Here is a 114,389-nt window from a genome sequence, read left to right as displayed (position 1 = left end):
TGCCGCCTCGGCCCGGGCGCAGGCGGCCATGATGGAGATGCGGAAGATCGACATTGCCGGTATCGAGGCCGCCCTGCGGGGCAACGCCCAGGCATGACCCTAGATCGGGCGGAGACCATCTGACCTGCGGATTGCGGAAGCTTGACAGTTGCCTGCCATCGACCGCGACACGGTGTGACGCCTCATGCGCCGGTGGCGAGGGCCAGCCCGTCGGCCACGGCCGTGAAGGCCTCGGTGCGCGCCACGGCGGCACCCGGGCAGACCTCGCGCATCTCGCGTTCGATCAGGCTCATGAGGCTCGACCCGCCGACCAGGACAATCGTGTCGATCCGGTCCACCCCGGCCCGGTCCAGCGTTTCGGTCGCGGCGTCCCGCAAGGGGGCGGCAAAATCGGCAAGGCAATCGTCGAGCGTGCGGGGCGTGATCCCGGCGGACAGGCCCTTCTCGATCAGGCCCATCGCGATGCGGACGTCATCGGCCCCTTGGTTCGCCGCGATCTTGCCGCGTTCGACGGCAAAGGCCAGATCGTGGCCCAGTTCTTCCTCCAGCACGGTGGACAGGCGGCCCAGAACGCCGGGCTTTTCGGCCAGCTTCACCATCCGCGCGACCTCGCGCCGGGTTTCGGGGGTGTAGAGGAACGGGATCTTGGCCCAGGTCGCAAGGTCCACGTAGATCGCGGCGGGCGTCGGCAACAGGCCCGGCCCCATCTCGCGCCGCAAGGCACCGCCATGACCCAGATGCGGCATGGCATGGGCCATCGACACGGCATGGTCGAAATCTGTCCCGCCCAGCCGGATGCCGTGACTGGCGAGGATCCGGACGGCGCCATCTTCGGCCGTGAACACGGAGAAGTCAGACGTACCGCCGCCTATGTCGACGATCAGCCCCGTCCCCCCGGCCGCGTTCGCGCCATGGCTGGCCAGCGCCGCGGCCTCGGGTTCGAACATGAATTCCACCGTGTCGAACCCGGCCGCGTCATAGCAGGCGCGCAGGTCGGCCTCGGCGCGGGCGTCCCGGTCCGGGTCGGCGGTGTGGAAATGGACCGGCCGGCCGGACAGGGCCCGTGTGAATTGCCGCCCGGTCTCCTGCTCGGATCGTTGTTTCACCTGGGCGAGAAAGGCCGAAACCACGTCCGCCAGCGTGCGCCGCTTGCCCGAGATCAGGCGTTCCTCGTGAAACAGCGACGTTCCCAGAACGCTTTTCAGTGCGCGCATGTAGCGCCCTTCCTCGCCCGCGACCAGCGCCCGTGCGGCGGCTGACCCGATCAGCATCGGGCCGCCGCCCTCAGGAAAGAAGACGGCGGTCGGGAGTGTCTCGGCCCCGGTCTCGACCCGCAGGCGGCGGGGGCGGCCGTTGTCCAGAACGGCAGCAGCGGAATTCGACGTGCCGAAGTCGATGGCAAGCGTGTCGGTCGACATGGGCAGGACCATTTCGAAGCTGGGAATCGGGAAGGCGCACCGGGTACCCAATCCGGGGCCGGGCCGCAAGATCGAGCCTTGCGGGCCCACCACCGAACGGATCGCGGCCATGCGGCTTCCGGCCGGCCTGCCGCTTGGCCCTAACCCGCAGCACCGGAGGCGGGAATTTGAACCCGCCCGTGATCTTCCCGGCGCATCGGTCTGCCTAACTCTTGCCTCATGACGGACCGGCGGGCCGGATCAGACCTGATCGTCAACTGCGCGGTCGTGGATGAAGTATTCCGGGTGATCCTGGCCGAAGACCTCGATATCCAGTTGCAGCTTGTCCAGGTGCTCTTCCATCGCGCGGGCCGCCGTGTCGGCGTCGCCCGCCTCGATGGCGTCGACCACCGCGGTGTGCTCGCGGATCACCATCTCCAGCCGCCCCTCCTGCGGCAGGGTCAACTGGCGGTAGCGGTCGACCTGGATCTTCAGGGTGCGGATGATGTCCCAGATCCCGGGATAGCCCGCCATCGTGGCAAGTGCTGCATGAAAAGCCTCGTCCGCGGCGTGGAACGGCGCCAGTTCACCCCTGTCGGCCAGCATGCGCTGCCGGGCCAGCTGGTCGCGCAGATAGGTCATGTCGTCGGGCGTGGCACGATCGACCGTGTTGCGCACGATCATCACCTCGAGCGCGCGACGCGCGACGATGGCTTCGATCAGGCCCGAGACCGGGATCCGCCCCACGAACGTGCCCGATTTCGGCACGATCTCGACCAGTTTTTCCTTTGCCAGTCGTTGCAGCGCCGCGCGCACGGGCGTGCGGCTGACACCGAATTCCCGCGTCAGGGTCAGTTCCGAAACGGGCGTGCCGGGCAGCAGCTCCATCGAGGCGATGGCGCCGTGCAGCTTTTCATAGACGATGTCGGCGCTGGTCCGGTCACTGGAACTGGAAAACCGCGCCGCCCCCCTGGGCCCTTGTCCGGGAGAGCGCTTGCGTGGCGCGTCCTGATTGCCCGACACCCGGCCGTCCTTCGGGTTTGGCGTTCGCCCTTCGGTGCTCTCGCTGGCCATGTTCCGGACTCCGTTCCAGTTGCGTCGGTCGATCTCTGGCCACCCCAAATGCCCGGTTTCCATCGCCGCGACCATAGCCGGTTTCACACCCTCAAGGAGAGCGCCCGAAATTCCTGCAAGCATGCCTTGTATACGAGATTTAACTAGTATACAAGTTGCAAATACCCGACTCGAGATCGGGACAAGGAGGGGCCATCCGCCGAACGCGGCTGGCCTGGAGAACCCAGGGAGGAATGACAATGAAATTTGCCAAACTCGGCGCCCTTGCAGGGGCAGCCGTCTTGACGCTTGCCAGTGCGACATCGGCACTGGCGCAGCAGACCCTGAAATGGGCCCATGTCTACGAGGAAGGCTCGGGCTATCACCAGGTTGCGCTGTGGGCGGCGGAACAGATCGCCGAACGCACCGACGGGCGCGTCGACGTCCAGGTCTTCCCGGCCTCGTCGCTGGGCAAGGAAGTCGAGATCAACGAAGGCCTGGGCATCGGTGCCGTCGACATCATCTATACCGGCCCCAGCTTCGTCGAACGCTATTACGGGCCGATCGCGATTTCCGACTACCCGTTCATCATGCGCGGCTACGATCACTGGAAAAACTACCGTGACAGCGATCTCTTTGCCGAGCTGTCGGACGGTTACAAGGACGCGACCGGCCACACGGTGATGGGCCTTGTCTATTACGGCCAGCGCCACGTGACATCGAATTTCCCGATCACCCAGCCGTCCGACATGGAAGGGCTGAAGATCCGGGTGCCGAATTCGCCCGTCATGCTGATGTTCCCCAACGCGGTCGGCGCGAACCCGACGCCTATGGCGTTTTCCGAGGTCTATCTTGCGCTGCAGCAGGGCGTGGTCGATGCGCAGGAAAACCCGCTGCCGACGATCCAGTTCAAGAAGTTCTACGAGGTCCAGTCGAACATCAACCTGACGGGGCATATCCTGAACTCGCTTCTCATCATCGTGTCCGACAGCGCCATGTCGCGGCTGGGCGATGATGCCGCCATTGTCGAGGAGGTGCTGGAAGAGGCAGCCGCCAGGGTCTCGCAAGAGATCTATGACAGCGAGCAGAGCCTCGTGGCGTGGTTCCGCGACCAGGGCATCAACGTGAACGAGATCGACAAGGAACCCTTCCAGAACGCGGTCAAGCCGATGCTGACGGACACCTCCAAGGTGCCCTACGAGCTGGATCATTTCGAGCGGTTGCAAGGTCTCTGAGGCTGCTGCCGGCGATGAAGGATCCCGACAATCAGGTGAAGGACGAAGGGCACGGCCGCGATGCGGCCGGCCCTTTCGTCGATGGCGAAGACACCGCGCCGCTGGACATCAAGGCCGTCGACCTGCCGGGGCTGATCGCGCTCTGGCTGCTGGCGGTGATCGTCTTCCTGCAGTTTTTCACCCGCTATGTGCTGAACGACAGCATTGCCTGGACCGAAGAGATCGCGCGCTACGTGCTGATCCTCGTCGCGTTCCTGGGCGCGGTCACGGTCAGCCGCAAGGGCACCCACATCTTCCTTGAATTCTTCTACCGCTACCTGCCGGACCGTATCGCCAAGTGGCTGAGCGTGGCGATGGAGGCGCTGAGCCTCGGGTTCTGGGCCTACCTGTCCTGGCTGGCGGTCGAACTGGCGTTGAAGACACGAACCAAGATGGCCTCGGCCGAGATCCCCAAGAGCCTGCTTTACTGGGCGGTCGCGGCCGCCCTGGCGGCGATGGCGATCTTTTCCCTGATGTGGCTTGTCCGGAAGATCCGCCAGAGCCCCGAAGTTGTAAGGCGCGAGATCGAGGATCACGCGCTGTCCGATGTTTCCGACTGACATGAAAGCCCGTTCCAAATGATCCTGACGTTCATGTTCGTAATCCTGTTCGTGCTGCTGATCCTGGGCGCGCCGGTGGCGGTGGCGCTGGGGCTGGCGTCGCTGTTCTTCATCTCGCAGTCGGGGATGCCGGATGTCGTGGTGCTTCATAACATGGTCAACGGCATCAACTCCTTCCCGCTGATCGCGGTGCCGTTCTTCATCCTTGCCGGTCACCTGATGAACACGTCGGGGATCACCAACAAGATCTTCGCCTTCGCCCGCGCGACCGTCGGCTGGATGCACGGCGGGCTGGGGCACGTGAACGTGGGCGCCAGCGTCGTCTTTGCGGGCATGTCGGGCGCGGCGGTGGCCGATGCGGGCGGCCTTGGCAATATCGAGATCAAGGCCATGCGCGATGCCGGCTACGACACCGACTTTTCGGTCGGGATCACCGCGGCGTCGTCGACCATCGGGCCGATCATACCGCCGTCCCTGCCGCTGGTGGTGTATGGCGTGATCGCCAATGCCTCGATCGGGCAGCTGTTCGCGGCGGGGCTGGTGCCGGGTTTCGTGATGGCGGCATCGCTGATGGCGATGGTCGCCGTCTTCTCGCGGATCCGGGGCTACCCGCGCGACGAACGTTTCCTGATCGGGCATTTCCTGCGCAGTTTCGGCCACGCGATCCTGCCGCTGTTCACGCCCATCATCATCGTCGGCGGCATCCTGACCGGCGCCTTCACCCCGACCGAGGCCGCGATTGCGGCCGTCGTCTATGCCCTGGCCCTGGGTGTGTTCGTCTACCGGACCCTGAACCTTCGCCGGATCCTGCGGGTGTCGATGGACACGGTCGAGACCACGGCCTCGATCATGATGATCGTTGCGGCCTCGGCGATCTTCGGCTGGATCCTGACCGCCAACCAGGTGGCGCAGAAATTCGCCGGCACCCTGCTGGCCTTCACCGACAGCCCGGCCGCGATCTTGCTGATCATCATGGCGGTGGTGCTGGTGGTGGGCTGCTTCATGGAAACCATCGCCGCGATCACCATCCTGACGCCGGTCCTGCTGCCGGTGGCCATCAGCATCGGGATCGACCCGGTGCATTTCGGGATCATCCTGATCCTCAACCTGATGATCGGGCTGTTGACCCCGCCGGTGGGGCTGGTGCTTTACGTGTTGTCGAAGGTCGCCGACGTGCCTTTCGAACGCTGCGTGATCGCCACCGCACCGTTCCTGGTGCCGCTGCTGGCGGTCCTGCTGCTCCTGACCTTCGTACCCGCCCTGTCGATGTGGCTGCCGACGGCGATCTACCGATAGCCGGGCCCGCGAACCGAGGCGTGGCGTCTGTCTCGGGCGTCGAGGCTGGTGGTTGTCATGGGATCCGGGTTGCGCTGGTTCTGTCGCAACGTTCCCCTTCGGCATGAAAAGGCGACCGTGGTCGGCGATCACGCCTCACCGCTTGGGTGGATCGCCAGTGGGCAGCCTTCTCTCAGTTGTCCTTTTCGGACCATGTATGCCGTCCTGATCCGGTCCAAAGTTGCCCTTGCTGATCTTAGAGATTTGCAACTCGTCATTCGGACCTCATCGACAGATCACGATGGCTGACAGGCCATACGGGCAGGGTTTGCGACGCAATCTTGTCAAGGTGACGGGAAATACCAAAGGCGCGGGCCCGGCGTACCCTCATCATGCCATTGGTCGGGGTCGTCCCTGCATGTGCGGACGTCCCTGAAAACATCACTCCGGGGGCACGATGCCCGCGTCCGATCCTGACCCTGCCGGAAGGCGAGGCCGGACAGCCGTTGGCGGCCACGCCGAAGTGCCCGAACCCCGCCCATGGCTGGGAAAGCATGAAGAAAGTTGGACTTCCCAATTTATCGGTGAAATTTTTGTTTCACTTATTGTACGAATCTGTTTCACTTAGCGGGACAAACGGACTGGGGATCCGTTCGAGGGAGGAAAACGTGCCGGACTCTGGCGTTGCATCCGTGCAGACGATCGGGCGTGCTTCGATGGTGCTGAAAGTGCTGTCGGAGGGCGATTCCGGCGGCATGCGCCTGTCGGACGTGGCCCTTGCCATCGGGCTGGGCAAGTCGACCGTTTCGCGGATCCTGCGCGCGCTTATCGATGTCGGGTACGTCGAGACGGATGCGTCGGGGAAGCGCTATCGGCTGGGCTATTGTCTGTTCAATCTGGGCAACGCCGCGCGTCGGTTCCATATCATCGAACTCGCCCGGCCGGCACTGGCGCGGCTGGCGGTGGCGACGGGCGACACGATCTTCCTGTCGCTGCGCGACGGGGATCAGGCGCATTGCGTGGATCGCCAGACGGGGGCCTATCCGATCCGCACCCTGACGCTTTCGGTGGGGGATCGTCGGCCTTTGGGGGTGGGGGCCGGTTCGCTTGCGCTGCTGGCCTTCGAGCCCGAGGCCGAGATCGACCGCATCATCGCCACCACGCAGGAGGCCCGCCGCCCCTTTGCGGCCTTCGGGGACGATGCATTGCGGGGGATGATCAGCGCATCGCGGGCGCGGGGATATGTCGTCAACGACGGTCATATCGTCAGCGCGATGAATGCCGTGGGCGTGCCGGTGATCGACGCGGATGGCCGGGTGGCCGCCGCGCTGTCGGTCGCGGCGATCCGGGAGCGGGTGGAACCGCCCCGGCTGGAGGAACTCGTGGCCCTGCTGAGGGCCGAGGCCGGCGATCTGGGAACCGTGATCGGCCGTCGCCGCGACAGCGAAGCGCGGACACAGGAACTGCAAGGGAGAGGAACAGGAAATGACGGAAGGTCCGGGCCTGCGCCGTGACAATTTCGACTGGGAACGATTCCTGGAACTGCTGGGGCTGATGCACCGCATCCGCGCCTTCGAGGAGGAGGCGATCGCTGGCCAGAAGGAGGGCCTGGTGCTGGGCGCCATCCACCCGTCAATCGGGCAGGAGGCGGTCGCGGCGGGTGTCTGCGGCAATCTCGAAACCGCCGACCTGATGCTGTCGACCCATCGCGGCCACGGTCACACGCTGGCCAAGGGCGCCGATGGTCTGGCGATGATGCGTGAACTGTTCGGGCGCAAGGGCGGGACCTGCGGCGGCAAGGGTGGATCCATGCATATCGCCGATTTCGGCGTGGGCATGCTGGGTGCGAACGGTGTTGTCGGCGCCAATATCCCGATTGCCACCGGGGCGGCCCATGCCCTGAAGCTTCAGGGGTCACGCCAGATCGTGACCTGTATCTTCGGTGACGGTGCGGTGAACCGCGGCCCGTTCATGGAGGGGCTGAACTGGGCGCGGGTGTTCGATCTGCCGGTGCTGTTCGTCTGCGAGGACAACAATTTCTCGGCCACCACGCGCACGCGCGAGATGACCGGCGGCGCCGGGGCCGGAGCACGGGCCGAAAGCCTTGGCATCGAGACGACCGAGGTCGATGGCAACGATCTGACGGCCGTCGATGCGGCGGCGCGGGCGGCCATCGATGCCGTGCGCGCGGGGCAGGGGCCGCGGTTCCTGACCTGCCATACCTACCGGATGACGGGGCATACCTCGGTCGATCCGGCAGCTTATCGTCCGGCGCAGGAGGTCGAGGAATGGCGCGGCAACGATCCCATCGCGCGGCTGGAGGTCGCCCTGCGGATGGCCGGGATCGAGGATGCACAGCTGACCGAACTGCACCGCAGCGAAGCGGCGGCAATGGCCGAAATCGCCCGCACGGCGCGCGAGACCGATTGGCCGGAGGCCGCCGGCGCCTTCACGGATGTGCAGGATGTGGGTGACCCGCGCGAAAGGGCGTACTGATGACGATGTCGACCTATCTGGAAGCTGGCCGCCGCGCCGTGATCGAGGAAATGGAACGCGACGCGTCCGTCTGGGCTCTGGGAGAGGACCTGGGCCGCGGCGGCGTCTTCGGCCAGTACAAGGGCCTGCAGGAGATGTTCGGCACTGGCCGCATCGCCGATACGCCGATCTCCGAGGCCTGCATCATGGGCGCCGCCGTCGGTGCCGCGATGACCGGAACCCGGCCCATCGTCGAGATGCGGTTTTCCGATTTCGCGCTCTGTGCTGTGGATGAACTGGTGAACCAGGCGGCCAAGGCGCGATTCATGTTCGGGGGCCAGATGCGGGTGCCGCTGGTGGTGCGTGAACCCGTGGGCATGTGGCGGTCGTCCGCCGCGCAGCATTCGCAGTCGCTGGAAAGCTGGTACACGCATATTCCCGGGCTGGTGGTCGTCGCGCCGTCGACCCCGGCCGATAACCTGGGCCTGCTGAAAGCCGCCATCCGGTGCGACGATCCTGTCGTCTACATGGAGCACAAGAACCTCTGGGGGCTGGAGGGCGAACTGCCCGAAGGCGACCACATGGTTCCACTGGGCAAGGCGGATATCGCGCGCGAGGGGCGGGACGTGACGCTCGTCACCTGGTCGGGGATGCGGCAAGGCTGCCTGAAAGCGGCCGAGACGCTGGCCTCTGACGGTATCGAGGCCGAGGTGATCGACCTGCGCACGCTCTGGCCCTGGGACCGCGATGCGGTGATGGCCTCGGTCGAGAAGACAGGGCGGCTGCTGGTTGTCCACGAAGCGGTGACGGTGTCGGGCTTCGGCGCCGAGATCGCGGCGAGCGTGGCCGAAGCGCTGCATTTCCGCCTGAAGGCGCCGGTGTCGCGTCTGGGCGCGCCCCGGATCCCGGTCGCCTATGCGCCGACGATGGAGGACGAGGCCCGCGTCAGCCCGGCGCGGATCGTGGCGGCTGTGCGAAAGACGATGCAGCCTGCAGAGGTTTCCTGAAACCGAAGGCGTCGGGGAGGCGCCGAACACTATCAATCATGGGAGGAGAAATCATGATGAACCTGAAGACATGGATTGCCGCGGGTGCGGCAGTGGCGTCGCTGGGCGTTGCTCCGGCAATGGCGCAGGACAATTACAAGGACGAATACCGCGTCTCGACCGTGGTTCCGGCACCGTTTCCCTGGGGCCTGACCGCGGACCGCTGGGCCGAACTGGTGGCCGAGCGGACCGACGGGCGGATCAACATGAAGATCTATCCCGGCGTGCAGCTGGTACAGGGGGACCAGACGCGCGAATTCACCGCTTTGCGGCAGGGCGTGATCGACATGGCGGTCGGCTCGACCATCAACTGGTCGCCCCAGATCAACGAGCTGAACCTGTTCTCGTTGCCGTTTCTGATGCCGGATTACGCGGCGCTGGACGCGCTGACTCAGGGCCCGGTTGGCGAGAAGCTGTTCGAGGTCGTAGAATCGAAGGGCGCGATCCCGCTGGCCTGGGCCGAAAACGGCTTTCGCGAGGTCACGAACTCCAAGAAACCGATCCGCACCCCCGCGGACATGAAGGGCCTGAAACTGCGTGTCGTGGGCTCGCCGATCTACAACGATATGTTCACCGCGCTTGGTGCAAACCCGACGCAGATGAGCTGGGCTGATGCACAGCCGGCGCTGACCACCGGTGCGGTGGACGGGCAGGAAAACCCGCTGACCATCTACACCGTTCTGAAGATGCATGAGCTGGGCCAGACCTACGTGACGCTGTGGGGCTACGTGGCCGATCCGCTGATCTTCGCGGTGAACCCCGAGGTCTTCAACAGCTTCACCCCCGAAGATCAGGAAATCCTTCGTCAGGCGGCCATCGATGCGGGCGCCTACGGGGTCGAGGTTGCGCGCAAGGGCCTGACGGGCGGTGACACCTCCCTGATCGACGAGGTCAAGGGGTACGGGGTCGACGTGGTCACGCTGACCGACGAAGAACGCCAGCAGTTCGTCGATGCGACGCGCGGTGTCTACGACGCCTGGAAGGAAAAGATCGGCGTCGATCTGGTGAACGAAGCGGAAAAATCGATCGAGAACCGCTGATCCAAACCGGGGTTCGCGCGATCTGCGCGGACCCCGACCGAAATTGACTCCCCACCAGAATTAGGAGCGCGCGATGGCGACCGAGCCTGACGGAGTGCCCGTCGAAGTGAATCCCGAAGACGCGGACAACGCCCACACCATCGTACCTGTTCGCATCGAAGAGGCGCTGGGTGCCGCCGCCATGGCGGCGATCTGCCTGATTTCCTTCGGCAATGTCGTGGTGCGCTACACGACCAACGTATCCTTCGCGTTCACGGAGGAATATTCGGTCTTCCTGCTGGTCTTCATGACATTCGTCGGTGCTTCGGCCGCCTTCGCGGGCAACCGTCACATCCGCATCACCTTCCTGCTCGACCGGTTGCCGCCGGCGTTGCAGTGGGTCTGCGAGATGATCACCCTTGTGGCGACGACGCTCATGTTCTCGCTCGTGCTCTATTACGGCGCGCGCGTCACCTATTCCGAATGGTACTGGGAAGAGACGACACCCGGTCTGGGCAATCCCACCTGGATCTACACGATCTGGATGCCGATCCTGTGCGTGGCGATCCTGCTGCGCGTTCTGGGCCGGGGCTGGGCGGTGCTGATCCGGCGGCGGGGGGCATCGCAATGATCACCGCCAACCTCATGCTGCTTGTCGTCTTCGTCTTCCTGATGATGATCGGCACGCCCATTGCCGTCGCGCTTGGTATCGGCGGCGTGGTCGGCGTGTATCTCGGGCTCGACCTTACCGCGATGGGCATGATCGGGCCGAACACCTATGCGGCGATTGCCAAGTATCCGTTGATCGCCATCCCGCTTTTCATCCTGACCGGCGCCGTCTTCGAACGTTCGGGCGTCGCTGCGCGGCTGGTGGAATTCGCCCAGGCCATGATCGGCCCGCGTCGCGGCGGGCTGGCGCTGGTGGCGATCCTTGTCTGCATGATCATGGGCGGGATGTCCGGGTCCGGGCCCGCGGATGCGGCAGCGGTGGCCACCGTGATGCTGCCGTCGATGGTGAAGGCGGGGTATCCCAAGCCCTTCACCGCCAGCGTGATCGCGGCCTCCGCCTCGACCGCGATCCTGATCCCTCCGTCGATCGCGATGATCGTCTATTCGGTGATCATCCCCGGCATGGATCTGCGCGCGCTTTTTGCTGCCGGTCTGATCCCCGGCATCATGCTGGGCGCCGCCGTCGCGGTGCCGACGCTGATCCTGAGCCGCAAGCACGACTTCGGCGCCCAGGAATCGACCGAACGCCCGCCCTTCTGGCCCAGCCTGCGCCGCGCCGTGCCGGGGCTGATGGCGCCGGTCATCATCCTGGGCGGTCTGCGGTCGGGCCTTTTCACCCCGACCGAAACGGCGGTTGTCGCGGTGGCCTACGGGCTGTTCGTTGGCACTGTCCTCTACCGCACCATGACCCTGCGCGACGTCTACAACGTGCTGGCCGACAGCGCCAAGATCTCGGGCGTGCTGATGCTGATCCTGTCGCTGGCGGGGCTGTTCGCCTGGGCCGGTTCGACGATGGGTGCGTTCGACGCCACCACGCAGGCGCTGTTGTCGGTCAGCGACAACCAGTGGGTAATCCTGGTGCTGCTGATGCTGATCATGCTGCTGGCCGGGATGGTGCTGGACGGCGTGTCGATCTACCTGATCGCGCTTCCGCTGCTCGTGCCGATCGTGCAGGCTTTCGGCTGGTCCTATGTCTGGTTCGGCGTCGTGATGGCGATCAACATCGCCATGGGGCAGTTCACGCCCCCGGTCGCCGTAAACCTGATGGTCACTGCCAAGGTCGCCAACGTACCGCTGGAATCCACCTTCCGATGGGTTGGCTGGCTGCTCTTGGCGATGGCCGTCGCGCTGGGACTGATCCTGGCATTCCCCGAAATCGCGCTCTGGCTGCCCCGGCTGCTGGGCTATCGCATTACCTGAATGGACCTGAGACATGACTGAATCGAACGAGATGACCGGCGGCGAGGCACTGGCACGGGCGCTTATTGCCCACAACGCCGGGCCGATCTTCGGCATGGGTGGCTTCCAGTTGCTGCCCTTCTACGATGCCGCGCGGCGGCTGGGGCTGAACCACCACCTGATCAACGACGAACGCTGCGGCACCTTCGCGGCGGATGCCTATGCCAAGGTGTCGGGCCGGGTGGGTCTGGTCGACGCGACGCTGGGGCCGGGGGCCACGAACCTTGTCACCGGCCTTGTCGAGGCGTTGAACGCCGGGTCGCCCATCGTGGCGATCGTGGGCGATACCCACCGCGATCATTCGTGGAAGAACATGACGCAGGAGGCCCACCAGACCGAGATCCTGCGCCCGGCCGCCAAGGAGGTGATCCGGGTGGAATCCGTCCAGCGCATCCCCGAACTGCTGCGGCGCGCGTTCATCGTGGCGACAACCGGGCGGCCCGGCCCTGTCGTGTTGATCGTGCCCGAGGATGTGGCGCACGGAACGTACGGCTTCGAGGACGAGGATTTCCTCTGCGATGCCCGGTACGAGGCTGCTCCGGCCCTTCGTTGTCGGCCAGACGCGGCGGCCCTTGCCGAAGCCGCGGCACTGCTGGCCAATGCGGAACGGCCGCTGATCCTGGCCGGGGGCGGTGTTCATATCTCGCAAGCGGCCGAGGATCTGCAGGCCTTCGCCGAAGCAGCGCAGATCCCCGTCGCGCACACAATGAGCGGCAAGGGCGCTATTGCCTGCACCAGCCCGCTGTCCGCCGGGTTGTTCGGCCGTTACGACCGGATCGCCAACGGGCTGATCGCGGACAGCGATTGCCTGCTTGTGGTCGGCTGCAAGCTGGGGGAAATCGCCACCAAGCGCTACACGGTGCCGGGACCGGGCAAGCGGGTGATCCATCTGGATTGCGTGGCCGAGGAAATCGGCCGCACCTATTCCCCGGAACTGCCGCTCTGGGGCGACGCGCGCGAGGGGATCCGCGATCTGCACGCCGCGCTGGAGGACAAGGCTGTGCCCGGCGCGCGCAAGGACTGGTGCGACGGTGTGGTGAGCAAGATGGACGAATGGCGGAAGATGGCCAACGCCCGCCTGACCAGCGAGGAAGTCCCCGTATCAATGGGCCGAATGATCGGCGAACTGAACGAGAACCTGCCCGATGACGCGATCCTGATCGCCGATGGCGGGTTCGCGGCCCATTGGGGCGGTCTGCTTTATGACAGCAAGAGGCCCGGCCGCGGCTTCGTGCCGGATCGTGGCTTCGCCTCGATCGGCTACGGTCTGCCCGGTGCCATCGGCGCCTGCCTTGCAGCGCCGGATCGTGCCGTGTTTGCGATCACCGGCGATGGCGGCTTCAACATGGTGCTGGGTGAGATCGAGACCGCGCGCCGCATGAAGCTGGCCCCGGTGATCATGGTCGTGAACAACGCCGCCTCGGGCTATGTCAAGGCGCTTCAGCACCTGATGTACGGTGAAGGCAGCTACCAGTCGAGCGACCTGGCCGAAACGAACTACGCGGTGGTGGCCGAGGCGATGGGCTGCCTGGGTATCCGGGTCGAGACGCCGGATGCACTGGGCGACGCGATCCGCCGGGGGCTGGCCGAAACGGGGCGGCCCACCGTGCTCGACGTGGTGGTGACGCGCGATCCGGGCAAGATGCTGCCCGCGGCCGACAGCCGGGCCGTGAAGGTCAAGAAGGGCGACCGCGTTGCCTGAGCCGCTGCTGGCCGACAGCGTCACCAAACTTGAAGGGGCCGGGGGACGTATCGTCGTCACCGGGTCGCATGGCGGCGTCTTCGCCGCCTGCCTTGCCTTCCGCTCAGGCTGCCGGGCGGTGGTGTTTCATGACGCCGGCGTCGGGCTGGAAGGCGCGGGCGTGGGCGGGCTGGCCTGGCTGGAAACGGCGGGCGTGGCCGCGGCGGCGGTGGATCACCGCAGCGCGCCCATGGGCAACGCGGCGGTGATGCTGGAACATGGCGTGATCTCGCATGTCAACGCGGTGGCGGCCGCGTCGGGTGTTTCACTCGGCATGGAATGTGGCGAAGCGGTGCGGTTGCTGGACGGCGCTGACGGACATTCTGGCGCAGCGCGGGAGGAACGCGGGCCTGCACCCGGAGGGCGGCGCCTTATCCTCGTGGATTCGGCCAGCCTCGTCCGGCCCTCGGACGCCGGGCAGGTCGTCGTCACCGGGTCGCACGGCGCGATCTTCGGGGGCGATCCGGCGAACGCGCTGAAGGCCGATGCCTTTCTTGCGCTGTTCAACGACGCGGGCGGCGCCGCCACGTCGCGCCTGCCGGCCCTGCAGGACCGCGGCATTGCCGCAGCGACCGTCGCGGCGATGAGCGCCCGGATCGGCGACGCCCGTTCCACCTACGAAGATGGCGTGATTTCGGCCTGCAACGATCTGGCGGCCGATTTGGGGGCGGCGCCCGGCATGCCTGCACGCGCGTTTGTCGATATCGCGCTGGCCCTGTAGGCCTTGGCGCGGGGAGACTGTTGCTTTGGTTCAAGTTGGCCAGACCGTGCCCTGGCCGTTGTCGATCAAACGGACGTTGCGCGGAGTTTCGTGGATGTTTTAGTCAGCCCCAACCTTCCACAAGCCAGCCTGCGGCTTTCCGGAGAGTGCGCTCGGAAAGCGAAACGCTGTTTCCCTGCGACAGGAAGCCATGGTTGGCGGTCGGCTCGTGTACATGGGTCAGCGCGACTCCGGCGGCGGCGATCCGAGAGCCGAGTTCGATGCCCTCGTCTCGCAAAGGATCGAACTCGGCTGTGAGAAGCCATGTTCGTGGCAACAGGTCCAGGTCGCCGGCCAGAAGCGGTACGGCATCGGGATGATCGGACTGCGACGGATCGCCGATATACTGGTTCCAGAACCACTCCATGGTTTCCGTCGTCAAACCCCAGCCTGAGCCCCTGTCACGATACGAGGCACGGCCGCGATCCGGGGCGGCCGCGACCGGATAAGCAAGAAGCTGGGCGGAAGGCGAAGACGCGCCTTCGGCGCGCAGGCGGCGGGTGCACGCGATGGCGAGGTTCGCGCCGGCGCTGTCGCCCGCGATGGTGATGGCTGCGGGGTTGGCTCCAATGGATTGGACGTTGTCCTGCACCCAGCGGAATGCGGTTATGCAATCCTCCAGACCGGCGGGGAACCGATTCTCCGGGGCAAGCGCATAGTCGACCGAAACGACCAGCGCACCGCTGGCAAGAGACAGGCTCCGGCACAGCGCGTCGTGGGTGTCGAGGTCGCCGATCACGAATCCGCCGCCATGCAGATACAGGATGACCGGTAGCTCTGACGCGTTGGTCGGGCGGTAGAGGCGAAGCGGAACCTCGCGGGGGCCGGAGGCGATCTTCAGATCCTCGACCGCGTGCATCTGCGGACCGTCCAGCAACAGGTTTCGTTTTCGAAACCCTTCGCGGGCGGTATCCAGAGGCAGTTCGTACATGGGGGGCGCCCCGGCGAGATCCTGCAGGCGTTGAAGCAGATCGGGATCAAGGGTCATGGCAGGGGATTCCCTGTGATGGGGCACGGTACAATTGGCCGTCGGGCTGGCGGGTGCGTCCCGGGCCGGACGGTCGCCCGATGATACAGAACTGGCCGGACCGGGCCAGCGCCAAAGTCGCGCGGTTTCTCGCTGTGAAACGGCGACGCGCCGGAATTCAGGCGGGCGCGCGCGGGGGGTTAACTCGCCGGATACGCACAACGAAAGGCTCCGGCAATGAAGTTCGACAAAGATCGGCTCGCCCTCACGCAGCATCTTCATGCGCTTCTGATCGACTACTGGCACGACGTGGACACCAACTGGGGCCGCAACGCCCCGGACTATTATACCGAGGACGCGGAATTCGTGGGCTCGAAGCACAGCTATATCGGCCGGGAAAAGATCCGCGCTTTCTACCAATGGCGCGAGGACCGGGGAGCGCGTACCGTGATCCATACGGTTCATAACTTCCAGGCAGCGTTCGACGGCGGACCGGACAGGGCGATCTGCCACTGGTTCCTGTTTCTCTATGCCGCCGACGGGGTGCCGGTGCTGCCAAGCGCGCCCGCGGCAAGCGTGACCCGGACCACCGACAGGCTGGTGCGGTCAGTCGATGGCTGGCGTGTCACGCATCGCCGGTTCGAGCCCTGGTTCAAGGGCGCGGAAACGACCAATCCGGACCTGAGCGGCCGGTAGGCGGCGGCGGCCGGGCGCGGCAGGCGCCCGGCCGCGGGTCTCAGCTGCGGACCTCGACCCCGGCCCATTCCTCGGTGATCTTCACGATCGAGGTGAAATCGCTTTGCGGTCCGAACTTCGCGTTCGTCGCCGCCAGGATCTGACGCACCACGGCGCCCGTGATCATCGGCACGCCCATGGCTTCGGCCTCGTCGATGCACAGGCGCACGTCCTTGTAGGACAGGCCGGTGTGGAACCCGAAATCGAAGGTGCCGGGCAGGACCGAGCGCGGGAACTTGTCCTGCGTGGCGCTGTTGCGGCCCGTGGAGGCATTGAAGATATCCAGCAGGACCTGCGGCGCGATGCCAGCTTTCACGCCCATCACCATCGCTTCCGAGGACACGACCATCGCGGCCGCGGCCAACAGGTTGTTGGCAAGCTTGGCCACCTGCGCCAACCCGGGCCCGTCGCCAACATAGAACTGCTTGCCGAAATGGGACAGATGGCCCTTCACCGCCTCGTATTCGTCCGATGGCCCCGAGACCATGCAGGCCAGCGTACCGTCACGTGCGCCCTTCAGTCCGCCAGACACAGGGCAGTCGAACCAGTGGATGCCCGCGTCGCACAGACTGGCGGCGGCGACCTTGGCGACGGTGGGACCGGTCGTGGAAAGATCTACCACGGTGCGAACCTTGCCCCCGGCGGCGGCGATGGTCGCTGCCACCTCGCCGACGATGGCCGGGGTCGGCAGGCTGAGGAAGATCACCTCCGCCTCCCGTGCGACCGCCGCCGCATCCGCCGCCGCGATGCCGCCGTGGCCGGTGAACGATTTCACCGCGTCGGGGGTGACGTCGCATCCGTGGACGGTCAGGCCTGCGCCAAGCAGGCGTTCGGACATCAGGGCGCCCATGCGCCCCAGCCCGACGAAGCCGAGTGTGTCAGTCATCGTGTGGGTTCTCCTCAAAGGTCCGGGACGGTCATGGGTGACCTGTCCAGCCGGACGATCCAGCCTTCGGTATCCGGGCGCAGGGCGGGGTAGAGTTCGGTGACAAGCGGATCGTGCCCGGGCACGATCCGGTCCAGGCCGCCGCCAAGCCGTTTCAGGGTTTCATAGCCTTCGAGCACACCCGGCACGGAATCGACCGTCGGGAAGACCCGCGCCTGCTGGATATGGGCAAAGTGGTGTGCCGTGTCCGAGGCCAGCACCACGGGGCCGCGCGCGGTGTCCACCGACACGCATTGCAGCCCGCGGGAATGCCCGCCGACAAGGTGCACACGGATGCCGGGGAAAAGCTCGGCATCGCCATCGTGGAACCGGACCTTGCCGCCATGGACCCGGCGCACCATCTTCACGACGTCCTCGATCTCGAACGAATGGTTGACGCCCGGGTGGCACATGCAGCGACCGGTGGCGAAGGCCATCTCGCAGTCCTGCAGGTGAAAACGGGCATTGGGCAGCAGATCGTGGTTGCCGATGTGGTCGTAGTGCATATGCGTGACGATCACGTCTTCGACGCTTGCAGTTTCCACGCCGAGCGCCGCCAGCCCCTTGGCCACGGGTTGGGTGATGGTGCGGCCCCGAAGGTCCGCACCGCGCTGGTCAAAGCCCGTGTCCACGACGATTGTCCGCGCGCCATTGCGCAGCACCCAGACGTAGTAGTTCAGCGGCATCGGCCCATTGTGTGGGTCGCCGCCGATAAAGTTCTCGGCCGCCGGGCGGTCGTGTCTTGCATAGGCGATTGCAAAGGCTTCCCAGGTGTCGCTCACCGGATCAGCCCTGCTCAGCGTCGTATTCGGCGATGCCTTCCTTGCCGATGCGGAAGCTGTCGACCCCGGCCGGCACGCCGGCATAGATCGCCACCTGCAGGAAAATCTCGCGGATCTCGTCCCTGGACACGCCGTTGCGCAGCGCGCCTTTCACATGCATCTTCAGTTCGTGCGGACGGTTCAGGGCCGCTATCATCGCCAGGTTCAGCATCGACCGCGTTTTCATTGGCAACGCGTCTCGCCCCCAGACATAGCCCCAGCAATATTCGGTCGTCAGGTCCTGCATCGCACTGTTGAAATCGTCGGCCGAGGCGATTGCGTTTTCGACGAATTCGCGGCCCAGCACGGATTTGCGGATCTCAAGACCCTTGTCGTAGGTTTCACGTCCCATTGCGGGTACTCCTCTTGCTTGATTGGGTGTCGTCGCGACGGCACAGGGCGTTCAGGTCGCGGATGTCGGGTGCGGTGACGGCGGTATCGAGCAGGCTCAGAAACTGCGCGGCGCGATGGTCGCCCAGAACGATCGTGGCATGGCGGGCCAGCCGGGCCCGAATTTCGTCGGGACCTGCCACCTGCACATCTTCCAGTTCGGCGGTTGTTTCCGTTTCGTCACTGCGGATCGTCACCCGTGCGCCCTGGCGCGCGGGATAGGCGGCAGTGAAACCGCTGTCGGCCACCAGGTCGATCTTCGGGATCAGGGCCGTTATGTCGGGGTCGGCCGGATCCGCGTAACAGGCTTCCGAGATTTCGCCGCGCAGCAGGGCGGCGGCCACGGCGAACCGGATGCTCATCTTCGCCTGCAATGCGTTCCGGAACGGCCCGCTGCGGGCACAACCGGGGTAAGCCAGCGCGGCATCGGTCGTGTCTACGCGGACCGAAGTGATCTTCCCGGGGGCCGCGGGGAACTTCGCCAGCGCAGCGAGCGCCGCCTGACCGGGTGTCTGGGCGTAGTTGCAGGCGGGAACCGCCTTGTGAAAGACCGACAGGATCTCGAATTCGTCCGGGGCTTTAGCCAGCGGGATCGACGCGGGCGCCTCGGTGCGGCCGATGGCGCGAAAGAGCCCGGCCGCACCTTCCAGCACGGAGGGAGAGCCAAACGCCCCCGCCTGCGCCAGCCGGGCCGCGCGCAGACCGTTCTGCGCGGCAAAGCCCGCATGGAAGAACATGTCGGCGCCGCCCGCATGCGGCCATTCGTTCAGACCGGCGGCGGTGTTGATTGCAAAGGCCATGGCCGAGGCCAACGCCTGTTCATCGAGACCCAGCAACAGTCCCGCCCCCGTGGCCGCGGCCAACGGACCGCAGAGCCCGGTGGGGCGGAACATGCGGGCCAGCTGGGGTGTCATCAGGGCCTTGCCGGTGCGTGCGCCGACCTCGTAGGCGATGGCGCCGGCGGTCAGGAACGCGTGGCCCGTCACCGGCCCCGAACGCAGCGCCGAAGCTGCAAGGAGTGCGGGCCACACGACGACGCCGAAATGCGCCACCGATCCGGTGTGCATGTCCTCGCGCACCAATCCGTGCGCGGCGACGGCGTTGGCGAAGGCCGCGTCGCCGTGGCTCGCCCCGCGGCCAGTGGCGATCAGTGCGGATTCACCGGGTTCGGCGATTGACGCCGCCTGCTGCGAATGGGCAAGGGGCGCAGCTTCGAACGCGCCGGAAAAGGCGTCGGAAAGGCACAGTTGTGCCTTCTCCAGCACTGGCCCTGTCCAGTCCTGCCGCCCCAGCGCCAGCGCCTCGGCCGCCATCGCCTGTACGAGTGTTGCGGAGCTGCTCACCGCGGGCCCACGATGGTAAAGCCCCCGTCGATCTTCAGCGTGATCCCGGTCACGCCCTTTGCGCCGTCGGAGGCGAGGTAGAGCGCGCCCTCGGCGATCTCGCGGCCCGTAACCATGCGCTGCATCGGCATCATCGCGCTGCGCGCCTGCCAGCCGGCGTCGTCCAGCAGCGCCTGTGTGCCCGGGGTTACCACTGTCCCGGGGGCCAGGGCGTTCACCCGGATGCCCTGCGGTGCCAGCTCAATCGCCTGCTGCCGCGTGAAGGCATCCATCGCGCCCTTGATCGAGGTATAGACCGCGGCATTCTTGATCGCGAAGGACACCGCGACCGACGACATGTTGAGGATCAGCCCGCCGCCCCGCGCCGCGATATGGGGCGTCGCCGCCTGGCTGCCCCAGAAGCTGCCCTTGATCCCGATGTCGAGCATCTTGTCGACCTCTGCCTCGGGCATGTCGACCAGCGGTGCGTAGTAGAAGTAGACGGCATTGTTGACCATCACGTCGAGCCCGCCGGCTTCGGCGAAGTTGTCGACCGCCCGGAACATGGCTGACCGGTCGGCCACATCCGCTTCATAGGCGGTGGCCCCGGGGATCTCGGCCGCGGTTTCCGCCAGAAGCCCGCCATTGATGTCCGCTATGCCGACAGCCGCGCCACGTTCCGCGAAACTTGCGGCGATCTCCTTGCCGATGCCGCCGGCGGCCCCCGTCACGAAGACCCGCCTGCCCTTGAAATCATCCATCTTGCTGATCCGCTCCCGCTTTCCGCCGTGCTGGCTGTTGCTGCCGTGATCGGGTTTGCGGTGGGATCTGTCGAAATCTTCCGATCCGCATTTCACCCTCTGAAACCGGCGCAGGCCCGTCGTGACCCGGACGGGCGGTGCGGGTCTGACTGGGACGACCCAGACGGGAAAGGACGCGTGGATGGCGACGCCGGACAGAGCGGGTGAGGATTTTGGATCGCGGCTGAAGGGCCCCGAGGTGCTGATCGGTACCTTCGTGAAGACACCGGGACCAGCCGTGCCGGAGATCCTTGGCAGCATCGGTTTCGATTTCATCGTGATCGACGAGGAGCACGCACCGCTGAACCGTGAAACCATCGACGTGATGATCCTTGCCGCCCGGTACCGCGGCGTTGCGCCCATCGTCCGGGTGGGCGATCCGTCGGCCTTCAGCATTCTCGGGCAGCTCGATGCGGGTGCGGCCGGGGTGATGATCCCCCATGTCGACAGCCCTGCCAAAGCCGCCGAAATGGCCGCTGCCTGCCGCTACCGCGGGGGGCGCCGGGGCTTCGGGAAATCGGCGCGGGCGGGCGATTACGGGGCCGTCGCCAACGCCGACCATATCGACCGGCAGGACGCCACCGTGCTGTGCATCCCGATGATCGAGGATCCAGAGGGCGTGGAGTGTGCAGCGGAGATTATTGCGACACCGGGGGTCGATGCCGTCTTCATCGGACGCGGAGACCTGTCGGTAGCGTACGGTGTCACGAGCACGGCGGACGCGCGTATCGTCGCCGCGGCGGAGCGGATTACGGCCGCCGCCCGCGCGGCAGGCAAACCGGCCATGGCGCTGGCCACCGGTCCGCAGGACCAGCGCTGGCTGGCCAGTCTGGGCGTGCGCGCCTTCTGTACCGGCAGCGACCAGGGGTTCTTGCGGGCCGCTGCCACGCGCGCCCTGCAGACCTGCCGCGACACAACTTCAAACTCCTGAGGACAAGATACCAATGTACGTAAGCAACGATCCCCGTTCGAAGCTGGCCGGCACGGAGGACAAGGGCGGGAGTCACCCGGTCGCGCCGGCGCAGCACTATGATTTCACCGACATCGCCTCGGCGGTGGCCGAGGACGGCGCACGGGTCTGGTATTCGCGTGGGCAGAACTTTCTGCTTCTCTTCGCGCAGGCCCGGCCAGGGGCGACGCTTCACCGTACGGACCAGCCCGACGAATATGTCCTGCTGCTTCCCGATGCCGACACCCGTGCGACGGTTGCATGGAACGGAACGACTGTCAGGATTGCCGGCCATTCGCTGGTCTTCATCCCGGCGGGCGACAGTTCCGTCACCCTGCCCGATGGCGGCACCGCGATCCGGCTTTTCACCACCCGTGCCACGGATCTGGTCGCGCGCTGTACCGAACTGCATCCCGACTACGTGGAGGATCGCAATGTCCCGCCGCTGGAAGACTGGCCCGCGCCGCCCGACGGCCAGACGGTGCGCGCCTACGCGCTGGATGTCCCGCAGAAAGAGGGACGCTTCGGCCGGATCTTCCGGTCGACGACGTTCATGGTGAATTACATCTACCCCCGCAGCGGCCCGCGCGACCGGAGCCAGATGTCACCCCACAAGCACGAGACGTTCCAGCAGGGGTCGCTCTGCCTTGACGGGGAATACCTGCACCACATGCGCTGGCCATGGGGGACCGACGCAAACGTCTGGCGCGAGGATGAACATGCCCGTTGCGGAGCCCCATCGCTGACGGTGATCCCGGCCGGCGCGCTGCACACATCCGAGGCCACCGGCCGGGGGACCAACATGCTGGTCGATATCTTTTGCCCGCCACGGGCGGATTTCTCGCGGCAACCGGGATGGGTGCTGAACGCCGACGATTATCCGGCGCCTGGCCGGGAACAGGGCGGGGAATAGACGGCGCGCGTCAGCTGAAAAAGAACCGCACCGGCGTGTGGGCGCCCACCGCCGCCTGCATGGCCGGGTCCGTCACCCAGCGGGCGAGATCCTGCAGGGTGCTTTCATAGCTGACGGCCTGCTCGTATCCGGCGAATGGCCAGTCGCTGCCCCAGAACAGCCGCTCCCAGCCGGCCGCGGCGACAAGTTCCCGGGCAACCGCATCCGCGAGGCCCGGCTGGACGAACCGGAAACCCGCCGAAAGCTTGACCCAGGTGTTCCCCCGTTCAATCGCGTCGAGCGCTGCACGGAAGCCCGGGTCGTTCACCCCCGTTTCCGTGTCGACCAGCGCCATGTGATCAAGAACCAGCCTGACGCCGGCGTTTTCGATGGCGCGGATCGTGTCGTCCATCCGGTGTGCCCTTTCCGTCAGGTGGACATGCCAGCCCAGGTCTGCGCAGCGGCGCAGAAGGCGGCGGTAGGGCTCGCTGGTGATGTCCGGGCGTTCGTCGCGCGGGCGCCAGAGAAAGCGCACCCCCCGGAACCCGGCTGCGTCATAGGCCTCCATCTGGGTGATGTCCCAGCCCAGGTCCGGCATCAGCGTGCCCCGCAGGCGTCGGTGACGTTTCAAGGCCTGAAGCACGTAATCGCTGTAGGTGCCGTAAAGGCTTGCGGCCGAGATCACGCCCAGGGCGACGCCGTGTCTGTCGAGCGTTTCCAGACAGAGTTCAAGCGACGCGTCCTCCTGCGGGTGATGCCAGGCCGTGGCCGCAAGCGGCATGTCGCGGGTGTAGATATGGAAATGGGTATCGACGAGCGGGCGGGGCAGGGGGGACTGTACCAATCCTCAGATCCTCCGGAACCGGGCCTGATCGGCCATCGCAGCCAGGTCGGGCGCGCATCCCGGTATCGGGGACACCCCGCGCAAAAACGTGTCGGCCAGACCGGCTTGGCTCAATCCCATGTGCTCTCTCGTATTCGCTGCAACTTCCGCGCACCTGACCTGCGCGCGGGGTGGCTTTCCAGTGACTGGGGTGCGCGTTTCAGGGTGTGAAACACGCCGTCGCGGGCGGTTTCGATCCCGCCTGCCTTCGGTAGCCTCGGCCGCGCCAAGACATATCCCGCAGCAGCGACAGGACCTCCATGACACACGCAAACGCCTTCGTCGCACCTTCCGGCCGACAGGAGATCGAAACCCGGCTTGCCGAATGCGACATCTCGGTTCTGCTGATGGTGCTGGTGCAGTTCACCGGCGACATGGATCTGCTGGACAGGGTGGCGCCGAACCTCTCCAAACCGGGCGTATTCCGGCATAAGGTTACCGACGCGCAGGCCGCCGAGATCCGGCAGCGCCTCGCCGCGCTTCTGGCGGAAACCCCCAAACCTGCCGCCGTGGTCACCGGTGAGGCCGGCCTGCACCGGATGCTAGACGGGTTCTGCCGCGAGCACGTGTCGGACCAGTACGTGCCGATGTTGCTCGACGATCTGGGCTTCCGCAAGGAGCCGGTTCCGCTGGCCGCCGCCGATCCGCAGACCCGTGCACGGGCCGATGCATTTCGTGTGCTGGTCATCGGGGCCGGCGCCTCGGGGCTCTGCGCCGGGATCAAGCTGCGGCAGGCCGGGATCACCTACGAGGTGATCGAGCGCAATTCAGATGTCGGCGGCGTCTGGCACGAAAACACCTATCCCGATTGCGGCGTGGATTCCGCGAACCACCTGTACAGCTTCTCGTTCGCGCTGAACGACGACTGGTCGCGCTACTACGTCAAGCAGGGGGAACTGAAAGGCTATCTGCGCGACTGTGCGGAACGGTTCGGGGTCATGCCGCACATTCGCTTCGGCGAGGAGGTCGAGACGGTTCGTTACGACGAAGGTGCCCGCCAGTGGGAGGCCGTTATCCGCACGGCCGACGGGACCCGAACAGCCCGTGCCGATGCGGTGATCTGCTCGGTCGGGCAGCTGAACCAGCCGGCCATTCCGTCCCTGCCGGGGCTCGACACATTTGCGGGCCGGGTGATGCACACCGCGCGCTGGGACAACGGATATGACTTCACCGGCAAGAAGGTCGCGATGATCGGCACGGGGGCCAGCGGGTTGCAGGCCGGTCCTCCGCTGGCCCGGATCGCCGATCACTTCACCGTCTTCCAGCGGTCTGCCCCCTGGGTGCTGCCGCGCCACAATTACGAAACGCTGGTGCCCGACGGTGTCAAATGGGCGCTGCGCGACGTTCCGCATTACGCGCAATGGTTCCGGTTCCTGCTGTTCTGGGCCTACGGGGACGGGGTGCATGACGCGTTGATGATGGAGCCGGGCTGGATCTCGGACCCTGACGCGCCTTCGGTTTCGGCACTGAACGAAGAGATCCGCAAGATATGGATAGCGTATCTCGACGGTGAAATCGGCGACCGTCCGGACCTGTATGCAAAAGCGCGGCCCGACTATCCGCCCTTCGGCAAACGTTCGCTGCGGGACAACGGCTGGTATAGTATGCTGAAGCGCGACGACGTGGACCTTGTGACTGACGGGATCGAACGGATCGAGCCCGACGCGATCATCGACACGGCGGGCCGACGCCATCCGACAGAGGCCATCGTCTTCGCCACGGGGTTTCACGCCAGCCGGATGATCTACCCGATGGAGGTCGTCGGACAGGGCGGGCGGACCCTGCGAGAGACCTGGGGCGACGACGATCCGCGCGCATATCTGGGCGTCTGCGTGCCGGGCTTCCCGAACTTCTTCGTCACCTATGGGCCCAACACCAACCTGGCCCATGGCGGCAGCATCATCTTCCAGGCCGAATGCCAGGTGAATTACATCCTGCGCTGCCTGGAACTGCTGCTGGAACGTGGCGACGCGGCCATGGATTGCCGCCCGTCGGCCCATGACCAATACAACCGGACCATCGACGAACGGCTGGAGCGGATGGTGTGGTCGGCCCCGACGCTCACCAACTGGTACAAGAACAAGGACGGGCGGATCACGACGAACACGCCCTGGCGACTGGTGGAATACTGGGACCTGACCCGGCGCCCGGATCTGCAAGCCTTTACCTTCATCCCCGCTGAGGAGACAGCCTGATGCAAGAGGACCGAGCCGACCTGCTGATCGGCGTCTGGAAGCTGGTCGATATCAAGAACACCGACGCGGCGGGGAACCTGCTGCGGTCTTCCTACGGGCCGAAGAAGATGGGGCTGATCACCTTCAACGACGATCACCGCATGATGGTGGTGATCAGCGACGGGCGGGACGACGTGCCCGAAGACGGCCCGCGCGAATACAGCTCCTATACTGGGCGCTTCACCTTCGACGGGCAGACGTTGCGCACGCAGGTCGACGGATCGCTGCCGCTGGAGCGGGTGGGGTCGCTCCAGACCCGTCCGGCCAAGCTGGAGGGCAACCGCGTAACGCTGACAGCGCCCCCGGTCGAGATCGACGGCGTGATGAACTACCGCGATCTGACCTGGGAAAAGATCGCCTGAGGCGTCGGCCTGCCGGGCTCAGACCCGGCGGGCGACCATGGCCAGCGCGATGAAACCGGCAGCGCCGGAAGTGACCAGTGTTGGCGTGAAGCCGATCAGGTCGAACGAGATCCCAAGAACTGCCGCTCCCGCCGCGGACATGCCGATGGCCGTCATTGTCCAGATGCTCATGACCCGGCCGCGCAGGTTGTCGCTCAGGTCCAGTTGGACGGCGGTCTGCAGCGAGATGGCCGACAGCGTCACGCAGAACCCAAGCAGGCCAACGAGAACCAGCGCGACGGTCCACACCCCGTTAAGCCCGACGAACGGGACCGCGGCCATCCCGACCAGCGCCGACAAGATGGCTTTTCGCGGAAACATTTCCGGTGCCTCGCCGGGAAGGACTGTCTTGGCGATGCCCGCAAGCAAGGCGCCGAAACCAGCACTGGACAGCAACATGCCAAGCCCCGTCGGTCCTCTTTCGAAGACACCGTCTGCCAGCACCGGCAGCACCTCCATCACGCCCCGAACGACGAAGGCCAGAAGCCCTGTCACCAGCAGCGCATTGCGGATCAGCGGCACGCCGGCGACATGGCGCAGCCCCGTGCGCATGGCAGCGAACAGAGGCTCATGCGTTTCCTCGGTGGCGGCGTTTTCGCGTGGGGTCAACGTGGCGAGCGCGAGGATGAAGGGCACATACAGCACCACCTGAACGCCAAGGCAGCCGGAAATCCCCCATTGACTGATCAGCCAGCCCCCCAGTGCAGGGCCGGACATGCGGGCGAGGTTGAAGAGGATCGCGACCGTCGAGATGACCGAGCCGATGGCCGCCCGGTCCACCAACCGGGGTGCCAACGACATCCGTACGGGGTGGTGAGCCGAGGCGACGACGCCGAGCGCCAGCGAAATCAGCAGCAGCGACGCGGTCCCCAATATCCCGGCATTGATCAGGATCAGCAGCAGAAGCGTCAGAACCAACATCGCGGACTGTGTTGCCACGGCGGCCAGGTGAACGCGCACCCTGTCGATCCAGACGCCGAAGAACGGACCGGTGATCAGCGTGGGCGCGAAATTGGCAAAGGACACCAGCCCCACGAAACTGGCCGATTCCGTAAGCTGCCAGGCGATCCAGCCCAGCGACATACGCTGCATCCACAGCGCATGCAGGCCGAAGATCTTGCCGGCAATGTAGATGCGGAAATCGGGGTAGCGCAGCGCGTTCTGATGCAGGGTCATTCGGGTGCAGGGTTGCCTCAGGCTCACCGATGAGGTCGGATCCGGGAGAGCGTGACGCCGCGTCCGTAAAGAGAGCAGAGCAAAGCCGTGGCATTTCACCGGGCGAAACGGCGCTCTGGCGCTACGCCGCCGGGAATGGCGCCCGTGATAGGTGGCCGGGTTCGCGGAGGTCGGAAAGAACGAGGAGCTGCCCCATGATGCAAGACATCCGCCTTGGCGATGTGACCATTTCGGCTATTCCCGAGACGGTCCGCCCCGGCAAGACGCCCGAGACGTTCTTCATCGGCGCGACACGGGAGGCGGCGGCCCGGCATTACGAGACGATGGAGCCCTTCCTTTACGTTCCCGAAACGGGCCAGATCGTGATGGCGTTCCAGAGTTTCGTTGTCCGCACGCCGCGGCGCACGATCCTGATCGACACCTGTAACGGCGAGCACAAGTTCACCGACGCGGTGGTCTGGCCGACACGGCCCTGGCTGGACAGGTTCCACGCGCTGGGGTTTTCCGTCGATGAGATCGACGTGGTGCTCTGCACCCATCTGCATATCGATCACACCGGCTGGAACACGCGGTTGGAGAACGGTGCCTGGGTCCCGACCTTCCCGAATGCCACGTACATCTTCAGCGCAACCGAGTACGCGTACTGGAAGAATGTGGCCGAAACGGGTGATGTCCCGCCGCTTCAGCGCGACGGGGTCTGGCAGATCAATTGCCTGCCGATCATGGAGGCCGGGCAGGCCAGGCTGATCGACGGCGCGCATGAAATCGACGATCATGTGCGGATCGAGCCGTCACCCGGGCATTCTCCGGGGCACTATTGTGTGCGCATCCGTTCGGGCGCACTGGAAGCGGTGGCGCTTGGCGATCTGATCCATCATCCGTTGCAATGCCGGGAGCCGGACTGGTCGACCCGCTACTGCTGGGATCCGGTCATGGCCACGGAGTCGCGGCGTACGCTGCTGGCCGCGGCGGCGCAGGACCGTACGCTTCTGCTGCCCACGCACTTCCCCGGCCCGACAGCGGGCTACGTTTCGCAGGACGGCGCAGGCTATGCCTACAGCTTCCTGGATGAGGAGGCATCGTGAGGCCGTCTTGGCGGTCGGCTGCATTTCATGTCATGAAACACCACCCTAATGAAGTGGTTCGAAAAAGACCCGCGGATAGGCTGATGTCCATGGCCGGGACATGGCCGGGCAGCTCGGACAGAGCGTCATGACGACTTTCTTTGGGAGGAAAGCAATGCACATGAAACAGATATTTGGACCGCCGCTTGCAATGGCCGGGGCCCTTCTGGCGGCATCGGCGGCCAGCGCGCAGGAGTGCCCCGAGGGCTACCCCTCGGGTCCTGTGGAATTCGTCGTGGCCTATGCCGCGGGCGGGGGCACCGACGCCATCGCACGCACGCTCGCCGCCGAGATCGAGGAAAGCCAGGGCTGGACGGTGCCGGTCAGCAACAAGCCCGGCGCGGGCGGCGGTGTCATGATGACCGGCCTGCTGGGCGCAAAACCCGACGGGCTGACGGTCGGCGTGGGCTCCACCAATACTGTGACGCTGGATCCTTATGCCAACCAGGGCATGCCCTTCACCTGGGAAAGCTTCGACTACCCGGCGACGGCCATGTCGGTGACCTTCGGTCTGGTCGCGCTGGAAGATGCCCCCTACGACACGCTGGAAGAATTCATCGAATACGCCCGCGAGAAGGGCAAGGCCACCATCTCCACCTCGGCAATGGCGCTGGAGATCGCGGTCGAACGGATCGGAGAGCACTACGGCGTCAACCTTGTGCCGATCCCCGGTAACGGTGCCTCGGACGCGCTGCAAAGTGCGCTTGGTGGTCATGTCGATGCCACGATCCAGGGCTCGCAACATATCCAGCAAATCGAGGCAGGGAAAATGAAGCAGCTTTCGACACTGGTCGAAGAGCGGGTTTCGTATGCGCCCGACACCAAGACCACGTTCGAAAGCGGCGTGAACGTGACCGCCGGGGCCTATGTGCTTGTCGTACTGCCCAAGGGTGTCGATCCTGCTATCCAGTCTTGTCTGGAAACGGTATTCGCCGAGGCCATCGAATCCGATGCCTACAATACGCTGATGGAAAACCTCGACGCCGTGCCGGCCAATCTGGGCAAGGACAAAACGCTGGAATTCATCAAGAAACAGGCGGCCGAATACCAGGACGCGTTCGCGAAGCGCGGCAACTGAGTTCGGCACGACCATGGCACTGGATCGCATCATCGGGGGAATGGCCATAGCGTTTGGCGCATTCCTCCTGCTTTACGGAATACCGGCAAATGTCCGGATGGTCAGCGGGATGATGCCCTACCCGGCGCTGTTTCCACAGATCGGCGCATGGATGTTCATCGTTCTGGGCGCGATCCAACTGGGCTTGGGGCGCGACAGCTTCGAATTCCCGGGCATACGCCAGTTCGGCGTGTTTCTCGGCGTCGTCGGCCTGACGCTTCTGGCCGTTCTGGGACTTGAACGCTTCGGCTATCTCACCGTCATGATACCGCTGCTTGCCGCGCTTGCGCTGGTCTCGGGCGAGCGGCGGTGGCCCTGGATCGCGGGGATCGCCCTTGGCCTGCCGCTTTGCGTCTGGGCGCTGTTCGAATTCGTCCTGCAACGCGGACTGCCCTAGGGCCCGAAAGACAACACAATGCTCGACCTAACAACCATCATCGCGGGCATCGGCGACGCCTTTACGCTGACGAACCTGATCTACATCCTGCTTGGCGTGATGCTGGGCCAGATCGTGGGCGCGATCCCCGGTCTCAGCATTCTGATGGCGCTCGCCATTGCCATTCCGCTGACCTACTCGCTCGATACGCTCACCGCGATCAGCTTCCTGATCTCCATCAACAAGGGCGGCACGGTGGGCGGGGCCGTGCCCTCGATCCTGCTGAACACGCCCGGCACACCTGAATCCGCGGCCACCGCGCTTGACGGGTATCCGATGGCCAAGAAGGGGCAGGGCGGGAAGGCGATGAAATACTCGCTGTACTATTCGGTCTTCGGCGACATCTCGAGCGATATCGTCCTGATCACCGTTTCCGTTCCGCTTGCCGCCGTCGCGTTAAAGATGGGGCCAATCGAGATCACGGCGCTGATGATCCTCGCCTTCACCGTAATCTCGGGTCTGGTCGGCGCGTCTCTGATCAAGGGGCTGATGTCGGTGGCGCTGGGGTTCCTGCTTGCCTCCGTCGGGATCGACCCGGCGCTGGGGTCGGCACGCTTCACCTTCGGCTATATCGAGTTGCTGGATGGGATGCCCTTGGCGGCGATGGCCGTGGGGATGCTGGCTGTGACCGAGATCTTCCTGCGTTTCTCCGAATTCGCCACGGCCCCGCGCGGCAGCAACCTGGACCGCGCGCAGAGCTTCGAGCCGGGCGAGCAGTCGGTGACGTTCAAGGAGGTCTGGGCGAACCGCTTCGTGGCACTGCGAGCCTTTGCCATCGGAACAGTCATCGGGGCGATCCCCGGGCTGGGATCCACCACGGCGGGGTTCCTCAGCTATTCGATCTCCAAGCAGGCCGCCAAGGATCCCGAAAGCTTCGGCACCGGTGATCCGCGCGGCATAGCTGCATCCGAGGCGGCCAACAGCGCCGTGGTCGGGGCGAACCTGATCCCGCTGCTGACGCTGGGCATCCCGGGCAATATCGCGGCGGCGCTGCTTGTCAGCGCCTTCATCATCCACGGTGTTCAGCCGGGCCCGCTGCTGTTCGAACGTCAGGGGCAGCTGATCTACGGCCTTTTCGGGGCGATGCTGGTGGCCAATTTTGCCAATCTGTTGGTGGGTCAGTTCGGCATGCGTTTCTGGTCCATGGTCGTGTCCGCACCGGCGCGGGTGGTCTACTCCGGTGCGTTGCTCCTGTGCGTCACCGGTATGTATTTCGCCGGCGGCGGGGTGTTCGGGCTGGTGATCATGCTGGGCTCGGCCGTAGTGGGCTACATCATGCGGCTCACCGGGTTTTCGACCATCGCTTTCATCGTCGCCTTCGTGCTGACGCCACAGCTTGAACGGTCGATCAACCAGACCATCCTGCTGTCCGATGGGGACCCGATGGAACTGCTACAGCATCCTATCGCCATCGTGCTCTTGTTGGCGTCGGTCTGTGCGGTCTACTTCCTTGGTCCGTGGAAGAAAAAGGACCCCGGCGTCGCCGGGGCCTGAGGTCAAAGCGCCAGCGCCTCGGTCACCGGTTCCGTCTGCATTCCGCCCGTCAGGCGGATGATGGTCTCGCGAATGCCGGTGGCTGCGGCCTGCAGATGAGGCACGTAGGTGCGCACGACCTCTTTCCGGCGGACGGCGCTGGTGTAGTACGTGATGCCGATCGTCGCGAGGACCTTGTCGAAACCCTCGTTGTAGATCGGCACCGCCACGCCCGAAGACACGAGATTGGCCTCGCCCCCGACCCGTTCCGCGAACTTGTCGCTGCGACTGGTATTCAGCAGCTGCTCGATCAGCCCGGGGGCGTTCATCAGGTGCTTGTCCGGATGGTCCGATGTTTCCAGAAGGCGCATCGTCAACCGCTGTTCCTCGGGCGCCGAAAAGGCCAGGTAGGCCCGGCCCAGCGGCATCGAGATCAGGCCCAGCCGCTTGCGGATATTGGCGTGATACGGCGACATCGGGCTGTCGCTGCAGGTCGTGTCGTAGACCACGACCGAACTGCCGTCGGGCACCGCGATGGCCGCCGGCCACTTGAGATCCCGCGTTAATTTCTGCAGCCAGGGCCGCCCGGCCTCGACCACGACGGGCGCGCCATGAAACCCGCAGCTCAGCTCGGCCACCGTCGAGGTCACGCGATACCCGCTGCCGTTTTCGTCGCGGCCGACATAATTGGCTGCGATCAGCGTTTCCAGAAGCCGGACGATCGTGGGTTTGGGCAGCCCGGTCAGCTTGTGAAGCTGGCTGACCGATGTCACCGATTGCCGATTCAGCACTTTCAGGATCTCGAGAGTCCTCAGCACCGAATTTACCGGCTGATAGGACGTCACGCGATGTTCCTTTGCTGTGTCATGAGTATTCCTCCCCAGGAAATGGTTGCGACATTTCATGCCGCCGTCAATCCTCCGGCGGCGCAAGGCTACCGGGAAAAGTAGAAGCGTTCGGCCGTCTCGCCGCCGATCCGGGCGCGCAGGTCTGGCTCGGGCACCTGCCTGTGCAGGGCTGCCACGGCATCGCCGTAGCTGACCCGACCGCGATGTCCGACGAAGGGCCAGTCGCTGGCCCACATCACCCGGTCCCAGCCTCCCGCGTCGACCAGCGCACGGGCCTGTGCATCGGGATCGCAGGCATTGAAGCGAAACCAGCCCGACAGTGTCACCCAGCACCTTCCCCGGTCCACCGCGCGCAACAGGGCCTGAAAGCAGGGATGCGCAGTGCCATCCGGCGTGTCGATGAACCCCATGTGGTCAACGACGACACATGCTCCCGCCCGTTCTATGGCGCGGATCGTGCGGCCCAGCCGCGCGGGCCGGTCGATCACATGAACATGCCAGCCCAGTTTTGCGCACAGGCGAAAGAGCCGCTGCTGCTCAGCGTCGTCCGGATCGGGCGTCATGTCCAGCGGTCGCCAATGGAGCCTGATGCCCAGAAACCCCAAGGCCCCTAGTCGCCGCAATTCGGCCTCGGGCACATCCCATGGCAGGTTGGTGGTGGCGCCCAGATTTGCATGCGCCGCCAGCGCCTGGGTAAAGTCCTCCCGGTGAAACCGGTACGTGCCGGCGGTCGCCAGTATGCCTTTGCTCACACCATGGACCTGGAACTCTGCCAGCGCATCCTTTGCCGGCGCGGGCCTGGCGCGATGATCCCAGCGATCGTCGCCAAGAGGCGTGGCAGCTGTGAAGATATGCAAATGCGTGTCGATCAGCATCTTTTGCTCCTCCGCTGCTGTCTATCACCGGCTGAAAGAGACCAGCGGGCTTGGCAACGGGACGTTTCACCATGTGAAATTCACGGGAACGCCGCGAACCGGGAAGACAAGCCGCCGCTAGCCTTGCAGTATCGCACCATCCACAAGGCTTCCCGATGACCGACATCCAGCGCTCAGATTTCTTCGTCGAAACCGTCGATGGGGTTCGCATCGCGATCCGCGAAGTGCGCAGCGATGGTGTGCCGGACCGCGTTCCCATGGTGCTGATGCATGGCACCCGCATTCCGGGGCTGAGCGAATTCGATCTGCCGGTCGAGAACGGTTCGCTTGCTGCCGATCTCGCCGCCAAGGGCCACGTTTGCTATATTGTCGACGCGCGCGGTTTCGGCCGGTCGGAACGTCCACCCGAGATGGACGCGCCGCCGCTGCCCGGCGCAAAGTCCCTCGCCCGCTCCATCGAGATCACCCGCGATGTGGATGCGGCCGTCGATCACCTGCTGGCGTCGACGGGCCAGTCCCGCGCCGCGATCTTCGGCTGGGGTGTCGGTGGCACCATCGCCGCGATGTATGCAGCGCTCTGGCCCGAGAAGGTGAGCCACATCATCGGCTACATGATGATCTATGGCGGGGCCGGAACACATGCCCAGTTTGGGCCTGGATCCGCATGGGACGATCCGGAAAATTCTGGCCATTTCAACAAGGCGGCTTGGGGGAATTACGCCTGGAACGGGCTCGAGCTTCTGGATGTCCATTGGGACCGGCAGATCCCTATCAGGGACAAGTCCGCGTGGCGTGATCCGGCGATGCTCGAAGCTTTTCGTCAGGCCCTTATCGACGGCGATCCGCTGGCCGCAACGCGCGATCCGCCGCAATACCGCAGCCCGAACGGAATGCTGGAAGATCTGTTTATCATGGGCGCGCGCACCGAGCCCCTGTTCAGCGCAAGCCAGGTCTACTGCAACGTGATGATCGCCCGCGGCGAGTACGACGGGCTTTGCAGGGTCGAGGACATGGAGGCATTCATGGGGGACATGTCCAACGCTGAATCCGTCGTTTTCTGGAACCGCCCCGACACCACTCACTACGTGTTACTCGATCGGCCCGAGCGGGGGCGCGATGATTTATTGAGGGCACTGGACGCGTTTCTCCGACCCTGAGAATGTTCAACAACTCGACGTTCGCCATGCAGCCTTGTACCGCGAACCGCGAGAAATCCCGGCGGAATGCGGCCTTATGGTCGATCACACGACGTTGAACCGGTGGGTGGTGGAGTTCACTTGGGCCATGACGGGCTTCTGAAGTATGCGGCGACCGAAGGCGTTCAAGAAACAGACCCGTCGGCTGAAGATGAACCGTTCCGTCCTCTGGTCTGGTGATGGTCGTTCGCAGGTTGTCCCGCGTGTCTATCTTGCCTAGAGTTATTGACGCACGAGTAGAATAATGTTCCCTTTGGTTTGCTGGCCTTTTGGCCGCGGGTACTGACGGCCGGTCGGGGCTTTGTCCCGCGTGCAGATTTGGTCCGTGATGGTGCTGGAAGGCGGGGAAAGCCATGGATTATCCAGTTGAGGCCGTCGGCCGCAGGGCTAGCTTTGCATTTCATGTGCGGCGGGCCTCTTGGGGTGACGTCCGGCAGGAGTTGATATGACACCGGTTGGGCGTTTTGAGCTGAATTGGCCGGGCGATGCGCTGTTCGGCGCGGGCCGGGTTGACGGGCTGGGCACGCTTTTGGCCGGACGGGGGCAGACGCGTGCGCTGATCGTTACCGACCCGGGCTTGCGCGAGGCGGGCGTGCTGGCGCGGGTCGAGGCGGCCTTGCAGGCGGGAGGCGTGGCCTTCGACAGCTATGATCAGGTCAGTCCGAACCCCACCACAGCGAACGTGCGCGCCACGCGCGAGATCTGGGAAACGGGTGGGTTCGACGCGCTGATTGCCCTTGGCGGCGGGTCGAGCATCGACACCGCCAAAGGCGCGATGGCCGAGATCCTGACTGGCAAGGAAGCAATCGCCTGTTTCGGACAGAACGTGGACCGCAGCGACCGGCCGCTGCCGCCGTTCTACGCCATCCCCACCACAAGCGGCACCGGGTCGGAATCGAGCCTTGGTGCGGTGCTGAAAAGCCCGGAGCGAAAGTTTGTGATCCGGGGGGCGCTGCTGCAGCCCCGCACGGTGATCATGGATCCGGAACTGACGCTGAGCCTGCCGCCAGGGATGACGGCGGCTACCGGTTTCGACGCGTTCTGTCATGCGATTGGCGCGTATACAAACACCTCGATCAATCCGGTGGCCGATGAACTGGCGCTGGCGGCGATACGGCTGGCGCTGGAGCATTTGCCGGTGGCGGTTGATCACGGCGACGATCTGGAGGCGCGCTCTGGTCTCATGCAGGCCAGTTACCTCGGCGGAGTCTGCATCGGGCAGAAGGGGGTCGATGGCATCCACGGGCTTTGTACCCCGGTGGAAAGCCTTATACCGGCGGTGCATGGGCAGGTGCTTGGCACGCTGTTGCCGTACGTGCTGCGGTACAACTTCGAAACGCAGGCCAAGCGCTATGCGGAGATTTCGAAACGGTTGGGGCTGGATGGCAACCCTGTGGAGGCGATCTTCGACGCTGCCACCGGGCTTGCGGCGCTGACCGGGTGTCCGGCGCGGCTGGGCGATTACGGGATTACCCAAGGCGACATCCCCCGGCTGACGGAAATGGCGCTGCTGTCGCAGGCGACGCAGCGCAACGGGCGGGAGATGCCGGCGGAGAACATCACGAAACTTTACGAAACGATGATCTGAATGGTTGCCCCGAACGGCGGGGGCTGAAGGAAAACGTGGATGAATGACTGGCGGCCAATGTGGCGCCGCTGATCAACCACTGCGTGGCGGTGCAGAGCGTTCCCTGTGCGGTGGTGGGAAAGTTGGCGGAATTCGGCCGGGCGACCCCACACCTGACCCGGCTCCCTTCTGCGTGGAAACAAACAGGGTGTCGCCAGATGCACGTGCCGGAATCTCGTCTGCCAGGCTGCACGGCGGGCCAAGCTTTGGGCTTTCCTGGTTGTCCGACGTGGGGCATGCTGTTTGGGTCTCGACCATGCCATTCAGGAAAAGATCGAGGAAATGATCGGCAATGTCTTCGGGTGACATGCCTTCATCCTCGGTGTGCCATCGCAGTATCCAGTTCATGGCGCCGAGGACGAGGTACGAGGTGACGCGCGCATTCACCGGCCGAATTTCACCTTCTGCCATCGCTCGATCGATCAGCATACGCGAATACCGGTCCAGCTGCCCCTTCGGTCCAGCAGTTCACGCTGGGCGTCTTCCGGCAGTGCGCGGATGGCTGACATGGTCGTGTAGGCGCCGTGCTCCTCCGTCAGCGGGCACATGAACCGGCGGTAGAGTTCGCGGACTTCTGCCCAGCTTGACACAGCCCCGTTCCAAATCGGCATTCGGTCTTTCTCCCTGGGCGCGGTCCTGTCCGGTGGGATTGATGGTTTTGCCATTAGCCTGAAATATTCTCATTAGACAATTAATAGTCCTAAAAATTCATCTATTGACTGAAGAGTAAATTTATGACCCCTTGAGTAGGAAGTCAGTGACCACGCCGCTGGCCCGCCGGCAGGTGGGCTGGCGTCCGAGGCGCCTTGTCGGGTTTCGTGCATGGGCAGGGAGGAAAAATGACCATGAACCACACCTGTGGATGCGGTCGCGCGGGGCTCCGCGGCCAAATGGAACGGTTGTCCGCGCGTCAGCCTCACGCAGTCTTGTCGTGGAGAGCAGACCAGTGACGGTCCTGCTCGACGACGAACAGCGGATGCTGAAGGAAAACGTGGATCGCTGGCTGGCGGCAAACGTCACGCCGCTTATCACCATGCACGAGGCTGACTGCACCTTCCCCTTCGAGATCCTCGATGGGCTGAAAGACTTCGGCTACCTCGGCGGGCGGATCCCCGAGGCCGACGGCGGTTTCAACCTGTCCTACACGACCTGGGGCATGTTGATGGAAAGCGCCGGCTATTGCTGGGGCTCGCTGCGCACCATCGTCAACATCACCAACGGCACGATCCAGAAGCTCAGCCGTTGCGGCACGCCGGAACAGAAGGACCGCTGGCTCAAGCCGCTTCTGAACAACGAAATCCGCACCTGTACCGGGCTGAGCGAGCCCAATGTCGGGTCTAACATGCGCGGGATCGAAACGCGGGCGGACCTCAAGGACGGCAATTACGTGATCAACGGGCGGAAGCTCTGGATCACCAACGGCATCAACGCCGACATCTGCCTTGTCGTGGCGCGGACCTACAGCGCCGATTGCGACGGGGACCTGTCGGCCTTCGTGGTCGAGAAGGACACGCCGGGCTTCTCGGCGAAACGGGTGTCGAAGATGACCCTGCGCCCGACCGGCACGTCGGAGCTGGAGTTCGACAACGTCACGATCCCGGTCGAAAACCGCATCGGGGACGAAGGCACCGCGCTTTCGGGTACGCTGGCGGGGCTCAACACTGCGCGGGTGAACATCGCCATGGGCGCGGTCGGGCAGGCGCAGGCGGCGCTCGATCTCTCGGTAGACTATGCCAAGACCCGCAAGCAGTTCGGCAAGCCCATCGGGTCCTTCCAACTGATACAGAAGCACATCGTCGACATGACCATCCGGGTGAAGGCCGCTCGCGCCCTGGCCTATACCGCCGCGGCCCGACTCGATGCCGGCGAGGAGGCGCGCGAGGATTGTTCCATCGCCAAGCTCTACGCCACCCAGGCCGCCTTCGAGGTCGCCGACATGGCGCTGCAGGTCCATGGCGGGCTGGGCTACGCGACGGATTACCCGATCGAACGCATCTTCCGCGACACCCGCGGCGGGATGATCCCGGAGGGGACCTCGGAGATCCAGACACTCATCGCGGGTCGCGAGATCCTCGGCCTGAACGCCATTACCTGAAGAGACGCCAATGCCCAGAGATTTCGAGCCCTACGTCTTCCCAGACCTGACGCGTCTCTCCGCGCCGCGGACAATCGCGGTGCTGGGCGCGTCGGAAAAGCCGCATTCCATCGGCTACCACGCGATGAGGAACATCGTGGAGCATTCCGGCTTCAAGGGCACCGTCTACCCGGTAAACCCGAAGCAGGAGACCGTGATGGGTCTGCACGGCGTGCCGGACGTGGCTTCGCTGCCCGGACCGGTGGACGTGGTGATGGTGGTGATCCCCGCGGCGGGCGTGGTCAAGGCGGTGGAGCAGGCGGGCGAAAAGGGCTGCGGCTTCGCCGTGATCCTGACCAGCGGGTTTTCCGAGGCCGACGAATGGGGCCGGGCGGAAGAGGCGAAGCTGGTCGAGATATCGCGGCAGACCGGCATCCGCATCTACGGGCCGAACTGCCCGGGGCTGGTGAACCTGAACCTGCCTCTGGGCATGACATTCAGCCCGGCTTTCAAAGACGACATCGCGCCCGGCCCCATCGGGCTCGCCACCCAGGGCGGCGGCCTTGGGCGCAACATGATCCAGCACAACGAACGCGGCGCGCAGTTCGGGCTCTGGTCGTCGTCGGGCAACGAATGCGACCTCCAGGTGGCCGATTTCGTGCACCACATGGCACAGGATCCCGACATCAAGGTGATCGGCTGCCTTGTCGAGGGCTTCAAGGACGGTGCCCGCTTCGCGGCCGCCTGTACGGAGGCGGCGCGCAAGGGCAAGCCGGTGGTCGGTCTGAAGGTCGGCCGCTCGGAATACGGTGCCAAGGCTGCGGCGTCGCACACCGCGTCCATCACCGGCTCGGCCGAGGTCAATTCCACCGTCTTCCGCCAGCTGGGCGTGGTCGAGGTCGACGACCTCGACGAACTGGTCGACGTGGCGATGCTCTTCTGCCGCAAGATCCCCACGGGCGACGAGAAGATCGGCGTCTTCGCCTCCTCGGGCGGGGCGGCGTCGCTGTGTGCCGACAATGTCGGCATGGCGGGGCTGACGCTGGCGGAGTTCACCCCGGAAACGGCAGAGCGGCTGGCGGCAGCACTGCCCGCTTACGCCAACATGTCGAACCCGATCGACACCACATCGATCTCGATCTCCCACCCCGAGGCGTACCGCGAGGCTCTGGCGGCCTGTGCTGCCGACGCCAATGTCGGGCTGGTGCTGGCGCCGCTGCCGATGGACTACGGCGAATACTCGGTGGTGAACGCGGGCTCCTTGAAGGATGTTCAGGACGGCGCCGCGGTGCCCATCGTGCCGATCTGGATGTCGGAACGGCAGGGCGAAGGCTATCGCAAGCTGGCCGAGGCCGGGCTTGTCCCGTTCCGGTCGCTGCGCAACATGCGCCAGGCGCTGCGCCGCTGGGTCGATTATGGCACCTGGATGCAGCGCCGGGATGCTGGCTGGACGCCCGCCATCGTTCAGACGGGTTCGCGCGGGGAGGCGGGTGCGACCCGGACCCTGAGCGAGATCGAGGGCAAGTGGGCGCTCGCCGCCGCGGGTGTGCCGGCAACGGCGCCAGAGATTGCCGCCGCCGCAGATGACGCCGCGACGATCGCGGCCCGGATGGGCGGGCGGCTCGCGCTCAAGATCGTCAGCCCGGACATCACCCACAAGTCCGACATCGGTGGGGTGAAGCTGAACGTGACCCCCGAAACCGCGGCCGCGGCACATGACGAGATCATGGCCAATGCGCGCAAAGCCCGACCGGACGCGGAATTGACCGGAGTCCTGGTCGAGCCCATGGCCCCCGACGGCGGCATCGAAGCCTTTGTCGGCGTCTCCCGCGATCCCGTGTTCGGGCAGGTTATGACCTTCGGGCTGGGCGGCATCTATGTCGAGATGTTCGCCGACGTGACCCGGACCATGCTGCCGGTCACGCGCGAGATGGCGATGGACATGATCGGTGCGCTGAAATCCTCGCGCCTGCTGACCGGGTATCGCGGGCAGCCGAAACGTGACACCGGCGCGCTGGCCGACCTGATCGTGAATGTTTCGGACTATGCCGTTGCCACGCCGGAACTGGTCGAGATGGACATCAACCCGGTCTGGGTCGGCACAGTCGGAGAGGGGGTCATGGCGCTCGATGCCGTGATCGTGGTGGAGGCGTGAGCGGGCCACTGGACGGCATCACCGTCGCCGATTTCTCCGAACTTCTGCCGGGCCCCTTCATGACGGGCGCCATGGCCGAGATGGGCGCGCGCGTGCTCAAGATCGAACGCCCCGCGGGCGACGGGCTGCGCCGGAGTTCACCGGGAACCTTCGAGATCGTGAACCGCGGGAAGGGCTCGGTCGCGCTGGACCTCAAGGACGAAGACGACCGGGCGCGTGCGGTGGAGATCCTGCGCGAGGCCGACGTCATGGTCGAGGGTTTCCGCCCCGGTGTGATGGCGCGCCTGGGCCTGGGCTACGACGCCATGGCCGCGGTCAATCCCGGCCTCGTCTACATCTCGCTGTCGGGCTACGGCCAGACCGGCCCCCTGGTGAAGACGCCGGGGCATGACCTCAACTACCTCGCTCAGGCTGGGGTGACGTCGTTGTGCGGCCGCCCGGACGGGCCGCCCGAACACAGCTTCGGCCTGCCGGTCGCGGATCTTGGTGGCGGGATCTACGGGCTGGCCTCGGTCCTCGCCGCGCTGTTGCAGCGCGCCACGACCGGGCGGGGACAGCATATCGACCTGTCGATCACCGATTGCCTGGCCCATTGGGTGAACCCACGGCGCGGGGTCTACAACGTGAACCACGTCGAAGACCTGCAAGCGCAGCGCGAGGTGGCGCTGGTGCGCCCGGCCTATGGCGTCTTCGCCTGCCGGGACGGCGCGATCTCGATTGCCGCGCTCGAGGATCACTTCTGGCGCGCGCTCTGCGCGGCGCTAGAGCTCGGGGCATTCGACGACCCTGAGCTCGCGGGCCTCGCCGCGCGGCGCGGGCGGGCGCAGGACGTGAACGCGGCCATCGCCGCGGCCGTCGCGCCGATGCGCCGCGACGAGGCGATGGATCTGATGATCCGGCACGATGTCCCCGCAAGCCCGGTCCTGACCGTGAACGAGGCGACCGCGTCCGAGCATTTCGCGGCCCGCGAGCTGATCGTGGAAACGGCCTGCGGCCCCGCGGTGCCCTTCCCGGTGCGGCTTGACGGCATGTCGCGCGACCTGCCGCCGGCGCCCGCCTTGAACACCCATGGAGGCCAATCCCGATGAGTGCCGAAGACACCAGGCCTCCGCACCGGATCGCGGGTTTCAACACACTCGAACTCGCGGCGGGACTGATCATCTTCGTCGTCGGCCTGATCGTCGCGTTCGAAAGTCTGAGCTACTCCTTTGGCACCCTGCGCAACGTCGGCCCCGCGGTCTTCCCCATGCTGCTGGGCTTCACCCTGGCGGCGCTGGGACTGGCCATCGTGTTCGAGGGGCGGACCTCTCTGGCGGTGGCGCCCTATGTCCCGTGGCGGGCGGTGCTTGCCATCTGCGCCGCGCTGGGGGCCTTCGCCCTGCTGATCGACACAGCCGGCGCCTATGTCGCGATCTTCGCGCTGATCTTCCTTGCCGGGCTGGCGGACCGGCCTTTCCGCCCGGTGACGCTGCTCTGCGTCGCTCTGGGACTTTGCGCCTTCATCACCGCGCTGGTCCTGGGCTTACGCGGTATCGTCAACATCGACCTTCTGCCGGGGGCCTGAGATGGAACTCTTCGACAACATGATGATGGGGTTCTCGGTCGCGATTTCGTGGTCGAGTCTCTGGGCCTGCTTCATCGGCGTGACGCTTGGCACCTTCATCGGCGTCCTGCCAGGGGTGGGCGCGCTTGCCGGTATCTCGCTTCTGATGCCGCTGACCTTCGGCCTGCCGGCGACCGACGCGATGGTGATGCTGGCCGGGATCTACTACGGCTCGATCTACGGCGGGTCCACCGCCGCCATCCTGCTGAACCTGCCGGGGTCGGTCACTTCAGCGGTGACCTGTTTCGACGGCTACCCGATGGCCCAGAAGGGCGAGGCGGGGAAGGCGCTGGCGATGACCACGCTGGCAAGCTTCATCGGGGGCTGTTTCGCCATCGTGCTGATGATGGCCTTCGCCCCGCCGCTGGTCGCCGTGGCGCAGAGCTTCGGCAGCCCCGAGTACTTCTCGATGACGGTTTTGGGCCTGCTCGCGGCCTCGACGCTGAGCCAGGGCTCGCCCATCAAGGGTATCGCCATGGTTGTCGTGGGGCTTCTGCTGGGGCTGGTCGGGACCGACATCCAGTCGGGCGCCGCGCGCTTTACGTTCGGGTCGCGCGAACTGCTCGACGGGATCAGCCTTGTCGTGCTCGCCATGGGCCTGTTCGGGGTGTCCGAGATCCTGATCAACTTCACCTCCTCCGTCTTCGCCACCTCGCGACAGAAGGTCGACACCTCGTGGCACGCCATGTGGCCCACGAAGACCGAATGGAAGGACACCAGCGGCTCGATGGCCCGGGGCTCGGTCCTGGGGTCGATCATTGGAGTTCTGCCGGGTGCGGGTGCCGCGATTGCCGCCTTCATCGCCTATTCCGTCGAGAAGCGCGTCAGCAAGACGCCGGAGCGCTTTGGCAAGGGGGCGATCGAGGGGCTGGCCGCGGCCGAAACGGCGAACAATGCCGCAGCACAAGCAGCGTTCATTCCGACGATGAGCCTTGGTATCCCCGGGTCGGCCACGATGGCGCTGCTGCTTGGGGCGCTGCTGATCCACGGCATCCAGCCGGGGCCGCTGGTGATCCAGACCAACCCGGACCTCTTCTGGGGTCTTATCGCCAGCTTCTGGATCGGCAACCTGATGCTGCTGGTCCTGAACCTGCCGCTGATCGGCATCTGGGTGCGGATGCTGCTGATCCCCTATCACATCCTCTATCCCTGTATCCTCTTCTTCATCTGCCTTGGCGCCTATTCCGCGCGGAACAACCCGATCGACATCTTCCTTGTGATCGTCTTCGGGCTGATGGGCTACGGCATGAAGCTTCTGCAACTGCCCGCGGCGCCGCTGCTTCTGGGCCTCGTCCTCGGCCCGATGGCCGAGGAGCACTTCCGGCGCGCGCTGCTGCTGTCGCGGGGCGATCCCATGGTCTTCCTGACCGAACCGATCAGTGCGGGCCTTCTGGTCACCGCCGCGATCATCGTCGCCTCGACCATCTGGTCGTCGTTGCGCCGGCGCAAGCGCGCGCTGGCGGACATGGCCGCCTAACCCTTTCAACAGGAGGAGAAAACATGTTCAATCATCTTGGCAAACTGGCCGCCGCGAGCGCCGTCGTACTGGCCGCCGGCGCGGCACAGGCCCAGGACTTCCCCGCGAAGCCGGTCACCTGGATCGTGCCCTATACACCGGGCGGGATCACCGACACCCGGTCGCGCCTGATCGCGGACGAGTTCGGCAAGGCGCTTGGCCAGACCGTCGTGGTCGAGAACAAGCCCGGGGCGGGCGGGACGCTAGGCCTTGAATACGTCGCGCGCGCCGATGCGGACGGCTACACGATCATCTACGGCACGCTGGGCACACTGGCGGCGGCACCCTCGCTCTACGAGGACCTGCGCTACGACAGCCTCGCGGATTTCGAGCCGGTGCACATGATGGGCTCGTCCCCGAACACGGTGATCGCCTACAAGGACACACCCTACAGCACGCCTGAAGAACTGATCGCCTACGCCAAGGAGCATCCGGGCGAGGTTACCGTGGGGCTGGCCGGCATTGGCACCGGTACACATCTTGCGTCGGAACTCTTTGCCAACGCGGCCGGGATCGAGCTTCTTCAGGTGCCCTACAAGGGGTCCGCGCCGATGCTCAACGACCTGATCGCGGGCCGGCTGGATGTTGCGTTCGACTACCCGGTCTCCACCCTGGGCCACGTGCAGTCCGGGTCGGTGAAGGTTCTGGGCGTGACCTCTGCGGAGCGGCTGGCGCTCTTCCCCGATGCGCCGACGATGACCGAGGCCGGGCTTCCCGAGGCAGAGACGGGTTCGTGGTCCGGCATCTTCGTGCCTGCCGGCACGCCGCCGGAGCGGGTCGAGATCCTTGCCGACGCCTTCGCCACCGCGATGGAAAGCGACGCGGTGAAGGACGCCTTCGACAAGGTGCAATCCGAAATCTGGATGATGCGCGGTCAGGAGATGAAGGACCACGTTTCTGCCGAACAGGACCGGTGGAGCCAGATCATCGAATCCGCCGGCATCGAGAAGCGGTAATTCCGTGACACGTCCCGGAATCAGAACGGGGGCCGCCAGGGCCCCCGTTGCAGTTCGATCCCGGCAGAGGTCAGCGGCCGCCGGTAACGCCCATGGTCTGCGCCGAAACCAGGTCGGCCAGCGAGGACGCAAAGAAGGTCACCGCCTTGGCGATATCCTCGGGCACCGCCAGCCGCGGCATTGGCGTCAGCGTCAACGAGCGCTGTTCCAGCTTGTGGAAATCGGGCCGGGCCCGCAGGCGCGGCGTGGCGACGAGACCGGGCGCGATGGCGTTGGCCGTGATGTTGAACGCGCCGGCCTCGCGGGCGAGTGCGTTGGTCATGCCGATCAGTCCGGCCTTCGCGGCGGAATAGTTGGTCTGCCCCTTGTTGCCCAGATGGGCCATGGAAGACATGTTGATGATGCGGCCCCAGTTCCGTTCCATCATGCCCGGCAGGACGGCCCGACTACAGTGGAAGGCGGCCTTGAGCACGACGTTGTGGACATCGTCCCAATCGTCCTCGGACATCTTCAGCAGGTATTTGTCCCGCGAGAAACCGGCGTTGTTCACCATGATGTCGCAAGGGCCGAGTTCCTCGGCGGCGGTCGCGAAAACCTCGGAGACCAAGGTCTTGTCGGTGACGTCGCAGACACCGGTCCAGACCTGTGCGCCGGTCACCTCTGCCTCGATCTCGGCCCGGGCGTCGTCCAGCGCCTCGGAAGATATGTCGATCAGCGCGACCCGTGCGCCCTCCCCGGCCAGCATCTTGCCACTGGCGCGACCGATGCCGCCACCACCGCCGGTGATGTAGGCAACGCGTCCCTGCAACCCGAGATCCATGTTCTTCCTCCTTGGGATAGGTTTTTACTCATTGGTAAGTTTAGTTACGTCTGACGTCAGAAAATGCAATACACCTCATTGTACTGTTGAGTAAGAATTTCTACTCATAGGTGAAAACACAAGGACAGACGAGATGACGGCGTTAGAAAAGCCCGACCTGTACGAAATCGACGGAACCGGCCCCGCCCTGAAACTGATCTTCGGCCAATGCGCCGCCTGCAAAGAGCAGCACTTCCCCCACACGGGCTACGGTTGTCCGCGCTGTGGCGCGCGGCCCGAGCAGGTGACGCCCGAAGCCCGCGACGGGCGGGCGACGCTGCTGACCTTCATCACCCTGCACGCCAAGCTTGCCCCCGGAATCACCCCGCCCTGCGTGGTCGCCGAAGCGGAGATCGCGCCCGGAATGATCGAGGAGGTCATGCTCTCCGGCAGCGCCGCGCAGTATCGCGACGGCATGACCATCGTGGCGCGGGCGGAAGAGGTCGAGCGCAACGGCGAGACGGTGCTGGCCTGCCGCTTCGCCCCGGAAGAGGAGGTCTGAGCATGGCAAGATTGTCCGATATGCGCCCGGTCTACGTCATCGGTGTGGGCATGCACCCCTACCAGTTCGCGAGCGAAACGCTCTACATCGACATGGGGCTGACCGCAGTGCGCGGCGCGCTGGAAGACGCGGGCATCGCGTTTCCCGAGGTCGAAAGCGCCTATGTCGGCTGCACCGGGATCGGCATGGCCGCGGGGCGGATCATGTTCAACCACCTGGGCTCCACCGGCCTGGCCTGCACCCAGATCGAGAACGCCTCGGCCTCGGGATCCTCTGCCTTTCAACTGGCGGTGCTCGAAGTGGCCTCCGGGCGGCGAGACGTTTCGCTCGCCGTTGGCGTCGACAAGACCGGCGACCAGGTCCGCGCGGTGCAGAAGGAGAAGGTGAACCGTCTCTCCGACACGGCCACGATCCCGCTGGTGAAATACGCGCTGATGGCCGAGCGCCTGAAGAAGGAAAAGGGGCTGAGCGCCGAGGACCTTGCCATGGTCGCGGCCAAGAACCACACCAACGCCTCGAAGAACCCGAACGCGCAGTTCCGCAAGCCCCGGACGGTCGAGCAGGTGCTGAATTCAACGCTGGTCGCGGGCACAACCACATCCCTGATGTGCTGCCCGCGGGGCGAAGGCGCGGCGGCAGCGATCGTGGCGAGTGAGGATGCGATCCGGCGCCTTGGCATCGCGGGCGGACGACCGATCCGGGTCAAAGCTTCCGTCCTGCAATCCGAGCAACCGCAGGTCGGGCGCGAGATCCCTTCGGTCACGCTGGCACAGCGGGTGGCCGAAATGGCCTATGACGAGGCCGGCATTGCCGCCTCCGACCTCGACTGTGTCGAATTGCACGACGCGTTCGCCATCGAGGAGATCCTTTACACCGAGACCTTCGGTCTTGCGCCCAAGGGGGCCGGCCAGCACTTCCTGCGCGACGGCGGCTCGGCCATCGGCGGGCAGTGTTGCGTGAATTCCTCGGGCGGGCTGATCGGGCAGGGGCACCCGCTGGGGCCGACCGGTCTCGGGCAGATACATGAACTCACCCGCCAGCTTCGCGGCGAGAACGGAGACCGGCAGCAGCCCGGCGCCCGCGTCGGCATGGCGCACATGATCGGGCTTGGCTCGATTTCCATCGCCCACATCCTGACCAAGGACTGACCCATGCCCGAGTATGAAACCCTGATCTACGACAAGGCCGACAACGGGGTGGTCACGATCACGCTCAACCGGCCCGACCGCATGAACACGCTGGGTGGCACGATGAAGCCGGACCTCTACGACGCGTTCCGGAACGTCATGCTGAACGACCGAAGTGTGCGCTGCGTGATCCTCACCGGCGCCGGTGACCGGGCCTTCTGCGCGGGGGCGGACATCAAGGAACGTGCCGCCAACCGGCCGCCGCGTGCCGAGTATTACGCCAGGCAGAAGTTCACCCACGACCTGACCCGGCTGATCGAGGAGTTCGAGCGCCCGGTAATCGCCGCGATCAATGGCGTCGCACTTGGCGGCGGGATGGAAATCGCGCTTTGCGCCGATCTCCGCATCGCCGCGGATCACGCGAAGATGGGCCTGCCCGAGGTGAACCTGGGCGTGCTCCCGGCGGCGGGCGGCACCCAGCGGATGCCCCGGCTGATCGGTGGACCCCTTGCGAAAGAGCTGATGTTCACCGGCCGCCACATCACTGCCGAGGAGGCGCTGGCCTACGGCATCGTCAACCGCGTGGTCCCGCAGGCCGAGCTGATGCAGACTGCCCGCTCCATGGCCGACGAGATCGCAGCGAAACCGCCGCTTTCCGTGGCCTTCATCAAGGCGGCGGTGAACAAGGGGCTTCAGGTCGGGATCGAGGAGGGGCTGGAATACGAGCGCCTTGGCGCCGCGATGATCATGGACAGCGAGGACCGGAAGGAAGGCATGGCGGCCTTCCTGGAAAAGCGCAAACCCGTCTTCAAGGGGGAGTGAGATGTTCCGCACCCGGCTGACCGAGCTTTTCGGGATGCGCTTTCCGATCATCGTCGGGGGCATGATGTGGCATTCCAAGGCGGCCTTCGTGGCGGCCTGCGCACGGGCGGGGGCCATGGCTTTCCTGACGCCCAAGAGCCATGACAGCCCCGACGCTTTCGAAGCCGACCTTGTGAAGTGTCTCGAACTTGCCCAGGGCGCGCCCGTCGGGGTGAATTTCTCGATCTCGCGCTTCCGGTCGAACGAGATCAACGACACCTGTCTCGCCATCGCGCAGCGCCATGGCGTGACCCGGTTCGAGACGGCTGGAAGCCACCCGGGCGAGATGATCGCCCGGATCCACGACGGCGGCGGCGTGCTGATCCACAAGTCCACGCAGTTGCGTCACGCGGTGAAGGCGGCGCAGTCGGGCGTGGACGCCATCGCCATCGTCGGGATGGAAGCGGGCGGCCACCCCGGCATCAACCCGCATCCTGGCCACGTGATCCTTGCGCAGGCGCTGAAGGAAATCGACGTGCCCATCGCCCTTGGCGGCGGGATCGGCACGGGGCGCCAGATTCTTGGCGTGCTGGCCCAGGGCGGCGAGGCCGCCGTCGTCGTCAGCCGCTTCCTCGCAAGCACCGAGATCGAGGCACATCCGAACTACAAGGCCCGCATGGTGGCGGCCGGCATGGACAGCACCGTCGCGGTGCTGCACGCCATCAAGGATACATGGCGGGTGCTGGACAACGAGACCGCGCGCCGCGTTCAGCAGATGGAGCGCGAATTGGGCGAGGCCGCCCGCCACGCGGATTTCGGTGATATGGTCAGCGGACGTCACGGCCGGGACTGGGCCTACATCGCCGGCGACGTGGATCGCGGCCTGGTGTCGATGTCCTCGGCCGTGGCCCACGCTGATTGCGAAGAACCGGCCGGAGATATCGTGGCGAAACTGGCCAGGGAAATGGAAGTCGCCTGGGAAGGCCTGGCGGGTCGGCACGCCTGCGCAGTGTCGAAGTGACCACACAAACCGGAAGACGACAGACAGGTTTCCATTGTCGATGTTGTGACGGACCGGGGGCGACCGGCCAGATCAGACCTGTCTTGATGGTTTCGAAGAACATCCCGACCGTGGCAGTCGTAGCCGTTCCCCTTTCCGGTCAAGGAGATCAGGGCGCCGCGCTTTCGGACCGTTCCCATATGGCAGAAATACCCGTTCGAGTCGTGTCACCGAGACAGGGAAAACTCCTCAAGCACGCGCCAGGCGGATGGGGCGAGGGTCTGGTTGGAATGGACCATCTGCAGGCGGTCGAAGGTCAGGATCGTGCCGGTCAGATCGCTCAGCGCGTCGATCTCGGGCCGCTCAGCCGGGTCCAGCTTGCCGTAAGCCATGCTGAGATGGGGCGCGAAGGCCGTGGAGGGACGCTTCAGCCCACGGGACAGCGCGTCGCGGAACCGGCCAAGCGGCGGGGACACTGGCAGGTCCAGGTAGAGCGATTTGAAGAATTGCGGATCGGCCCGGATCCCGGCGACAGCCAGGTGCAGGACGGGCAGGGTGCTGTGCAACCGGTGCAGCAACGCCGATAGCGGACCGGGGTCGATGTCCAGATCGCCCAGAACCGTCAGGTGCGGCGCAAAGGCCGGGCGGGCCGTCCGGGTCGCGATGTCGGCGATGCGTTGGCGCAGGAGGGTTTCCTGATCCGCGGACGGGACCAGCCAGACGGACAGTTGCGCGCTCAATGAGTGCCTCGTGCGATGAATTCCGGTTCCGTGCGCACCGTTTGCGGGGGCGCGTCGGGATCGTCGAGGCGGGCCGCCAGCAGGCGCATGATCTGGGTCACCGTCATGTCCATGTCGTTGCGGATGGTGGACAGTGCGATGGTAGGCCAGCGGGCCATCGCGATGTCGTCGAAACCGACGATCGACAGGCTTTCGGGCACGGTGCGGCCAAGTTCGCAGGTTGCGACGGCCTGCGCGCCAAGCGCCATCGCGTCGTTGGCGCAGAACAGCGCGTCGATCTCGGGGTGGGCGGTCAGCAGGGCGCGGGCTGATGCCAGCCCGCCGTCGAAACTGTAATCTCCGTCGGCCTGGGCAACGGGGGAAAGGCCGGCCGCCTGAACCGCGTCCAGAAAGCCCTTCCGGCGTTCCCGGTCGGACGTCAGATCGGCCTGCCCGCCCAGGTAGGCGATCCGGCGGCGGCCCCGGGCGATCAGCGCCTCGACGGCGAGGGCCGAGCCGCGTTCGTTGTCGCAGCAGACCGAATCGATTCCGGGCCGGTCGAGGATTCGCCCCGACACGATCAGCGGGATCTTCAGCTTCGCGCAGTGTTCGACCACGTCATCGGGCACCGATCCGCCGCGCAGGATCATCGCGTCCAGCGGAAAGCCCAGAACGCCGCTGACGTCGGCATCCGGGATCTCGTCCCCCGCGTTCAGCACGACGGGCCATTTCCCGATGGCGGTCAGTTGCCGGACCATCCGGGCCAGGATCTCGCCGTCGTAGTGGTTGACGAGGTCCCCCGTCACGATGGCCACGAGGTTCGACCGGCCCTTGCCCTGCAGGCCCGCGGCCAGCGCGTTGGGGCGGTAGCCCAGATCGGCCGCCACCTTCAGGATGCGGGCGCGCTTTTCCTTGTCCACGTAGGCGCCTTCGGTGAAGGCCCGCGAGACCGCGGACCGCGACACACCGGCCTTGCGCGCGACATCTGCCGCGGTGATCCGATGCGGGCGCAGGGACACGGGGACCTGTCTGGGCATTGACCATGATTCCTTCGGGAAGTTTCACAACGATGTCATATCGAGCCTCTATATGAACACGTGTGCATAAGTTTTGCAGCAGAAATATGAAGGCCCCGAAAATGATGCAGCAGGCAGTTCAGGCGCACGCCCCGGCCGAGGGTCCGGCCCCGCTTGGCGCGGCGATTTCGCTGAAGGACCTGCATCTGGGCTATGACCGGACCGACGTAATCGCGGGCCTGTCGCTGGACGTGCAGGCGGGCGAGTTCATCGCGCTTCTGGGCGCGTCGGGCTGCGGGAAGACGACGCTCCTGCGCGCGCTGGCAGGCTTCGTGCCGGTGCGGCAGGGGCAGATCCTGCTGGACGGCACAGACCTTAGCCACACGCCCCCCGAAGCGCGGGGCATGGCGATGATGTTCCAGTCCTACGCGCTGTGGCCGCACATGACGGTGGCGCAGAACATCGGCTACGGGCTGAAGCTGCGCGGACAGTCCCGGGCGCAGATCGCGGCGCGGGTGGCCGATATCGCCGGGCTGGTCGGGCTGGGCGACCTGACCGGCCGCCGGATCGCGGCCCTGTCGGGCGGGCAGAAACAGCGTGTCGCGCTGGCCCGGGCGCTGGCGGTGGATCCGCCGGTGCTGTTGCTGGACGAGCCGCTGTCGAACCTCGATGCCGGCACCCGCGGCACCATGCGGCACGAGATCCGGGCGCTGCAGCAGCGGCTGGGCCTGACCACGATCCTTGTCACCCATGACCGGCAAGAGGCGATGTCGATGGCCGACCGCGTGGTGATCCTGAACCGGGGCCGGATCGCGCAGATCGGCACGCCCGAGGAGGTCTATCATCGCCCCGCCGACAGCTATGTCGCCCGCTTCATGGGCGCGACCAACACCCTGCCGGTGGACCTGGGCGGCGGCGAGGAGCTGATCCTGTCGCTGCCGGACGGTGCCCGGGCCCGGTTGCCGCGCGCGGCGCTGCACGTGCCGCAGACGGTGGCGCCGGGACCGGCCGAACTGATCTTCCGGTCCGACGCTGTCGAACTGGGCGAGGTGAACGGCGCGGGGCAGGGCGGGGCGGGGCCGAACAGCGCCGGGCTGACCCTGCGGGGCCGGGTGGCCCAGCATTCGTACCTTGGGTCGGTCTACCGTCACGAAATCCGGATCGGTGCGCTTCGGCTGATGGCCGATGCCGCCCGCAAGATGCCCATCGGCGCCGATGTCGATGCATGTATTCCGGCCACGGCCCTAAGTCTGTTTCCTGCAAGATCCCAGACAGCCGTGACCGGATCCAAGGCGGCAGCACCTGTCGCACACCCCCTCTGATCCTTCTGGAGAAACACCTTGTCAGTCAAATATGCAAAGCTTTTCGCTTCGGCGGCGATCGCGCTGGTCACGACCGGTGCCGCACAGGCGGAAACCCTTTACGTCGCCACCGGCGGCAGCCAGAACATGGTCGACTACGTGACCGACTACCTGGGCCCGATGTTCGAGGAACAGAACCCCGGCTGGACCGTCAACACCGTCGGCACCGGCCCGGGCGATGCGGGCAGCCAGGCGATCCTTGAAAAGCTGGACGCCCAGAAGGGGCGCGACAGCTGGGACACCGACGTGATCGTCACCAACCAGCTGAAGACGGCCGAGATGGTCGAAGCCGGCCTGCTGCAGACGTACCGCGACCGGATCGCGACCGGTGATCTTGTCAGCTCTGCCAATGCGACGTCGGCGCTTGGCACGGATGTCGATGGCTACGTGATGCCGATGTTCTCGTCCCAGACGGCCATCGCCTACAACCCGGACCTGGTCGAGGACGTGCCGCAGAGCATGGACGAGATCAAGGCCTGGGCCGAAGCCCATCCCGGCGCCTTCGGCTATAACGGCATCAAGAACGGCATGTCCGGCGTGGCCTTCACCACCGCGTGGATCTACGCCTATGGCGGCGACGCGCAGACGCTGATGAACGGCCCCTACGACGATGCCGCCAAGGCCGGCTGGGACCAGGCCTTCGCCGATCTGAAGGCGTTCAACGAGAACGTCACCTTCACCCCGGGCAATGCCGGGACGCTGGACATGCTGAACCGGGGCGAGATCGTGATGGGCCCGGTCTGGGTCGACATGTTCTACACCTGGCAGGCCGATGGCCGTCTGAACCCGAACCTGAAGCTGCTGCTGCCCGAACCCGGCATGCCCGGCCAGCCCTACTACTACGCGATCCCGGCCAAGGCCGCCCATGCCGACGCGGCGATGAAGTTCATCGAGCTGGCGACCTCGCCCGAGGTCCAGGCCGAAGGCATCGTGAAGAAGTTCAACTGGTATCCCGGCATCGACGCGCAGCACATCGAAGGCGCGCTGGATGAAGCGACCTGGGCCAAGCTGTTCACCGACGTGTCGCCGGCGGACCTTGCGGCCAAGGCCAAGCCCTTCCCGCTGGGATCGTACTTTTCCGACATGCTGGAACAGTACGAAACCAAGGTGACCAACTGATCCGGGTCGATTGATCCCGGTTGGGGGGCGGCCGCCGTGCCGCCCCCGTGTCTTGCAGGATATGACGATGATCTCGCGCCGAACCTCCCTGCTGCTGATCGCGCCCGCGCTGGTGCTGATGGCGGTGCTGTTCCTGACGCCGCTGGGCTATTCGCTGATCTGGGCCTTCCGCGAGGAAGAGGCCGGGCGCTGGGGCATCGGGAATTTTACCAAGGCCTGGGCGTTCTATTCCGCCGACATCCTGTTTTCGCTGGTGATCGTCACCCTGTCGGCCGCGCTGATCGGGGCCCTGTCCATCGCCATTGCGGGATACCTGACGCTGGGGCGAAGCCCGCGGGCCGTTGCCGTGCTGCGCTGGCTCTATCGCTGGCCGCTGTTCATTCCCTTCGTGGTCGCCGCGCAGGTGATGCGCACCTTCCTGGCCAAGAACGGCATGATGAACAATGCGCTGGTCGAAATGGGGCTGCTGACGCCGTTCCAGACGGCCAGCTACCTCGACTGGCGCGGCATCGTGATCACCTTCGTGTGGAAGCAGACCCCGTTCGTGACGCTTCTGCTGGCCGGCGCGATGGCATCGCTTGACCGGTCGATGATCGAATCCGCGCAGAACCTTGGTGCCAAGCGGCTGCGGATCCTGTTCGGGATCGTCGTGCCGCAGGTGGCGCAGACGCTGATGGTGGGCCTGATCCTGAGCTACGTGATGATGATGTCGGTCCTGTCGGTGCCGATGATGATCAATGCCCAGCAACCGACGATGCTGACCGTCGACATGGCGTGGCGCATCAATGCCTACGGCGATTACGGCGTGGCCAATGCGCTTGGCTTCATCGCCTACCTGATGACGGCCTGCGTCGCCTGGGGGTACCTGCGCAAGGAACTGCGCGACCGGACGGGAGAGGCATGATGCCGGGGCTGCTGCGGTCCACTCTTGTCGGGCTGGTGCTGGCCTTGCTGGCGCTGGCGATCTTCGGGCCGATCTCGAACATGATCCTCTGGGCCTTTACCGAGCAATGGTACTTCCCGGCGAAACTGCCGCAGGCCTACGGGTTCGCGTTCTGGGAACGGGTGTTCCGGCCGCAGGGCAACGCGATGGTGTCGCTCGTGAACTCGGTCCTGATCGCGTGCATGACGGTCGTCGTGTCGCTGGCCTTCGCGATCCCGGCGGGGCTAGCGCTGGGGCGGGGCCGGTTGCCGTTTCGCGTGGTCTTCCTGCTGCTGTTCCTGCTGCCGCAGGCGTTCCCGTCGCTGGCCGTGCACATGAACATCGCGCGGATCTTCTACACGATCGGGCTGAACGGCACGTTCCTTGGGGTGGTGCTGGTCCATGCGCTGCAGGGCATGGTCTTTTCCGTCTGGATCGCGGCGGCGGCCTTCGGCGCCGTGGATCGCGAGCTTGAGGAAGCCGCCGCGAACATGGGGGCGCGCCCCCTGCGCGTGTTCTTCACCGTGACGCTGCCGCTGGCGCTGCCGGGCCTGATGGCCAGCGCGATCTTCGTGTTCCTGATCTCGCTCGATGAATTCACGGGCACCTATTTCGTCGGTGTCCCCGACATCACGACGATGCCGTTGCTGCTGTTCACGGCGTCGATGGAAGGCAACTACCAGATCGCGTCGATCACGGCGCTTCTGCTGCTGGTGCCCTCCGTCGCCTTCATGCTGGTGATCGAGCGTTTCCTGAAATCGGATGTGCTGGCGAAGGTGGGCCACTAGCAGCGCCGCGGCCGGGCAACGCGAACCGGCCGGCGTCCTGTCGGTTGGCGTGATCGGCGCCAAACCCTTGACGGCAGCATTTGCCGATCATATGCGGTTTTCATTCTCAGGGCGGGGTGAAATTCCCCACCGGCGGTGAAAGCCCGCGAGCGCCGCCCCCCCGGGGCGGGTCAGCAGACACCGGTGAAATTCCGGGGCCGACGGTCATAGTCCGGATGGAAGAGAATGCAGCGACGGTCCCGCGACGGGGGCGTTGTTGCGTGCATGCTCTGGGATCTTGTCATTTGGAAAGGACCACGACGCATGACAAAATCCCCAACCTTCGCCTTCATCAAGGCACGCTGGCACGCCGAGATCGTCGATCAGGCCTTTGCCGGGTTCACCGCACGGATCGCGGAAATCGCGCCGCAGGCGCATGTCGAAAGCTTCGATGTGCCGGGCGCCTTCGAAATGCCGCTTCTGGCACGCAAGCTGGCCGAAACGGGCCGTTTCGACGGTGTTGTCGGCGCGGCGCTGGTGGTCGATGGCGGCATCTACCGGCATGATTTCGTGGCGCAGGCGGTCGTGTCCGGGCTCATGGACGTCCAGCTTGCGACAGGTGTGCCGGTGTTCTCGGTCTCGCTGACGCCGCATCATTTCCAGCCCAGCGAGGAACACGCGTCGTTCTTCCATGCGCATTTCGTGAAGAAGGGCCGGGAGGCAGCCGAGGCGGCCGTCTTTACGACCGACCTGCACCGCGGGCTGGACACGGCGCCGGATGGCCCGGGCGTGGCAGCCTGACCGAAGCGGCCTAGCGCGCGATCAGGACCTCGATCCCGCGGCTTTCGAAAGCCTTGGCGTCGGCATCGGATATGCCGTCGTCGGTGATGAAGGAGTTGATCAGCTCAAGCGCCCCCAGCCGGGTGAAGGAGGCGAGGTTGATCTTGGTGCTGTCGGCCACAAGGTAGACGTGGCTGGCCGCTTCGATCATCGCCTCCTTCAATTGAAGATCGGCAAAGCTGGGATAGGTCAGCCCCGCATCCAGCGCGACGCCCGCGGTGGCCAGGAACAGCTTTCCGGCGAAGATGTTGCGGAAATAGTCGACCGACTTGTCACCTGACAACGACAGGGTGGGGGCCTTGAACTGGCCCCCGGGCATGTGCACCTCGTTGCCGGGCACAGAGCCCAGGATCACCGCGATGTTGAGCGCATTGGTGATGACCGTCAGGTTCTTGCGCGTGGTCAGCCGTGTCGCGACTTCGGTCGTGGTCGTGCCCGCATCCAGGATCAGTGTCTCGCCATCCTCGACAAGCTGGGCCGCAAGATTGCCGATCTTGCTCTTGCGATCCATGTTGTCCTGGTGGTGCAGCGTCATGCTGCCGGGTTGCGCCGGCGTGGTATTCAGAAAGGCGCCGCCATGTTCGCGGGTGATGTGGCCTTCGCGTTCCAGCCGCTCCAGATCCTGCCGGATGGTCGCCTCCGACACCTTGAAGGCGCCCGAAAGATCACGGACCCGGGCCGAGCCCTCCTCTTCGATCCAGGCCAGGATACGGCGGCGGCGTGGCTCCGAAAGAAGTCCCGTCATGCTTTCGCTGCGATCGGACATGTGTTTTCCGGACACTTCGCTGCCTTTCTGCTGCTCGCCGAATGGACGCCGAGGGTTCGGCTCTAGTTACTTGCAACCGCCCGCCCCAACAAGCGCCGCCCGTCTATTTCGCCATGCCCGCCTCCTGCGCGAGCGCGACACGCGCCTGTATGCGGCTTTGCGCCTGATCGATGACCACGGCGGCGATGATGACGAGGCCCTTGATGACCATCTGCCAGAACGATGACACGCCCATCATGATCAGCCCGTCCGACAGGATGCCGATGACGAAGGCGCCGACGATGGTGCCGATGATCCGCCCGCGCCCGCCCGACATGGACGTGCCGCCCAGCACGGCGGCGGCGATGGCGTTCAGCTCGAAGAATTCGCCCGTCGCCGGGTGCGCGGCCTTGAGCTGCGAGGCGATGATCAGCCCCACCAGCGCCGCCATCAGCCCCGAGAACATGTAGACGAAGACCTTGACCCGCTGGACGCGCACGCCCGACAACGCCGCGCCGCGTTCGTTGCCGCCGACCGCGTAGATATGCCGGCCCAAGGGGGTGCGATTGGCGATGTAGGTGGCCACCAGCGTCACGCCGATCAGCATCCAGATCATGATCGGCAGGCCCAGGAACGTCCCGGCCCCGATCTGCGGAAAGCTGGCCGAGCCGTAGTCCGGGTTGCCGTTGAGGTTGGGGAACGTCCGCCCGCCCGAGGACAGCAGCGCCGCACCCCGTGCGACATAGAGCATGCCCAGCGTTGCGATGAAGGGCGCCACCCCGAACCGCGTTATCAGCATCCCGTTCATCCAGCCCACGAAGATGCCGACACAGCAGACGATCAGCACGATTTCGAAGGTGTTGAACTGGATCGACCAGCCCAGGCCCGGGTCTACGCCATTCAGCAACAGCCAGCCCGCGACCATGCCGCAAAGCCCCACCACGGAACCCACCGAAAGATCGATCCCCCCGGTGATGATGACGAAGGTCATGCCGATGGCCAGGAATGCGTTGATGGCCACGTGCTTGGAGACGAGGACCGCGTTGGCCGCGCTCAGGAAATTGGGCGCGGCGAAGGAGAAATAGGCCAGCACGAGGATCAGGGCCACGAAGGTCCGGGCCTTGAGCAGCAGAAGAAGCCAGTTGGTCCCGGTGGACGGGCGCGATTTGTCGGTCACGGTTGTCATGCGGCGGTGTCCTTGAGTTTCTTCTTGCCCGGCGTGGCGGCGGCGACGACCTCGGCGGGTTCGCAGCCGGCGGCGAATTCGCCGGTCACCCGGCCATCGGCCATGACGAGAATGCGATCCGAAAGCCCCAGCACTTCCTCGAGATCCGACGTGACGAAGATCACCGCGATCCCTTCGGCGGCCAGCTGGCGCATGACCCGGTAGATCTCGGCCTTGGCGCCGATGTCGATGCCGCGCGACGGTTCGTCCATCATCAGCACCTTGGGGCCGGTCATCAGCGCCTTGCCGATGACCACCTTCTGCTGGTTCCCGCCCGAGAGCGAGGAGACCGGGTTTTCCGGGCTGGCGACCTTGATCGTCAGCCGCTTGATGTAGTCGAGCGCCTTGCCGGCCTCCTGCGCGAGGCTCAGGTGGAAGATGCGGGTGAAGGCGGGCAGCGACGACAGGGTCAGGTTCTCGCGGATCGACATGATCTGGACCAGCCCGTCGCTCTTGCGGTCTTCCGGCACCAGCGCGATGCCCCGCGCGATGCGGCGGTCGACGGCGCGGTCGCGCATCTCCCGGCCTTCGACGAAATAGCGCCCGGTGCTTTGCGCGTGCTGCGCCATCACGCATTCAAGAAATTCCGACCGCCCGGCGCCCATCAGCCCGTAGATGCCCAGCACCTCGCCGGCCCGCACCGAAAGCGACACGCCATCGACGAAGAAGCCCCCGCCGGGCCGGGGCAGGCGGACGTCCTCGGCGCGGAAGACCTCGGCGCCGTAATCGTGGGTGATGTCGGTGGAGTAATCCTTGCTCTTGTCGCCGATCATCGACCGGACGATCCACGGGATGTCGACCCCGTCCATGGCCCGCGCGCCGGTGATCTCTCCGTCGCGCAGCACGGTGATGTAGTCGCCCACGCGGATCAGCTCTTCCAGCCGGTGCGAGATGTAGACGATCCCCACGCCCTGCGCCTTGAGTTCGTCGATGATGCGGAACAGCACCTCCACCTCGGCCGCCGAAAGCGCCGAGGTGGGCTCGTCAAGGATCAGGATCCGGGCGTCTTCGGCGAGCGCCTTGGCGATCTCGACGATCTGCTGCTGGCCGATGCGCAGGTTGCCAAGCCGGGTGTCCGGGTCGATGTCCTGTTCCAGCCGCTGCAGCAAGGCGCGGGTGCGGTTCTGCACCGCGCCCTTGTCGATGTCGATGCCCATGCGCAGGGGTTCGCGGCCGATGAAGATATTCTCGGCCACGCTGAGATCGGGGAAGAGGTTCAGCTCCTGAAAGACGATGCCGATGCCATAGGCCACCGCGTCGTCCTTGCGGGCGAAGCGGACCGGCGCACCGTCGATGGTGATCTCGCCCTCGGTCAGCTGCTCGACCCCGGCGATCACTTTCATCAGCGTCGATTTGCCGGCGCCGTTCTCGCCCACCAGCACGTTGACGGCGCCCATCCGGATGTCGAAATCGACACCCTTCAGCGCACGCGTGCCCGGGTAGACCTTGACGGCCCCGCGGATCGACAGCCCGATCGGGTGGCGGCCGGCGGTCACTTGTCCACCTCGACCCGGGTCGGGGTCACGACGAGCTCCTCGTCCGCGGATTTCAGCGGCACGACGCCCACGAAGCCGATGGTCAGGTCCGTCAGATCGCCCTCGGGCACCTTTATCCGGGCCGAGGATTCATCGTTGATGGCGCGGCCCAGCTTCGCGAACTCGATCTGGTCGCGGAAATCGTCGAAATTGTAGAAAGGGGCCACGTCGCGCAGGGCCGTGCCGCGGATGACCGGGCCCAGCTGCAGCGTGACATCGGCCGTGCCATCGCCATCGGTATCGAGCGCGGCCGAGCGGGCGCGGGTGTCGAGCTTCGCCGCCACCACCACGCCTTCGCCCGAAACGGGGAAGTTCCAGGCCGCGCCGGCGCCGGCGCCGCGATGGCCGCTGGCCTCGCCGGCCGCATCCAGACCGGCGGCGATGTCGGTGCGCAGCTGCGCCACCGGAACGGCGTTGTCGCGGATGTAGGGCAGCAGGCGGCCTTCGAAGGTTTCATCGATACGAAGGGCGGTCCGCGCGTCGTCCCCGGCGGCACCTTCGGCGATCGCGGTACCGTCGTCTTCTTCGTCGACCACGATCTTGCAGCCCGACAGGGACGCCACGGCCAAGAGACCGGCGAGGAGAAAATGTGTGGATCTCATGCGGTTTCCATTCCGGAAATGCGGGCGGCGCGCGGAAAGAAGCCCAGTCCGCGCGCCCGTTCTTCCGTGTCCGGGCCTAGTTCAGCGCGAAGGTTTCAAGCTTGTCGGCGTTGCTTTCGTCGATCAGCACGCAATCCATCAGCTGCTTTTCATCAAGCCCGGTCGAACCCTCCTTGAGGTAGGTGTTTGCCTGTTCCACGGCGAGCTGCGCTTGCTGGTAGGCGGGCTGCAGCACGGTGGCCTTGATCCCGCCGGCCTGTATCGAATCCCGCACGTCGTTCGACCCGTCGAAGCCCACGACGATCACGTCGGTCCGGCCCGCGGCTTCCAGCGCGGCCCAGGCACCCATGGCCATGGTGTCGTTGCCCGAGATCACGCCCTTGATCTCCGGGTTGGCCTGCAGCATCGATTCCATCACCGAATAGGCTTCGGTCTGCGACCAGTTGGCGGTCTGCTGGGCCACCATTTCAAGGTCGTACTGGTCGATCACGTCATGGTAGCCTTGGCTGCGGATGCCGGCATTGGTGTCGGATTCCTTGCCCAGAAGCTCGGCGTACTTGCCTTCCTCGCCCATCAGCTCGACGAATTTTTCGGCGCCAAGCTGCGCGCCCTGGTAGTTGTTCGACACGATCTGGCTGACGGCGACGCCGGTTTCGGTGATCTCGCGGTCGATCAGGAAGGACGGGATGCCGGCATCCTTCGCCTTCTGCACCGCCGACACGGAGGCATCGGCCCCGGCATTGTCGAGAATGATCGCGACCACGCCGGCGGCGATGGCACTGTCGAACAGTTCGGATTGTTTGTTCGGATCGTCGTCATGCACCAGCACCATGGTGTCATAGCCCAGCTCTTTCGCCTTCGCGGCGGCGCCGTCGGCTTCGGCCTTGAAGAACGGGTTGTCATGGCTTGGCGTGATGATCGCGATGGTCTGTCCCTGCGCCATTGCAGGCCGCAGGCCGGCAGTGGCGAGGCCCACGACAGCGGTCGAGGACGCAACGAATAGGCGGCGAGTGATCTTCATCTGGTCTTCCTCCCTTGAGTGACGGCGCTTGCATGGCGCTTCCCACCCGGAGAGATTGGGATTAACTGAAAGTGAAAGTCAAGAAAATTTCATTCGAATGCTTTCGAGTGAAGTGGAAGTGCTTTTTCTTCTGTCGGTCTGAATGTTCTTTCTCCGGACACAAAAAACCGGTGAAATACACGGAAAGGCCCCAGTGGTATGGGTGGATTGCCGGGTGCCGTGTATAATCAGCCTTGCAAAAGCGTCGTGAAGGCGATAGCAAACAACATAGTTCGAAAGTAAACGCAAAGGTCCGAAAGCTGACCTTGGTTTCGAGCCTGAGGGAGGAAGACGGTGATCAGAACAGCCAACCGAAAGACGACGCTGGGCGTCATCATAGGCAGCCGCGCATTCTTCAGCCCGGCACCATGCCGGGATGCCCGCGATCAGGTGACCGCGCAGCTGGACCGGTTGGGCGTCGACATCGTCACGCTGCCGTTCGAGGCCACGGCAAACGGCGCGGTCCAGTCCATCGACGATGCGAAACTGTATGCCGATCATTTCAAGGCACACCGGGACGAGATCGACGGCCTTGTCATCTGCCTGCCGAACTTCGGCGACGAGATCGCGGTGATCGAGCTGATCAACCGCACGAAGCTTGACGTGCCGATCCTGCTGCAGGCCAGCAACGACGAGATCGACAAGGTCGACGTGCATTCCCGCCGGGATGCCTTCTGCGGCAAGATCAGCGTGTCGAACAACCTGTGGCAATACGGCGTACCCTTTACCGAAACCACCCAGCACACCTGCGACGTGGACAGCGAAAGCTTCGGTGCCGATCTGGAACGGTTCTCGCGCCTGTGCCGCACGGTGCGCGGGCTGAAGAACGCGCGTGTCGGCGCCATCGGCGCCCGCACCGGCCCGTTCCAGACCATGCGCTATTCGGAAAAGCTGTTGCAGGCGTCCGGCATGACCGTGGTCACCGCCGACCTGTCCGAGCTGATCGCCGCGGCCGAGGCCATCCCCGACGACGATACCGAACTGCACGAAAAGCTGGGCCGCATCCGCGGCTACGGCACGATCCCCGCGCATATCCGCGACGGGCAGGTGCTGAAGCAGGGCAAGTGGACACTGGCCGTCAATCGCTGGATCGACGAGAACGAATGCGATGCCTCGGCCATCCAGTGCTGGCGCTCGCTGCAGGACAATTTCGGCTGCGCCACCTGCCTGACCATGTCGATGATGGGCGAGGACCTGATGCCGTCGGCCTGCGAGGTCGACGTGATGGGCGCGGTGTCGATGTACGCGCTGACGCTGGCCTCGGGCGCGCCGGCCGCCATTCTCGACTGGAACAACAATTACGGCAATGAGGTGGACAAATGCGTCTGCACCCATTGCGGCAACTACCCCAAGAGCTTCCTGGGCGAGACGCCGGAAGTGGGCGAACTGGACGTGCTGGGCGAAGTCATCGGGCGCGAGAAGTGCTTCGGCGCGGTCAAGGGCAAGGTCCAGCCCGGTCCGATGACCTATTTCCGGCTGTCCTCGGACGATCGCAACGGCATGCTCAAGGCCTATGTCGGCGAAGGCGATTTCACCGATGATCCGTTCGGCATGGACGGTGGCATTGCCGTCACCTCGATCCGCGATCTGCGCACGCTCATGCGGTTCGTCACGCGGCACGGGTTCGAACATCACGTCGCCATGGTCCGCGGACATCACGCCGACATCGTGAACGAGGCCGCCACGCGCTACCTGGGCTGGCCGATCTACCACCACAACGGCACGCCTGAGCCCCAGCTCTCCATGCCCAACCGTTTCTGAGGTTCTCCATGACAACCGCCCAGCGGAACGATTCCGACCCGACCGAGCTGATCCGCCAGAAGGCGCTGTGGATGCGCCGCACGGCCCTTAAGATGGTCTACAAGAAGAACCTGGGCCATATCGGCGGCGACTTTTCGGCGACCGACGTGCTGTCGACGCTGTATTTCGGGGTGCTGAACTACGATCCCGACCGCCCCGAATGGGACGCCCGCGACCGGTTCGTGATGTCGAAGGGCCATGCCACCGGCGTGCTTTATTCCGCGCTCTGCGCTGCCGGCTATTTCCCGCAGGACTGGCTGGAAACCTACATGGGGCCCCGCTCGATGCTGAACGGCCACCCCAACCGCAACTACCTGCCGGGTGTGGAAACCAACACCGGGCCGCTGGGCCATGGCTTCCCGGTGGCGCTTGGCATCGCGATCGCCGGGCAGATCACCGGCGCGTCCTACCGCACCTACGTGCTGACGGGCGACGGCGAACAGCAGGAGGGATCGAACTGGGAGGCCGCGATGGTCGCCGGGAACCGCAAGCTGGCGAACCTGACGCTGATCGTCGACCGCAACCGGCTCCAGCAGGGGGCAGGGACCGAGGAGACCAACGGCCTTGATCCGCTGGACGACAAGTACCGCGCCTTCGGCTGGGAGGTCGTCGAGGTCGACGGGCATGACCATGCCGCGCTGCTGGACGTGCTGGGCGCCCCGGTGGGCGCGCGCGACAAGCCGCTTTGCGTGATCGCCAACACCGTGAAGGGCAAGGGCGTGAGCTTCATGGAAGGCCTGGCCAAGTGGCATCACGGCGTGCCGAACGCCGAGGAATACGAACAAGCGATGAAGGAGCTGGTCTGATGGCCGAAGCTGTCCTGCAAGCCCGCGAAACATTCGATTGCCGCAAGGCCTGGGCCGCGACGCTCGAAGATCTGGCCGCGGCCGACACGCGCATCGTTGCCGTCGTGAACGACAGTGTCGGGTCGTCCAACCTTGGCGGTTTCCGCGACAAGTTTCCCGACCGCCTTGTCAACGTCGGCATTGCTGAACAGAACATGGTCGGCGTCGGCGCAGGGCTGGCCAATGGCGGGCGCATCCCCTTCGTGTCTGCCGCCGCCTGCTTCCTGACGGGGCGTGCGCTGGAACAGATCAAGGCCGATGTGGCCTATGCCGGGTTCAACGTGAAACTGGTGGGCCAGTCCCCGGGCATCGCCTATGGCGAGCTGGGCGCGACGCATCATTCCATCGAGGACTACGCCTGGCTGCGCGCGCTTGGCCCGATCACCATCGTGGCCCCCAGCGATGCCTGGGAAACCGCCGAGGCGGTGAAATGGGCCGCCGCGCATGACGGACCGGTCTACCTGCGGATCTCGCGGATGAAGGTGCCGACGCTGGAGATCGAGAACCGCGTCTTCACCCCCGGCAAGGCTGAACGGGTGCGCGATGGCAGCGACGTGACGATCATCGCCAACGGCACGACCGTTCATCTGGCCGACAACGCGGCGGCAGACCTGGCCCGGGCCGGTATCTCGGCGCGGGTGCTGAACATGCACACCATCGCACCGCTGGACGAAGCGGCGGTTGCGCGTGCGGCCGAGGAGACAGGCGCCATCGTCACCGTCGAGGAGGCACTGGTGCGCGGCGGTCTGGGCGGTGCGGTTGCGGAATTCACCTCGGCCACGCGGCCCGTCCCGGTGGAGCGGGTGGGCTTCCCCGGCTTCATGCCGACGGGATCGGTGGACTACCTTTTCGGTGAGTTCGGCCTGTCTGAGGCCGGCATAGCCGAGGCCGCCCGCCGGGCGCTGAACCGCAAGCCGGGCTGAGCCATGCGCGTCCTCACCATCGACCAGGGCACCACCAACACCAAGGCGCTTGTCATCGACGGATCGGGCGCGATCCTTGCGCGGGCATCGCGGTCGACGCAGACCGAGTATCCCCGGCCGGGCTGGTCGCAGCAATCGGCGCACTCCATTTGGGACGCCACGCGCGCCGTGATCGACGAGGCGGCGATGGCCGCGGGCCCCGACAGCATCGACGCCATCGCGATTGCCAATCAACGCGAGACGCTCGTCGTGTGGGATGCGGAGACGTCGGAGCCGGTCACGCCCGCGATCCTCTGGCAATGCCGGCGGACCGCGGAGGACTGCGCCGCCCTGATCGCCGAAGGTCACGGGCCGGTTGTCGAGGCCGCCACCGGCCTTGCCATCAACCCGCTCTTCCCGGCGTCGAAGCTGGCCTGGGTCCTGCGCGAAGTGCCCGAGGCGCGGACATTGCTGGAAGCCGGCCGCCTGCGGGCGGGAACGGTTGATGCATGGCTTCTGTGGAAGCTCACCGATGGCGCCTCTTTCGCGACCGATCATTCCAACGCGTCCCGCACCCAGCTTTTCGATACCGCCGCGCTGGACTGGAGCGCGGATCTGGCCCGGATCTTCGGCGCCGCCGCCGATTGCCTGCCGCAACCCCGCGCTTCCGACAGTCATTTCGGGGACACCGCGTCGGGCGCCACCGCGCTGCCCGCGGGCGTGCCGATCCGGGCGATGATGGGCGACAGCCATGCCGCGCTTTATGGGCATGGCGTGCGCCAGCCCGGAACGGTGAAGGCGACCTACGGCACCGGGTCCTCCCTGATGGTCCTGACGCCCGAACGGCGCCAGTCGCGCCACGGGCTGTCCAGCACCATCGCGTGGAGTGACCGCAACGGCACCGCCCATGCGCTGGAAGGCAACATCACCGTCTCGGCGCAGGCGGCCGGTTTCATGTCGGGCCTGCTGGGCATCACGGACGCGCGTGCGCTGTCAGACCTCGCACAAACGGTGCCGGAGTCGGGCGGTGTGGTCTTCGTTCCGGCCCTGTCGGGGCTGGGTGCGCCGCACTGGAACAACGATGCGACCGGGCTGGTGACGGGCCTGACCGGCGGCAGTACGCCCGCCCACCTAGCCCGCGCGACCTTCGAGGCGATTGCCCTGCAGGTGGCGGATGTCTTCACCGCGATGGAAGCCGATATCGGTGCCCCGGTTTCGGGGCTCCTGGCCGATGGCGGCGCCTCCTCCAACGCGTTCCTGATGCAGTTGCAGGCCGACATCCTGCAATGCGACGTGCGGGCCTCGGTCGTCGAGGAGATCGGCGCCATGGGCGCCGCGCGCATGGCCTTTGCCGCCGCCGGAGCCGCGCTTGAGACCGGGGACGAGACAATCGCGTATTCGTGCGCGGCCGACCCGGCCTTCGCCCGTGATCTTCGCGCCGGATGGCGTGCCGCTGTCGCGCGCTGCATGCAGTGATCGCCCGCCGCTGAAATCCCCGGCGCCGCGGGCCTCTGGCAGACAAGCCCGTTGCTCTCCTCTCGATCACCCGTGGACGAAACGCCGCCCGCGCGGGCACCGGACGGTCAGACGACCTGAACGGGCGCGGTCTGGTTCAATGGGCGGCCGGGGCGGTTGCCGGTGGGCTTGCCGAAGGCAAAGACCTCGCGCCCGTTGACGAAGACGCGGTCGATGCCGTGGGCGGGCTGGATCGGGTTTTCGAAGGTCGCGCCTTCGGCGATGGTCGCGGGATCGAAGATCACGAGATCGGCAAAGCCGCCCACCGCGATCCGGCCGCGTCCGCCAAGGCCGAACCGGTCGGCAGGCATGGATGTCATGCGGCGCACGGCCTCTTCCAGCGTGAAGAGGTTCACATCGCGGACATAACGGCCCAGCACGCGCGGGAAGGTGCCCCAGACGCGGGGATGCGGATGGCTGCCCGATGGCATCCCGTCGGAACAGATCATCGTGTGCTCGTAGGCCATGATCCGCTGCACGTCCTCCTCTGCCATGATGAAGAAGATGCCGGTGGCGGGCAGCAGCCGTTCGATGGCGCCCTCCAGATCGGTGTTCCAGTCCCGCGCGACATCGGCCAGATCGCGGCCGGCCAGTTCGGGATGCGGCGCGCTTTCGGCGATGATCACGCGTTCCGCCTGCCGGTGGCGGCCGGAGTTCAGGATGGTCGAGGACGCGACCCAGGGCGTGGTATCAAGGCCGACGTTCCGCAGCTTCATTTCCGCGTCGATCATCGGGAGCGTGGTTTCCGACAGCCCGTGATTGGCCAGGCCCGCGCATTTGTGGTGCGAAACATGCACCCCGCAGCAGCTTTCGCGGCCCACGGTGAAGGTCTCCTCAAGCGCTTCGATCACCCGGTCGCCTTCGTCGCGCATGTGGGTGACATACAGCTTGCCGTGCTTGTGGGCGGTGCGGCCCAGTTCGATCAGCTCCTCCGTCGTCGAGGCGCGGGACGGCGGGTAGAACGGGCCGGTGGATACGCCGATGGCGCCTTCCGTCAGCGACTCGTCCAGCAGGCGGCACATCTCGGTCAGCTCGGCTGCGGTCGCGGCTTGCTCCAGGTCGTCCATCGCGTTGGCGCGCAGGGTGGACTGGCCGATCAGGCAGGCGGCGTTTACCGCCGGGGCCTCGTCCGCGATCCGCTTGTGGTAGGCGGCGTAGGTGGGGAAGTTCAGCGCGGGGTCCGACGCGATCATCCGCAGCTGGATGGGCAGGTTTTCCGGCCGCGTGACCGGCGCGATGGAGAAGCCGCAATTGCCGTTGATCACGGTGGTCACGCCCTGGTTGGTCATGAATTCCATGTCGGGATGCGTGAACAGGGCCGCATCGTGGTGGACATGCGGGTCGATGAAACCGGGGGCCACGACGCGGCCCTTGGCCTCGATCTCCCGCCCGGCGGTCCAGTGGGTCAGGTCCCCCGTCGCCACGATCCGGTCGTCGCTGACGGCCACGTCGCCCTTGCGGCGGGGCGCGCCGGTGCCGTCAATGATGTCGGCGCCGCGGATGATGAAATCAGCGTGCATGGGGATCTCCTGACAAGGATTGTTTTTCAGTTTGCGCCGGATTCGTCCGCCGACGGCACGGCATCGCCGCACCAGCGCGCCACGAGGTGAAGCAGCACGAAGACGATCATCAGCGGCACCGCCACGGCGACCCACAGGGTCGAGAACGGCAGCGCCTCGGCCATGGTGCGGCTGTGACGCAGAAGGAAGCCGCGGGCGGGGTTCATGCCCGGGCCGTAGAAGACGTAGAACAGGATCGGCAGCAGGTAGGTCAGCACGACGATGGATTTCATCGCCTCGGCCGCCACGCCGATCAGGCCCCTTGTGTTGTTGGCCCCGTTGAACAGCGCCGGATCGAACCGGCGCTTGAAGCTCATCGAGGCGCCGATCAGCCCGGCCCAGATCATGGCGTAGCGCGCCAGTTCTTCCGTCCACGATGGCGGCTGCTGGAAGATATAGCGCGCCACCACCTGAAGCATGACGGCCCCCACCAGTACCACGATGGCTGCGCCGGCCACGACCGTGGCCACGCGGTCGAGCCCGTTGGACAGGCCGATCATCATGTTTGCCGTGCGTTTCATGGGGACCGTTCCTTGGTTCCGGTTACTTGGTGGCGGCTTACTTGGACACGGCCGCGCGCGCGTCGGTCCAGGCTTTCAGCTGCTCGGGCGTCAGGGTCTTGGCCCAGACGTCCTTGGACAGCTCGCCCATCTTCTCGCGCTCGCCCGGGGCCATTTCGGTGATCGTCACGCCCAGGCCTTCATGCTTTTCGCGCACCGCCGGCAGCCAGTCGGCCACCCATGCGCGGTTGGCGGCGATGCCTGCCGCGACGGCCTCGTCGATCTGGGCCTTCTCGTCATCGGACAGTGACGCGTACCAGTCTTCCGACATCAGCACGATCCGGGTCGAGGGCGAGATACCGGCGGGGGTGTAGTACTTCAGGAAGTCGGTATGCCCCGTCCGGATGGCGGAGTTCGGCGCGTTGAAATACCCGTCGGCCACGCCGGTCTGGATCGCGTTGGCGACCTCGGCCCAGGCGACGATGGTGCCGGTGGCGCCCAGCGTCTGGATGAAGTCCAGCTGTTCGGCGTTCAGCGCCCGGAACCGCAGGTCCTGCATGTCTTCGACCGTGGCGATCGGCTTCTTCGCGTTGTGAATGCCGATCGAACCGCCGATGAAGTTGAAGCCCACCAGCCGCACGCCGTTTTCGACCAGCGGGGCGTTCATTTCTTCAAGGATATCGCTGTTGACGACTATATCGTCGAACTGTTCGGTCGAGGAGAAGAAGAACGGCAGCGCCACGCCCTTGACCATCGGCGACATGCCGTAGCTGGTCGATGCGGTGGCAAGGTTGACCTCGACCAGCCCCTGGGCGACCTGGTCGAACCGTTCCTTTTCCGATCCCAGCGTGCCCGACGGGAAGATCGTCACCTCGAAATCGGTGCCTTCCAGCGCGTCGGCAAAGCCATGGGCGAAGGCGGCTTCGGCATTGGCGTTCGGATCGTCGACGCCGTTCATGGCGATCTTGACTTCCGAGGCCTGCGCAGCCGCGGCGGTGATCAGCGCCAGCGCGGTGGCGGTCAGGGTGCGGGACATGAAATTCATGGCATTCTCCACTGTTGGGTCTTTAATTGGCCAGCCCCAGAAGGCGTGGCAGGGCGAGGGTGAGATCGGGGAAGAAGGTCAGCACGATCAGCAGGGCGACTTCGGCAATGAAGAAGGGGAAGGTCGCGCCGACGAGCTTCCAGTAGTCCATCTTTACCGTTGTCGCGAGGATCAGCAGCACGCCGCCCAGCGGGGGCGACAGCAGGCCGATGGTGATGTTGAAGCAGATGACAATGCCCAGGTGCACCGGGTCGATCCCCATCGCCAGTGCGACCGGCACGAAGATCGGGGCAAACAGGGCGACGGCGGCCTTCACGTCCATCACCATCCCCGCGATCAGGAAGATCACGTTGATCAGCATCAGGTATTGCAGCGGGCCAAGCCCCCAGCTTTCGATCACGGCCATGATCGCCTGCGGCCATTGCAGCAGCGCGGCAAGGTAGCTGAAGGTCGAAATCGCGCAGAGGATGATGAACAGCGCCCCCAGCATCACGCAGGTGCGTTGCAGGCTCAGCCCGATGTCGCGGAAGCTGAGCTGCCGGTAGGCGACGCCGATTACCAGCGCCGCGACCACGGCCATCGCCGCGGCCTCGGCCGGGGTCATGAAGCCGAACAGCGTGCCGCCAAGGATGATCACCGGCAGCGACATGGCCGGAAGCGCCTTCAGCAGCGACGGGAAGAAGGCCGGAACCTCGGCATCGCGGCCGCCCGGATGATCGTCGCGGTGGGCGTAGTATGTGTTCATCGCCATCAGGAGCGCCGCGATCAGCAGCCCCGGCACGATACCGGCGGCGAACAGCGCGGTGATGTTCGTCTCCATCAGCGCGCCGTAGAAGATCAGGATCGACGAGGGCGGGATGATCGGCCCGATGATCGACGACGCACCGGTGATCGCGGCCGCGTATTCCAGCGAATAGCCGCGACGCCGCATTTCCGGCACCAGCGAATTGCCAAGTGCCGCGGCATCGGACACGGCCGAGCCCGAGACACCGGCGAAGAACACCGACGTGGCCACGTTCACATGCCCCAGCCCGCCCTTCAGACGGCCAAGAAAGGACATGGTGAAATCGATCAGCGCCGTGGCCAGCCCGCCCCGGTTCATCAGGTCGCCCGCGAAGATGAACAGCGGCATCGCAAGGAACGCGAAACTGTCCAGCTGGCTGAACAGCCGCTGCGGCAGCACCGCCATGAACGTGTCCCGTCCGGCGGCGATGAAGGTCAGGATCGCGGCCGCGCCGATCACGTAGGCGATGGCCGACCCGGCCAGCAGGCCCAGAATCGTGAAACCGAGGATGAATGGCGCTGGCATTAACGGGGGGCGTCCCTTTGGCTGTCACATTCAGGACATACTGGTCAGGGGCAGGGGATGAGGAAATAGCAAATTATTTGCCAACCCATAGTGTTCTTCTATGCTTGGGCCACTGTCCCGCCCGAGGTTCCCGAGGTTCCCCATGCGCCCGATCACGCTTCAGCGTCTGCAGGTCTTCTGCGCCGTATACGATCACGATTCCATTTCCGGCGCCGCGCGGCATCTGCGGCTGACCCAGCCCACCGTCTCGCGCCATCTGCGGGATTTCGAGGCCGCGCTCGGCCTGTCGCTCTTCGTGCTCGACAAGGGCCGTGTCATGCCCACCGCCGAAGCCGAGGTGATCCGCGGCGAATGCCGGTTCCTGTTCGAAGGCATGACCCGGCTGGAAAACCGCATCGATGCCCTGCAGAAGGGCGTGGGGCAGACGCTTTCGGTGATGACGATCAACATGCTGTCGATCCACTTCGTGCCCGAAGCGGTGCGCCATCTGCTGTCACAGCTGCCGGAACTGAACGTGGTGCTGGATGTGGGCACGCTGGCGCAGCAGCTTCACGCGCTCAGGGCCGGGCAGGTGGATGTCTGCATCGTCGCCGGGAAGGTGCAGGTCGAGGATGTCGAGCTGGAGCGCATCGGCCAGGGGCGGTTGCAATTGCTGACGCCCCCCGACGGCCCGCTGGCTGGGGATGGGCCGCTCCCGATGAGCGAACTGGATACCGAGGCACTCCTTGGGTCCACGTTGCGCGGGCCCGTGGGCAAGGTGCTGGCCGATGCGCTGGCCGGGAAGGAGATCGCGTTCCAGCCGCAGATCACCGTCAAGTCGCTCAGCATGGTGCCACCCCTGGCGCAGACGATGGGCGTGGCCTCCATCGCGGACGAGTTCACCGCCTACTTCCAGAACAACACCGGGTTCCAGTTGCGCGATCTGGACCTTGTCTTCGACATCTACGCCATGTCGGTCGGCCCGGTCAGCCATCGTTCGGCCGCGCGGCTGCTGATCGACCGGTTGGGCCTGCTTCTGGCCGACTGGACGGACGGGCACCGCCCGCCGCGGGGACGCGTGACCTGACGGGGCAATGGATCGCTACGCACAACGGCAGAGGCCGGGACGGCGCGCCTAGTAGGGCGCGAAATCGAAGTGCAGCACAAGATCGTTGAAATCCCGGTCACCGCCGCCGTAGAGATCCTCGAACCCCCACATGTTGTGCCCGTAGTTCCACAGGTGTTCGACATTGTCGCCGTCGACACTCTCGTTCGCCTTGCTGAAGCCGTAGAACATGTGATCTTCGGATTGCAGCCGCATCGCGATGATATCCCCCGCATCGGCATTGGCGAATTCGGTTTCGGACCGCGTGCCGAAGCCACCGCCGTCCACCCACTTCTCTCCGGCCCGGGTCAGGTAGACGCGGCCTTCCACGGCCTCTGCATAGCCCTCCTCGCCGGGGGCGATGCCATTGATGCGCCCAAGGAAATCATCGACCTCGTAAAGCTGGAGGGACATGTCGTGCGTCCCGGCCTGCCGCATGGTCACGACGAAGTTCTGATTGTCCTGCCCGCCGATGGTTTCGGCCACCGCGACCGGCCTTGCCACGCGGGTGTTCGCGTTCACCTCTTCGCCGAAGAAATCCACGAAGCCGAAGTCCTTCGTCAGGTCCGCCTGGGAGGCATCGGACGGGGTATCCCAGAATTCGATCTCGACAGTGCTGCCTTCGTCGATGTCCGCGTCGAACAGGTTTGCCTGCGCGCTGCCGTCGAACATCGCGATCAGATCGGCCGAGAAATCCTCGTCCAGCGTCTTGCCGGCGATACGCGGCGTCCATGCGAACTGGTCGGTCGTGGCGCTGGATAGGTCATCGGCGAGCCCGTCAACCGACACCTCCATGTCGACGTCCAGCTCGGAGTTGACCTGGAACATGAGCGTCCCCGTGGCCCCGGCCGTCCACCCCGTCTGCTCTTCGACCAGAACCGAAGGCACGTCGGAATACATCTGGGAATGGGCGATGGCCAGCATCGTGGACGCCAGCACCGAACCGTCCGGCGTGCCGAGGCCGGTCGTCAGGTCGTAGCCCAACGTTGCCGAATAGCCGAGCCCGGTCGCGTCGATCTCTACCGTGAACCCGTCGTCGTTGGTGGTCGCGTATTCGTCACCCGGCGCAGCCGTCGATGTATTGTGGCCAAAAAGCACGTCGTTGAACGATGCCGGGGTCAGTACCGATGCCTGATACAGCAGATCATGTGCATAGCCCGGCCGCGGCAGCCCCTGTGCGTCGAAGAGAATGGCGAGCTGCTGGAACAGCGCGGCCCAGAGAGGGGAGGCGGCACTTGTCCCGCCGACACCCCCGGTCCCGATCATGTCCGGGAGCGGAACGGTGTAATAGGTGTTGCCGCCCGCGGCCGCCGCAACGTCGGGCACGCCCCGACCGACATTGCCGTACGGTCCGGCCTCGGTCGGGTTCAGCCCGTACCGTGTCTGGAACGTCGGCACCTCGATACGGGTATCGACACCGCCGGTCGTCGTCTTGTTCGAAAGGAATTCGATCGAGCCGTCGCTTTCCAGGACGTATTCGTTCCAGACCGTTTCGATCAGCAGCCCGTCATCGTCCATATCGGCGGGAACGTCTTTCAGGCTGCCTTGCATCAACTGCCAGATCAGCGACTTCTCCCCGTCGAGAGCGGCCTCGACAATGGCGTCAAGAGTGTTGTCGAGCTCGGCAATGGGGCGATTGGAGGCCGAGGTCCCGCCGACTGTCAGGACGTACTGGCTTGTCGCGTCGTAGTTCACATTGGGCAGGCCGGTCAGAATGCCGTTGCCCGATCCGCGGTCGCCGGATGCCTGAAGATACGTGCGGTTGGCAAGAGCGGCATCGACGTACAGCTGTTCGTCGGCGTTGTAGAACGGGGAATCGTAGGACGTGCGAAGACCCGAGCCGAACGAGGAGGACAGAACGGCCGGATCGTTGACATGATCGTGGATGGCAAGCTGATAGGTCGCCGCGAGCGCCGAATGATTGGCCGAGCTGTAAAGCCCGACCTTCCCGTACGGATTGACGGCAGCAACGACACCGACATCCAGCGATCGTTCACCCGCGCTGTCCTCGTCGTAGATCAGACCGGCCGGCGCAACGGCATAGGTGGAGAATTCGTCATCCGGGAGCCCGGCACCCCGGAGGTACGCGCTCAGCGCTTCGTCGAAGGTCAGCTTGCTGTTGTCGGGCAACAGGTTGACAAGCCCGGGCTCCATCAGGCCCACGACCGTGGATACCGAACTGTTGTTGGACAGAGGAAAGTTGTAGACGTCGGCAAAGTCCTGCGGTTTCAGGCTAGGCCGTTCGAGACTGTAGTTTCCGAGGCTCTGAGGCCCGGGCTCCAGTACCACGTTGCCATCATCCAGCGTCTGTGTCGCGGATTCCAGATCCGGTTCTATGAACAGACCTTCCAGCGTCAGCCCGTTCGGTGTCAGGATGCCGTTCCAGAACGTGTTTTCCTCGGACTCCGGATCTTTCTGTTCGACGTACAATTCCGCGCCCAGCAGCGCCTGGAACGCGGCGGGATCAAGCTCGGCCCAGATGGTCCGGGAGTCCGCGGATGTCGCGTAGCCGTCGGCGGGCTCCATGATCGTGCCTCCGGCGCTTTCGATCGCGGTCCTCGCATCTTCGTAGACGGTGGCCTCGGCGCCATAGGTTTCCCAGAGCGTTCCGTCCTCGACCAGCTTCGCCAGCGCGGCCTGGCGTTCCGCCCAGTTGCCTTCCAGCAGATCCGCAGGATTATTGGCGCGCGGCAGAACGAAGCCCACGACCATCGTCTGATCAGTCGCGGCGCGCACCTGATCCGGGTCCATGTCGTAGGCGTCCTCGACCGTGGTCGAGGCAGAGTAATCGTAGGAATTCCAACTCGTCAGATCGAGATACGTGGAACGGGACCAGTCTGTCATCTTTGCCTCCGGCACGACGCCAAGTTTCGAGAACACCTGTTAACAAGTTCACGCTAGCTTGGAACTTTGGAGATTCGAATATCATTTCTTCACGTCGACACGCATTTCGAGCGATCCTTGGAAACGGTGCAACAGTGCGCTGTTCCGGCCCTGATCCAACGTCACCTGTATATTGACGCGCCCGGACGAGGGGCCGGATACCGTTGCGGGCCGACAAGTTTCCACTTGTCGCCGCGGGGCCTTCCGACGAAAGTCTGCGCGACCCCCGGCCCGGCACCGCGGCCAGCGCACCTGCCCGGCTGACGCTGCGTGGTGCCGACCGGGTCAGGACGAGTGCAATACGGTACGAAAAGCATCATGCTCCCCCGCCCCATCGCCTACGACCTGACCGAGATCTTCACCCAGTCCTCGGGCCGCGACCGATATTATGGCGTGGCGCGCGTGGTTTCCGAGATCGGGCTGGACCTGTTCCGCTGCCGGGATGACGTGGTCTTCGTGCTTTTCTCGCCCGGTCATCAGAGTTTCTTCGAACTGAAGCCGTTCCACGATCCGTCGCAGCCCAGCGGGATCGACCTGAACGTGCCCTTCGGGGTGAAGCCGCTGAAGTTTCGCAACATCTATCCGAAAGGCCGCAACCTGCTCAGGGACATCCTGTCCCCGCTGGCCGGCGCGATTGTCCGCCACAGGAACCGGCGAACCTGGAAACTGGAGAAGATCTCGCTTCGGGAGATTTCGCTCGACGGCTACGATTTTGTCTCGGCCGGGCGACCGAAGATCGTGATCGACATGGTCCAGGCCATTCGCAAGAACAACTGGGATACGAAGATTGCCGTTCTGCTGCATGATTTTTTCCCGTTCCACGAAGTCGACGAACGGTTCGGCCAGCGGTTTGCCAGAAGCTTCCTGCACGACAACATCTTCCTGATCGAACGGGCCGACCTGATCCTGACCAATTCGGAATTCACGGCCCGGGATCTGGAACATTTCGTCGAGGCGGGGACCCTGCCCAGGCCGAAACGGATCGCCGCCATCCCGCTGGCGCATGACTGCGCGCCCAGCACCGAACGCCCCCTGCTGCTGGTGCCCGAGGAGCCCTATTTTCTTTGCGTCGGCTCCATGCTGGGCCGCAAGAACCTCGACGTCGTGCTCGACGCCATGGTCCGCCTGCACGAGGAGGGCCGCACCGTGCCGCTTTTGATGCTGGCCGGGCGTCGGCATGGGCATGTGCTGAAACATCTGCAGGATCCCCGGTTCCGGAACATCCTGCACCGGATCGAACATATCGAGCATCCGAACCAGACCGACCTGGCCCGGCTCTATCGCAACGCGCTTGCGCTGATCATCCCGACGCGGATGGAAGGGTGGGGCCTGCCTGCGGGCGAGGCGCTTGCAGCCGGGTGTCCGGTGGTGGCGGCCGATGCCGGGGCGCTCAGGGAATGTTGCGGCGATCTCGCGCTCTATTTCGACCCGGACGACGACATGGAGCTGGCAAGGCTGATGGAGAGGCTCCACGACGCGCCTTCCTTCCGCGCGGACATCGTGGACAGGATCGCCGCGGCGCAAGGCAGCCTGCGCAGCTGGACGGACGTGAAGAACGACATCCTTCAGGCGATACGGGCGCTCGACGGGCGTGCGCCCTTGCAGGGGGACCAACCGGATCGGTGAAGGGACCCTTGGCCCGTTGGACGTCACCGCCTGACCCGCCAATCGTCGAGCCTGCCGAACATGATCCCGGTCAGTGCCGGGCGATGCGTTGCGCTGCAATCTCACCAGAGGGGCGGTTTTGACGCTTGCGTATCTGACCGTGTCGCCACGTGCCACCATCGGCGTCAGTCATGGCGGGGATTTCGCGGACAGCTTCGACGAACAGGGCCTTTCGGGCCGGTCTGCGCTGCGGTTCCGACCGTCTCCGCTCGGCGGAGTTTCCTACGGACCGCCTTTCGCCGGTGCAGGAGATGCCGGGTGGGCCGTTTCTGCCCGCAACACCCGGCCGGACGACATTCAGCGCAGGATCAGCGCCGCATGGCGGGCCGGGTCGCCCCATGCGCCCATCCGGTACAGGGTTTCACCCCGGATCGGGATGCAATCGACATCGGCCAGTGTCTCGCGATCCCGGGGTTCCAGCCATGGATCGTTGACCAGGAAAAGCCCGTCCTTCGCCGCGTGGACAAGAACCCAGTGCGGGGCGTGATGATCGTGGGTCAGGATCTGGTCGATCAGAAGGATCACCATGGCACCACCTTCCACCGCCGCACTCAGGGCGGGCAGGCCAAGGCGGTCGCGGGTCACGGGCAGGCCCTTTTCGGCCACGCTCTCCTTGAACGCGTTCTGCACGAAGGTGACCAGTTCGCGCTTCTCCTCGGACTGGACGCGGTCGAGCAGGATCGGGCCGGGCGCGTCGAAGAACAGTTCGGCCCTGAGCCCGCGTTTCTCGGCCGCGAGCAGCATGCCGTAGGGATCGCAGCCGCCGGGACCGTTGAGGCTGACCACCGACGTCGCCTCGCGCCAGAGCGCGATCTCGTCGTGGCGCGTCACTTCTGGCCCCATGGCCGACAGAAGCGAAACGGGGCCGCAGGTGAAGCCGGTGGACTGGTTGTACCGGCCCACGGGGTGGACCAGCGGGATCGGATCGCCCAGCCAGCGCTGCGCATAGCCGCGGCCGGTATCTTCAAGCCCCAGCGCCGCGATGGCCTGCGCCTGGTCCGGCGTCGCGCGCAGCAGTGCGGCGGACCGGGCCGACGCGTCGGCCAGGATACCGTCGGCCAGCGCGGGGGACAGTTCGGCAGGGGCGGACCAGCCGACGATCTGGATCACCTCGGCCGTGCGGCGCTGGCGCAGGACGGCCCAGGCAAGGGGCCCGCCGGTCCCGTCCTCGATCCCGATGGCCGAAATCCGGGCCTGATCGGGAAGCTGCGGTTGCGCCGCGCCTTCGGGAAGCCGGTCGAGCGGCAGAGGGGCGGCGGTGTGGATGATGGTGTCGGACATGGAAGTCTCCGGGTTGGGGTCAGGCCGCATCCAGCCGGGCGGCGGCGGCGCGGTAGAGCGCGATGGCCTGTTGCAGCCGCGGAGCCGGTTCGGGCGTTTGCGACTGGTAGGCGGGAAGCCTGTGGGCAAGGTGGCAGGCGACATGTGCCGCGCCCTCGGCGGTTCGAGGCGGATCGACCTCTGCGCAGATATCCGTGGCGTGGGGGCACCGCGTGCGGAACCGGCACCCCGACGGCAGGGCAAGCGGGCTGGGCACTTCGCCGGTCAGGTGCATCCGGTCGGCCGAACTGCCGGGCACGGGTTCCGGCGTGGCCGAGATCAGCGCACGTGTATAGGGATGGCGCGGGCGGGCGAACAGATCGGCGGTTGGGCCGTCTTCGACGATCCGCCCCAGGTACATGACCGCCACCCGGTCCGAGATATGATGCACCAGCGACAGCCCGTGCGAGATGAACAGCAGGCTGACCCCGGTCCGCGCCTGGATGTCTTTCAGCAGGTTCGCGATCTGCGCCTGCACCGAGACGTCGAGCGCCGAGACCGCCTCGTCCGCCACGATCAGTTTCGGATCGGTGGCCAGCGCCCGGGCGATGGCCACCCGCTGCCGTTGTCCGCCCGACAGAGCATGCGGATAGCGCGGCGCCACGCCTTCGGGCAGGCCGACGAGGGACAGAAGTTCGGCCACGCGGGCAGGGGTTGTCCCGCGGGTGACAAGCCCGTGCAACAGGGCGGGTTCGGCGATCAGTTCGCCCACGCTCATCTTCGGGTTCAGCGCGCCGAACGGATCCTGCATCACGATCTGGATCTGGCGCGCGCGGGCCTTGCCGCGGGCCGGTGGATGGCCATCGAACAGGATCTCGCCCGCGGTGGCGGGCATCAGCCCGGCCACGATCCGGCCCAGCGTGGACTTGCCGCACCCGGATTCCCCCACCAGCGCCAGCGTTTCGCCCGGCGCGATGGACAGGTCGATCCCGTCCAGGGCCGTCAGGATCCGCCGTTTCGCGAACAGGCCCTGGCCCAGGGCAAAGTCCTTGCGAACAGTGCGCAGTTCCAGCAGCGGGGCGGTCATGGCCGGGCCTCCAGCGTTTCGATCAGGGGCGCCAGATGACAGGCCGAGGCCTGACCCGGGCGGATTTCGCGCAAGGCGGGCCTGTCGGTCCGGCAGGCGCCGGCGGCAAACGGGCAGCGCGGGTGGAAATGACAACCGGGCGGCATCAGGCGCGGGTCCGGGACGGTGCCGCGAATGGGCAGCATCGGCGCGCCCCGTGCATTCATCTGCGGCATCGAGCCCAGGAGACCCACCGTGTAGGGATGTTCGGGGCTGGAAAAGAGCGCGGGCGCGGGTGCCGTTTCCACCAGCCGCCCGGCATAGAACACGCTGACCCTGTCGGCCATTTCTGCGACCACGCCCATGTCGTGGGTGATGAACAGCGTCGCCGTCCCGGTTTCGCGGGCAAGATCCCGGATCAGGTCAAGGATCTGCGCCTGCACGGTGACATCCAGCGCGGTCGTTGGTTCGTCGGCGATCAGCAGGCGCGGACGGTGGACTAGTGCCATCGCGATCAGCGCCCGCTGGCGCATCCCGCCCGACAGTTGGTGCGGGAAAGCGCCGGCCCGCTCCGCCGGGGCGGGGATCCCGGTGGCGGCCAGCGCCTCGATCGCGCGGGCGCGGGCCTTGGGGGCCGGGATATCCTCGTGCAGGCGGATCGCCTCGACGATCTGGTCGCCGATGCGGCGGACGGGGTTCAGCGCGGTAGCGGGCTCCTGAAAGATCATCGACATGGCCGTGCCGCGCAGCGTCCGGAAATCGGGTTCTCGCAGGCCGGTCAGGTCGCGCCCGTCGAAGGTCAGCGCGTCGGCCTCGATCTTCGCGGTGGGCGGCAGGAGCCCCATCAGCGCCAGCGACAGGACCGACTTGCCCGATCCGCTTTCGCCCACGACCGCCAGCGTCTCTCCCGGTGCCAGCGTCAGGTCGACCGCATCGAGCGCCTTCAGCGGTCCCTGATCCGTGGCGAACGTCACCGACAGGCCGCGCACGACGAGCAGCGGTTCTGGGCGGGCGGTCTGGGGGGCGATCATGGTTTCCCGCGGGCTGTGTTTCATGACGCTCTCCGGTCTGCCGCATCGCGCAGGGTGTCGCCCAGCATGTTCACCGGCAGCACGATCAGGAAGATCAGCGCGGAGGCCGCGAAGGACACGTGCGGCGCGATGAACAGGAACGACCGTCCTTCCGCGGCGATGGAGCCCAGTTCGGCCGTGGGCGGCTGAAGCCCCAGGCCAAGGAACCCGAGTGCCGCGGCCAGCAGCACGGCGTCGCCGAAGGCCAGCGTCACGTAGGTCAGGATCGGGGCGTAGGCATTGGCCAGAAGGTAGCGGCGCATCAGCGTGACGTCGGGCAGTCCGATGACGCGGCCACCGTCCATGAAATCCTGCGCCATGACCGAAAGCGCCGCCCCGCGCGAGATGCGGGCGATGCCGGGCATGATCGACAGGCCGATGGCCAGGATAAGGCTGTGCAGACCGGGGCCCATCATCGCCGCCAGCGACAGGCCGAACAGGATCGACGGGAACGACAGGAGCACGTCGATCAACCGCATCAGCGGGTTGTCGAGCCGTTTGTAGAACGCGGCCAGGAGCCCGATCGCGCCGCCCGTCAGCGCGGCGAACGCCACCCCGGCCAGGCCCAGCATCAGCGTCGTTCGGGCGCCGTACATCAGCCGCGTCGCCAGATCGCGCCCTTGCGAATCCGTGCCCAGCCAATGCGCGGCGCTGGGGGGCTTCAGCCGCATCCGCAGCGCCGTGTCGTAGGGATCGTAAGGGGAAATCATCGGGCCGATCAGGGCAAAAAAGACCACCGCCGTCAGGACCGTCACGCCGATGGCCATCGCCGGGTTGCGGCGCATGCGGCGCCAGGTGCGGCTCGAGGAGCCTGCGGGGATCTCGCCTGCGGGAAGATCGGTCATGTCCGGCTCCGCAATCTTGGATCGGCCAGTTCCGACAGGATATCGACCGCGATGTTCACGACGATGAAGGCCAGTGCAAGGAACAGGATCGCGCCCTGCGCCATGGGATAATCGCCCGTGGTGATCGCGTTCACCGCCAGCCGGCCCACGCCGGGCCATGCGAAGATCGTTTCGGTCACCACCGCGCCGCCCATCAGCGCGCCCACCTGCAGGCCCACCAGCGTGATGATCGGCAGCAGCGCGGTGCGCAGCGCATGGCCCAGCACGACGCGCGCCGGCCCCGCGCCCTTGGCCCGGGCGGTGCGGACATGATCGGCGTTCAGCGCGTCCGACAGCGTGGTGCGGGTCATCCGCGCGACCGGGCCCAGAAGGATCAGCCCCAGCGCCGTGGCGGGAAGGATGACATGGGGGAGCCCGTCGATAGTCCAGATCGCGCCGCCCCGGCCCTGGATCGGGAAGGCGCGGGTGCTGGCGGCCAGCTGGACCAGCAGCAGCCCCACCCAGAACACCGGGATCGACACCCCCGCGACCGAGATCGCCATGACCACGCGATCAAGGATCCCGCCGCGGCGCAGGGCGGCGGTGATGCCAAGGCTCAGGCCCAGCGGCAGCGACCAGATCATCGCGGCGCACATCAGTTCCAGCGTTGGGCCGGCGGCGCGGGTGATCTCGGTAAAGACACTTGCGTTGTTGATGATCGACTGCCCCAGATCGCCCTGCACCACCCGCGACAGGTAAAGCGCGAACTGCACCATCACCGGTTTGTCGAGGCCAAGATGCCGGCGGATCGTTTCGATCTCGGCATCGGTGCCCTGCGCGCCGGCGATGGCGGCGGCGGGATCGGCCGGCATGACCTGAAGCATCAGGAAGCCGACAAGAAGCACGCCCAGAAGGACGAAGATGGAAACCAGCAGGCGGTGGGCCAGACGTCCGGGCATGGGGCGTCTCCGTTTCGTGGCGGGGCCGGGGCTGGCACGCCCCGACCCGGCCGGTTGCTTACTTCAGGCTCAGGTTCAGGCCGCTGTCGAAAACGGCGCCGGACATGCCGGCGGGCTCGAAGGCTTCCAGCCGCGGACCGGCGGCCACGACGGGCGTTTCCTCGACCAGCGGTTTCCACAATACGGCCTCGTGCACGTGACGCGTCAGCGCCTCGAACGCCGCGGCGCGCGCTTCGGGCGTGATGGCGGCGTTGCCCGCTTCCATCAGCTTGTCGGTTTCGGGATCGTTCCACATCATCCGGTTGGGCGACGGGATCGAGCCGGAGTGGAAGTACAGGTTCAACGCATCGCCTGCACTGAGATAGGGGTAGGACATCTCGTACAGGTCATACGTGTCCTCGCGCAGCTTCCCCCAGATCGCGGTGGAATCGTAGTTTTCGACATCGACCTGGATCCCGACCTTGCGCAGATCGCCCTGCACCGCTTCGGCCATGCCGCGCGACAGGGTTTCGTTGAAGCCGTAATAGGTGAGCGTCAGGGGGGTGCCATCCTTCTGCCAGAACCCGTCAGCGGCCTTTTCATAGCCCGCGTCCGTCAGCAGTTCGGCGGTCTTGCCGGGATCGAAGGTGAAGGCCGAGGTATCGGTATCTGCCGGGTAATCCAGAACCTTGTCCGAGAAATACGAAACCGTGGGGTTCACAACGCCGAACCACAGACCTTCGGCCATCGCGTCCTGGTCGATGGCATGGGCGATCGCCTGGCGGACCTTGATATCGTCCATCGCCGGGCGCGATGTCTTCATGCCGATGTAATGGGTCCGGAACGATGCCTCGGGGCGCAGAAGCTGGACGGTCGGGTCTGCTTCGAACTGCGCCAATGCCCACGAAGGTACCGAATACGACGCGTCGATCTCGCCCGCGGGGATGGTGGCGACCAGCGTCGCTTCCTCGGGGATGATCTTCCAGATCACGGTATCGACCTTGGCCGGCCCCGGGTTGCCCAGCTCTGGCGCGCCCCAGGTGTAGCCATCGTGCCGTTTCAGCACGACCTGGTCGCGCGGGCTCCAGCTTTCCAGGCAGAAGGGGCCGGTGCCGTTGAAGGCGGTCACACCGAAATTGTCGCCCAGGGCTTCGGCCTGATCGGGATCGATCATGATGAAGTTGAAATTGGCCATCTGGTACAGCAGGTTCGACGACGGGACCTTCAGCTTGTAGACGACGGTCAGATCGTCCTGCGCGGTGATCTCGTCGACCTCGCCCGCCCGCCAGGTGCTGACATTGGGCGCATCGGGCGCCAGCCAGCGGTCCATCGTGCCGACGACATCCGCCGCGGTGAAGGGCTTGCCGTCGCAGAAGGTCACGCCCTCCTTCAGGTGGAAGGTGTAGGTCAGCCCGTCTTCCGACATCTCCCAGCTTTCGGCCAGCTCCGGCAGGACGGTTTTCTGGTCGGGGCTCAGCGTCACCAGCGTGTCGCCGATCATCTGCAGCACTTCGGCCGCGGCCAAGGCCGACGACCGGTGCGGATCGTAGCGGTCGGCATCGGCGGTCCGGCCCAGTGTGACGGTGCCATCGGCGAGCGCCGCAAGCGGGGCTGCCGCCAGCGCGGCGGCGAGAGCGAAAGGCACAAGGCGCAACTGGTTCGAAGCGCGCACGCCCCGAGATCCCCGCGCGGCGGCGAAGTCGTTCATCTGTATCTCCTGTTGGCAGTCCCGGCCCGCATCTGGGGGGCTGGATTCTGTAAGGCACCGGTGCGCGCGTTGCCGCGCCGGTCCGGCCACTGGCAGGCGGTTGGACGCCTGTCGCTGTCATGAATCCGTAGCTTTGTCGCGGGGCCGCGCCAAACGATAAATCAGCGGAAGTTCATTCCCATGTGGAATGATCAAGGTTCGGATCGACCGCGCCCACCGTCTCGCGGATCTCTGCAAACATCCAGTTTTTAAAGGCCATAAGCGCCGGATGGCTGGCCTTTCCTTCCGGATAAGCCAGGTAGTAGCTGGCGGGCGAGATCATGCCGCGCTGGAAGGGCTGAACGATCCGCCCGGCCTCCAGGTCTTCGATTGCCATGAATTTGGGCACAAGGCCGATGCCATGCCCGTTGGCGACGCAGCGGATGATCATGTCGAACTGTTCGAACCGGCTGCCGCGGAAGGCGTTGACGTCGTCGATTCCGCCGGTGTTCAACCAGTTCTGCCAGTCGTGATGCCGCGCACGATGATGCAGAAGGGGCAGGGTACGCAATGCCTCGGCATCTTCGGGCGCCACGCGGCGCGGGGCGCAGACGGCGATCATCTCCTCTCCGAACAGCCGGATCGATGGCCCGCCCTGCCAGGGCGCGGGGCCGTAGAGGATCGCGGCGTCGGTGTTTTCAAGCCGGAAATCGAACGGCCATGTTCGGGCCGTGACGTTCAGCGAGACGCGGGGATTTTCATCGGCAAACCGCGCCAGCCGCGGCGACAGCCAGTAGTGGCAGAAGGATGGCAGCGTCGCGAGGTTGAACGTGGTCGCGTGCGGTCTGAGCGACAGGGTTTCGACCGTCGCCTCGTCCATGATTTCCAGAGCGGTCCGGACGCGATCAAGGAAATGCTTGCCCGCTTCGGTCAGCACGATGCGTTGGCGGATGCGTTCGAACAGCTTGATGTCCATCCAGTCTTCCAGCCCGGCGATGCGCTTCGACACGGCCGACTGGGACATGTTCAGCTCCTCCGCCGCGCGGGTGAAGCTGCCGTGACGGGCGGCGGCCTCGAACGCGGTCAGCGAAGGCAGTGGTGGCAGGACATGGCGCATTGCCGTTTTCCGGAAATGGTTGGGTCGACGGGTCAGTCCGCGGGCGTTTCCGGCCCACACTACGCGAGAACCGGACTGTCAGCTATATTTGCGTGATCCTCGCCGGCGTCTCCCGACATGAGAAGGGCGTTGAGAATCCGGCGACCCTGGCGGCGCAGTGAAGGCCCGAAACAGACCCCGTTTGGCTGATCGCCGCGGCCAGTTCGAGTCGCTGGCAGGAGCGCGCGCTCCACGGCTGCGGTTCCGGGATATGATCGAACGAGGCCGTAAGCCGTGCTTGCCTCATGGTTGATAGCGGGCGTCCGACAGAACACGTGCAGCGGGAAACTGTTGCGATGTTACACAACGCGGGCGCTTTACCTCCGTGGAAATCAGGGAAACTTGCGGGCCGAATGTTTACGCAATGTCCCTGAGTCTTTATCAAGCTGGGTCGAATTGCCCCCAAAACGGCCGAGGGAAGAATGTCAGATGGTTTCGCCGACGGTTACAGAGACGCCGTCGAGCTCAAGGTAGGGCAGACCTACCGGTTCAACATGTCCGAAGGAGATTCCGACTGGTTCGGTTTCTGGGCGCAGGGCGGCGGGAAGCAATACACGATCATCCTCGACAGCGAGAACGACGCGTTGAGCGACCGGCTGCGGCTGGTCGATGCCGATTCCACCGCGTTCGCGCCGCAGGGTGTGTATTGGCCCCAGTTATCGACCATCGAACCCGCCATCGGTGCCAGCCCGCGGCGCGGAGCATTCGACGATCACTATGACTACTACACCTACTGGGACCGGCTGACGCTGACCACGCCCTCGCGCGAGGATGCGTTCCTGCTGCCCGGGCAGACGTTCAAGCCGTCCGACTATTCCGACTGGTTCATCATGCCGGCATTTGCCACGTGGGATTCCCGCCACGGGCTGGATGAGGACGGGACCTACAGCTACAACATCGCGATCGTCGAAGGCGATGGCACCGACTGGTTCCTCGACGACTGGGGCCACGGGCCGTCGACCGACGGGGAGATCCCGTCGACCGGCGCCGCGTCGATGGCCGGGTCGCCGCAGAAGGTCCAGGGAGAGATCGAGACACAGGGCGACAAGGATGCCTTCAAGGTCACGTTGCGCTCGGGTTTCGAATACGACGTGCATGTCCGCACCACGATGGGCGAGGATACGGCCAAGGAGCTGAAGTACATCGACGTGGATGTAACGCTGATCAGCGGCCTGAACCTTGGCACGGGTCATTACACGCCGCTGGGCACCGACAGATCCGGCGGGCTTGCAACGGCGGGCGTGTCGATGGACGGACACCTTGGCCACGAGCCGGGGCAGGAGGTCGAGGCGCTGATCACCGTCTCTGGCGCCGACATGCCGAACGGGCAGCAGGGCACCGGCGGTTACGAGGTCTGGGTCACGCCCGCCGACGATCATGGCGGGAACGCGAACACGCCGGACAAGATCGGACGAAGCGACCGCAAGGCCGGGCGGATCGACGAGGCCGGGCCGCAGTCCAGGGCGAACATGTTCGGCGAACAGGACTGGTTCCGCATCGAAGGCGGCCTGCGCAAGGGCTGGAGCTATGTCGTGACCACGAAGACGACGTCCGACACGCTCAGCTCCGTCGACGTGGCACTGCACAGCGCCATAGGTGCGCCGCTTGTGGTGCCCGCCAAGGATTTCCTTGTCTACAAGGCGTTTTCCACAGATGCGGCCTTCCTGTCGGTCCGGTCGACCTTCGATCAGACGGGCACCTACGAGGTCGAACTCAGGGAATACGAAGGCAAGGTCCGCATCTTCGACGGCAAGGGCGGGCAGAAGGTCTTTGGCTCGTACAAGGACGATCTGCTGGAGATGGGGCGCGGCAAGGACACCGCGAATGGCGTCCGCGGGCATGACCAGATCGACGGGGGACGCGGCAGGGACAACCTGCTTGGCGGCGGCGGGAATGACAGCCTCCTTGGCGGCAAGGGCGGCGACGTCCTGGAGGGTGGAAGGGGCAAGGATGTTCTGATCGGCGGCGCAGGGATGGACAGGCTGGATGGCGGTGGCGGCAACGACCGCCTGTCAGGCAATGCCGGGCGCGATACGCTGGACGGCAATGCCGGGCGCGATACGCTGGACGGCGGTGCCGGGAAAGACAGGCTCGACGGTGGCGGGGGCCGGGACTGGCTTTCCGGCGACGGCGGGGCGGACTGGCTGCTGGGGGGCGTCGGCAAGGACGTGCTGAACGGCGGTTCGGGTCGTGACTGGCTCGATGGCGACGGCGGCCGGGACCGGCTTTCCGGCGACGGCGGGGCAGACACGCTGTTGGGACGCGGCGGCAACGACGTTCTGAAAGGCGGCGGGGGCAAGGACACCGCCCGCGGCGGCCGCGGCAACGACAAGCTCAAGGGTGGCGGCGGCAATGACGTTCTGAATGGCGGTTCGGACAAGGACTTGCTGGTTGGCGGCTACGGCGATGATCGCCTTCTGGGCCGGAGCGGTGACGACCGGCTGAAAGGCGGTGGCGCCGATGACGTCCTGAAAGGCGGCAGCGGCCGCGACAGGCTGGCCGGGGGGAAGGGCGACGACCTGCTCGACGGCGGCGGCGGCAGGGACGTTCTGAACGGCGGGGCCGGCACCGACTCGCTGAGAGGCGGCAAAGGCAAGGACCTGATCCATGCCAGCCTTGACGGCGGCGTGATCGCGCCGGGACCGGGGGCCGACAGGATCATCTTCGACGACACGGTCGAAGGCCACCGCGTGACCGAGATCAAGGGCACGGTCGGACCAAGGGACACGATTGACCTCTCGCAGCTGGATATCGATCACTACCGGATCTCGGCCACCGAAACGCCGCCCCTGCCGGGCGACGGTCGGACCATCGCGCGGTCGGACGGGCGCGATCTGGACATCGATATGGACGGCGACGGATCGGTCGACCGGATCCTGCGTTTCGACAGCCGGGCCGACCTGATGGAGGCCGGGTTTCAGGATATCCCGAACCTCTATACCGGCCGCACGGGCACGCTCAACACGATCCGGAACGGCGCCGGTGAACGGAGCGTGACGGGCACCGGGGGCGAGGACGAGATGCTAGGCCGGAACGGGTTCTCCAACAATCTCGTCGGACTCGACGGCGCGGACATTCTGGATCCCGGAACGACTGCGCGGGTTTCGGCAAGCGATCCCGACTACCTGAACAATCTCATGCGCGCCGGGCAGACGCTCTATGGCAACGGCATTGACGCCGACGGGGCGGCAGACCTGTTCGTGTTCCGCGAAGGATACGGGCGCAAGTACGGGCGCGGTCCCGATGGCGAAGTGACCAATGCCTTTGGTCCGCCAACGTCCGGCACCTACACCATCCGCAATTTCGAGACCGACCACGACAAGGTCGTGCTGGACCGCGATATGTTCGGATGGGACCTTCCGGACGATGTGCTGGTCGAGACGGTCTTCGAAACGGGATACAACCTTTATATCCCGGATGTGTCGGGCGCCTATCACCACATCCAGTTCGGCAACTACGTGGACGAAACGGGACGCCTGACGAATGACGACGTCGATCCCACGGATCCTGATTTCTGGCTGTTCGTCTGACGCCTTTCGCCTTCCCCGGGCGCGCCTGGCTTGAAACCGCACCGCCACCGGCTGATCGGTGCCTCGTCCGACCCCGGGGAAGGTGTGCGCCCTCCCCGGCGGAGGAACGACGCCCCCGTGGGAACCCTTCGCCCGGTCAGAGCGGAACGGACAGGCGGAACAGTAGCCGGCGGTCGGGGTCTTCGAAAAGCTCGGGCGTGGTCCACGGGCGGCTGGCGATCAGCTGGAACGCGACGCGCTCTCCCATCATGCCGCTCAGCTGAAGGCCGTAGGAGCCGAGACTGTCGCGGCTGCCGGCCTGATCGCCATGGTTCCAGACCGTCCCGTAATCGACGAAGGCCGCCACCGACAGCCCGGGCAGGAAGCCCATCCCGGTTTCAAGATCCCGGCCGATCTCGACCGCCGCGGCCATGCCGCTGTCGCCCGAGATGGAGCCGTTGTCGAAGGCCCAGCCGTAAGGCGCGCCGCCAACCGCGAAACGCACCGCGCCCGGAAGGGATTCGGTGGCAAACTGGCCGATCCCGCTGATGCCCAGGTCGGCAACATCGCCAAGCGCCTGCGCATAGTTGAACCCGGTCGTGAACAGGTGGAAATCTTCCCGTGCGTCGCCCGTCACGTCATCGCTCGCCGACCCGAGGCTGAAGCCGCCATCGATCGAAAATCCGCCCGTTTCGAAAGCGCGGTCGTACTGGAGCGTGAATTCCCCCCATTGCGTCCGCGCGTCGGATACCGTGGTGCCCGCGGCATCCACAGTGTCGTGCCGCGCAAACAGTTCGGCCCGGCCATAGATGCTGTGATCTTCCGTGCGCAGGAAGGGATAGGCAAGGTATCCGCCCCCCACGACCGACGTCACGTCGATATCATTGTCGGCCTCCGATCCGCCCGGGCGCGACCGGACATAGGACAGGCTGTAGCCCATTGTCACGCCATCCGCGCCGACCGGGTAGTCCTGCCCGATCTGGAGCATCCCCAGTTCCTTCGGATTGTCCGGGATCGTCACGCCGACAAGGCTTGTGGTTTCGAACCGGCGGAACACGTCGTTCAGCATCAGGTTCGCCGACAGTTCCAGCGGCCCCACGGAGTCCGAGCCCATGTTGTCGAGCCCGATCACCCCCGACCGGCGGGTCTGCCCGATTTCAAGCTTCAGAAGGCCACCGCCGGTGGCCTCTTCGGGGCGGACGAAGGTGCCTTCGATGTCCAGCCCGCCGATATCGCTCATCAGCAGCAGGATGCGTTCGGCTTCCTTCACGCGGATCGGGCTCATGCGCAGGATACGGTCGATATAGGGCGCAAGGCGCGTCTCGATCCCGGGGATGTCGCTGGTGATCTCGACCCGCTGAACATAGCCTTCGTAGACCCGCAGGCTGATCTCTCCGGTGGCGAGGTTCTGTTCCGGCACCACGGTCTTCGAAAAGTACCCGGCGGCGTAATAGGCCGCATCGACGGCATCGGCGATGCGGTAGAGATCGGCGAGCGTCACGTCCGTCCCGATCCGGCCCTGCCACAGGCGGGCGAGGTCGGCAGGCGGGACGGTCCGCGCCCCGTCGATGGACAGGGACCGCAGGCGGAACCGGACCTTTGCCGCGGCGTCCATGTCGATCTGCTTGCGCTGGTCGACGACGGTCAGGTCGAACCTGCCGGCCTGCGGCGGCGAGGTGAACCGTTCAAGGATCACCGTCTGCCCGGCCACGGCCCGTTCGACAGGCGTGGTCAGCGACTGCGCCGCGGCGGACCAGGCCAGGCCAGCCCCGAAAAGGGCTGCGGACACGAAAACGGCGCGCGATCCGGTTCCGACAGGCAAGATGAGAGCGGTCCGGCGCACCGGGAGCGAAGCTTTCGAAGTCATGACAGCGTCCTGTTTCTGGCGTTCAGCCGCGGCAATTGAATGCGCTGGCGCATGGGTGTTCGCGGGGCAGACACGCGGCCGCCGAAAAGGAAGGGGCGCGCCCCGAAGACGGGTGTCGTCATCCCGAGCGTCCCGGCACCGGGCGCGGTCCATGGCGCGCTCTTCCCTGCGATTGCCGGCGTTCTGGCCCAGTGATGTCCGCAAACAAAGGGGGCCAACGGTTCAATTTGGGTATAATCCCTTGTAGAGAAAGAAGAACCCGGGACGATCCGACGGGGCCTTGCGGCTGAGAGGTACGCGTCATGGGAGACGCTCGTCCTCAGGGCGTCGGGGCCGCGCCAAGTCACGCAAATCGCGGCGCATTTCGGCATCGGCCGTGGCTTGACGTGGCGCAGCGGAGGCACGGACGGCGATGATTTTCTGGTGCCGGTGCAACTGTGGTATTAGAAGCCGGGAAAGAGCGCGAAACGGGAAGCGATGCCGAACCACCTACCTGCACCAGATCGTTCGGACATTTCTTTACGGGGCACGCATTGACCGTTCTCAAGCTCGATCTGGCGGCCGCTCTTCTCCATGTGGGGGACGAGGCCCACAAGCTGCGCCCCAAGACGCTGAACGTGCTGGTCGCCCTGATCGAGCGGCAGGGCGAGGTCGTCAGCCAGCAGGACCTGCGCGATCTTGTCTGGGGCCAACGTCACGGCAGCGACGCGGGACCCAAGCAATGCGTGCGCGAACTGCGCCGCCTGCTGGGGGACGATGCGGCACTGCCCACGTATATCGAAACCGTCGGGCGGCATGGCTACCGGCTGTTGGCGCCGATCGAATTCATGGGCGGCAGCACCCCGCACTCCGGCGCGGATCCCGCTCTGTGCGTCGGGCGCGGCCCCCAGATCCAGGCGCTGACAGAGGCCGCCGCCGCGGCCCGCCGCGGCAGCCGGCCCGTCGTGCTGATCGCGGGCGAGGCCGGTGCCGGCAAGACGCGCTTGACCGATCGCTTCCTGTCGCAGCGTCCGGCGCGCCCGGCGCTGTGGGTCGCCCGTGGCCAGGCGATCCCCCATCCCGGCGCGCGCGAAGCCTATGGACCGTTGCTCGAGGCACTGTCGCAGATTTCTGCCGGACCTGCGGGCGCAACGCTGGGTCGCCTGCTGCACGACGTTGCGCCGTCCTGGGCCGACCAGATCCCGGGGCAAGGCCGCAAGCGCGCGTCAGCGACGATGGACATGGATCCCGAGAGGCCGGATTCGATGCTGCGCGAATGCGCGGACCTGATGGACAGGCTGACGGCGGATCATCCGGGGATCCTCGTGCTGGAAGACCTGCACTGGGCGGACCCCAGCACGCTGGCATGGCTTGCGGCCTGGGGGCTGCGGACCGGGCCGGCGCGGCTGATGGTGATCGGGACCTACCGATATGACGAGGTGGACCGGACAAGCGATCTTGCCGACACGCTCCGCCATCTCAACCGGCGCCCGGAAACGCGGGTCCTGACACTGGGCGGGCTCAGCCCCGGGGCCGTGGACGACTATCTGGGCCAGCGTTTGCCCGGCAACACTTTCCCGCGGACGCTCGCACCCCTGCTCGCCCAACGGACCGAAGGGCACGCGATCCTCATCGACGCGGCCGTCGGGCGCTGGGTAGAGCAGGGCGATATCCTGAAGGTCGACGGGCGCTGGTCGCTTCATCACCCGCCCGAGGCGCTGGTGTCGACCATGCCCGCCAGCGTGACGGATTTCATCGATGCCGAGATCGAGCGGCTGGGCCCCGACGACCGCGCCTTGCTGGAAAGCGCCAGCGTTGCCGGCGCGATCTTTTCGGGCCCGTCGCTTGCCGACGGGGCCGGGGCGATCGAGGCCAGCGAACGGCAGCTCGATACTCTGGCCTCCCGCCACCGCTTCATCGAGCATGCCGGGCATGTCCGGCGCCCGGACGGGGTGATCGAAACGCGGTTCGCCTTTCGCCATGCATTGTATCACGAGGCCTTGTACAACGGCATTCCGGCCGGCATACGGCAGGGGCTTCACCGCCGCATCGGGACGCGTCTGGAACAGGCCTACGGGCGTGACACGGACGGGATCGCCCCGACGCTCGCCGACCATTTCGAACGGGCCGCCGACTGGCCCCGGGCGGCGCAGTACCGCGGGGTTTCGGGCCTGCAGGCCCTTGGGCGCGGTGCGGGTCAGGACGCGGCCCGACAGTTGCGGCAGGCGCTGGAGATGTATGCACGGTGCGATGACCCGTCCCGCGACCTGCAGGCGGCAGAGCTTCGGGTGCTACAGGGACTTGGCGCGGCGCTGATCGTTTCGAACGGCTTCACCGGGGACGAGCTTCGGCAGGTCTTCTCGCGCGCCGAAACGCTGGCCAGGTCGGTGCGCGATCCGGTAGCAACGCTGCCGGTGCTGGCGGGGTTCTGGAACTATCACATTTCGCGGGCCGAACTGGCGCGCGCCGGGGAACTGGCGCAGAGCATGGACAGCCTTGCCGATACCGCTCCCGATCATATCGCCATGGCCGTCCATAACGCCGTCGGGCAGACGGATTTCTTTCTGGGCGCCTTCCCGGCCTGCGGGCCCAGGATTGAAACGGTGCTCGCCATGGCGGAAGGGTTCGATCAGGACGGCGCCGAGACGCTGTTCGGCGAACACCCCGTCATCGTGTGCAACCAGTACGCCGCCTGCGTGTCCCAGGTTCTGGGCAAGGATGCCGACGCCGAGGCGTATTTCGCCGCCGGAATGCAGGAAGCCCAGGCGCTGAACCAGCCGTTCGGCCAGGCGCAGATGCTCTGGGCCGGGGCGGTCATGGCCCGTCTGCGCGGCGAAACGGAAACGACGCTGGAACGGGCGGACAGGCTGAACGCGATCTGCCGCGATTTCGACATGCCCCATTGGCGCCCCGCGGCCGGGATGCTTTCGGGCTGGGCCCGCGTGATGCTGGGCGACGAGGCGGGCTTCGATCTGTTCCGCGACGGGCAGGCCTCCTTCAAGCGCGCCAACGTGCAGCTGACCCGGCCCTTCAACCTGGGCCTTGCGGCCGAGATGGCCGCCGCTTCCGGCGATGCGGTCCAGGCGCTGACGACTCTGCGCCACGCCCTGGCGATCACCCGCAGGACCGGGGAGCGCTGGTACGAGGCCGAGCTTTTCCGGCTCCACGCCAGCCTGATGGAACGCGTGGACAGGCCCGTACGCGCGCGCACGGCCCTTCGGCGCGCGGTGGCCGCCGCCGCCGCACAAGGCGCCGCGGGGTTCGAACGCCGCGCCCGGGTCCAGCTTGCATCCCTGCCCTGCGTGACAGGCGCGGGTCCGACGCAAGCGCCGGGGTGATGTGCCGCCAGGACCCGGACCCGGGGCATACGGCCCCCGACCCGTGCCGGCGGTTCAGCGCGGTGCCATCGCCGCGATGAACTCGTTCGCGGTCGTCGCCATTTCCAGCCCGGCCCCGAAATTGAACTCGTTGATGGCAATGAAGATCCCGACATCGCGGGACGGCGAAAAGGCGAGGTAGCTGAAGATGCCGTCCTGACCGCCGGCTTTCTGGATGATCAGGGGCCGGTCGCCTTCCGGCATCATGATGACCCAGCCAAGGCCCATGGCCGACATGTGACCGGATTCGTCCATTCCGATGACCGGCTCCTTGCCGTCGCGCATCGTCCATGCAGCGTGGCTGAGCGCGCGCATTTCCGCGCCATCCGTGCCGAACTGATCGAGGTTCCAGCGCAGGAAGCGGACCATGTCGTTGGCGGTGGTCCGCAGCGATGCGGCCCCGGCGCGGTTGTCGATGAATTCTTCAAAGTCCATCGGGTTGCCGTTCCAGTCATGGCCACCGAAGACGTTGTCGCCGTCCGCCAGCTCATAGCCCGTGGCATCGAGCCCGATCGGATCCAGGACCCGTTCTTGCAGCACCTCGGGATAGGGTTTGCCCGCGATGTCCGACAGCGCCATGGCAAGCACGTCGAAGCCGACATTGGAATACAGGATGCCTTCGCCCGGGGTGAAGAGATACGGATCGCCCGACAGGTTCTCGGCGAACGAGGCATCGGTGTATTTCTCGGCGCCCTCGATCTCGACCAGCTCGCGGGGCAGGCCGCTGGAGTGGGTGGCCAGGTCGACCAGCCGCACGTCGTGGCCGTCGCGCGACGGCAGCGCCCCGAACACGCCGTCATGGGGGCCGGGGGTGTCGGTCAAACGTGCTTCGCCATCCGCGACGAGGCTTGCCAGCGACAGGCCGGTGAAGGCCTTGGTCACCGAACCCACACCGATCTGCGTGTCGCCGTCGGGTTCGATCCCGCTGCCCGTCGTCGTTTCCCCGAAGCCCATGACCACGCTTTCGTCACCATGCACGGCGGCCATGACAACACCGGGCACGCCCGCGTCGATGAAGAACAGCTGACCGGTGAATTCCAGCGTGTCGCTCAGCAGCCGGTCTTCCGCCACGGCAGGCGTAGCGGCAAGGAAAGCCATCGAGATGGCGGCGAAGGCGTGTTTCATGAGAGTTTCCGTTATCTTCCGTGTCGGTTCGATTGTCCGGCGGCGCATCACTGGCAGGGCCTGCTTCCGGTCAACCGTCTACGGGCATTCGCCGCCAGGTGCCCAGCCCGTTCTTGTCGAACATTTCGATATGCAGCGTTTCGGCCTGATCGGTTCCGTCCGCGAAGGTCACCGACGACAGGGTTCCCAGGGGGGCGTTCTCGGTCCGTGGCGCGGTTGCAAAGGTGTCTCCGGTCCAGTGCTGCAGGGGAAAGGCCATGTCGTCGGGCCCGAGATACAGGACCAGCCCGTCGGCCTGCGCTTCGACCCGGGCCGGGCCGAAATAATCGTTCTGGTAGGTGCCGATCAGCGCCTCGGCCGCGCGCGCGGGCGCGGGATCCTGCGAGGGGGCCTGCCCGGCAAGGTCTCCCACGGGGCTGTGCACGCCCATCACCATGCCGTTGAACGCTTGATACCAGTCCCGGGTGACGTCGCCGTAATTCACCAGATCGAAGAACTCGTTTGCCGTTGCTTCGACCACGCCGACGGGTCCGCCATTGGTCAGCACGACGATGCCCGTCTGGATGTCGGGCATCATCAGGACGGTCGTTCCCGCCCCCATGAGGAAGGCACCGGAATGGCCGAGCGTGACGCGGCCGTTGGCCGCGACGCCGGTGTTGAACCCGTAGCCATACGCGCCGTTGCGCGTGGAGACCGACCAGCCGGGAGAACTGAATGCCTGCGGTTGCAATGCCGGTAGGATGGCGGCGGGCTCGAAAAGCTCGATGTCCTCGAAGGTGCCGCCCGCCAGGATCAGCCGCAACCAGCGCGACAGGTCCAGAACGGTCGAAGACACGCCCCCGGCCGGCGCCTGCTGATCGGGATCGCGTTCGAACAGCGCGACGAACGTGTCGCCTTCAAGGGAATGCAGCGTGGCGGTTTCTTGCCGGGCAAGCAGGTCGTCGTGGCGGTAGCTGGTGTGATCCATGCCCAGCGGGCCGAAAAGGTAGTCCTGGGCCAGGTCTTCCCAGTCCTCCCCTGCCGCGGCAGCGACCGCTTCGGCCGCTGTCGTCGTGCCGAAATTCGCGTAGTTGTAGGACGTCCGGAATTGATCCAGGGGCAAGAGGTGGAGCCGCGAAAGGATCGTCGCCCGGTCGAAGCCCAGGTCTTCCAGATCGTCGCCGGCGCCGCCGGGAAGCCCGCTCCGGTGTGCGAAGAAGTCGCCTATGGTGGCCTCGGATGTTACGTAGTCCGAGGCAAGGCGGTAATCGGGCAGAAAGTCGACCACCTTGTCGTCCCAGTCGACGATACCCTTGCCCACGGCGATCGCCGCGACAGTGGCCGAGATCGACTTGGAGACCGACGCGATCTGGAACACGGTCTCGGGCGTGACCGGCGCGCCCGTGGTCTTGTCCTGCACGCCGAAGGTTCCGACGTAGACGAGATCCGGGCCCTGCACGACGGCAATGGCCATCCCGGGCACGCCGCTGGCCTTCATCATGCGTTCGGCGATTTCGGGCAAGGCCTCGACCGCGCGTTCGACCGACCCCGGCGCGATCGGGAACACGTCGTCGCCCGGGCTTGGACCAATGTCGGGCATCTGCGCCAGACCCATTGTCGACATGGCGAAAAGCAGCGGCGTTGCCATGATGTAACGGAGTGGTGTCATCGCAGGGTCTCCTGGTTACGGCGGATCACAGCGGCGGCCCCCGTCGAAACGACGGGCGCCCGATCTGCCTGCTCGCCGCAGCAATGACCCAGGCGCACGCCCGAACAAAGTGGGGCAATGGTTCAATTTCGGTATAAGTACTCGGAAGAATGTGCACCAGGGCCGGACCGTGGCTGTTCTCCGCCCCGTCGCGGTAGAACTCCCGTAACCCACTGGGCGCCGCAGGAACCACCGGATCGGGTCGACGCCATCCTTGCCGATATCCATGCCGAAGTGACCGATCCGAGGCACTGAATTTCACGGGATTTCCTCCCGAAGATCCGCAATCGTATCGCCGGTTCTGCGCGGCCATCTTGAAAGTGTTCTCAATTTGTTCTATATTGAGGGCAGGCAACACATGGTGTCTTCAGATTGAAAAAAAAAGCCGAATTTCTTCCCGCCACGCAGAAACAGATCGCCTATGCCCGGTCTCTGGCGCTTCGCAATCAGACGCTCCTGCCCGAAGAAATCCAGCACGACCGCCGCGCGCTCAGCAGCTGGATCGAAGCGCAGGCCAAGTTGAAGCCAATGTACTCCGGCGACACTGCGGGCGACGGGCGACCGACCTCGAAACAGGTCGCCTTCGCCGAAAAGCTCGCCCGTATCAAGCGGCGCTCGATCCCGGGGGAGTGCTTTCGCGACAAGGGACTGATGTCGCGCTGGATCGACGGGAACAGGTAGCCGCTCGGGACGTGCGCACGGCAATGCGCTGACGGCGTTCAGGCGCGTAAGCCGGCGGATCCAGGACTGCGGTTCACACGGGGAGTGCCGCGCGGCCCGATGCCGGGCCGCGCGATCCTTCGGGTCAGTTGAAGCCAAGCATCCCGCGGGTCGTGTCGGCCAGTTCCTCGACCGTTTCGCGGGGATCCGCGCCTTCGACCACGTTCAGCAGGTCGGCCGCGATCACGTCGGTCACGGCAACGCCTTCCGCGCCGGGATAAGCGTACCAGGGGCCGGCATAGCGGGCGACCTGCTCATGGGCGACGCGGGCGTTCGGGTTTTCCGCGTAGAAGTCACCCAGATAGCTTTCATCCTCGACCACCAGCGCGTTGGTGGGGGCATAGCCCGTGGTCTCGACGATGATCTTCTGCGCCTCGGGGCTGGTGACGAAGGCGATGTACTCCCACGCCGCCTGCTGCTTTTCAGCGTCGTCAGTCAGCATCACGATGCCCGACCCGCCGGTAGGCAGGTAGACGTCTTCATCCGCGGCGACGATGGGCATCGGCTTGACGACCATGTCGAAACGGTCGCCCGCGCCTTCGGCAAAGCGGGTCATCAGGGACGAGCTTTCGAACATGATGCCCAGCGTCCCGGCCGGGAAGGCCTGACGGGCGTCGTTTTCGCCCATCGTCGACATCCCGCCTTCCGAGGCGAATCGGCCATAGATCGATGCCGCGGCAACGCCGGCGTCGCTGTCGAAGGTGACGTCGGTTTCGTCCACGTTCAGCGGCCGCCCGCCATGGGCGCCCAGGAACGACTGGAAGCGCCAGTCATGGGGCGAGACCCAGACGCCTTCGGTGGTGCCGTCCAGCGCGTCGATCTTGGCGGCCAGCTCGATGATGCCGTCATAGTCGGTGGGAAAATCCTCCATCGACCCGCCCGCACGTTCGACCAGATCGGGGTTCACATAGGCCACCAGCGTCGAGGCCGAGGTGCCAAGGGCATATTGATGACCGTCGAAGGCCCCCAGCGACAGAAGCGCGCCGGTATAGCCGACCGACTCGGGATCTTCCGGCAGGAACTCGTCCAGCGGTTGTGCCAGCCCGCGCGCTTCCAGCACGCGCCACAGGTTCAGGCCAACCCAGGCCACGTCGGGCGCGGTACCGGCCACGGATTCGCGCAGCAGCCGCTGCACGCCGTCGGCATAGCCTTCGGCCGGACCGTCGAGCGTGACGGTGATGTCGGGATGGGCGTCCATGAAGGCCTGGGCCAGCGCGTCCTGGGTATCGGCCCAGATGGTCGGGATCGCGTAATGCACGCGCAGGGTGGTGTCGGCCGCGGCGGACCCGGCGGCAAGCGCCAGCCCGAGGGCGAGGAGGGAAGGTTTCATGTCTGTCTCCGGTCGTCGTCAGTTATGGGAAATAAAGTGAGCGGGAAGGGCGGTGCGCCGCCTCTTGCTTTTGTGTCTGCGCGGGCCGGGATCATCCCTTCAGCCCCGTATTGGCGAGTCCTTGGGTGAAGCGGCGCTGGCTGAGCAGGAACGCCAGCACCAGCGGCGCGGTGATCAGCACGGCCCCCGCCATCAGCGGCCCCGGTTCATCGCCGCTTTCGGCATCGCGATAGAACAGGATGCCGCGCGGCGGGGTGGCCAGGTCCGGGTCGGTGGTGGCGATCATCGGCCAGAACAGATCGTTCCAGTGCGCGGTGACCGAAAAGATGGCGAAGGCGATCACCGTGGGCATGGCGAGCGGAAAGGCGATACGCCACGCGATGGCCATCTCGCTCAACCCGTCGACGCGGGCGGCGTCGATCAGCTCGGCCGGGATGCGGGCAAAGGCCTGGCGCAGCAGGAACAGGCCGAAGGCCGTGGCGGTGAAGGGCAGGATCAGCGCGGTATAGCTGTTGAGCCAGCCCAGATGCGCAAGGCCCAGGAAGATCGGGATCGCCGTCACGTGGAAGGGGGCCAGCAGCGCCGCGAGGATCGCCGCGAACAGCAGCCCGCGGCCGCGAAACTCGCGATGCGCCAGCGCATAGGCGCAGGGCACCGAGACGAGCAATTGCAGCGCAAGTATGCCGCCCGTCACGATCACGCCGTTCAGCAGGTAGCGCGGGATCGCCGTCTGCGTCACGGCCTGCCAGTAATTCGCCAGCGTCGGCGCGCGCGGCAGCAGGGTGACCGAGGCGGTGAAGATCTCGGATTGCGGCTTCAGCGATACCGAGACCATCCAGATGAAGGGCAAGAGCACCGCCACCGCGCCAAGGGCCAGCAGGCCAAGCAGGATCAGGCGTTTCATCGGTAATGCACCCTGCGTTCGATGACCCAGACCTGCAGGGCGGTCAGCAGCAGCAGGGCAAGGAAAAAGACCACCGTGATGGCGCTGGCATAGCCCGCCTTGAAGTAGACGAAGCCCTCCCGATACAGCGCGTAGACGATGGTGTCGGACGCGAAGGCCGGGCCGCCCTTCGTCAGTGTCGCGACGGTTTCGAAAACGCGGAAGGCATTTGCGGCCGTCACCACCAGCACGAACAGCGTCGTGGGCCCCAGCATCGGCCACGTGACCAGCCAGAAGCGCGACCAGCCGCCGGTGGCGCCGTCGACCTCGGCCGCGTCGTAAAGCGACGGCTGGATCGCGGCGAGCCCGGCAAGAAACAGCACCATGTTGTAGCCCACGGTCTGCCAGATGCCGATCACCGCCAGCGTGTAAAGCACCAGATCACGGTCGCTCAGCCACAGCGGCGCGGGCCAGCCAAGCGCGCTGGCCCAGGTGTTGACCAGCCCCAGCGAGGGATGCAGCAGCATCTGCCACGAGACCGCCATCGCCACCAGCGTCGCGGCGACGGGCAGGAAGTAGACGGCCTTCAGCGCGTTCGTGATGCGCGGCAGGCTGCCCGCCAGCCCGTGCAGCCCCAGCGCCACCAACAGGCCCAGCCCGACCGAGGCGGGGATCACGATCGCCACGTAGGTCAGCGTGTTGAAGATCGCGTTGCGCCCCAGCCGCGAGCCGAAAAGCTGCGCGAAATTGTCGAGCCCGACCCAACCCGCACCGGACGCGCCGATCTGGTAGTCGGTAAAGGCCAGCACGAAGACAACGGTCACCGGCAGGAAGATGAACAGCACCAGCGCCAGCGCCGCCGGACCGGTCAGAAGCAGGCTGGAGAGACTCTCGCGCAGGGTCATGGCGTGATCTCCACCCGCTGGCCGGTCGTCGCGTCAAAGCCGTGGAGCCGGGCGGCGGGCGCGCCAAGGCGGATCTGGGTCCCCTTGGCCGGCAGGGATGCCGTGCCATCGATGACGGCCAGAAGGGCCGTGCCGGCGGGGGTGCGCAGGTGCAGCAGGGTCTCTTCGCCGTGGAAGGCCGCGCTGGTCAGCGTGGCGGTCAGCGCGCCTTCGGGATCGATGCGCAGCGCCTCGGGGCGGACGCCGATCTCGATCTTTGCACCGTGGGGGTGCAGGGCCGCGGCCTCGGCGCCCGGCGACAGGATGTTCATCCGGTGCGCGCCGATGAACCGCGCCACGTCGCGGTTGGCGGGGCGGTGATAGATCTCGGCCGCCGGCGCACATTGCGCGATGCGGCCTGCGATCATCACGGCGATCCGGTCGGCCATCGACAGTGCGTCCGCCTGATCGTGGGTGACCAGCAGAAAGGCGTGCCCGGTGCTGCGGTGCAGCTCGCGGATCTCTTCGCGGGTGCTGTTGCGCAGCGCGGTGTCGAGGTTCGACAGCGGCTCGTCCAGAAGGAAGGCCGAAGGATCGCGCACCAGCGCGCGTGCCAGCGCCACACGCTGCTGCTGTCCGCCGGACAGCTGGCCGGGCTTGCGGTCGAGCAATTCCCCCAGCCGCAGCATCTCGGCCACTTCTTTGGTGCGGCCGGCGATTGCGGCCTCCGTCGCGCGGGTGCGCGGGCTGACCAGGCCGGCCCCCGGCAGGCGGGCGGCGGCGGACAGCTGCGCCTGTCGCAGCGGCGTGGCGATGTTCTGGCGCACGCTCAGGTGCGGATAGAGCGCATAGCTCTGGAACATCAGCGCGATGTTGCGCGCGGCGGGGCGGAGCGCGGTCACGTCCTGCCCGCGCATCATGACCTTGCCGCTGGTCGGCCGTTCCAGCCCGGCCAGCATCCGCAGCGTGGTCGACTTGCCGGACCCCGAGGCGCCCAGAAGCGCCACGAATTCGCCGGCATAAAGATCGAGCGAGAACCCGGAGACGACCTCTGTCTCGCCGAAGCGCTTGCTGACATCGCAGAGCGACAGGGCCGGCAGGTCGCCTTTGGCGGGAGAATGTAAGATATCGCTCACGTCAGTCGGCCTCGACCATCGGCAGGCTCGCAAGCAGGTGCGTCAGCGCGGTCTCGACGGCGCTCGCGGCGCCCTCGGCATGGTGCACGCCGTCCAGTTCGGCGGCCCCGGCGACGCCGATCACCGGCTTGCCGAAATGCAGGCCATAGGCGACCTCCGTCAGGGTCCCGGGCGAATTGCCGACGGCCAGCAGAACCCGCGCCGCGCGCACGATGATGATGTTGCGCGCCTCGTTCAGTCCGGTGGTCAGCGGGACGGCGACATAGGGATTGGCCTCCATCGGATCGGTGCCCGGCAGGATGCCGATGGGCAGACCGCCCGCATCGCTGCAGCCCTTGCAGGCCGCCTCCATCACGCCGGAACGGCCACCGCAGATCACCGTCAGCCCAAGGCCGCCCAAGGCGTGGCCAACGGCCTCGGCCGCGGCACGTTGCGCGGGCGTTGCATCGCGGGGGCCGATGATGCCGATGACAAGTTGCTGTAGCGGACGGGTGCGGGACAGGGCGCGTAAAGCCTCCAGCGCCGTGACCGGAACGCTGTCGGGAGCGCCGCCATCTGCCCGCCAGGCCCAGGCAGTGCCGCACAGCATGTTGGCCCCGAGAAACAATCGACCGTCTTCAGTGCGGGAGAGGACTTCTTGCATTGCGGCAGGCTTTCGTTCGTGTAAACTTTCTTCCACCAGATGGACGAAAAGTGACACAGTTTTATGACAGCCACGCCCCCCACCGAAGATTTGTCGCCGCGCCAGAACGTCGTGCTAAGCCGCGTCCAGCGATCCGGCTTCGTGACCATCGAAACGCTGGCGGAAGAGTTCGGCGTCTCGGCCCAGACGGTGCGCCGCGATATCATCGCGCTGTCGGAAAGGGGCCTGCTGCAACGCTTTCACGGCGGGGCGGGCCCCGTGGGCCCGGCCGACTCCGCCCGGCTGGACCACGCGGCAAAGCGCAACGTGGCGCGGGTTGAAAAGCAAAGGGTCGGGGAACGCGCGGCGGCCATGATCCCGGACGGGGCCAGCATCTTCCTGGACGTGGGCACCACCATCGAATGTTGCGCCGCGCGGCTGGCCGAACGACAGGGGTTTCGGATCTTCACCACCTCGATCCGCACTGCCCTGCTGTTCGATCCCGACGCGCACGAGGTCAACGTCATCGGCGGACGGCTGTCGGGGCGCGACGGATCGCTGACCGGGGAAGAGGTGATCCTGCGCCTGCACGATCTGCGGATCGACGTCGCGCTGATCGCCTGCTCGGCCGTGGACGAAAACGAGCGGGTGATGGATTTCAACACCTCCAAGATCGCGGTCAAGAAGGCGGCGATGGCGGCGGCCTCGGCTTCGTATCTTCTGTGCACGAACAGCAAGTTCGGCCGCACCGCGCTGTCGACGATCGCGCCGATCAGCCGCTTTCAGGCCGTGATCACCGAGGAGAACGCCCCGTCGGAGCTGGAACGGGCCTGTCGCTGACGTTCAGCGCCGGCCGAGCTTTGGTGGCGCACCCGGATGGCATCGATGTCCCGGGGCTGAATACCGTTGCTGAAAATCTCTGAAATCGCGTGTGGTGGGGGCAGGGGTTAGCCCGCACGCCCGAGATGCGCGAAGGCGTTTGACAGCGACTGGCTTCGCCCGCGTTTTTCGCCCAGGTCGAGTGTGTCCATCACATCTTGCAGGTGGTCGCGCATGGCTTGGGCTGCTGCGTTCTCGTCGCCCTCGGCGACCCGGTCGATCAGGTGCGCATGGCCGTGCAGCGAACAGGCCCCGGACCCGGGCCGCTGGTAGAGTGCGACGACAAGACTGTCGCGGGAGACCAGTTCACGAACGATATCCGTCACCACATCGTTGCCGGTGATCCGGGCCAGCTCGCAGTGGAATTCGCCCGTCAGCCGATGGGCCTGCCCGGCATTGCGGCTGTCGCGCGCGGCCTGTTCCGCGGCCACGATCTCGCGCAGCTGCTTGATGTGCCGGGGCTGTGCGGCACGGGTTGCCGCGCGGACGACGCCCTCCTCGATGATCTGGCGCGCGGCGTTGACCTCGCGCGCATCCTTCTCCGAAGGTCGTGCCACGAAGGCGCCGCGCATCGGTTCGATCACCACGATCTTCTGTTCGGTCAGCCGGTGCAGGATCGGCCGGATACGGGTCTTGCTGACACCGAACACTTTTCCCAGCTCGTCCTGGCCAAGTTTCTCACCCGGGGGCAGGCGGCCTTCGACAATGGCGTCGAAAACTTCGCGGTAGATCTCGGCATCTGTCATGGACTCGGTCATCTGAACATATCTTCGCGACTTATAGTATACGATGGGTGGCCTGCTTCGGTTTCATCTGTGCCGACGCACCGAGGCGCGCAAGCACGGGGCAGCGCACGATCAGTGAAATCTGGCTGAAATCGGTGAGCAAAGCTCGTTTCCTGGGCCCTGGTCTGCCATTTGCGCGCAGTCTGCCGAGTCCTTGGGCAATCGGCATTTTGCGCTGATCGGGAGCTGAATGGCAGACCGATAGTATACGATTTTCCTTGGAAAGTGATTCCGAAGCCCTGCGACGACCTCGGGCACCGCGCAAGGCGGGTACACCGAAAGTGCGCATACAGGGAACAGAACAAATGAGAGCCTGTCACAGGACGAAGGCCCCTCGGCGGCAGGCGTCGATCGCACTCGGCGGGGGTATTGCCCTGTCAGCGGCTGTGCCGACACCAACGTCATGACGCCGAACATCCGCAAATTCATCGAGGACGTGGATACCGCGACCGACGGAGAGATGAAGATCCGGCGGCGGCCACAGTCCCGAGTGGCCCGGACCCGTTGGCCTTTGTGCGTTTTATGGTTGAGGGGCCACGTCTCTGCCTGCATGCGCGCGTTTGCGCCATGTCTGCCAGGCCTCGGGTATCCCCGACAGGCCCTTGGGGAAGAACCGCAGGATCGCCACGATCACGACGGCCGTCACAAGATAGCGGCCGGGGCCTAGCGGCGTCATGAGTTCGGAGAAGACCGAGAAGACGAGCGCGCCGACGATCGGCCCCCAGATCGTGCCGACACCTCCGAGCAACAGCATCGACAGGGCTATCGTCAGGAAGGAAAAGCCGAACATGTCGGGCGAGGCCGACCGCACGTACTGGGCATAGACCGCGCCTGCCGCGCCGGGAAAGATGGCCGAGAACGCGAAGGTCGACAGCCGCACCCGCGCCAGCGCGATGCCGCGGGCGACGGCGTAGGGCTCGTTTTCACGAAGCGCCATGACACGCCAGCCGAAGGGCGAATGCACGAACCGGTGAATCAGTACGACCGTGATCAGCAGCAGAAGCAGGGCTACGTAGTAGTAGCCGATGCCCCCGTCCGAGCGGAACGAGTAGTCGAACAGTTTCAGCGGCGGGATGCGCACGAAGCCGAAATTGCCGCCCGTCAGTTCACGTTGGTTCAGGACGAACTGGAAGCACAGCTGCCCGAAGCCGAAAGTCACGAGGATCACGTAGATCCCCCGCAGCCGCAGGACCGGCAGGCAAACGACCAGCGCGGCGATGACCGACGCGCCGATGCCGACGGGAATGCCCGTCCACGACGGCCAGTCATAGGTCTTGGTCAGGATGCCGGTGGCATAGGCGGCGATGGCGAACAGCGCCAGGTGGGCGAAGTTGAACACGCCGCCGAAGCCCAGCGTGATGTTCCAGCCCGACACGACCACGGCATAAAGCAGCGCGATGATGGCGATATGGCGGACATAGCTGTCATCGGTCATCAGCGGCAGCAGGGCCAGCGCGCCGAAGAACAGGGCGGGGAAGACGAGGGTCCGGGTCATTCGCGCCCCATCAGGCCGTTGGGACGGATCACGAGGATCAGGATGAAGACGAAGAACATCATCGCCTGCGTCCAGTAAGCGCCCAGGAAATAGGTCGAGACCGCCTCGCCGAAGCCCACGAGGTAGGCGCCCAGGATCGTGCCGGGGATCGACCCGAGCCCGCCCAGTATCACGACGATCATCGCCTTGATCAGCGGATCGGCTCCAAGCGTCGGCGTGATGAAGCGGATCGCACCCAGCATCACCCCGGCAAAACCCGCCAGCGCGGCCGAAATCGCGAAGGCGATGGCATACATGCGTTCGGGGCGGATGCCCGACAGTTCCGCGAATTCACGGTTCTGGGCCACGGCGCGGATGGCCTTGCCGGTCCACGAAAACCGCAGGAAGGCCCAGAGCGCCAGCATCATCAGCGGCGCCACCACGATGATCACCGCCTCGTGGCCGGAAATTGCGGTGCCGGCAAGGAAGACATTGCCGTCGACGATCTTTTCCAGCTGCTTGATCCGCGGTCCCCAGATCAGAAGGGCCGAGTTTTCAAGGAAGAAGGCGCCGGACAGCGTCGTCATCACCGTGATCAGGATGATGTTGGGCTGGGCCAGGAAGGGTTGCACCAGCAGCCGGTTCACCGCCACGCCGATCAGGGCCGAGGCGGCAAGCGCGGCCACCAGCCCGGCGACCTGCCCAAGGCCAAGGTCGATGGAAACGGTCCACGCCACATAGGCGCCGATCACCATGATCGCGCCGTGGGCGAAGTTGAAGATGCCAAGCGTGCTCCAGACCAGTGCCAGCCCGGCGGCGATCATCACGTATAGAGACGACAGCACGAGGCCCGAGGCGAAGACAGCCCGAAACGCGGAAAGCGCGCCGTCAGCGAAGTCCAAAATACATCTCCATCATCTTGTCGTGTTCCAGGCTGCCGGCGTCGAAATCCTCGCGCACGCGGCCTTCTTCGATGTAGACCTGCCGTGTGGTCAGGCGGCGCAGGAATTCCGGGTCCTGTTCGACGATCAGCACCTGAACGCCGGTCTCGATGATCGCGCCGATCGCATCGCGCAGCTCGCCCTTCAGGCGGGGCGACAGGCCCAGCGTGGGTTCGTCCAGGATCAATAGTTTCGGTTGCCCCATCAGGCCGCAGCCGATGGCCACCATCTGCCGTTCCCCGCCGGAAAGGGTCCGGCAGCGCTGCTTGCGGCGTTCGGCCAGCCGCGGGAAGATCGCGAAGACCCTGTCCCGCGTGGCGGCGCCATTGTCGCGTTTGGCGGGCGAGAACGCGCCGAGGTCAAGGCAATCCTCGACGCTCATCTGCGGGAAAAGCCGGTTTCCTTGCGGAACATGCACCAGCCCGCGTTCGGCGATCTGCGCGGCGGAAAGGCCGGTGATGTCCTCTCCCATGAACCGTATCTGCCCCGACCACGCCCGGTTCAGGCCTGACACGGTGCGGAACAGCGTCGTCTTGCCGTGACCGTTCGGGCCGATCAGCCCCAGCGCCTCGCCTTCAAGCACGGACAGGGACAGACCGTGCAGCACCGGCTGGCGACCGTAGCCCGTGACCAGGTCGTCGACGTTCAGGATCGGCTCAGGCATGGGCTTGGGCCTCGCTGCCCAGGTAGGCCTCGATCACCTTCGGGTCGCGGACGACTTCTCCCGGCAGTCCTTCGGCCAGGACCTCTCCGAAATCCAGCACCACCAGCCTTTCGGACACGTCGAGCAGCAGCGGCATGACATGTTCGATCACGACGATGGCGACGTCCTGGCGGTTGATCTGCTTGATCAGCTTGGCCATCGCGCCAACTTCCGGTTTGGACAGGCCCGCGGCGGGTTCGTCCAGCAGCAAAACCCTGGGTGCACAAGCCATGGCGGTCGCGATCATCAGCTTCTTGCGGTCGAAGACGCCGATCTCGCTGGCGGGCCGGTCCGCCTGATCGGCCAGTCCGAAATCTTCCAGCAGGTTCAGGGCATAAAGCCGCACATCACGGCCGATGCCGCGTGGCAGGGCAACCAGGACGTTCTGGATCACGGTCAGCGCGCCGAAATCCGTTTCGGTCTGGAAGATCCGGGCCAACCCCTGCCGTACGATCTGGTGTGGGCGCAAACCGGACAGATCCACCCCGTCCAGCACGACCCGGCCACTGTCGGGCCCTACCGGGATCTTCGTCAGGACATTGAACAGCGTGCTCTTGCCCGATCCGTTCGGCCCGGCGAGGCCCAGAACCTCGCCGCGGTGGACGTCGAAGGACACGCCCCGGAGCGCGCGGAGCGCTCCGAAGCTCTTGGTCACGTTAGAGACGGTCAGAAGGCTCATCTTCCCTGCCGGCTCAGTTCGCCATCCAGGGCGGGGTCCGGCTGTCGCCGGTGGCATAGACGGGCGGGTAGATGGTGACCCGGTCGCCTTCCCAGATCTGGTAGAACTGGATCGGCAGATAGCCGTCGCCCTGGATCGACAGATGGGTTTCGGGATCGAACTTCACCCGGCCATGAACCATTTCCTTGTCGGTCTCGGCCAGCGTGGCATTGATCGCATCGTAATCCGACGGATCGCCCACTTCCTTCAGCAGATCGGCATAAAGGTAGACCATCTCGTAGCAGATATAGCCGTAGATCGAGCTGTCGTAGCCGTATTCGGCCGCGTACTTCTCGCCGATCTCCTTGGTCCGGTCGCTGACCTTGGCGGAAATCGGGCCACCCAGCATGTTATACAGGACGCCGGTCGAATTCTCCTTCGTCAGGTCGACGAATTCCGGCACCGACGGCGCGTACTGGATGAAGAGGAGCGAGTCGGTCGGATCTTCCATGAACTGGTTCATGAAGGCCGCTGCGTTGGAAGAAGAGGCTTCGGTGTTGATGATCACCGCCGGCGGGTTTTCGCGGATCTTCGACAGCATCACGCGCCAGTCGTTGATTTCGACGGGGGGCACGACATCGTCGAAGGTCATTTCCCAGCCATCGGCATCCATCGCCTTCTTCAGGCCTTCGTAGATCGGCATGGAATAGGGATTGTCCGACCCGATGATCGCATATGTCTTGTTCTCCGGCGCGAAGGAGCCGGATTCGATCATCTGGTTCACGACTTTCGGCAGTTCCGTCTGGTAGGCGTCATAGGACGGTGCCAGCGACCAGGTGTTCTTGTAGAATTCAGGGTCTTCCGTGATGATCGAGCGATACTGGTTCGAATTCGCAGCGACCATGTATGGCACGCCGATTTCGGCGACGTAGTCCATCTCGAACCCGGACAACGATCCGAAGGGCGTCACGATGGCGCCAAGATTGTCGGTGGCCTTCAGGCGTTCGACGGCGGACAGGACGGCATCGGGCGTCATTTCCTTGGTGTCGAACTTCTCGACCTCGAACATGAAGCCGTCGATCCCGCCGGCCGCGTTGATTTCCTTCGCTGCAAGTGCGGCACCGTTGTAGCCTTCGACGGCATCGGCGGCGAAGGGGCCGGCAAAGGCGCCCAGCACCCCAAGCACGACGGTCTTGTCCTGCGCGGCAACCGGCACGGCAAAGGCCAGCACGGCGGCCAGCCCCGTTACGGATCTGCGCAATCCCTTGTTGATGAACATTGCTCTGTTTCCCTGTTGCGTGACATGTCCCCCCTTGGCGGGGTCGGCGCCGGCAGGGCATCGGGCTGCGACGGTTCCTGTCCGACTTCCCGTCAGCATTGCGGCTGCAACGCGGACCCGCAATCGCGGTTCTGCGGATGGGCCGATACAAAAGTGTTATGGGGTCAGCGTGCCCCGCATCCTGTCGCTTTCGACCAGGTCCCGCACGAGGCCGACAACCACTTCGCCCACGACTTCCGCCGCGCGCGATTGCGGCCAGTCCCGCCCCGCCGCCAGATCGACATGGCGCAGGATCTGCGGGTTGCGGATCTCGGCCGCGCAAAGCACCCCGCGGCGGCATTCGCTTTGCACCGCGCACCACGGCAGCACCGTGTGCCCGTGCCCGGCCGCGACCAGCTTCTTGATCGCGTCGAGCGAATCCAGTTCGTGCTTGATCGAGAGCGTCAGCGTCTTCTGTTCGCTGTGGCGCTCAAGCACCTGACGCAGGCCGTGGCTCTGGCTGGTGACCACAAGGGGCAGACCGTCGAGACGGGCCAGATCGACGCTGTCCTGACCGTCCGCGATGCCGCCGGGCGCGGTGACAAGGAACAGGGTTTCGGTCATCAGGTGAGTCAGGTTGTAGGGCCCGGTTTCGGCCACGTCGAACAGCACCGCCAGATCCAGCTCCCCGGCCTGCACCCATTCGGCCAGGTAGCCGGAATAGTTCTCGTTCACCTTCAGCGTGATCGCCGGGTAGCGTTCGCCCACGGCGCTGAGAAGCGGCACCGTCAGTTCCATCGACACCGATGTCGGCAGCCCGATCTGCACCGTCCCCGACGGATCGGACGAGGTCTGCTGCACGTCGCGCACCGCCTGCGCCATCTGGCGGAGGATGCCGTTCGCGTGGGTGACGAGCGTATGGCCGCATTCCGTCGGCACCACACCGCGGGTGGAGCGGTCGAACAGCTTCACGCCAAGCTCGGCCTCAAGGTTCGCGACATGGTGGCTCAGCGCCGGCTGTGCCACGTTCAATTCGACCGCCGCGCGCGAAAAGCTCCCGCAGCGGGCGATGGTCACGAAGTATCGAAGCTGACGTACATCCATCAGGACTGGGCAACCGGCCGAATTGTGGGAGCGGGGGAAGCTTCGCAAGACCGGACCACCGCGTCCATAACTTTCTTATCTACCACTAGAGGAAGGATGTTCTTTTTGCGCCCCGCGGCGCCTGTCATTGCTGTAGGACCACCACCCCTGCCCGCGAGGACGTCATGACCAGCGCCGAAAAACCCCTTGCCGGCATTCGGGTCCTCGACCTCGCCACCTTCGTCGCGGCGCCGCTGTCGGCCGCGATCCTGGGCGAGTTCGGGGCCGAGGTGATCAAGGTCGAACAGCCCGGTACGGGCGATCCGCTGCGCCGCTTCGGCACCAGGGCCAACGGCATCGACGAGACCTATTGCTGGCTGTCCGAGGCCCGGAACAAGAAATCCCTTACGCTCGACCTGCGGAAAGCGGAGGGCGCCGACATCCTGCGCCAGCTGGTCTCCCAGTCGGATGTCGTGTGCGAAAACTTCCGCCCCGGCCGGCTGGAGGCGTGGTCACTGGGCTGGGAGGACCTGCGCAAGGTCAACCCGGCGCTGGTGATGCTGCGGATCTCGGGCTTCGGGCAGACCGGCCCCCTGGCCTCCCGCCCCGGTTTCGCCCGGATCGCCCATGCGTTCGGGGGGCTGACCCATCTGACGGGCGAACCCGATGGCCCGCCGCTGACGCCCGGATCGACCTCGCTGGCCGATTACGTGTCGGGCATCTACGGCGCGCTGGGGGTGCTGCTAGCGCTGCGTGCACGCGACAGGAACGGGACCGGGCAGTATATCGACCTGGCGCTTTACGAGCCGATCCTGCGGATCCTCGACGACATGATCCCGACCTTTGCCGCCACCGGCACGGTGCGCGGGCGGCAGGGGCGTGGCACGTCGAATGCCTGCCCGCATGGTCATTTCGCGACCGCTGACGGCTGGGTTGCCATCGCCTGCACCAATGACCGCATGTTCGCGCGGCTGGCCCGCGCCATGGACCGCCAGGACCTGGCCACGCCCGAATGCTACGGCACCACCGCCGCCCGGCTGAAGGATGCGGCCTTCATCGACGGTCTGGTGCAGGACTGGACCGCAACGATGACGACCGATGCGCTTGTCACCTTCTGCGATCAGCAGGACGTGCCCTGCGCCGCCATCAACACGGTCGAGAACATCGTGAACGATCCGCACATCGCGGCGCGGGACAATCTCGTGTCGCTTCGCCATGATCGCGCAGGCGACGTGCTGGTGCCGGGGGTGATCCCGCGGCTCAGCGAAACGCCGGGAGCGATCGAAACGCTGGGCCCGGATCTGGGCACCGCCACGGCCGAGATTCTCGGCACGCTTCTGGGGTTCGACGCCAAGCGGCTGGAAGACCTGAGAACGGAAGGCGTGATATGACCGATTTCCATGAACTGGCCGATGAACGCCTTCCCACCCGCGCGGTGTGGGACGCGATCATCGCCCGCGGGCCGGAGCTTTACCGCGAATACGCGGCCAACCCGACGGGCGCCCATTCGCCGGACCTGCAATTCATCCTTCAGCATTTCCGCAAGGCCCCCTGCGCCGGGAAATACGTGCTGGTCGCGCTGGAGCCGCACCGGCGGTGGGCGCTTGGCACCCTGACCGGCAGGCGCGGCGATCCGGTTGTCGTGGACGAAGACACCGTGTTCGAGGACCTGGAACTGGCCGAGACCCATGTCTTCCGCCTGCGCTGGAAGGCCCTGACAGGCCGCGACCCGGCGGAGGATCTGTGATGCTGCCCTTTATCGCCGGCTACACCGACGAAATCAGCCTGACACGGGGCGACCGGCTGAAGATCATGGTCTCGTGCACCGCGGCCGACAGTTTCAAGGCCGCGCTGGTCCGCACCCGTTGCGGCGATCTGAACCCCGACGGCCCGGGTTTCCTTGAAACCCATGTCCCGTCGGCTTTCGACGGGACGTATCCCGCGCACGAACAGGTGGCCAATGCGGGCTCCTGCATCCGGATCCCGATGGCTGGCCGGCCGCTCACCGTCTTCACCGCGATGGCCCATATCTGGCCCACCACGCCCGGCGGCGCCGATCAGGTGATCCTGTCGCGGACAGGCCCTTTGGGCGGCTTCCGGCTGGCGATCCGGGGCGGCGTCCTGTCGGGCGAGTTGCTGGGCGCGGATGGCGTTGTGGCCAGCGTCACGGCCCCGATCCCGCTGGTCCAGAGACAATGGCATCTCGTGGCGCTGGTCGCCGGACCGGACGGCCTGTCGCTGATCCAGGAACCCTACCGCCGCAGCGGCGCGGGGGAGCGGGCGACCTTGCAAACGATCCCGCTCCCCGAAGCGTGGTCCTGCGATGACGAGGCGCCTTTCGTGATCGCCGCCGAACAGCTTTCGGGCGCGGATGAAAAGCTGCGCACACACCAGCACTTCAACGGCAAGATCGAAAAGCCCCGCCTGTGCGACAGAGCCCTGACGCGGCTGGACATCGAAACGCTCCGCCAGATGACGATCCCGCCCGATCTGGCCGACACGGTGCTGGGGTTCTGGGACTTCTCGCAAGACATGCGCGGCACGGCGATCGTCGATCTCTCCCGCAACCTGCTGCATGGCACGGCGGTCAACCTCCCCGCCCGGGCGATGACCGGCGCCAACTGGACCGGCGAGGAGGTGAACTGGAACGCCGCCCCCGACCAATACGGCGCGATCCATTTCCACGACGATGACATCTACGACGCGGGCTGGGACGCGGATATCGACGCCGTCCTGCCCGATGACCTGCCCTCCGGCGTCTACGCGATCCGGCTGACGGCGGGCGGCACATCCGAACGGCTGCCGATCTTCGTCCGCCCCAAACCGGGCGACACGCGCGCGCCGCTGGCGTTCCTTGCGTCGACGGCGACCTACCTTGCCTATGCCAACCTCAACCCCGTGCCCTTTCCCATCGCGGAGCTTCTGTCGAGCAGGCTGATCATCCTGCACGAGGCAAACCGGCTGATCGACGAACATCCCGAATGGGGCCCGTCGCTTTATGACATCCATTCCGACGAAAGCGGCGTCTGCTATTCCTCGCGCCTCAGGCCGATCCTGAACTTCCGGCCCGGCTACATCTCGTCCTTCGGGACACGCGGATCCAACCTGCGGGAGTACAACGCCGATACCCATATCATCGACTGGCTGGACGCCACCGGGCAGGACTACGACGTCATCTCCGACGAAGACCTGCACCGCGAAGGCTATCCGCTGCTGTCGCAGTACCAGGCAGTGATGACAGGCACGCATCCCGAGTACTTCTCGAAGGAGATGTGGGACGCGACGATGTCCTATACCGATGGCGGCGGGCGGATGATCGTCATGGGGGGTAACAGCTTCTACTGGCGCATCGCCCATCACGACAGCCTGCCCGGCGTGATCGAGGTGCGCCGCGCCGGCCCCGCGATCCGCACGTGGGAGACGCAGCCCGGCGAGGAATACCACTCCTTCGACGGCAAGCGCGGCGGGCTGTGGCGCGCGCAGGGCAAGCCGCCGCAGATGATGGGCGGCGTGGGCTTCATCTCGGAAGGCTTCGACCTGTCGGCGCCCTACCGCCGGTCCGGGGCCAGCCATGATCCGCGCGCGGGCTTCATCTTCGATGGTGTGCCGGAAGACTGGATCGGCGATTTCGGCCTGCAGGGCGGCGGGGCCGCGGGGATCGAGATCGACCATGCCGACACCGCGCTCGGCACCCCGCCCCATGCGCTGGTGCTGGCATCCTCCGAAGGGCACACCGAAGCCTACCGGCTGGTAAACGAGGAGATGTCGATCACCGTCCCCACCGTCACCGCCCCGGTCGAGGCGCGCATCGCCGCCGACATGGTCTTCTTCGAAACCCGCGGCGGCGGGGCCGTGTTCAACACCGGCTCCATCGCATGGGCCGGGAGCCTGAGCCACGCCGATTACGAAAACAATGTCTCGCGGATCACCGGGAACGTGCTGAAGCGCTTCCTGGATCCCGAACCGTTTCCAACGCCCGGGGAGGGCTGAACATGTCCGAATTCGCTGCCATCGAGACTGTCTTGTGGGACTACCTGGACGGCCTCTACGAAGGCGATGCCGACCGTCTTGCAGGTATCTTCCTGCCGGACGCGAACCTGTATGCGGTCAACGACGAAGGCGCGGCCACGGTCCTGCCCCGCGACACATGGCTAGACGTCGTGCGGGGGCGCACTTCGTCGAAAGACAGTGGCAATCCGTCGACCAACCAAGTGGTCTGGATCGACGTCACCGGCACGACCGCCGTTGCGCGGGTCCTGTGTTCCTTCCCGCCCAACGGCTTCACCGACACCCTGTGCCTGCTGAAGATGGCCGAGGGCTGGAAGATCATCGCCAAGACCTATCACGTGTCGCCGGTCTAGGATGATGTCGTCAGCCCACCCGCCTCAAATCGCCGCATGTGTCTGCCTGATTTTCGACGGACGGAAGGTGCCATCATGAAAGACCTGCCCACCGCAGTACTGCCCGACCACATCACCGGCTTCCTGGCCGATGGCGCCTGGCACCAGCCCCGGGGCTGGCTCGACATCGTCGCCCCCGCCGAAGCGCAGCCCTATGGGCGCATCGCCGCCTGCGGGCAGGCCGAAGTGGACCGTGCCGTCGCCTCGGCACAAGCGGCGCTTGACGGGGACTGGGGCCGCACGGCCCCGGCCGAACGCGGGCGGCTTCTGTCGAAAGCCGGCCTCATGGTCGCCGCCCGGGCCGAGGAACTGGCCCAGCTCGAATCCCGCGATACCGGTAAACCCATCGCGCAGGCCCGCGCCGACATGGTCGCCTGCGCGCGGTACTACGAATATTACGGCGGTGCGGCGGACAAGGTGCATGGCCACCAGATCCCCTACCTGAACGGCCACTACGCCACCACCGAACACATCCCCCTTGGCGTGACCGCCCATATCATCCCGTGGAATTACCCCGCGCAGATGTTCCCCCGGTCCGTCGGCCCCGCGCTGGCCATGGGGAACGCCGTGATCATGAAACCGGCCGAAGATGCCTGTTCCGTCCCGCTGGTACTGGCCGATATCCTGCTGGAGGCGGGCTTTCCCCCCGGTGCCATCAACATGGTGACCGGACTGGGGGCCGAGGCCGGCGCGGCGCTGTCGAACCATCCGGGGGTGAATTTCATCTCCTTCATCGGCTCGACCGAAACGGGTGGGCTGGTGCAGCAGGCCGCGGCGCGCAACCATATCGGCTGCACGATGGAGCTTGGCGGCAAGTCGGCCCAGATCGTGTTCGCCGATGCCGACCCTGCCCTGACCGTCCCGACTGTCGTGGGCGCGATCACGCAACACGCCGGGCAGACCTGTTCCGCGGGCTCCCGCCTTCTGATCGAACGCAGCGCGATGGACACGCTGCTGCCCCTGATCGCCGAGGCGTTTTCCAAGGTCCGGGTCGTCATGCCGTGGATGGAGGGCGAACTGGGCCCCGTGGTGAATGCCAGGCAGAAGGCGCGCGTCGAAGGCTATCAGAAACTGGCCGAAGAGGACGGGCTTCCGATCATGGCCGCGGGGCAGATGTCACCCGAACTGTCGGAGGATGGGTACTTCGTCCAGCCCAGGATGTACGGACCCGTCCCTGCCGATCACCGGCTGGCCTGCGAGGAAGTCTTCGGCCCGGTGCTGGCCGTCATCCCCTTCGACACGGAAGCCGAAGCCGTGGCCATAGCGGAATCCGTGCAATACGGCCTGACCGCCGGCATCTGGACGCGGAACGGCGCGCGGGCGCTTCGGATCGGACGGCAGATGCGCGTGGGGCAGGTGTTCGTCAATTGCTACGGTGCCGGTGGCGGGATCGAACTGCCCTTCGGCGGCATGAAGAAATCCGGCTTCGGCCGGGAGAAGGGCTGGGACGCGCTGCTCGAATTTTCGGCCCTGCGGACGCTGGTCATGCGTCACGACTGAAGCCGCCAAAACCAAAGTTGTGCACCAACGCCCATGTCCCCGAAGGACCCAAGCCGAAGGCCAGAAAGAAAGCAGGGCGAATACAACCCAAAGCATGCGTAATTGGGCTGACCCTGCACTGAGGTCGAGCTCCCGATAGGATCACAGGAAATCTGTGAGCAAGGGAGACTTCGAATGGAACATTATGTTGGCTTGGATGTGTCGCTGCGGTCCTGCGC

General features: G+C 65.6%; 102 protein-coding genes and 1 riboswitch (1 of these 103 running past the window's edge). Of the genes, 53 read left to right on the top strand and 49 right to left on the bottom strand.

Annotated features, from left to right (window positions below):
- Window positions 1-97: the end of a VOC family protein gene (locus D4754_RS07705; protein ID WP_121062442.1), read on the top strand. The gene continues 398 nt to the left of window position 1, outside the view; the window shows 97 of its 495 coding nt (coding positions 399-495); its start codon lies beyond the left edge, outside the window; the stop codon is at window positions 95-97.
- Window positions 98-182: 85 nt separating this feature from the next.
- On the opposite strand, the gene D4754_RS07700 is transcribed toward D4754_RS07705, so the two are convergent.
- A complete protein-coding gene (locus D4754_RS07700; RefSeq protein ID WP_121062696.1) occupies window positions 183-1,418 on the bottom strand; it encodes an Hsp70 family protein in 1,236 nt (411 codons plus the stop codon).
- 240 nt (window positions 1,419-1,658) lie between these two features.
- The gene (locus D4754_RS07695; protein ID WP_121062440.1) at window positions 1,659-2,471 is read right to left on the bottom strand and encodes a GntR family transcriptional regulator; all 813 of its coding nucleotides are present in this window, start codon (window positions 2,469-2,471) and stop codon (window positions 1,659-1,661) included.
- Between the two features lie 239 nt (window positions 2,472-2,710).
- Between D4754_RS07695 and D4754_RS07690 the strand changes: the two genes are divergently transcribed.
- From D4754_RS07690 to D4754_RS07640, 11 genes are all read left to right on the top strand, one after another.
- On the top strand, window positions 2,711-3,685 hold the full coding sequence (locus tag D4754_RS07690) for a sialic acid TRAP transporter substrate-binding protein SiaP (RefSeq protein ID WP_121062438.1): 975 nt from the start codon (window positions 2,711-2,713) through the stop codon (window positions 3,683-3,685).
- A 14-nt stretch (window positions 3,686-3,699) separates the two neighbouring features.
- Window positions 3,700-4,284 (top strand): TRAP transporter small permease, encoded by a 585-nt coding sequence (locus D4754_RS07685; RefSeq protein WP_121062437.1) that lies wholly within the window; start codon window positions 3,700-3,702, stop codon window positions 4,282-4,284.
- Window positions 4,285-4,302: 18 nt separating this feature from the next.
- Window positions 4,303-5,580 (top strand): TRAP transporter large permease, encoded by a 1,278-nt coding sequence (locus tag D4754_RS07680; protein ID WP_121062436.1) that lies wholly within the window; start codon window positions 4,303-4,305, stop codon window positions 5,578-5,580.
- A 647-nt stretch (window positions 5,581-6,227) separates the two neighbouring features.
- Window positions 6,228-7,073 carry an IclR family transcriptional regulator gene (locus D4754_RS07675; RefSeq protein WP_163025831.1) on the top strand — a complete coding sequence of 282 codons (846 nt, stop codon included), beginning with the start codon at window positions 6,228-6,230 and terminating at the stop codon, window positions 7,071-7,073.
- Window positions 7,045-8,055, top strand: a complete 1,011-nt coding sequence (locus D4754_RS07670) for a thiamine pyrophosphate-dependent dehydrogenase E1 component subunit alpha (protein ID WP_205589599.1) — start codon at window positions 7,045-7,047, stop codon at window positions 8,053-8,055. Before D4754_RS07675 ends, D4754_RS07670 begins: the two co-directional genes overlap by 29 nt.
- A complete protein-coding gene (locus D4754_RS07665) occupies window positions 8,055-9,041 on the top strand; it encodes an alpha-ketoacid dehydrogenase subunit beta (RefSeq protein WP_121062433.1) in 987 nt (328 codons plus the stop codon). Before D4754_RS07670 ends, D4754_RS07665 begins: the two co-directional genes overlap by 1 nt.
- A gap of 56 nt (window positions 9,042-9,097) precedes the next feature.
- Window positions 9,098-10,120 (top strand): DctP family TRAP transporter solute-binding subunit, encoded by a 1,023-nt coding sequence (locus tag D4754_RS07660; RefSeq protein ID WP_163025830.1) that lies wholly within the window; start codon window positions 9,098-9,100, stop codon window positions 10,118-10,120.
- 73 nt (window positions 10,121-10,193) lie between these two features.
- A complete protein-coding gene (locus D4754_RS07655) occupies window positions 10,194-10,730 on the top strand; it encodes a TRAP transporter small permease (RefSeq protein ID WP_121062430.1) in 537 nt (178 codons plus the stop codon).
- Window positions 10,727-12,028 carry a TRAP transporter large permease gene (locus D4754_RS07650; RefSeq protein WP_205589598.1) on the top strand — a complete coding sequence of 434 codons (1,302 nt, stop codon included), beginning with the start codon at window positions 10,727-10,729 and terminating at the stop codon, window positions 12,026-12,028. The genes D4754_RS07655 and D4754_RS07650 overlap by 4 nt, the downstream gene beginning before the upstream one ends.
- Before the next feature lie 13 nt (window positions 12,029-12,041).
- Window positions 12,042-13,769, top strand: a complete 1,728-nt coding sequence (locus tag D4754_RS07645; RefSeq protein WP_121062428.1) for a thiamine pyrophosphate-binding protein — start codon at window positions 12,042-12,044, stop codon at window positions 13,767-13,769.
- Window positions 13,762-14,529 carry a hypothetical protein gene (locus D4754_RS07640; RefSeq protein ID WP_121062427.1) on the top strand — a complete coding sequence of 256 codons (768 nt, stop codon included), beginning with the start codon at window positions 13,762-13,764 and terminating at the stop codon, window positions 14,527-14,529. Before D4754_RS07645 ends, D4754_RS07640 begins: the two co-directional genes overlap by 8 nt.
- Before the next feature lie 103 nt (window positions 14,530-14,632).
- Here D4754_RS07640 and D4754_RS07635 read toward each other — a convergent pair whose 3' ends face one another.
- Entirely contained in the window at window positions 14,633-15,556 is a 924-nt protein-coding gene (locus D4754_RS07635) for an alpha/beta hydrolase (protein WP_163025829.1), read from the bottom strand.
- Window positions 15,557-15,772: 216 nt separating this feature from the next.
- Between D4754_RS07635 and D4754_RS07630 the strand changes: the two genes are divergently transcribed.
- On the top strand, window positions 15,773-16,231 hold the full coding sequence (locus D4754_RS07630) for a nuclear transport factor 2 family protein (protein ID WP_121062426.1): 459 nt from the start codon (window positions 15,773-15,775) through the stop codon (window positions 16,229-16,231).
- A 40-nt stretch (window positions 16,232-16,271) separates the two neighbouring features.
- Here D4754_RS07630 and D4754_RS07625 read toward each other — a convergent pair whose 3' ends face one another.
- From D4754_RS07625 to D4754_RS07605, 5 genes are read right to left on the bottom strand one after another with little or no spacing between them, the layout of a single operon-like run.
- The gene (locus D4754_RS07625; RefSeq protein ID WP_476727330.1) at window positions 16,272-17,174 is read right to left on the bottom strand and encodes an NAD(P)-dependent oxidoreductase; all 903 of its coding nucleotides are present in this window, start codon (window positions 17,172-17,174) and stop codon (window positions 16,272-16,274) included.
- The gene (locus D4754_RS07620; RefSeq protein ID WP_205589597.1) at window positions 17,171-17,977 is read right to left on the bottom strand and encodes an N-acyl homoserine lactonase family protein; all 807 of its coding nucleotides are present in this window, start codon (window positions 17,975-17,977) and stop codon (window positions 17,171-17,173) included. Before D4754_RS07620 ends, D4754_RS07625 begins: the two co-directional genes overlap by 4 nt.
- A gap of 4 nt (window positions 17,978-17,981) precedes the next feature.
- Entirely contained in the window at window positions 17,982-18,368 is a 387-nt protein-coding gene (locus D4754_RS07615; protein WP_121062692.1) for a carboxymuconolactone decarboxylase family protein, read from the bottom strand.
- Window positions 18,358-19,749 carry an MmgE/PrpD family protein gene (locus D4754_RS07610; RefSeq protein ID WP_205589596.1) on the bottom strand — a complete coding sequence of 464 codons (1,392 nt, stop codon included), beginning with the start codon at window positions 19,747-19,749 and terminating at the stop codon, window positions 18,358-18,360. The genes D4754_RS07615 and D4754_RS07610 overlap by 11 nt, the downstream gene beginning before the upstream one ends.
- Window positions 19,746-20,489, bottom strand: coding sequence for an SDR family NAD(P)-dependent oxidoreductase (locus tag D4754_RS07605; RefSeq protein WP_121062691.1), 744 nt, complete (start codon window positions 20,487-20,489; stop codon window positions 19,746-19,748). The genes D4754_RS07610 and D4754_RS07605 overlap by 4 nt, the downstream gene beginning before the upstream one ends.
- 181 nt (window positions 20,490-20,670) lie before the next feature.
- Here D4754_RS07605 and D4754_RS07600 point away from each other — a divergent pair, with 181 nt between their 5' ends.
- Together D4754_RS07600 and D4754_RS07595 are read left to right on the top strand one after the other, a co-directional pair.
- Complete coding sequence (locus D4754_RS07600) at window positions 20,671-21,459, top strand: HpcH/HpaI aldolase family protein (protein WP_121062420.1); 789 nt, start codon at window positions 20,671-20,673, stop codon at window positions 21,457-21,459.
- A 13-nt stretch (window positions 21,460-21,472) separates the two neighbouring features.
- Complete coding sequence (locus D4754_RS07595) at window positions 21,473-22,390, top strand: cupin domain-containing protein (RefSeq protein ID WP_121062418.1); 918 nt, start codon at window positions 21,473-21,475, stop codon at window positions 22,388-22,390.
- A gap of 10 nt (window positions 22,391-22,400) precedes the next feature.
- Here D4754_RS07595 and D4754_RS07590 read toward each other — a convergent pair whose 3' ends face one another.
- Window positions 22,401-23,213 (bottom strand): amidohydrolase family protein, encoded by an 813-nt coding sequence (locus D4754_RS07590; protein ID WP_121062416.1) that lies wholly within the window; start codon window positions 23,211-23,213, stop codon window positions 22,401-22,403.
- 299 nt (window positions 23,214-23,512) lie between these two features.
- Between D4754_RS07590 and D4754_RS07585 the strand changes: the two genes are divergently transcribed.
- Window positions 23,513-25,447: a flavin-containing monooxygenase gene (locus D4754_RS07585; protein ID WP_121062415.1), complete on the top strand. Its 1,935-nt coding sequence runs from the start codon at window positions 23,513-23,515 to the stop codon at window positions 25,445-25,447.
- Entirely contained in the window at window positions 25,447-25,848 is a 402-nt protein-coding gene (locus tag D4754_RS07580) for a lipocalin-like domain-containing protein (RefSeq protein ID WP_121062413.1), read from the top strand. The genes D4754_RS07585 and D4754_RS07580 overlap by 1 nt, the downstream gene beginning before the upstream one ends.
- An 18-nt stretch (window positions 25,849-25,866) precedes the next feature.
- On the opposite strand, the gene D4754_RS07575 is transcribed toward D4754_RS07580, so the two are convergent.
- Window positions 25,867-27,063, bottom strand: coding sequence for an MFS transporter (locus D4754_RS07575; RefSeq protein ID WP_121062411.1), 1,197 nt, complete (start codon window positions 27,061-27,063; stop codon window positions 25,867-25,869).
- 194 nt (window positions 27,064-27,257) lie between these two features.
- Between D4754_RS07575 and D4754_RS07570 the strand changes: the two genes are divergently transcribed.
- The 4 genes from D4754_RS07570 to D4754_RS07555 all read left to right on the top strand — a co-directional run bounded on the left by D4754_RS07570 (window position 27,258) and on the right by D4754_RS07555 (window position 31,234).
- Complete coding sequence (locus D4754_RS07570) at window positions 27,258-28,148, top strand: MBL fold metallo-hydrolase (protein ID WP_205589595.1); 891 nt, start codon at window positions 27,258-27,260, stop codon at window positions 28,146-28,148.
- A gap of 160 nt (window positions 28,149-28,308) precedes the next feature.
- Window positions 28,309-29,265: a tripartite tricarboxylate transporter substrate binding protein gene (locus D4754_RS07565; protein WP_205589594.1), complete on the top strand. Its 957-nt coding sequence runs from the start codon at window positions 28,309-28,311 to the stop codon at window positions 29,263-29,265.
- Between the two features lie 13 nt (window positions 29,266-29,278).
- Entirely contained in the window at window positions 29,279-29,701 is a 423-nt protein-coding gene (locus D4754_RS07560) for a tripartite tricarboxylate transporter TctB family protein (RefSeq protein ID WP_121062408.1), read from the top strand.
- Window positions 29,702-29,719: 18 nt separating this feature from the next.
- Entirely contained in the window at window positions 29,720-31,234 is a 1,515-nt protein-coding gene (locus tag D4754_RS07555; protein ID WP_121062406.1) for a tripartite tricarboxylate transporter permease, read from the top strand.
- 2 nt (window positions 31,235-31,236) lie between these two features.
- On the opposite strand, the gene D4754_RS07550 is transcribed toward D4754_RS07555, so the two are convergent.
- Window positions 31,237-32,058 carry a helix-turn-helix domain-containing protein gene (locus D4754_RS07550; RefSeq protein ID WP_205589593.1) on the bottom strand — a complete coding sequence of 274 codons (822 nt, stop codon included), beginning with the start codon at window positions 32,056-32,058 and terminating at the stop codon, window positions 31,237-31,239.
- 89 nt (window positions 32,059-32,147) lie between these two features.
- Window positions 32,148-32,936, bottom strand: coding sequence for an amidohydrolase family protein (locus D4754_RS07545; protein ID WP_121062403.1), 789 nt, complete (start codon window positions 32,934-32,936; stop codon window positions 32,148-32,150).
- 155 nt (window positions 32,937-33,091) lie between these two features.
- Here D4754_RS07545 and D4754_RS07540 point away from each other — a divergent pair, with 155 nt between their 5' ends.
- On the top strand, window positions 33,092-34,093 hold the full coding sequence (locus D4754_RS07540) for an alpha/beta fold hydrolase (RefSeq protein WP_121062402.1): 1,002 nt from the start codon (window positions 33,092-33,094) through the stop codon (window positions 34,091-34,093).
- Between the two features lie 484 nt (window positions 34,094-34,577).
- Complete coding sequence (locus D4754_RS07535) at window positions 34,578-35,720, top strand: iron-containing alcohol dehydrogenase family protein (protein ID WP_121062400.1); 1,143 nt, start codon at window positions 34,578-34,580, stop codon at window positions 35,718-35,720.
- A 72-nt stretch (window positions 35,721-35,792) separates the two neighbouring features.
- Here D4754_RS07535 and D4754_RS23915 read toward each other — a convergent pair whose 3' ends face one another.
- Together D4754_RS23915 and D4754_RS07530 are read right to left on the bottom strand one after the other, a co-directional pair.
- Entirely contained in the window at window positions 35,793-36,188 is a 396-nt protein-coding gene (locus D4754_RS23915) for a TetR-type transcription factor C-terminal domain-containing protein (RefSeq protein ID WP_163025827.1), read from the bottom strand.
- Window positions 36,182-36,370, bottom strand: coding sequence for a hypothetical protein (locus D4754_RS07530; RefSeq protein ID WP_121062398.1), 189 nt, complete (start codon window positions 36,368-36,370; stop codon window positions 36,182-36,184). Before D4754_RS07530 ends, D4754_RS23915 begins: the two co-directional genes overlap by 7 nt.
- Before the next feature lie 335 nt (window positions 36,371-36,705).
- Between D4754_RS07530 and D4754_RS07525 the strand changes: the two genes are divergently transcribed.
- The 6 genes from D4754_RS07525 to D4754_RS07500 are packed head-to-tail and all read left to right on the top strand — an operon-like array spanning window position 36,706 to window position 44,063.
- A complete protein-coding gene (locus D4754_RS07525; RefSeq protein ID WP_240453796.1) occupies window positions 36,706-37,854 on the top strand; it encodes an acyl-CoA dehydrogenase family protein in 1,149 nt (382 codons plus the stop codon).
- Window positions 37,855-37,864: 10 nt separating this feature from the next.
- A complete protein-coding gene (locus tag D4754_RS07520) occupies window positions 37,865-39,988 on the top strand; it encodes an acetate--CoA ligase family protein (RefSeq protein ID WP_121062396.1) in 2,124 nt (707 codons plus the stop codon).
- The gene (locus D4754_RS07515) at window positions 39,985-41,076 is read left to right on the top strand and encodes a CaiB/BaiF CoA transferase family protein (RefSeq protein WP_121062395.1); all 1,092 of its coding nucleotides are present in this window, start codon (window positions 39,985-39,987) and stop codon (window positions 41,074-41,076) included. The genes D4754_RS07520 and D4754_RS07515 overlap by 4 nt, the downstream gene beginning before the upstream one ends.
- A complete protein-coding gene (locus D4754_RS07510) occupies window positions 41,073-41,552 on the top strand; it encodes a tripartite tricarboxylate transporter TctB family protein (protein WP_121062393.1) in 480 nt (159 codons plus the stop codon). The genes D4754_RS07515 and D4754_RS07510 overlap by 4 nt, the downstream gene beginning before the upstream one ends.
- A gap of 1 nt (window position 41,553) precedes the next feature.
- Window positions 41,554-43,068, top strand: coding sequence for a tripartite tricarboxylate transporter permease (locus D4754_RS07505; protein WP_121062391.1), 1,515 nt, complete (start codon window positions 41,554-41,556; stop codon window positions 43,066-43,068).
- Window positions 43,069-43,091: 23 nt separating this feature from the next.
- Window positions 43,092-44,063, top strand: a complete 972-nt coding sequence (locus D4754_RS07500; RefSeq protein WP_121062390.1) for a Bug family tripartite tricarboxylate transporter substrate binding protein — start codon at window positions 43,092-43,094, stop codon at window positions 44,061-44,063.
- 70 nt (window positions 44,064-44,133) lie between these two features.
- Here D4754_RS07500 and D4754_RS07495 read toward each other — a convergent pair whose 3' ends face one another.
- Window positions 44,134-44,883 carry an SDR family oxidoreductase gene (locus D4754_RS07495; RefSeq protein WP_121062388.1) on the bottom strand — a complete coding sequence of 250 codons (750 nt, stop codon included), beginning with the start codon at window positions 44,881-44,883 and terminating at the stop codon, window positions 44,134-44,136.
- Window positions 44,884-45,016: 133 nt separating this feature from the next.
- Here D4754_RS07495 and D4754_RS07490 point away from each other — a divergent pair, with 133 nt between their 5' ends.
- From D4754_RS07490 to D4754_RS07475, 4 genes are read left to right on the top strand one after another with little or no spacing between them, the layout of a single operon-like run.
- Window positions 45,017-45,424 (top strand): zinc ribbon domain-containing protein, encoded by a 408-nt coding sequence (locus tag D4754_RS07490; RefSeq protein WP_121062386.1) that lies wholly within the window; start codon window positions 45,017-45,019, stop codon window positions 45,422-45,424.
- Between the two features lie 2 nt (window positions 45,425-45,426).
- Entirely contained in the window at window positions 45,427-46,572 is a 1,146-nt protein-coding gene (locus D4754_RS07485) for a thiolase family protein (RefSeq protein WP_121062384.1), read from the top strand.
- Window positions 46,573-46,575: 3 nt separating this feature from the next.
- Window positions 46,576-47,373: an enoyl-CoA hydratase/isomerase family protein gene (locus tag D4754_RS07480; RefSeq protein ID WP_121062382.1), complete on the top strand. Its 798-nt coding sequence runs from the start codon at window positions 46,576-46,578 to the stop codon at window positions 47,371-47,373.
- Window position 47,374: 1 nt separating this feature from the next.
- On the top strand, window positions 47,375-48,373 hold the full coding sequence (locus D4754_RS07475; protein WP_121062380.1) for an NAD(P)H-dependent flavin oxidoreductase: 999 nt from the start codon (window positions 47,375-47,377) through the stop codon (window positions 48,371-48,373).
- A gap of 206 nt (window positions 48,374-48,579) precedes the next feature.
- Here the strand turns inward: D4754_RS07475 and D4754_RS07470 are convergent, their stop codons facing one another.
- Both D4754_RS07470 and D4754_RS07465 read right to left on the bottom strand, forming a co-directional pair.
- A complete protein-coding gene (locus D4754_RS07470; protein ID WP_163025826.1) occupies window positions 48,580-49,092 on the bottom strand; it encodes a 2'-5' RNA ligase family protein in 513 nt (170 codons plus the stop codon).
- On the bottom strand, window positions 49,089-50,108 hold the full coding sequence (locus tag D4754_RS07465) for a LacI family DNA-binding transcriptional regulator (protein WP_121062376.1): 1,020 nt from the start codon (window positions 50,106-50,108) through the stop codon (window positions 49,089-49,091). Before D4754_RS07465 ends, D4754_RS07470 begins: the two co-directional genes overlap by 4 nt.
- A gap of 86 nt (window positions 50,109-50,194) precedes the next feature.
- On the opposite strand from D4754_RS07465, the gene D4754_RS07460 reads away from it, so the two are divergent.
- The 5 genes from D4754_RS07460 to D4754_RS07440 all read left to right on the top strand — a co-directional run bounded on the left by D4754_RS07460 (window position 50,195) and on the right by D4754_RS07440 (window position 55,057).
- On the top strand, window positions 50,195-51,409 hold the full coding sequence (locus D4754_RS07460; RefSeq protein WP_205589591.1) for an ABC transporter ATP-binding protein: 1,215 nt from the start codon (window positions 50,195-50,197) through the stop codon (window positions 51,407-51,409).
- A gap of 18 nt (window positions 51,410-51,427) precedes the next feature.
- Window positions 51,428-52,567 (top strand): extracellular solute-binding protein, encoded by a 1,140-nt coding sequence (locus tag D4754_RS07455; protein WP_240453795.1) that lies wholly within the window; start codon window positions 51,428-51,430, stop codon window positions 52,565-52,567.
- Window positions 52,568-52,634: 67 nt separating this feature from the next.
- Window positions 52,635-53,471, top strand: a complete 837-nt coding sequence (locus tag D4754_RS07450) for an ABC transporter permease (RefSeq protein WP_121062686.1) — start codon at window positions 52,635-52,637, stop codon at window positions 53,469-53,471.
- Window positions 53,471-54,277, top strand: a complete 807-nt coding sequence (locus tag D4754_RS07445) for an ABC transporter permease (protein WP_240453794.1) — start codon at window positions 53,471-53,473, stop codon at window positions 54,275-54,277. The genes D4754_RS07450 and D4754_RS07445 overlap by 1 nt, the downstream gene beginning before the upstream one ends.
- Before the next feature lie 98 nt (window positions 54,278-54,375).
- Window positions 54,376-54,508, top strand: a riboswitch (FMN riboswitch).
- 72 nt (window positions 54,509-54,580) lie between these two features.
- The gene (locus tag D4754_RS07440; RefSeq protein WP_121062373.1) at window positions 54,581-55,057 is read left to right on the top strand and encodes a 6,7-dimethyl-8-ribityllumazine synthase; all 477 of its coding nucleotides are present in this window, start codon (window positions 54,581-54,583) and stop codon (window positions 55,055-55,057) included.
- 10 nt (window positions 55,058-55,067) lie between these two features.
- On the opposite strand, the gene D4754_RS07435 is transcribed toward D4754_RS07440, so the two are convergent.
- The 5 genes from D4754_RS07435 to D4754_RS07415 form a co-directional block, all read right to left on the bottom strand.
- Complete coding sequence (locus tag D4754_RS07435; protein ID WP_121062371.1) at window positions 55,068-55,862, bottom strand: DeoR/GlpR family DNA-binding transcription regulator; 795 nt, start codon at window positions 55,860-55,862, stop codon at window positions 55,068-55,070.
- Window positions 55,863-55,965: 103 nt separating this feature from the next.
- Window positions 55,966-57,027, bottom strand: a complete 1,062-nt coding sequence (locus tag D4754_RS07430) for an ABC transporter permease (protein ID WP_121062370.1) — start codon at window positions 57,025-57,027, stop codon at window positions 55,966-55,968.
- Window positions 57,024-58,562 carry a sugar ABC transporter ATP-binding protein gene (locus D4754_RS07425; protein ID WP_121062368.1) on the bottom strand — a complete coding sequence of 513 codons (1,539 nt, stop codon included), beginning with the start codon at window positions 58,560-58,562 and terminating at the stop codon, window positions 57,024-57,026. Before D4754_RS07425 ends, D4754_RS07430 begins: the two co-directional genes overlap by 4 nt.
- Window positions 58,559-59,203, bottom strand: a complete 645-nt coding sequence (locus tag D4754_RS07420; RefSeq protein ID WP_121062367.1) for a DUF2291 family protein — start codon at window positions 59,201-59,203, stop codon at window positions 58,559-58,561. The genes D4754_RS07425 and D4754_RS07420 overlap by 4 nt, the downstream gene beginning before the upstream one ends.
- 76 nt (window positions 59,204-59,279) lie before the next feature.
- The gene (locus D4754_RS07415; RefSeq protein WP_121062365.1) at window positions 59,280-60,224 is read right to left on the bottom strand and encodes a D-ribose ABC transporter substrate-binding protein; all 945 of its coding nucleotides are present in this window, start codon (window positions 60,222-60,224) and stop codon (window positions 59,280-59,282) included.
- Window positions 60,225-60,557: 333 nt separating this feature from the next.
- On the opposite strand from D4754_RS07415, the gene D4754_RS07410 reads away from it, so the two are divergent.
- From D4754_RS07410 to D4754_RS07395, 4 genes are read left to right on the top strand one after another with little or no spacing between them, the layout of a single operon-like run.
- The gene (locus D4754_RS07410) at window positions 60,558-62,024 is read left to right on the top strand and encodes an L-fucose/L-arabinose isomerase family protein (RefSeq protein ID WP_205589590.1); all 1,467 of its coding nucleotides are present in this window, start codon (window positions 60,558-60,560) and stop codon (window positions 62,022-62,024) included.
- Between the two features lie 8 nt (window positions 62,025-62,032).
- Entirely contained in the window at window positions 62,033-62,869 is an 837-nt protein-coding gene (locus tag D4754_RS07405; RefSeq protein ID WP_121062364.1) for a transketolase, read from the top strand.
- Window positions 62,869-63,831 (top strand): transketolase family protein, encoded by a 963-nt coding sequence (locus D4754_RS07400; protein ID WP_121062362.1) that lies wholly within the window; start codon window positions 62,869-62,871, stop codon window positions 63,829-63,831. The genes D4754_RS07405 and D4754_RS07400 overlap by 1 nt, the downstream gene beginning before the upstream one ends.
- Window positions 63,832-63,834: 3 nt before the next feature.
- Entirely contained in the window at window positions 63,835-65,286 is a 1,452-nt protein-coding gene (locus D4754_RS07395) for an FGGY-family carbohydrate kinase (RefSeq protein WP_121062359.1), read from the top strand.
- A 107-nt stretch (window positions 65,287-65,393) separates the two neighbouring features.
- On the opposite strand, the gene D4754_RS07390 is transcribed toward D4754_RS07395, so the two are convergent.
- The 4 genes from D4754_RS07390 to D4754_RS07375 are packed head-to-tail and all read right to left on the bottom strand — an operon-like array spanning window position 65,394 to window position 69,738.
- Window positions 65,394-66,845 (bottom strand): N-acyl-D-amino-acid deacylase family protein, encoded by a 1,452-nt coding sequence (locus D4754_RS07390; protein WP_121062358.1) that lies wholly within the window; start codon window positions 66,843-66,845, stop codon window positions 65,394-65,396.
- A gap of 26 nt (window positions 66,846-66,871) precedes the next feature.
- Complete coding sequence (locus D4754_RS07385) at window positions 66,872-67,405, bottom strand: TRAP transporter small permease (RefSeq protein ID WP_121062355.1); 534 nt, start codon at window positions 67,403-67,405, stop codon at window positions 66,872-66,874.
- A gap of 37 nt (window positions 67,406-67,442) precedes the next feature.
- Window positions 67,443-68,429 carry a TRAP transporter substrate-binding protein gene (locus D4754_RS07380; RefSeq protein ID WP_121062354.1) on the bottom strand — a complete coding sequence of 329 codons (987 nt, stop codon included), beginning with the start codon at window positions 68,427-68,429 and terminating at the stop codon, window positions 67,443-67,445.
- Between the two features lie 22 nt (window positions 68,430-68,451).
- Window positions 68,452-69,738, bottom strand: a complete 1,287-nt coding sequence (locus D4754_RS07375) for a TRAP transporter large permease (RefSeq protein WP_121062352.1) — start codon at window positions 69,736-69,738, stop codon at window positions 68,452-68,454.
- A 142-nt stretch (window positions 69,739-69,880) separates the two neighbouring features.
- Between D4754_RS07375 and D4754_RS07370 the strand changes: the two genes are divergently transcribed.
- Window positions 69,881-70,804 (top strand): LysR family transcriptional regulator, encoded by a 924-nt coding sequence (locus D4754_RS07370; protein ID WP_163025825.1) that lies wholly within the window; start codon window positions 69,881-69,883, stop codon window positions 70,802-70,804.
- Between the two features lie 48 nt (window positions 70,805-70,852).
- Here D4754_RS07370 and D4754_RS07365 read toward each other — a convergent pair whose 3' ends face one another.
- Window positions 70,853-73,666, bottom strand: coding sequence for a DUF4114 domain-containing protein (locus D4754_RS07365; protein ID WP_121062348.1), 2,814 nt, complete (start codon window positions 73,664-73,666; stop codon window positions 70,853-70,855).
- Between the two features lie 357 nt (window positions 73,667-74,023).
- Here D4754_RS07365 and D4754_RS07360 point away from each other — a divergent pair, with 357 nt between their 5' ends.
- Complete coding sequence (locus tag D4754_RS07360; protein WP_121062346.1) at window positions 74,024-75,331, top strand: glycosyltransferase family 4 protein; 1,308 nt, start codon at window positions 74,024-74,026, stop codon at window positions 75,329-75,331.
- A gap of 336 nt (window positions 75,332-75,667) precedes the next feature.
- On the opposite strand, the gene D4754_RS07355 is transcribed toward D4754_RS07360, so the two are convergent.
- From D4754_RS07355 to D4754_RS07325, 7 genes are all read right to left on the bottom strand, one after another.
- Window positions 75,668-76,651 (bottom strand): peptidase C39 family protein, encoded by a 984-nt coding sequence (locus tag D4754_RS07355; RefSeq protein WP_163025824.1) that lies wholly within the window; start codon window positions 76,649-76,651, stop codon window positions 75,668-75,670.
- 19 nt (window positions 76,652-76,670) lie between these two features.
- On the bottom strand, window positions 76,671-77,717 hold the full coding sequence (locus D4754_RS07350) for an ABC transporter ATP-binding protein (RefSeq protein WP_121062342.1): 1,047 nt from the start codon (window positions 77,715-77,717) through the stop codon (window positions 76,671-76,673).
- The gene (locus D4754_RS07345; protein ID WP_121062340.1) at window positions 77,714-78,751 is read right to left on the bottom strand and encodes an ABC transporter ATP-binding protein; all 1,038 of its coding nucleotides are present in this window, start codon (window positions 78,749-78,751) and stop codon (window positions 77,714-77,716) included. The genes D4754_RS07350 and D4754_RS07345 overlap by 4 nt, the downstream gene beginning before the upstream one ends.
- Window positions 78,748-79,611, bottom strand: coding sequence for an ABC transporter permease (locus tag D4754_RS07340; RefSeq protein ID WP_121062338.1), 864 nt, complete (start codon window positions 79,609-79,611; stop codon window positions 78,748-78,750). Before D4754_RS07340 ends, D4754_RS07345 begins: the two co-directional genes overlap by 4 nt.
- Window positions 79,608-80,549 carry an ABC transporter permease gene (locus D4754_RS07335; protein ID WP_121062337.1) on the bottom strand — a complete coding sequence of 314 codons (942 nt, stop codon included), beginning with the start codon at window positions 80,547-80,549 and terminating at the stop codon, window positions 79,608-79,610. Before D4754_RS07335 ends, D4754_RS07340 begins: the two co-directional genes overlap by 4 nt.
- Before the next feature lie 58 nt (window positions 80,550-80,607).
- Window positions 80,608-82,236 (bottom strand): ABC transporter substrate-binding protein, encoded by a 1,629-nt coding sequence (locus D4754_RS07330; RefSeq protein ID WP_121062336.1) that lies wholly within the window; start codon window positions 82,234-82,236, stop codon window positions 80,608-80,610.
- A 172-nt stretch (window positions 82,237-82,408) separates the two neighbouring features.
- Window positions 82,409-83,332 (bottom strand): LysR substrate-binding domain-containing protein, encoded by a 924-nt coding sequence (locus tag D4754_RS07325; protein ID WP_121062335.1) that lies wholly within the window; start codon window positions 83,330-83,332, stop codon window positions 82,409-82,411.
- 461 nt (window positions 83,333-83,793) lie between these two features.
- Between D4754_RS07325 and D4754_RS07320 the strand changes: the two genes are divergently transcribed.
- A complete protein-coding gene (locus tag D4754_RS07320) occupies window positions 83,794-86,901 on the top strand; it encodes a calcium-binding protein (RefSeq protein ID WP_121062333.1) in 3,108 nt (1,035 codons plus the stop codon).
- Window positions 86,902-87,037: 136 nt separating this feature from the next.
- Here the strand turns inward: D4754_RS07320 and D4754_RS07315 are convergent, their stop codons facing one another.
- Window positions 87,038-88,747, bottom strand: a complete 1,710-nt coding sequence (locus D4754_RS07315; RefSeq protein WP_163025823.1) for a ShlB/FhaC/HecB family hemolysin secretion/activation protein — start codon at window positions 88,745-88,747, stop codon at window positions 87,038-87,040.
- 533 nt (window positions 88,748-89,280) lie between these two features.
- On the opposite strand from D4754_RS07315, the gene D4754_RS07310 reads away from it, so the two are divergent.
- Window positions 89,281-92,064 carry an AAA family ATPase gene (locus D4754_RS07310; RefSeq protein ID WP_121062329.1) on the top strand — a complete coding sequence of 928 codons (2,784 nt, stop codon included), beginning with the start codon at window positions 89,281-89,283 and terminating at the stop codon, window positions 92,062-92,064.
- Window positions 92,065-92,118: 54 nt separating this feature from the next.
- Here the strand turns inward: D4754_RS07310 and D4754_RS07305 are convergent, their stop codons facing one another.
- Together D4754_RS07305 and D4754_RS07300 are read right to left on the bottom strand one after the other, a co-directional pair.
- Window positions 92,119-93,228, bottom strand: a complete 1,110-nt coding sequence (locus D4754_RS07305; protein WP_163025822.1) for a serine hydrolase — start codon at window positions 93,226-93,228, stop codon at window positions 92,119-92,121.
- Between the two features lie 70 nt (window positions 93,229-93,298).
- Window positions 93,299-94,876: a serine hydrolase gene (locus D4754_RS07300; RefSeq protein ID WP_121062326.1), complete on the bottom strand. Its 1,578-nt coding sequence runs from the start codon at window positions 94,874-94,876 to the stop codon at window positions 93,299-93,301.
- A 411-nt stretch (window positions 94,877-95,287) separates the two neighbouring features.
- Between D4754_RS07300 and D4754_RS07295 the strand changes: the two genes are divergently transcribed.
- Entirely contained in the window at window positions 95,288-95,596 is a 309-nt protein-coding gene (locus D4754_RS07295; RefSeq protein ID WP_121062324.1) for a hypothetical protein, read from the top strand.
- A gap of 124 nt (window positions 95,597-95,720) precedes the next feature.
- Here the strand turns inward: D4754_RS07295 and D4754_RS07290 are convergent, their stop codons facing one another.
- From D4754_RS07290 to D4754_RS07270, 5 genes are all read right to left on the bottom strand, one after another.
- Entirely contained in the window at window positions 95,721-96,965 is a 1,245-nt protein-coding gene (locus D4754_RS07290) for an extracellular solute-binding protein (RefSeq protein ID WP_121062323.1), read from the bottom strand.
- 91 nt (window positions 96,966-97,056) lie between these two features.
- A complete protein-coding gene (locus D4754_RS07285; protein ID WP_121062321.1) occupies window positions 97,057-97,869 on the bottom strand; it encodes a carbohydrate ABC transporter permease in 813 nt (270 codons plus the stop codon).
- Window positions 97,866-98,753 (bottom strand): carbohydrate ABC transporter permease, encoded by an 888-nt coding sequence (locus D4754_RS07280; RefSeq protein ID WP_121062319.1) that lies wholly within the window; start codon window positions 98,751-98,753, stop codon window positions 97,866-97,868. The genes D4754_RS07285 and D4754_RS07280 overlap by 4 nt, the downstream gene beginning before the upstream one ends.
- The gene (locus D4754_RS07275) at window positions 98,750-99,868 is read right to left on the bottom strand and encodes an ABC transporter ATP-binding protein (protein ID WP_163025821.1); all 1,119 of its coding nucleotides are present in this window, start codon (window positions 99,866-99,868) and stop codon (window positions 98,750-98,752) included. The genes D4754_RS07280 and D4754_RS07275 overlap by 4 nt, the downstream gene beginning before the upstream one ends.
- Window position 99,869: 1 nt before the next feature.
- Window positions 99,870-100,511: a TIGR00725 family protein gene (locus D4754_RS07270; protein ID WP_121062315.1), complete on the bottom strand. Its 642-nt coding sequence runs from the start codon at window positions 100,509-100,511 to the stop codon at window positions 99,870-99,872.
- 63 nt (window positions 100,512-100,574) lie between these two features.
- Between D4754_RS07270 and D4754_RS07265 the strand changes: the two genes are divergently transcribed.
- Window positions 100,575-101,330: a DeoR/GlpR family DNA-binding transcription regulator gene (locus D4754_RS07265; RefSeq protein WP_121062314.1), complete on the top strand. Its 756-nt coding sequence runs from the start codon at window positions 100,575-100,577 to the stop codon at window positions 101,328-101,330.
- Between the two features lie 107 nt (window positions 101,331-101,437).
- On the opposite strand, the gene D4754_RS07260 is transcribed toward D4754_RS07265, so the two are convergent.
- The 7 genes from D4754_RS07260 to D4754_RS07230 form a co-directional block, all read right to left on the bottom strand.
- Window positions 101,438-102,127, bottom strand: coding sequence for a GntR family transcriptional regulator (locus D4754_RS07260; protein WP_121062312.1), 690 nt, complete (start codon window positions 102,125-102,127; stop codon window positions 101,438-101,440).
- A 547-nt stretch (window positions 102,128-102,674) separates the two neighbouring features.
- Window positions 102,675-103,649 (bottom strand): branched-chain amino acid ABC transporter permease, encoded by a 975-nt coding sequence (locus D4754_RS07255; RefSeq protein ID WP_121062310.1) that lies wholly within the window; start codon window positions 103,647-103,649, stop codon window positions 102,675-102,677.
- Window positions 103,646-104,530, bottom strand: coding sequence for a branched-chain amino acid ABC transporter permease (locus D4754_RS07250; RefSeq protein WP_121062308.1), 885 nt, complete (start codon window positions 104,528-104,530; stop codon window positions 103,646-103,648). The genes D4754_RS07255 and D4754_RS07250 overlap by 4 nt, the downstream gene beginning before the upstream one ends.
- Window positions 104,517-105,233, bottom strand: a complete 717-nt coding sequence (locus tag D4754_RS07245) for an ABC transporter ATP-binding protein (RefSeq protein WP_121062306.1) — start codon at window positions 105,231-105,233, stop codon at window positions 104,517-104,519. The genes D4754_RS07250 and D4754_RS07245 overlap by 14 nt, the downstream gene beginning before the upstream one ends.
- Window positions 105,226-105,951, bottom strand: a complete 726-nt coding sequence (locus tag D4754_RS07240) for an ABC transporter ATP-binding protein (RefSeq protein WP_121062304.1) — start codon at window positions 105,949-105,951, stop codon at window positions 105,226-105,228. Before D4754_RS07240 ends, D4754_RS07245 begins: the two co-directional genes overlap by 8 nt.
- 13 nt (window positions 105,952-105,964) lie before the next feature.
- Window positions 105,965-107,209, bottom strand: a complete 1,245-nt coding sequence (locus D4754_RS07235) for an ABC transporter substrate-binding protein (RefSeq protein ID WP_163025820.1) — start codon at window positions 107,207-107,209, stop codon at window positions 105,965-105,967.
- A gap of 156 nt (window positions 107,210-107,365) precedes the next feature.
- Complete coding sequence (locus D4754_RS07230; protein WP_121062301.1) at window positions 107,366-108,292, bottom strand: LysR family transcriptional regulator; 927 nt, start codon at window positions 108,290-108,292, stop codon at window positions 107,366-107,368.
- A gap of 164 nt (window positions 108,293-108,456) precedes the next feature.
- Between D4754_RS07230 and D4754_RS07225 the strand changes: the two genes are divergently transcribed.
- The 5 genes from D4754_RS07225 to D4754_RS07205 all read left to right on the top strand — a co-directional run bounded on the left by D4754_RS07225 (window position 108,457) and on the right by D4754_RS07205 (window position 114,171).
- Window positions 108,457-109,662, top strand: a complete 1,206-nt coding sequence (locus D4754_RS07225) for a CaiB/BaiF CoA transferase family protein (protein WP_121062299.1) — start codon at window positions 108,457-108,459, stop codon at window positions 109,660-109,662.
- Window positions 109,659-110,018 carry a N,N-dimethylformamidase alpha subunit family protein gene (locus D4754_RS07220; RefSeq protein ID WP_205589589.1) on the top strand — a complete coding sequence of 120 codons (360 nt, stop codon included), beginning with the start codon at window positions 109,659-109,661 and terminating at the stop codon, window positions 110,016-110,018. Before D4754_RS07225 ends, D4754_RS07220 begins: the two co-directional genes overlap by 4 nt.
- Complete coding sequence (locus tag D4754_RS07215) at window positions 110,018-112,261, top strand: N,N-dimethylformamidase beta subunit family domain-containing protein (protein WP_121062298.1); 2,244 nt, start codon at window positions 110,018-110,020, stop codon at window positions 112,259-112,261. Before D4754_RS07220 ends, D4754_RS07215 begins: the two co-directional genes overlap by 1 nt.
- 2 nt (window positions 112,262-112,263) lie before the next feature.
- A complete protein-coding gene (locus D4754_RS07210) occupies window positions 112,264-112,632 on the top strand; it encodes a nuclear transport factor 2 family protein (RefSeq protein ID WP_163025819.1) in 369 nt (122 codons plus the stop codon).
- A 75-nt stretch (window positions 112,633-112,707) separates the two neighbouring features.
- The gene (locus D4754_RS07205) at window positions 112,708-114,171 is read left to right on the top strand and encodes an aldehyde dehydrogenase family protein (protein ID WP_121062295.1); all 1,464 of its coding nucleotides are present in this window, start codon (window positions 112,708-112,710) and stop codon (window positions 114,169-114,171) included.
- Window positions 114,172-114,389 lie beyond the last annotated feature (218 nt).

Origin of the sequence: Chachezhania antarctica, assembly GCF_003646465.1 — a bacterium.
In the GTDB taxonomy this organism is placed as follows: domain Bacteria; phylum Pseudomonadota; class Alphaproteobacteria; order Rhodobacterales; family Rhodobacteraceae; genus Chachezhania; species Chachezhania antarctica.
This window is presented reverse-complemented; position numbering and strand designations above follow the sequence as displayed.

What these genes read in the sequence shown, in the direction of transcription:
- D4754_RS07700 (WP_121062696.1), bottom strand. Translation starts at nt 1,418, where the DNA reads ATGTCGACCGACACGCTTGCCATCGACTTCGGCACGTCGAATTCCGCT.
- D4754_RS07510 (WP_121062393.1), top strand. Translation starts at nt 41,073, where the DNA reads ATGAGTGCCGAAGACACCAGGCCTCCGCACCGGATCGCGGGTTTCAAC.
- D4754_RS07530 (WP_121062398.1), bottom strand. Translation starts at nt 36,370, where the DNA reads ATGCCGATTTGGAACGGGGCTGTGTCAAGCTGGGCAGAAGTCCGCGAA.
- D4754_RS07205 (WP_121062295.1), top strand. Translation starts at nt 112,708, where the DNA reads ATGAAAGACCTGCCCACCGCAGTACTGCCCGACCACATCACCGGCTTC.
- D4754_RS07445 (WP_240453794.1), top strand. Translation starts at nt 53,471, where the DNA reads ATGCCGGGGCTGCTGCGGTCCACTCTTGTCGGGCTGGTGCTGGCCTTG.
- D4754_RS07305 (WP_163025822.1), bottom strand. Translation starts at nt 93,228, where the DNA reads ATGAAACACGCCTTCGCCGCCATCTCGATGGCTTTCCTTGCCGCTACG.
- D4754_RS07330 (WP_121062336.1), bottom strand. Translation starts at nt 82,236, where the DNA reads ATGAACGACTTCGCCGCCGCGCGGGGATCTCGGGGCGTGCGCGCTTCG.
- D4754_RS07690 (WP_121062438.1), top strand. Translation starts at nt 2,711, where the DNA reads ATGAAATTTGCCAAACTCGGCGCCCTTGCAGGGGCAGCCGTCTTGACG.
- D4754_RS07500 (WP_121062390.1), top strand. Translation starts at nt 43,092, where the DNA reads ATGTTCAATCATCTTGGCAAACTGGCCGCCGCGAGCGCCGTCGTACTG.
- D4754_RS07655 (WP_121062430.1), top strand. Translation starts at nt 10,194, where the DNA reads ATGGCGACCGAGCCTGACGGAGTGCCCGTCGAAGTGAATCCCGAAGAC.
- D4754_RS07375 (WP_121062352.1), bottom strand. Translation starts at nt 69,738, where the DNA reads ATGCCAGCGCCATTCATCCTCGGTTTCACGATTCTGGGCCTGCTGGCC.
- D4754_RS07360 (WP_121062346.1), top strand. Translation starts at nt 74,024, where the DNA reads ATGCTCCCCCGCCCCATCGCCTACGACCTGACCGAGATCTTCACCCAG.
- D4754_RS07265 (WP_121062314.1), top strand. Translation starts at nt 100,575, where the DNA reads ATGACAGCCACGCCCCCCACCGAAGATTTGTCGCCGCGCCAGAACGTC.
- D4754_RS07385 (WP_121062355.1), bottom strand. Translation starts at nt 67,405, where the DNA reads ATGAAACGCACGGCAAACATGATGATCGGCCTGTCCAACGGGCTCGAC.
- D4754_RS07465 (WP_121062376.1), bottom strand. Translation starts at nt 50,108, where the DNA reads ATGCCCAGACAGGTCCCCGTGTCCCTGCGCCCGCATCGGATCACCGCG.
- D4754_RS23915 (WP_163025827.1), bottom strand. Translation starts at nt 36,188, where the DNA reads ATGCTGATCGATCGAGCGATGGCAGAAGGTGAAATTCGGCCGGTGAAT.
- D4754_RS07645 (WP_121062428.1), top strand. Translation starts at nt 12,042, where the DNA reads ATGACTGAATCGAACGAGATGACCGGCGGCGAGGCACTGGCACGGGCG.
- D4754_RS07365 (WP_121062348.1), bottom strand. Translation starts at nt 73,666, where the DNA reads ATGACAGACTGGTCCCGTTCCACGTATCTCGATCTGACGAGTTGGAAT.
- D4754_RS07660 (WP_163025830.1), top strand. Translation starts at nt 9,098, where the DNA reads ATGAACCTGAAGACATGGATTGCCGCGGGTGCGGCAGTGGCGTCGCTG.
- D4754_RS07565 (WP_205589594.1), top strand. Translation starts at nt 28,309, where the DNA reads ATGAAACAGATATTTGGACCGCCGCTTGCAATGGCCGGGGCCCTTCTG.
- D4754_RS07350 (WP_121062342.1), bottom strand. Translation starts at nt 77,717, where the DNA reads ATGACCGCCCCGCTGCTGGAACTGCGCACTGTTCGCAAGGACTTTGCC.
- D4754_RS07615 (WP_121062692.1), bottom strand. Translation starts at nt 18,368, where the DNA reads ATGGGACGTGAAACCTACGACAAGGGTCTTGAGATCCGCAAATCCGTG.
- D4754_RS07480 (WP_121062382.1), top strand. Translation starts at nt 46,576, where the DNA reads ATGCCCGAGTATGAAACCCTGATCTACGACAAGGCCGACAACGGGGTG.
- D4754_RS07390 (WP_121062358.1), bottom strand. Translation starts at nt 66,845, where the DNA reads ATGCACGCTGATTTCATCATCCGCGGCGCCGACATCATTGACGGCACC.
- D4754_RS07290 (WP_121062323.1), bottom strand. Translation starts at nt 96,965, where the DNA reads ATGAAACCTTCCCTCCTCGCCCTCGGGCTGGCGCTTGCCGCCGGGTCC.
- D4754_RS07495 (WP_121062388.1), bottom strand. Translation starts at nt 44,883, where the DNA reads ATGGATCTCGGGTTGCAGGGACGCGTTGCCTACATCACCGGCGGTGGT.
- D4754_RS07600 (WP_121062420.1), top strand. Translation starts at nt 20,671, where the DNA reads ATGGCGACGCCGGACAGAGCGGGTGAGGATTTTGGATCGCGGCTGAAG.
- D4754_RS07395 (WP_121062359.1), top strand. Translation starts at nt 63,835, where the DNA reads ATGCGCGTCCTCACCATCGACCAGGGCACCACCAACACCAAGGCGCTT.
- D4754_RS07545 (WP_121062403.1), bottom strand. Translation starts at nt 32,936, where the DNA reads ATGCTGATCGACACGCATTTGCATATCTTCACAGCTGCCACGCCTCTT.
- D4754_RS07315 (WP_163025823.1), bottom strand. Translation starts at nt 88,747, where the DNA reads ATGACTTCGAAAGCTTCGCTCCCGGTGCGCCGGACCGCTCTCATCTTG.
- D4754_RS07210 (WP_163025819.1), top strand. Translation starts at nt 112,264, where the DNA reads ATGTCCGAATTCGCTGCCATCGAGACTGTCTTGTGGGACTACCTGGAC.
- D4754_RS07370 (WP_163025825.1), top strand. Translation starts at nt 69,881, where the DNA reads ATGCGCCCGATCACGCTTCAGCGTCTGCAGGTCTTCTGCGCCGTATAC.
- D4754_RS07450 (WP_121062686.1), top strand. Translation starts at nt 52,635, where the DNA reads ATGATCTCGCGCCGAACCTCCCTGCTGCTGATCGCGCCCGCGCTGGTG.
- D4754_RS07355 (WP_163025824.1), bottom strand. Translation starts at nt 76,651, where the DNA reads ATGTCCGACACCATCATCCACACCGCCGCCCCTCTGCCGCTCGACCGG.
- D4754_RS07695 (WP_121062440.1), bottom strand. Translation starts at nt 2,471, where the DNA reads ATGGCCAGCGAGAGCACCGAAGGGCGAACGCCAAACCCGAAGGACGGC.
- D4754_RS07325 (WP_121062335.1), bottom strand. Translation starts at nt 83,332, where the DNA reads ATGCGCCATGTCCTGCCACCACTGCCTTCGCTGACCGCGTTCGAGGCC.
- D4754_RS07670 (WP_205589599.1), top strand. Translation starts at nt 7,045, where the DNA reads ATGACGGAAGGTCCGGGCCTGCGCCGTGACAATTTCGACTGGGAACGA.
- D4754_RS07485 (WP_121062384.1), top strand. Translation starts at nt 45,427, where the DNA reads ATGGCAAGATTGTCCGATATGCGCCCGGTCTACGTCATCGGTGTGGGC.
- D4754_RS07475 (WP_121062380.1), top strand. Translation starts at nt 47,375, where the DNA reads ATGTTCCGCACCCGGCTGACCGAGCTTTTCGGGATGCGCTTTCCGATC.
- D4754_RS07380 (WP_121062354.1), bottom strand. Translation starts at nt 68,429, where the DNA reads ATGAATTTCATGTCCCGCACCCTGACCGCCACCGCGCTGGCGCTGATC.
- D4754_RS07235 (WP_163025820.1), bottom strand. Translation starts at nt 107,209, where the DNA reads ATGTTCATCAACAAGGGATTGCGCAGATCCGTAACGGGGCTGGCCGCC.
- D4754_RS07585 (WP_121062415.1), top strand. Translation starts at nt 23,513, where the DNA reads ATGACACACGCAAACGCCTTCGTCGCACCTTCCGGCCGACAGGAGATC.
- D4754_RS07580 (WP_121062413.1), top strand. Translation starts at nt 25,447, where the DNA reads ATGCAAGAGGACCGAGCCGACCTGCTGATCGGCGTCTGGAAGCTGGTC.
- D4754_RS07415 (WP_121062365.1), bottom strand. Translation starts at nt 60,224, where the DNA reads ATGAAGATCACTCGCCGCCTATTCGTTGCGTCCTCGACCGCTGTCGTG.
- D4754_RS07230 (WP_121062301.1), bottom strand. Translation starts at nt 108,292, where the DNA reads ATGGATGTACGTCAGCTTCGATACTTCGTGACCATCGCCCGCTGCGGG.
- D4754_RS07320 (WP_121062333.1), top strand. Translation starts at nt 83,794, where the DNA reads ATGTCAGATGGTTTCGCCGACGGTTACAGAGACGCCGTCGAGCTCAAG.
- D4754_RS07650 (WP_205589598.1), top strand. Translation starts at nt 10,727, where the DNA reads ATGATCACCGCCAACCTCATGCTGCTTGTCGTCTTCGTCTTCCTGATG.
- D4754_RS07285 (WP_121062321.1), bottom strand. Translation starts at nt 97,869, where the DNA reads ATGAAACGCCTGATCCTGCTTGGCCTGCTGGCCCTTGGCGCGGTGGCG.
- D4754_RS07280 (WP_121062319.1), bottom strand. Translation starts at nt 98,753, where the DNA reads ATGACCCTGCGCGAGAGTCTCTCCAGCCTGCTTCTGACCGGTCCGGCG.
- D4754_RS07635 (WP_163025829.1), bottom strand. Translation starts at nt 15,556, where the DNA reads ATGACCCTTGATCCCGATCTGCTTCAACGCCTGCAGGATCTCGCCGGG.
- D4754_RS07255 (WP_121062310.1), bottom strand. Translation starts at nt 103,649, where the DNA reads ATGACCCGGACCCTCGTCTTCCCCGCCCTGTTCTTCGGCGCGCTGGCC.
- D4754_RS07520 (WP_121062396.1), top strand. Translation starts at nt 37,865, where the DNA reads ATGCCCAGAGATTTCGAGCCCTACGTCTTCCCAGACCTGACGCGTCTC.
- D4754_RS07225 (WP_121062299.1), top strand. Translation starts at nt 108,457, where the DNA reads ATGACCAGCGCCGAAAAACCCCTTGCCGGCATTCGGGTCCTCGACCTC.
- D4754_RS07220 (WP_205589589.1), top strand. Translation starts at nt 109,659, where the DNA reads ATGACCGATTTCCATGAACTGGCCGATGAACGCCTTCCCACCCGCGCG.
- D4754_RS07300 (WP_121062326.1), bottom strand. Translation starts at nt 94,876, where the DNA reads ATGACACCACTCCGTTACATCATGGCAACGCCGCTGCTTTTCGCCATG.
- D4754_RS07345 (WP_121062340.1), bottom strand. Translation starts at nt 78,751, where the DNA reads ATGAAACACAGCCCGCGGGAAACCATGATCGCCCCCCAGACCGCCCGC.
- D4754_RS07570 (WP_205589595.1), top strand. Translation starts at nt 27,258, where the DNA reads ATGATGCAAGACATCCGCCTTGGCGATGTGACCATTTCGGCTATTCCC.
- D4754_RS07440 (WP_121062373.1), top strand. Translation starts at nt 54,581, where the DNA reads ATGACAAAATCCCCAACCTTCGCCTTCATCAAGGCACGCTGGCACGCC.
- D4754_RS07420 (WP_121062367.1), bottom strand. Translation starts at nt 59,203, where the DNA reads ATGAGATCCACACATTTTCTCCTCGCCGGTCTCTTGGCCGTGGCGTCC.
- D4754_RS07605 (WP_121062691.1), bottom strand. Translation starts at nt 20,489, where the DNA reads ATGGATGATTTCAAGGGCAGGCGGGTCTTCGTGACGGGGGCCGCCGGC.
- D4754_RS07260 (WP_121062312.1), bottom strand. Translation starts at nt 102,127, where the DNA reads ATGACCGAGTCCATGACAGATGCCGAGATCTACCGCGAAGTTTTCGAC.
- D4754_RS07685 (WP_121062437.1), top strand. Translation starts at nt 3,700, where the DNA reads ATGAAGGATCCCGACAATCAGGTGAAGGACGAAGGGCACGGCCGCGAT.
- D4754_RS07555 (WP_121062406.1), top strand. Translation starts at nt 29,720, where the DNA reads ATGCTCGACCTAACAACCATCATCGCGGGCATCGGCGACGCCTTTACG.
- D4754_RS07540 (WP_121062402.1), top strand. Translation starts at nt 33,092, where the DNA reads ATGACCGACATCCAGCGCTCAGATTTCTTCGTCGAAACCGTCGATGGG.
- D4754_RS07340 (WP_121062338.1), bottom strand. Translation starts at nt 79,611, where the DNA reads ATGACCGATCTTCCCGCAGGCGAGATCCCCGCAGGCTCCTCGAGCCGC.
- D4754_RS07460 (WP_205589591.1), top strand. Translation starts at nt 50,195, where the DNA reads ATGAAGGCCCCGAAAATGATGCAGCAGGCAGTTCAGGCGCACGCCCCG.
- D4754_RS07335 (WP_121062337.1), bottom strand. Translation starts at nt 80,549, where the DNA reads ATGCCCGGACGTCTGGCCCACCGCCTGCTGGTTTCCATCTTCGTCCTT.
- D4754_RS07680 (WP_121062436.1), top strand. Translation starts at nt 4,303, where the DNA reads ATGATCCTGACGTTCATGTTCGTAATCCTGTTCGTGCTGCTGATCCTG.
- D4754_RS07665 (WP_121062433.1), top strand. Translation starts at nt 8,055, where the DNA reads ATGACGATGTCGACCTATCTGGAAGCTGGCCGCCGCGCCGTGATCGAG.
- D4754_RS07595 (WP_121062418.1), top strand. Translation starts at nt 21,473, where the DNA reads ATGTACGTAAGCAACGATCCCCGTTCGAAGCTGGCCGGCACGGAGGAC.
- D4754_RS07215 (WP_121062298.1), top strand. Translation starts at nt 110,018, where the DNA reads ATGCTGCCCTTTATCGCCGGCTACACCGACGAAATCAGCCTGACACGG.
- D4754_RS07400 (WP_121062362.1), top strand. Translation starts at nt 62,869, where the DNA reads ATGGCCGAAGCTGTCCTGCAAGCCCGCGAAACATTCGATTGCCGCAAG.
- D4754_RS07535 (WP_121062400.1), top strand. Translation starts at nt 34,578, where the DNA reads ATGACACCGGTTGGGCGTTTTGAGCTGAATTGGCCGGGCGATGCGCTG.
- D4754_RS07490 (WP_121062386.1), top strand. Translation starts at nt 45,017, where the DNA reads ATGACGGCGTTAGAAAAGCCCGACCTGTACGAAATCGACGGAACCGGC.
- D4754_RS07435 (WP_121062371.1), bottom strand. Translation starts at nt 55,862, where the DNA reads ATGTCCGATCGCAGCGAAAGCATGACGGGACTTCTTTCGGAGCCACGC.
- D4754_RS07430 (WP_121062370.1), bottom strand. Translation starts at nt 57,027, where the DNA reads ATGACAACCGTGACCGACAAATCGCGCCCGTCCACCGGGACCAACTGG.
- D4754_RS07630 (WP_121062426.1), top strand. Translation starts at nt 15,773, where the DNA reads ATGAAGTTCGACAAAGATCGGCTCGCCCTCACGCAGCATCTTCATGCG.
- D4754_RS07505 (WP_121062391.1), top strand. Translation starts at nt 41,554, where the DNA reads ATGGAACTCTTCGACAACATGATGATGGGGTTCTCGGTCGCGATTTCG.
- D4754_RS07560 (WP_121062408.1), top strand. Translation starts at nt 29,279, where the DNA reads ATGGCACTGGATCGCATCATCGGGGGAATGGCCATAGCGTTTGGCGCA.
- D4754_RS07240 (WP_121062304.1), bottom strand. Translation starts at nt 105,951, where the DNA reads ATGAGCCTTCTGACCGTCTCTAACGTGACCAAGAGCTTCGGAGCGCTC.
- D4754_RS07575 (WP_121062411.1), bottom strand. Translation starts at nt 27,063, where the DNA reads ATGACCCTGCATCAGAACGCGCTGCGCTACCCCGATTTCCGCATCTAC.
- D4754_RS07270 (WP_121062315.1), bottom strand. Translation starts at nt 100,511, where the DNA reads ATGCAAGAAGTCCTCTCCCGCACTGAAGACGGTCGATTGTTTCTCGGG.
- D4754_RS07245 (WP_121062306.1), bottom strand. Translation starts at nt 105,233, where the DNA reads ATGCCTGAGCCGATCCTGAACGTCGACGACCTGGTCACGGGCTACGGT.
- D4754_RS07405 (WP_121062364.1), top strand. Translation starts at nt 62,033, where the DNA reads ATGACAACCGCCCAGCGGAACGATTCCGACCCGACCGAGCTGATCCGC.